Origin of the sequence: Mycobacterium sp. 20KCMC460, assembly GCF_022179425.1 — a bacterium.
GTDB lineage: Bacteria > Actinomycetota > Actinomycetes > Mycobacteriales > Mycobacteriaceae > Mycobacterium > Mycobacterium kiyosense.
On the sequence record NZ_AP025524.1, the window covers coordinates 343,300 to 458,642 of the forward strand.

Consider the following 115,343-nt stretch of genomic DNA (forward strand, 5'->3'; position numbering starts at 1 on the left):
GCCGGGGTGTTGCTGTCGGGGATGCCGGTGCTGTTCGTGGACGGCGCCGATGGTTCGGTCGGCGAGGTGGTGCCCGACTGGCAGATCGGCAACAGGCCCGAAGCGGCCAACTTGTGCAGCTGGCTACGCGCGTCGTCCAGCGTGCCGGACGGCAGCCCGGACTGCACCGCGGCCCGCTCGGATTGGCGGAGATCCTGCAGTTTCAGCGGCCGGCAACCGGGGCTGCCGGGCGCGGCCTCGGTCACCTGGTTCTGTGTGTTGACGCAGCCCACCAGGTGCACCTCGTGCATGGAGACGCCCAGCAGCGAGCCCTGCACACCGCGCATGATCGCGACCGAGCCGTTGTCGGCGGCGACGTAGTAGTTGTCTCGGATGATCATCTGGCCGACGAACAGGCCCGCCAGCACCAGCAGCGCCACCAGGGTGGCGACCAGGAACAGCCGGCGCCGCGGCCACCGCGGCTTCTTGGGTGGCTCCTCTTGGGGCGCAACACGTTTGGCGACCTCTTTGCGTGGCCTGATCGCCGACGCGCGGCCGGCCGCGGTGTTGGGCAGCGTCAGCTGGTCGTCGTCGTTGTCACCGGACACCGCGCCGGCCAGTATCGGCTGGGTTTGCCCGATCTCGTCGTCGACGACGTCGGCGACCACGACGGTGACGTTGTCCGGGCCGCCACCGCGCAGCGCCAGCTCGATCAGCCGGTAGGCGCTTTCCGCGACGTCGGGGATCTGCAGTGCCTCGGCGATGGTCTCGTTGCTGACGGGGTCGGAAAGTCCGTCGGAACACAGCAGGTAGCGGTCGCCGGCGCGCGCCTCCCGCATCGTCAGCGTCGGCTCCACCTCATGGCCGGTCAGCGCGCGCATGATCAACGAGCGCTGCGGGTGGCTGTGCGCCTCCTCGGCGGTGATGCGGCCTTCGTCGACCAGCGTCTGGACGAACGTGTCGTCCTTGGTGATCTGCGTGAGCTCGCCGTCGCGGAACAGGTAGCCTCGCGAGTCCCCGATATGCGCCAGGCCGATGCGGTCGCCGGCGAACAGGATCGCGGTCAGGGTGGTCCCCATGCCCTCGAGGTCGGGTTCCATCTCCACCTGTGCGGCGATCGCGGAGTTGCCTTCGCGCACCGCCGCGTCCAGCTTGGCCAGCAGGTCGCCGCCGGGTTCGTCGTAGTCCAGCGGAGCCAACGCCCCGACCACCAACTGCGAGGCCACCTCGCCGGCGGCGTGGCCGCCCATGCCGTCGGCCAGGGCCAACAGTCGCGCTCCGGCATAGACCGAGTCTTCGTTGTTGGAGCGCACCAGGCCGCGATCGCTGCGGGCGGCGTAGCGCAGGACTAATGTCACGGGCGCCACTCCTCGACCCCGCCCCGCAAGCTCACCGAGCCGGCGTCTTCGTCGTCTGCGCGGGTCGCGGGCGCAACTCCGACCCCGCCCCGCAAGCTCACCGAGCCGGCGTCTTCGTCGTCTGCGCGGGTCACGGGCGCAACTCGATTGCCGTCTTGCCGATCCGAACCGGCGTACCTATGGGAACTCGTACCGCAGTCGTCACCTTCGCCCTGTCAAGGTAAGTGCCGTTCGTCGAACCTAGGTCTTCCACATACCATTCCGAACCACGTTGAGACAGCCTGGCATGCCGAGTCGATGCGTAATCGTCAGTCAACACCAGGGTCGAGTCGTCCGCCCGGCCGATCAGTACCGGTTGGCCGCTGAGCGTGATCCGGGCGCCCGCCAGCGCCCCCTCGGTCACCACCAGGTAGCGCACCGAGTCACGGCGTTGCCGCGACGGCAGCAGATTGCCACGCAACGCCAACCCGCGCCGCACCATGACCGCACCCGTCGGCGCGTAGATGTCGGTGCGCAGGATCCGCAGCACTGACCAGATGAACAACCACAACAGCATCAGGAACCCGGCACGCGTCAGTTGCAGAACCAAACCCTGCATCTGGCGGTCCTTTCCGTCCCGGCGTTACCTACCCCGTGCCCGCGCTACCGAGCACCTCGGCAAAGTCACAATACTGGGACGACGGCCCGGGTGGGGTCAGTGGATGCGAACGATGATCTCGGAGTGACCCAGCCGGATCACGTCGCCGTCGGCCAGCTGCCATTCCTGGACCGGCGCATTGTTGACCGTGGTGCCGTTCGTCGAGTTCAAGTCCGAGAGCAGCGCCACCTGACCGTCCCAGCGAATCTCCAGATGCCGGCGCGACACGCCCGTGTCGGGCAGCCGGAACTGGGCGTCCTGGCCACGCCCGACAATGTTGGAGCCGTCGCGCAACTGGTAGGTACGCCCGCTGCCGTCGTCGAGCTGCAGGGTGACCTGCGCTCCGGCCTGCCCGTAGCCGCCCTGACCATAGCCGCCGTAGCCACCACCCTGCCCGTAGTCCGGGGCGGGCTGACCGTAGTCGGGTGCCGGCGGCTGTCCGTAGTCGTAGTCCGAGCGCGCGGCGGGCTCGCCGTAGCCACCCGGCGCCGGCGCGTAGCCACCGCCCTGCGGGGCTTCGGCGTATTGGGTGTATTCGTTGGCGCCGTACTCCTGGCGGCTGTAGCCGCCCTGGCCGTACCCGCCCTGGTCCTGGCCGTAGCCGCCCTGCTCGGGGTATGACGGCCGCTGCGGTTCCGCCGGGGCCGGTGGGGCACCGTAGCCGCCCGCGTCCTGGCGTGCGGGCTCACGCCCGTAGTCGCCGTAGCCGCCGGGTGCAGCCGGCGGCTGGCCCTGACCGTAACCGCCCTGCTGGTAGCCCTGCTCCTGGCCGTATCCGCCCGGAGCGCCGTACCCGCCGCCGGGCGGACCCGGAGGTGCTGCGGGCGGAGCGTCGTGAGTCGGCGCGTAGCCACCCGGGGCCTCGCCGTAACCACCCTGGCCGTACCCGCCCTGTTCGCCGTAGCCGCCTTGGCCATAACCACCCTGCGGCTGGTCGTAACCGCCCTGGTGTTGGCCGTAACCGCCCTGCTCCGGGTAGCCGCCCTGGCCGTAGCCGCCTTGCCCGTACCCGCCCTGTTCGCCGTAGCCGGCCTGGCCGTAGCCACCTTGCGGTTGGTCGTAGCCGCCCTGGCCGTAGCCGCCCTGCGGCGGCGGGTAACCCTGCTGGGGCGGGTAGCCGCCCTGCTCCGGCGGGTAACCGCCGCGCGGGTCCTCCTGGCGTCCGTAGCGGTCGTCGTAGTACTCGTCGGGCCGCCCCTGACCGCGGTAATTCGGATTGTCAGTCATCGGTCGTACTCCTGGTTCTGCGCCAAACGCATGATTCGATTGTGGCCGGGCGGCATCGGAAGCCGTCGGGCGGGGCTCGACGTCGGGGTTGACAGCACCGCGGGCGCGGAACTGGCCGGTATGCAGGTTCGAGGATTCCTCGAACCGTACGACCACTTCACCATACGTTTGCCACCCCTGTTCCTGGATATAGTCCGCCAAGTACCGAGCAAAAGCGCTCGACGTCAGGTCCGGATCGGCGCCCAACTTCTCCGAGTCGTGCACACTGAGGGTAATGATGTATTCGTTGGGTGCCAAAAGGCGATTGCCCTGCAAGGACTGCACGCCGTCGTCGGCTTCACGCCGCAGCATCGCTTCGACTTCCTCCGGCAGGATCGATCCGCCGAAGACCCGGGCAAACGCGTCACCGACCGTCGCCTCGAGTTTGCGCTCGATGCGCTGAACCAGCCCACGTCGGCTACCCATCTGTGCGCGCTCGCCTCACTACTGTGCTGGGAAATTCTCGGCGGAGGGTAATCGACTCGGCCGTTGGTCGGATTGCTGAGTAATCGTATCGGGACACACCGATTCGCCGGCACCGTGAGAATGCTGAGAATCGCATCGATACTGATCAGAGACCTCGGCGTGGCTGGTGTGATGCGCCTGGACGGCGCGGCCCGGGTGCGCGGTTGGGGTTGGCGGCGACTACAGTGATATGGTCCTGCGGTTGTTTCGGGCGAGTGGCGGAATGGCAGACGCGCTGGCTTCAGGTGCCAGTGTCCTTCGGGACGTGGGGGTTCAAGTCCCCCTTCGCCCACATTGAGGAGTTCTACGAACTCCAGGCGCTAAGGTCACGAACCAGAAATGGTTCGTGACCTTTGTGTTTGGTGGGTGCGATCCAGCGTGGCGGGATGTCGTCGCGAGTGGGGACCGGCGTTCGCAGTTCCCCGTTGAATGATCGCCTCAAGGACGGCAACGCGGGGGCGTGTCCGGGGACGGCGTGCTCCTGGCGCGTCTCTGCGCCGTCAACCGCTGTGCGGAGGAGTTGAGGGCCGAGTACAAGGGTGAAGACGCCCGGCCCGGCGCTCACCGCGCCCGCGGAACTCGAAATGTGGAGATCCTGGCCCGGAAGCGACTTCTTCGTACTCCATGGAGGTAGGCGTCGGGACTGCCATACATTCCTACCGACGACTACCGAGGGAGCCACCGCGTTGAATATCGATCCCGCCGCCACCGCTTGGCTGCTGGCCAGCACCGCACTCGTGCTGCTGATGACGCCCGGGCTGGCGATCTTCTACGGCGGCATGATGCGCACCACCGGCGTGCTCAACATGATCATGATGAGCTTCATCTCCATTCCGCTGGTCACGGTGGCGTGGCTGCTGGTGGGCTACAGCCTGGCGTTCTCCGGCGGCGGTCTCGGCGGGTTTCTGGGCGGCCTGTCGCATGCGGGGATGGCCGGGATCGGCCCGTCGACCCTGCACGGGCAGGTGCCCGAACTGCTCTACGCCACGTTCCAGTTGACCTTCGCGATCATCACCGCCGCCCTGGTCAGCGGCGCCATCGCCGACCGCGCCAAGTTCGCGGCCTGGCTGTTGTTCGTGCCGGTGTGGACGATCGTGGTGTATTCCGTTGTCGCGCACTGGGTTTGGGCACCGACGGGCTGGCTGGCCAAGATGGGCGTGCTGGACTACGCCGGTGGCCTGGTGGTCGAGATCGTCTCGGGTTCCTCGGCGCTGGCGCTGGCGCTGGTGCTGGGCCCGCGTATCGGGTTCAAGGTGGAGGCGATGCGGCCGCACAATCTGCCTCTCGTGCTGCTCGGGGTGGGCCTGCTGTGGTTCGGCTGGTTCGGGTTCAACGCCGGTTCGGCGCTGGCCGCCGACGGGCTGGCCGCGGCGATCTTCCTCAACACGTTGGTCGCCGGCTGTCTGGGCATGTTGGGCTGGCTGGCGGTGGAACAGTTCCGGGACGGTAAGCCGACCACTTTCGGTGCCGCGTCGGGCGTGGTCGCCGGCCTGGTGGCGATCACGCCGTCGTGCGGCACGGTGAATACCCTGGGTGCCGCCGTCGTCGGGCTGGTGGCCGGAGTCGTGTGCTCGTACGCGATCCTGGTGAAGTTCAAGCTCAACTACGACGACTCGCTGGACGTGGTGGGCGTGCACTTCGTCGGCGGCGTGGTCGGGGTTTCCCTGATCGGGCTGTTGGCCACCGCGGTGATGACCGGCGGCCCGCGTGGCCTCCTGTACGGCGGCGGCCTGGGCCAGCTCAGCAAGCAGTCCCTGGCGATGGTGGTGGTCGCCCTCTATGCCTTCGGGGTGAGTTTCGTGCTGGCCAAGCTGATCGACCGGTTCGTGGGGTTCCGGCTCAGTGCCGCCGACGAGAAGAACGGCATCGATCTGACCCAGCACGCCGAGACCGCTTACCCGGAGGGTGTTTACGGGCATCAGGCGCCGCGCCATTCCGCTTCGTTCGGGGATCGGGACGAGTCCCGGCCGCGGTCCATCGACGACGAGGACGAGTGAGCGCGGCCGTCGGTAATCTGGCGACGTGACCAGCCAGAAAGTAGCCGGCGGCGTCGTCCACGAACTCCCCTCCGACCTGCGGCAGGCGCTGATCGGCAACAGCGCCGCGCTGGAGCTCTGGAACGACATCACCCCGCTGGCGCGCAACGAGTTCATCTGCTGGGTCGAGGACGCCAAGCAAGCCAAGACCCGGGAGCGCCGCATCCGCCGCACCCAGGAGGAGCTCGAGGAGGGCAAGCGCCGGCCCTGCTGCTGGCCGGGGTGTAAGCACCGCGAGCGCAACGGCAGGTAGCGCGGCGCCGAGGACGCCGCATTGCTGCTATCGCCGAACGCCCGCTACTGTGCAGGTTAGGCGAACCTAATTCGGCAGCCACCCCTGCTCGCCGATCCGGGTATCCGCCTATTGCGTCGATCGCTGCGGCGGTGACGTACGGGGAGGAATGGGTTCCGATGACGCTAGGTGTCTCAAGGGGGGACTGACGGGATGACGGCTCCGATCTGGATGGCCTCGCCGCCCGAGGTGCACTCCGCGTTGCTGTCCGCCGGCCCGGGTCCGGGTGCGCTGCTGGCCGCGGCGGGCGCGTGGCAGGCGCTCGCCGCCGAATACGAGTCGGCGGCGGCCGAGTTGATCGGCGTACTGGGTGCGGTTCAGTCCGGGTCCTGGCAGGGGCCGTCCGCCGCCGAGTACGTCGCCGCGCACGCCCCCTACCTGGGCTGGTTGACCGGCGCGCAGGCTAAGAGCCTGGCCGCGGCCGCCCAGCAGGAGACCGCCGCGGCGGCCTACACGACGGCGCTGGCGATGATGCCGACGCTGCCGGAGTTGGCCGCCAACCACATCGTGCACGGGGTGCTGGTCGGCACGAATTTCTTCGGCATCAACACCATTCCGATCGCCCTGAACGAGGCCGACTACGTCCGGATGTGGATCCAGGCGGCCACCACCATGGGTACCTATCAAGCCGTGACGACGACGGCGGCGGCAGCGGTGCCGACCACCGCACCGGCCCCCACCGTGGTCAAGGCCGACATGGCAAGCCTCGCCGCGGAGCCCAGCCAGCTGGCCGCGGCCGCGCCGGCCGCCGACTCGGGCAGCCAGCTCAACCTGGCCGACCTCATCACCCAGCTGCTGCAGGGTTACCTGAATTATGTGCAGCAGCTGTTCGCGCCGATCACGAACTTCCTGCAGAACCCGGTCGGCAACACCATCCAGCTGATCACCGACTTCCTGACGAACCCGTCGCAGGCTCTGGTGACCTGGGGGCCGTTCCTGTTCGCCGTCGCCTACCAGGCCTTCTCCTGGGTCGGGGCATCGCTGACCTACCCCCAGCTGCTGCTGGATCCGCTGCTGGCGATCACCTTGGGCGTGGTGATCGGCGTCGGGTACCAGTACCTGCAGCAGCTGCCGGCCGACGTACCCGTCGGCGATGAGCCGGCGGTCTCAGCGGCACCGGCGGCCACCTCGCACTCCTCGAACTATCCGCTGGCCACCCTCGCGCCCACTGTCGCCGGCCCGGCCGGCGCCCCGGTCACCACCGCCGCCGGCAGTGCCGGCGCCGCGCCCGCGTCGGCCGCTCCGGCCGCCACCGTGCCCGCTATCCCCTACGCCGTCGCCGGCATCGGACCCGACGAGGGGTTCTCCCCCACCTTCCGGGACCGCACCGGCGTGAAGGCCCCGGCAGAGGGAATCCCGGCGGCCGCAGCGGGGGTGTCAGCGCGGGAGAAGCGACGCTCCCGACGTCGGCGCGCCGCCACCATGCCCGAGCACCAGTACGCCGACGAGTACCTGGACTACGACCCCGGCGCCGATACCCCGCCGGAGGAACCGGTGATCGCCGCGTCGACTCGCGGCGCGGGCGCGATGGGATTCGGCGGCACCGTCGCCACCGACGCCGCCGACGCCGCCGGCCTGATCACGTTGGACGGCGACGAATACGGCAGCGGGCCCGCCATGCCGATGCTGCCGACCAGCTGGGATGAGCGCGGGTAGACCCGGCGGTCAGTGGCTGCCGTGGGTTTTCGCCCAGCCGGTGACTTCGGCCGTGGCGGGGTCGGTGATGTCGTTGTACTCGGGATGCTTCTTGAGCACGGTGACCACCATGGAACACACCGGCACGATGCGCTTGCCGTCGGCGCGGGTGGCCTGCAGCGCTTCCTCCACCAGGATGGTCGCCAGCCCGCGTCCGCCGAAATCCGGGTCGATCTCGGTGTGGTGGAAGATGCGTTGCTCGCCGCGGTCGGCGAACTCCGCGAAGCCCACGGTCTGGCCGGCGACGGCGATGCTGTACCTGTCGTTCTGTGCGGTGACGGTGGTGACCGCGCCCGTCTTGTCGGTTGTCATCTTCGCTCCTCTGATTGGGCAGCCGGTCGGGGCAGCAGCCGCGTGGTGGGCAGGGGCGGTCCCGGCAGGCGGGTGACCGCACCCCGGTAACCCGTGACGGCACCGAAGCGGTCCCAGCCGGGCCCGTCGTTGCCGTCCTGCCACAACTGACGATAGGTGACGATGTCGTCGTGGTTGCGACCGACGAAGTTCCACCACATCACCAGCTGTTCGCCGAACGGGACGCCGCCCAGCAGCAGCACTCGCGCCGGCCCGTCCCCCGCGTTGCGCACGTGTAGCGTGCGATGGCCCGGCCCCTGGTATCCCAGCTCGGCGACCGCCAGCGCGACCCCGCACAGTTCTACCGGACCCGCGTCGCACAGCACCCCGTGCTCGAAGGCCGGGTCGACGTCGAGTTCTATCGCGGCCCGTGGCTCGAGGTCAAGCTGTGCGCCCAGCAGCGGCGTGAAAGTCGTTACCGGCGAACGGCTTCCGGCCAGCTCACCGAGGAACACCCGGAGCTGCGCGTGTGGCCGCGAAACCGTTTCGGGCCGGTGGTGCGCGAAGTCGCGTCCGGTGTCGCGCGCCGAATCGGGCAGTGCCACCCACAGCTGGGCGCCGTGCAGCACCCGGCCCGGGGTGGACACCTCGGAATGGCAGATGCCCGCACCCGCGGTCATCAGGTTCAGCTCGCCGGGGTGCACCATCGCGTGGACGCCGGCGCTGTCGCGATGCTCGACTTCGCCGTCGAACAGCCAACTCACCGTTTGCAGTCCGGTGTGCGGGTGCGGCGGGACGTCCATCTGCGTGGTGGCGGGGCCGTAGTGGTCGATGAAGCACCACGCCCCGATCAGGGACCGCTGCCGCTGTGGCAGGGTGCGCTGTACCCGGATGGCCCGCGGACCACCCAGCGGGACTTCCCGCGGGTGCAGCACCTCGGTGGTGGAGGTCGTCGGCGAAGCGCCGCAAGCGACTTCGGGCGGCGCAGCCTCCAGGTTGCTCACCTTCGCGACCTTACTCGCGGGCGGTGTCAGCGCCCCGGTGGGCGCAGCGCCTTCATCGCGACCCGCATGAACGGCTCGGGCACCCGATCCTTCAGCGATAGCGCGGCATCGGCGGCGCGCGATCGCAGCGGCGTTCCGCGGCCGAACACCCGATTCAGCGGCCCCCCGCTCGGTTCGAGCGAGACGTGCAGCGGCGGAGTGTCGACGTTCGACCCCAGCGCGTTGGCTATCACCATCCGCTGGATCTCGCTGGTACCTTCAAAGATGGTGTACAGCTTGGCATCCCGATACCATTTCTCCACCGGATGATCGGTGATGTAGCCCCAGCCGCCCATCGTCTGGATGGCGCGTTCGGTGGCGCGGACCGCGACCTCGCTGGCGGCCATCTTCGACATCGACCCCTCACCCCGTTCGAAGGGGACCCCGTTGGCCGCCATCCAGGATGCCCGCCATGTCAGCAGCCGAGCGGCGTCGATCTGAGTTGCCAACTCCGCCAAGGGAAATGCGATGCCCTGGTTGTCGATGATGGGACCGCCGAACGCTTCCCGTTCGGTGGCGTAGGCGGTCGCGTATTCCAGTGCGGCGCGGGCGATTCCGATCGCCTGCGCGGCGACCATCGGCCGGGTCTGTTCAAACGTGCCGAGTGTGGCCGAACCGGACTTCTTGCCGCCCGCGACCACTTCCCGCGCCTTGGCCAGCTTGTGCTCCAGCTTGTCCTGGCCGCCGAGCAGGTTGGCGCCGGGAACGCGCACCCCGTTGAACTTCAGTTCGGCGGTGTGCGACGCGCGGCAGCCCAGCTTGTCGAGCTTGCGCACCAACTCCAGCCCCGGGGTGCCGCCGGGCACCACGAACAGCGCCTGACCGCGGTGGCCGAGTTCCTGGTCGACGACCGCGTTGACGACGTGGACGTTGGCGATGCCCCCGTTACCGATCCACATTTTGTGGCCGTCGATGATCCAGTCGTCGCCGTCGCGGCGTGCCGTGGTGCGCAGGTTGCGAACGTCGCTGCCGCCTTCGGGTTCAGAAATCGCCAGCGCGGCGAGCTTGATATCGCCTGGCGTTCCGAAACATTCAGGTGCCCACTCCAGCATCTGCTCGGGGGAGGCGGCCTGACCGATCGCCGACAGCGCCAACGCCGGCATGACGATCGCCAGGCCGATTCCCGCGCAACCCCAGAACAGCTCCTCCATGAACATCGGCAGCGAGATGCCGGTCGGGTCCCCGATCAGATCCCGGTAGAACAACGGACTGTAGAAGCCGCGCTGTGCGGCCTCCTCTAGCACCGGCCAGGGGAACTCCTGGCGCTGGTCGTACTCGAGCGCGACGGGCCGGATCACTTCTTCGGCGAACTCGTGGGTGCGCCGGGCCAAGTCGTGCTGGGCTGCTGTAGGAGTCAGGTCGAAGGTCATGGGTATGCCTTTGCGTTCGCTGCCTCGGCCCGAGCGGGGGCCACCAACGACCCCCGTATACCCGGCGTGCGGTCGCGCAATCCGCGGTCGGCGCTCAGGCGGCGGTGCGGGGACCCAGCCGGGCGGCGGGCAGGTGCAGCACCACCGCATTGACGGCCACGGTGTTGCTTTCGTGGCGGGCCAGCAGCGCGGCGTTCTCGGGCAGTTGCCGGGCATTGATCTCGCCGGCGGCGATGCGCCGCAATTCCTCGTGGGCCTGCGCGAGCTGTTCGCGTTTGCGGTACTGGCCGCCGGGTAGCTTCACGCCGGCCCAGACCCCGTACTCCTCGCGATGTGTGATTGCCCGCTGCGCGCACAGTCGCTGCTGAGCCAGTGGGCACCGACGCAGGCATTGAATCCGCGCCTCGGTGGCCGACCGCTCGTAGGCGCGCGCCTTAGCCGCGCCGTCGCCGCCGTCGTCGTCGGGATAGCCGAACCAGAGTTCTGGGTTGGATGCGCAGGGGTTTGCCATGTGTGGAGCTCCTTTCCAACGAAACGTATGCGGAATCGTATACACACCAGGCTGCTTCCGACAAGAGAAACGAGATAAAAACGTATATAACAAGAGTGGTCGGGCGGGCTGTGTAATATCCGCCGTATGGCCGGAGCCAGCCGTGAGCCGTGAGTCGGCCGGCGCGGCCATGCGCGCGTTGCGCGAGTCGCGGGACTGGTCGCTCGCGGACCTCGCGGCAGCCACCGGGGTGAGCATCATGGGGCTCAGCTACCTCGAGCGGGGCGCCCGCAAGCCCCACAAAAGCACAGTTCAAAAAGTCGAAAACGGCTTGGGCCTGCCTCCGGGCACCTACTCGCGCCTGTTGGTCGCCGCCGATCCCGACGCGGAGCTGGCGCGCCTGCTCGCAGCGCAGCCGCCCGAAACCGGTGTCGCGCGGCGGGCCGGACCGGTCGTCGTGGACCGCCACGACGACACCGATGTGCTGGAGGGATACGCCGAAGCGCAGCTGGAGACGCTCAGGTCCGTCATCGATCGTCTGCCGGCGAAGACATCAAACGAATATGAGACGTATATTCTGTCTGTGATCGCTCAATGTGTGAAGGCGGAGATGCTGGCCGCCAGCTCGTGGCGGGTCGCGGTGAACGCCGGCGCCGACTCGGCCGGTCGCCTGATGGAGCACCTGCAAGCGCTTGAAGCGACGCGCAGCGCGCTGCTGGAGCGCATGCCGGGGAGTCTGAGTGCGCGCTTCGACCGGGCCTGTGCGCGGTCTTCGCTGCCGGACGCTGTTATCGCGGCCCTGCTCGGTGTCGGTGGTGACGAGGTGTGGGACATCCGCAACCGGGGTGTCATCCCGCCGGGAGCGATGCCGCGGGTGCGCGCCTTCACCGAGGCGATGGAAGGCGAGCCCGTGGGTGACGCAGAGGACGACCGGTGAGTTACCTCGAACTGCAGGCACTGACCCGCGCCCACGAACTGTTCGGCGGCTCCGGCCCGGCAGCCGGCCTGGATGCGAATACCGCGCAGTTCCACGACGCGTCGAATCCCGCTGTGGCACAACATCATTATGAACGTGCGGCGACTCGCGCCCAGGCCGCCCTGACGTCGTCGGCGCAAACGGATGCGGCGGCGACCGCGGTGCTCGCCGGTGCCCATCGAGATCGGGCCGCCGCGCGCGAACTCACCGGCGCCGTGCTCGGTGAAGCTCGGGCCGATGCCGCGACGACACCTCTGACGCCGCTGGCCCAACGTGAAGCGATGCGTCGCCGGGTGGCGCGGTTGCGCGCGCAACGCGCGCACGTCGCCGCCGCGCGGAGCCGGTCGCGGCGACACGCCGCCGCCCTGCGCGCGCTGCGCTATCGGATGACGCACCACGGCGGCGGTCGTCGACTGCCCTTGCCGAGTGGGCGCGCCGGGCTCGCGGTGCGTGCCGCCCTGTCCCGGCTGGGCCGCCCGTATGTCTGGGGTGCCACCGGGCCGGATCAGTTCGACTGCTCCGGGCTGGTCCAGTGGGCTTACGCGCAGGCCGGCGTGCACCTCGACCGCACTACATACCAGCAGATCAACGATGGCGTCCCGGTGCCGCGGTCGCAGGTGCGTCCCGGCGACCTGGTGTTTCCGCATGCCGGTCACGTGCAGTTGGCGATCGGCAACAACCTGGTGGTCGAGGCGCCTTATTCAGGTGCCTCGGTGCGGATCAGCCCGCTGGGCGGCAACGTGCAGATTCGGCGGCCACTGTGAGACGCCGCCGGCGCCCAGTCGGCTGGGCAGGATGAGAAGGTTGAAGCCATGTCGGACCAAGCCGGGTCTTCGGTAGCGGCCATCCAGCAGCGCCAGGCGGTGCTGGCCCGAAAGCACAGCGTGATCGCCGACGCCGACCGGAAGTTGGCTGAGGTCCTGGCCGGCGCCCACGAGACGATGCGCGACAGCGTCCGTCGGCTCGAGACAATCGCCGCCGAAATCGAGCACGCGGTTTCACAGCAGGACGAATCGGCGCTCGACACACCGATGGGTGCGCGCGAATTCCAGCGGTTCCTGGTCGCAAAGCAACGTGAGATCGCCGCAGTGGTGGCCGGGGCACGTGCGGTCAGCCGCGCGAATAGCGTTGTGCTGCAAAGCTTGCAGGATCAGTACTCGGTTCGAACCGGGTGAATTGCCCGGCTGGGTGCGCCTAGGTACTGTTCGGCGGCATGGCGACCGACCAGGACGTCTTCGCTGCGATGCAGCTCATCGCGGCCCGCACCGGCGACCCCAAGGCGTGGCAGGCCGGGCTCACCGCGCAGGAGGTGATCGACTTCCTCAGCCCCGCGACGCCCGGGCAGGTACGCGACGCACTTCTGGACCGGATCCGCCGGCAGCATCCGGACGTGTTCGACCCGGCAGGCGCGCCGCTACCGGACCGGGTGCCCGCACCGCCACGGTCCCCGGCCCCGCCGGACCACGCGGACGGCGACGCCGCCAAAGCCATCGCCGAGGCGGAAGCCGCGCTGGCGCACCAGAATTCGATGACGTCCCAACTGGACCTGCAAGTCGTCACGGCCATTCTCAACGCGCACCTGACGAACGCCGAAGGCAACGACACGCTGGCATCGCTGCAGCGGGAGATCGAGACCGCCGTAGCCACCCGCTCGGACCTGGACACCCCGGCCGGCGCGCGCGATTTCCAGCGGTTCCTGATCGGCAAACTCAGGGACATCCGCGCCGTGGTCGCGACCGCGGGCCTCGACGACACCTCGAAATCAGCCCTGATGGCAGCTTGGACGTCGCTATACAACGCATCGAAGGACGAACCCCCGCGCGACCGGGTGGCCGCGGCGCCCGCGCCCGCGGGTAGCGGTGGCGCCAGCGGCGGAGGCCAACAGCCGGCGCCGGCCCCCTCCGGCTCCGGATCAGACCCGCTGCTGGACTCGCTGCTGCTGGACGACCCGGGCCTGGCGGGAGCGCCGATGCAGGAACCTGCCGCGATGCCGGCGGCAAGTTCCGGCGCCGGCTCCCCTCCGTCCAGTGCGGCGGCGCCCGGCGCCGGAGCGGGCCTGCCCAGCTGGGGCTCGCCCAGCGGCTTGTCCCTGCCCGGACTGTCGGGAGCAGGGACCGGACGCGATGGCGGTGCGCTCGGCGACGGGCTTTTCGACGAGGAATCCGACCGGCATGAGCGCAAACCGACCGACGCGGGCTCGAAGAAAGACGACACCGACCACGATGCCGACCACGAGGCGGATCACCAAGACGATCCCCAGCACCAGCCTGAGGCCGAACAGCCCGAAACGCCGCCGGCTGGCCCGACGACGGTGACGCTGCCCAACGGTGAGACGGTGACCGCCGCCAGCCCGCAGCTCGCCGCGGCCATCAAGGCCGCCGCGGGGGGAACGCCGATCCCCGACGCCTTTCAGCAGCAGGGAATCAGCATCCCGCAGCCGGGTACTGCGGTCGCCCACCCCGTCGACCCGGCCCAGCTCACACCGGGTGACATCGGCATCTTCACCGACCGGCACGCCCTTGCCCTGGGCCGCAGCAAGGCGCTGCTGGACGGCCAGATTCAGCAGGTTTCCACCGTGACCGGACCCAGCTTCCTAGGCTGGGAGCATCCGCCGGCGCCGGAGGCGCACGCAGCAGGTGCCCCGCCGCCCGCCGGCGATGTCCCGACGCCCACCCGGCCGTCGGCGATGCTGACCGGCTAGCCACCAACGAAGAGGAAAGCCCGCCGCCCGCCGGGCCGGCGACCAGCAGAGGAGGAGCCGATGGCCGAACGGATTCATGTGGTGCCCGCGCACTTGCGGGAAGCCGCGGCCCGTCACCAACAGACCTCCGATCATCTGCGGACCATCCCGTCCTCACACGCCGCCATCCAACAGAGCCTGGACTCGCTCGGCCCGATCTTCTCCGAGCTCCGGGAGGCGGGACGCGAACTGCTCGAGCAGCGACGCCGCTGCTACGAACAGCAGGCCGACGACCACGCCGACATCGCCCAGCACCTCGAGATCTCGGCCGCGACGTGGGAGCGGCACGAACAAGACGCGGCGGGCATGCTCGGCGGCATCGTCGACGGTGACCGATGACGGGTCCTGCATGACCGACGCCAATCCCGCTTTCGACACAGTGCACCCCAGCGGGCACATCCTGGTTCGGTCCTGCCGCGGCGGATACCTGCACAGCGTCGCGTTGAGCGAGGCGGCCATGGAGACCGACGCCGAGACGCTGGCCGAAGGAATCCTGCTGACCGCCGACGTGTCATGCCTGAAGGCGTTGCTGGAAGTGCGCGACGAGATCATCGCGGCCGGGCACACGCCGTCGGCGGAAGTTCCCTCCGCCGCCGAACTCGACGCCGCAATCGAGAAGCTGCTGGCGCACCAGCTGCACCGCCGATCGACGACGAGCTAGAGCAACCAGGTTCGTGCGCTCTCGGGATCCGGCGCGATATCGAGCGGGGGCTCAATCGGGTTGTCGCCGAACAACTCTCGTGCCCGGCCGAGCAGCGCGCGCACCTCGTCGAGTTGCTGCTGCAACCCAGAATCGGCCATGAAGATACGGTACTTCGACCACCCCGCCGGCACAATTCACCGTGTGCATCCGCGGCAACGAAGACTCTGCAGCTACCGCTACGCTTAGCCGGTGGGGATCTTCGGTCGGGTGACGGCGCGCCAGCGCCTGCGCCGGGCAACCGCGGAATCGCTCACGGTGCCCACGTTCAGCGGCCCGCCGGACTGCACCCCCTGGGTCATCGGCGAGTTGTGGCCGCCGGAGTTGTCGCACGCTACGCGCGAAACCGCGCCGCTCGCAACGTATCTCAAGGCGGACCTACAACGGATAGCTGACAACGCAAACGCCGACCTCAGATCCATCGGGCGGGTGGGAATGACCTTCGTGGAGCGCCGCGAGGCGGAAGCCCGAGTGATCGACGAAGCCCGTGCCCTGGCGCAGCGACGAGTCGAGTCGACCTTGCGTCAGCTACGCGACGCGACGGGGCGCGCGACCACCGACGGCTCGTTTTCCCTAGCGGCCGGCGACACCGATATCGACAAGACCGGGGTCATCCCGGCGGTCCGCGACGAGCCGGCCGTCGACACCGACAGCAGCCGGGTTCCGCCACCCATGCAGGACCGGCCCGCAGCCGCGGCGCCGGCGCACCCTGAGGCGCCGCCCCGGGCCCCCGCGTCCGCTGACGCGAAGCAGCCGACCGAGCACACGCTGCGGGGTGTGCTGGCCTTCGTAGCCCGTCAGGAGCCCCGGCTGGGCTGGGCGGTCGGCGAGCGTGCGGACGGGACGACAGTCCTGGTCACCGACCTCGCGCACGGCTGGATCCCGCCGGGGATCGCCGTCCCCGAAGGAGTACGACTGCTCGACCCGGACCGTCGCCGCGGACGCGCTGTGGAATTGCTGGGCGCCACGACGCGGGCGCTGGCCTACGCACCGGGCGATGCGTCCACATTGTCCTCCGACGTGCCCGCCACCCCGCCGTCGCTGCAGCCATTCCAGTTGCCGCCGGTCGATGACCTGGGCTGGGAGCTCGGCGCCGCCACGCACTGGCGGGACGGCCTGCCACGGCTGGTGAATACGCTGGCCAAGGCAGCCGCCGCCGGTGCCGATCTGGTCGATCAAGAAGTCGATTTGCTGCGCGTGCACCTGGACACCGTCCGCTACCAGCTGCTGGGCCAGTATCCCGAGCCCGATCCGGCCCAGCTGCTCAACTGCATGTTGTTGGCCGCCACCGAACGAAGCGTCGCCGGGGACGCCATTTCGGCGAACTATCACTTCGCCTGGTTCCGGAAATTGACCGGGCCGAAGACCGGTGAATAGGCCCAATCGTTGAATTGACGCTGGTCGGGGCCATCGACATACTGGCCTGGTGTCGGGGTCGGGTCGTCGCGGCGAGCTCAGCAACCGCAGTGCCGCAGACGACCAGGCCCTCGTCGAATCGGTTCTTCGTGAACTGAGCGAAGCGGCCGACAGGTGGGAGGCACTTGTCGCGCAGGCCGAGACCGTCACGTACAGCGTGGACTTGGGGGACGTCTTCGCTGTCGCGAATGCCGACGGTCGATTGCTCGAGTTGACGTTGCATCCGGACGTGATGGACGGCTACGCCCACAGCGAGCTGGCCGACCGACTCAACCTCGCGATCGCAGCGTTGCGCGAAGAGGCCGAAGCCGACAACCAGGCACGGTACGGCGGCCGGCTGCAGTGAAGCCCCGAAGGAGAAAGACCAGTGCCACTCAACCTGTCCAACCGGGACCAGAATTCGGGGCATCTGTTCTACAACAGACGATTACGTGCCGCGATCACCCGGTTCTCGGTGCGCATGAAGCACGACGACCGCAAACAGCAAGCCGCAGTTGCGTTGTCGATGGTGCTCGTGCTGCTCGGGGTGGGCTGGATGGCGCTGCTGCACATCATGAAACCGGCCGGCTTGGTCGCGCAGTCCGCGGTGGTCGGAAACCGTGACACCGGAGCGGTTTACGCCCGTATCAACGGCCGCCTCTACCCCGCCCTGAACCTGACTTCGGCTCGTCTGGCCGTCGGCAACGCCGCGTCGCCCACCTGGGTGACCGCCGCGGAGATCGCCAAGTACCCGACCGGTCCCATGGTCGGCATCCCAGGCGTGCCGGACAGCCTGCCGGTGACCGCCGGCACGGTGTCGGCGTGGGCGGTCTGCGACACGGTGCCCGGCGGGCGCAGCAGCGCAATGTCTCCGGTGGTGACCGCCATCGCGGGCCCGCTCGCACCGCAGGGCAGGGCCGCCGCGATGGGGCCGATGCAGGCCGTCCTGGCGACCCATAAGGGCGCCACCTACGTGATCTGGGGAGGGCAGCGGTCCCGCATCGACCCGACCGACCGGTCGGTGACGTTCAACCTTGGTCTGGACGCCGGGGTGACGTATCCGGTCGAGATGTCCAACGCGCTCTTCGATGCCCTGCCGTCGACCGAACCCATTGTGCTGCCCGAGATTCCAGAGTCCGGATCGCCTTCGCGCTGGCTGGACGGCAACAAGGTGGGCACCGTGCTGGAATCCCGTGACGCCGGTGGGGCGGTCAACGGCTTCTACGTGCTGCTGCCGGGCGGGGTGCAGAAGATCAGTGCCTTCGTGGCCGACCTGTTGCGCACCGGGGATTCGCACGGTTCGGCCACACCCACCCTGGTCGCCCCGGACAAGCTGGTCCACATCCCGGTGGTCGACGTCCTCAACGTCGACTACTACCCGCCCGGCAAACTGAACTTCGTTGACAAGACGGCGAATCCGACGACCTGCGTCGGATGGGAGAAGCAGTCCACCGACCCGCAGGCCCGGATCACCGTCTACACCGGCAGGGGATTGCCGGTTCCGATCGGCATGGACTCCCGCCTGGTGCGCCTGGTCCGCGACGACCGCAGTCCCGAATCGGCGGAGGCGAACCAGACGTTGACGATGCCGGGTGCGGCGAACTTCGTCGCCACGACGAGCGGGGTGGCCACGGCCGGCAGCCGGGAGAGCCTGTACTGGCTTTCACCCCAAGGTGTTCGGTTCGGCATCGAATCCGATCCGCGGACCTTGCAGGCACTGGGTCTGGATCCGCGGCTGGCGCTGCAGGCGCCGTGGCCACTGCTGCGGACCTTTGCGCCCGGGCCGGCGATCAGTCGGGACGCGGCGCTGGTTGCGCGCGACGCCGTAGCGGGCGGTGGTGCGGTCGCCGCAATTCCCGATTCCGGGGAGACCGGGGGTTAGTCATGTCGAAACGAGGCTTCGTGCGCGGAAAGCGCACCCCACCACCGAATGTCCCGCCGGTACGGGTCGCGGTTGCCGCGCCGCTGGCACTGCCCGAACGCGAGCCGCGCAACATCCTGCTGATGATCGCGCTGCCCGCCCTGCTGATCGGGATCGTCGGCACCCTGGTGGTGATGTACGCGTCCGGGGTGCGGTCGCTGCAGTCGGGGTTCTTCCCGATGATCGGCCTGGTCGGCTTCGGTGCGCTGATGTTCGGCGGCCGGTTCGGTCGCGGCCGCCGAATCAGTTGGGGCGAACAGGAAAAGCTGCGCCGCAGCTACCTGCGTCAGCTCGATGAGGACCGCGAGGAAGTGCAACGCGCGGCGGGCGAACAACGTCGCAGTCAGCTATTCGTGCACGCCGATCCGCAGCACCTCGACACCGTGATCGGCGGCCCGCGGATGTGGGAACGGCGCCCCAGCGATTCGGACTTCCTCGACGTGCGGCTCGGTATCGGGGTGCAGCAGGCCAGCGAATCCGCGGTTTCGTTGCAGTGGCCCGACGTGCCGGTCGGTGAGGAGCTCGAGCCGGTAACCGGCGGAGCACTAAGGGATTTCATCCTGGAACAGAGCAAGATCCGCGGTATCGGCAAGGTACTGAACCTACGGTCCAAGCCGGGGTTCAGCTTCATCGCCGACGATCCGGCCGAACTGCATGGTCTGGTGCGGGCGGTATTGTGCTCGCTGGCCGTCTACCACAGCCCGCACGATGTCAAGCTGATGGTGGTCACCCGTCATCCCGAACTGTGGCAATGGCTGGTGTGGTTGCCGCACAACCAACATGACGAGATGTTCGATGCGTGCGGTCTGCGCCGCCTGGTGTTCGCATCCCCCACCGAACTCGAAGAGGCGCTCGACGCCGAGCTGCACCGCAAGGGCCGTGGACCCTGGATGCCGCCGGTGGGAAGCAGCCCGACGTCCATGCCGTCACCGATCGAGTCGGCTTCCGGCGCAGCGCTGGGTCCGCACTGGGTCATCGTGGACGACAACGTGGGTACCCCCGAGCAGTGGGAGGGGGTCACCGGTCAGAAGGGCATGGCCGGCATCACCGTGCTGCGGCTGGCCACTCGAGTCGGTGTGGGTGTCGGATTCACCGATCCGGCGCAACGGTTTTCGTTGCGCGAAGGCAGGCTCGTACATCGAGACACCTTCTATGCGGTGGCCGATATGCTCGCCGACACCACCGCGAACCGCTATGCGCGGGCGCTGGCCCGATGGTCGCCGATGAGCCCGGGCGAGCTGTCCGAGACGGATAGCCAGGGTGGGGAATTGTTGCGCGCACTGGGCATCAACGACCCACGCGAACTCGACGTCGACAAACTGTGGGCCGAAAGCCGGGGACGGGGCGACCCGAACTGGGCGATGGTGCCCGTCGGCGTCAAGCAGAGCGGTGAACTGCAACATGTGATCCTGCGAGCGAAAGACTTCGGCGGCTACGGTTTTCACTCGGTGGTGATCGGCACGTCCGGGTCCGGCAAGTCCGAATACTTCTTGTCGCTGTGCAGCGGGATCGCGCTGACGCACGCACCGGACACGTTCATCGTCATCTTCGTGGACATGAAGTTCGAATCGGCCGCCCAAGACCTGCAAGGGTTTCCGCACGTAGCCGGGTCACTGTCGAATCTAGGCAAGGATGACCGGCACCTGGCCGAACGAATGCGCAAGGCGATCAACGGCGAGATCGCCCGTCGTTACCGGCTTTTCAAGAATGCCGGTGCACGCGACGCCAACGAGTACGAGGAGATGCGGCTGGCCGGGCGTGACCTGGAACCCGTCCCGATCCTGCTGGTGATCATCGACGAGTACCTCGAACTGTTCATCCACCACCCGGAGTGGATCGACCTGGTGATCCACATCGGGCAGGAAGGCCGCGGCTGTAACGTTTTCTTCACCCTCGGCGGGCAGCGGCTGGATCTGTCGTCGTTGAGTAAAGTGAAGAGCAACATCGCTTTTCGGGTGGCACTGCGCGCCGAGACGGCTGAGGACTCCCGCGATGTGATCGGCAGCGATGCGGCTCTGCACCTGCCGTCCCAGGAGAACGGCTACGGTCTGCTGAAAGTAGGGCCGCGCGATCTCGAGCAGTTCCGCTGCTTTTATGTGTCGGCCCCGTTCGTGGTGCCGAAGCGGTCGGTCAACGTGGATACGACGGTGGCCATGAGCTTTTCCCAACCGCGCGCATACACCTCGGCGTTTCAGCCGTTGAGCGAGTCCGACAGCGCCGCCCTGGCGGTGGCCGACCAGCCGGAGGAACCCGACGAGTTCTTGTTCCACTCCGACGGGTTCCGTAAGAAAAAGCTGGTCGACGTGATCCGGGAGTCGCTGGTCTCGTTGCCCGCGCGGCCACCACACCAAATCTGGCTGCCTCCATTGGAAGTCAGCGAGACGGTGGATGCGCTGGTGGCGCGGTGGCGTGGCCGGCGGTGGGATGACGGTTACGGTCAGAACCCCGGTCTGGTGTTCCCGATAGGCATCGTGGACATTCCCGAGGAGCACGATCAACGGGTGCACGCGATCAACGCCGAGATGGACAACGTGATGGTGGTGGCGACGGCCCAGCGCGGCAAGTCCACGACGTTGATGACGCTGATGGCGTCAGCGGCACTGATGTACCGTCCGGAACGGGTGACGTTCTTCTGCATCGGTGCGTCGCTGTTCCCGGTCGAAGATCTGCCGCATGTGGCCTCGGTCGTCAGTCCGACTGATCGAGAAGGGGTTTCGCGCACCATCGCCTCCATCGAGGGGTTGGTGATGGCCCGCGAGGCATCGTTCAAGAGGTACCAGATTGACATCTCCGAATTCCGGGAGCGGCGGTTCGGCAGCGACCCCGCGGGTGGTACCGATCCGGACGACAAGTTCGGGGATGTGTTCCTGGTCATCGACAACTTCAGCGATCTCTACGACAAGGACGCCGCGATGGGCGAGCGGGCCATCGCGATCGCGCGCCAGGGCTTGTCCTACGGGGTACACGTGATGACCACCGCGACCGCGTGGCTGGTGGGCCAGAAGCAGCAGCTGGTCAACGTCTCCAACGCACGGATCCAGCTGCGGCTGAGCAACCCGGACGAAACCCAGATGGGTGAGGGGTTCGAGCGGAAGAAGGCCGCGCGCAACACGTTGGACCGACCCGGCTTCGGTTTGACCAGGGACGGGCACGAACTGCTGGTCGGGGTGCCGGAGGTGATCGGGGCCGACGGCCGGCGGGTGGCAACGCGTGACATCGGCGCGCTCATCGCGCAACTGACCGGCGCCGGCCGGGTGGAGAGCCTGGCCCGGCTGCCGGCACGGATCCCGCTGGCCGAGGTGGCTGCGGCCTTCGCGGGCACCCCGGGCCACGCCGATCCGCTCAACATCCCCTTCGCGATCGGGGAGACCGCCCTGCAGCCCGCCGCGTTGCCCACCCGCGTGCTGCCGCACATGCTGGTGGTTGGACGCCAATCATGCGGAAAGACAACTACATTGGCGACTTTCGGGCAGATGATCGTGGCTCGTTGCACGCCCGAAGAGGCGCAGATCACGATCATCGATCCCAAGACGTCACTGATCGGCAAGATCCAGGGCGAGCACGTGCGGGCCTACGCCTACACCGCCGACGACATCGACACCGTGCTCGCCGAGTTGACGCAGGCGCTGCGCGACCGGCTGCCCCCGTCCGGGCTCAGCCAGGAGGAGCTGCTGCGCCGCCGCAGCTGGGACGGTCCGCACCACTTCGTCCTGATCGACGACGAACAGGAGCTGCGGCCGCACGGTGTGGTCGGCAAGGCCGCCGCCACTGCGCCGCTGTGGGCGCTGATCGAACGCGGCCGGGAGATCGGCCTGCATGTCATAGCGTCGCGGCTGCCCGGGAACTGGGCAGGTGTCTCGGTTACCAGCCCGTTCCTGCAGAAGATGACGGGCTCGCGGGCACCCGTGCTGTTCATGGATAACGATCCCGCAGCGGTGAAGGTGTTCGGCAGGACAAGTGCCCAGCAGCTGCCGCCCGGGCGCGGCCTGCTGGTCACCAGCGACGGCGTGATGGAAGGTGTGCTGGTCGCCGACCCCCAGACGTGAATCGACAGGTGGCGCAGGTCACCTTAGACTCAGCGCAACTCCGCGCCGGCCCACAGTTCGGGCCTGGTGCGCGACCGATTTGGGAGGTACGCATGGGTGGGTTGTTCGACATGGTTCCGGGGGCTGTCGACTTGTCGGCGGCAGCGGAAGCGGGCATCAGCGAGGAGATGGCGGCTACGACGGCGGCCGGCGCGGCCGCGCTGACCGGGGTGCTGCCGATGGCGATGGACGCCGATTCGATCGAGTTCGCGACCGCGTTGAACGCCGCCGGCGCCGCCTACCTGGCGACGGCCGCCGAGCACGTCGGGCAGCGGGCCGGGTTCTCCGGGGCGCAGGGTCTGGCGTCGGCCACTGCCGTCGCCGCGGAGGGCTGCAACGCGGGCGCCGTCGGACTCTAGGCGAGCGAATGGCCGACCCCAGGTGGACTGGCCCACCCGAAGTCGTCGCGGCGATCTTCGAGGCGGGATCGCCCGCGTCCGTCGTTGCCAACAATGTGGTCTGGGTGACCGAGACAGCGAACAACGAGCTGTCGGCCGGACTCTCGCAGATCAACACGCTGATCACCGCGGGGCAATGGCAGGGCGTGAGTTCGTTGGCGTCGACGGTCGCGGCGACCGGCCTCAACGCCGGACTGCAGACGCTGGTGGGCTGGACCGCCGAAAAGATCAACGTCACCCAGGCCGCCGTCGACGCCTTCATGATCGCGCGCTCCACGGTGATCCCGTCGGTGGTCTGCCAGACCAACCGCGACGAGTGGAGCGTGCTGAACGCCACCAACTTCTTCGGCCAGAACACCCCGGGGATCGTCGAGCGCGATCTGGAGTACTTCGGTGAACACTGGCCGCACAACTCGCGGGCCGGCTGGACCTACAGCGGAGCGCTGACCGCTCTGATCGCGCTGCTGACCGTGCCGCCGCCGGTCGCGCCGATGGGCGCCTCCCCGGCCGCGCCCGCCGCGGCGGCCGAGGCGGTCGCGCAGGCCGCTGCTCAAACCGGCATGCGCGACGCGGTCCAAGCGTCGACGCAGGTCGCGCAGACCGCCGGACAGAGCGCCTCCTCCCCCGCCGAGGCGACCGGCCAGCTCAGCTCGCTCATGCAGGAGCCGATGCAGATGGTGTCCGGTGTCACCGGGCCGCTTAAGGAGATGGCGCAGGCGCCGATGCAGGCGATGCAAGGTTTGTCGAGCATGCCGCAGAGCCTGATGCAGTCTCTGGGCGGCATGTTCCCGTCCACCGGCGCGCCGAACGCAGCCGTGGCCGCCGCCGAGCCCGTAGTGGCCGCGGGAGGAGTCGCTGGTGGCGTCGGGGGCGGCGGGGCGTCGCTGGGCGGTGGCGCCGGCGGGTTTCCGGGTGCCGGGCTGACCAGTTACACGAGGCCCACGAGCAGCTTCGAAACCGAAGGTGGTCGGCCGGCCAGTCTGCGCGCCGGCCTGCTCAACGCCGCCGAAGTGCGCGGGCCGACGACCTCGACCGGCGGAGCTCCGATGCCGATGACGCCGGCGGGAATGCTGGCCCGCGGAGCAACCGGCGGAGAGGCCGAGAAGGACGTGGCGCGCGCCCGCGTCGTCGTCGCAGGGAATCCGGCCGAGCCGCGCTGACTGGGTCCGCTGGGTAACCGGGCTGCGACGTCGAACGCCGCAATCTCAGCCAGTGGCCCTCGCGGGTTACTTAAGAGCGCCCAACCCCGGGTGGACCCGCGAACGCCTGCGCGATTCCCAGCCAGCGTTGCGCGTCCTCCCCCACCGCGGTCACGTCCAAAGCGCTCAGCGGCCGCCGCTGGGTGACCAGGAAGCAGAAGTCCTCCGCCGAACCGGTCACGCGCTGCGCGGCGTCCTCTGGCCCCCAGGTCCAGGTGTCGCCGCCCGGCCCCCGCAGCTCGACGTAGAACGGCTCGCTCGGCGGCGTCAGGTCGTTGACGGCGTAGGCGTAGTCGCGGGCCCGCACCCCGATGTGGGCGATCGACCGCAACCGGTCGGTGGGTTTCCGGGTGACCCCCAGCGCATCCGCGACGTCGAGACCGTGCGCCCAGGTCTCCATCAGCCGCGCGGTGGCCATCGAGGTCGCGCTCATCGGCGGCCCGAACCAGGGCAGCTTGCGCCCGTCGGGAACCTGCAGCAGCTCGGCGTGTAATCGGCCGCGGGTGTCGCGCCAGTCGGCGAGCAACTCCGGCGGCGGCACAGCCGCGAGCTCCTCGGCGCCCGCGTCCACGAAACCGAGCGGATCGGCGGCGGCCCCGGCCAGCACCTCGGCGAAGCCGCTTTCGTCGGTGATCGAGAGCAGCGAAACCCGGTCGGTCCACAGCAGGTGGCCGATCTGGTGTGCGATGGTCCAGCCCGGCGCGGGCGTCGGCTCGGCCCAGCGCTGCGCCGCCAGCGGTGCCACCAGGGCGTCGAGCTCGTCGCTCTCGGCGCGCAAGTCGGCGACGAACGGTCCGGGACCTGCCATCAGAACCTCCTCAAACCACTGCCGCGCGCCGGCGTCGCCGGCCGACGACGCTGTGCACCAGCAAACCGATCAGATAAATCACCGAGCCGAACAACACGAACATCGGGGCGCGCCCGTCGGCGGGGATGAACGCCGCGGCCACCGTGACGGCGGCGATGAACGACACCCAGAACAAGGCGTCCTGCACCGCGAACACGTGCCCGCGCAGCGCGTCGTCGACGTCGATCTGCATCGCCGAGTCCGCGCACAACTTGACCACCTGCCCCGCCGCCCCTAATAGAAATCCGCAGGCCACCATGACCGGCAGCAGCAGCGTCGCCCCGCCTGTCTGGATGACCGCGGCGGCCACCAACGCGCCATTGGCGGTGGTGTAGCGCCCCCATCGCCGGACCAGGACCGGTGTCAGCACATTGGACAGGAAGGCTCCCAGTCCGGTGGCAGCGAAGAACAGCAGCGCGGTGCCCAAGCCCTCGACGTCGGCGTCCTTCATGTGGTGGACCAACAGCAGGATCACCAGCGAGTTGATGCCGACGACCATGCGGTGCGAGGCCAGGCCGGACAGCGCGGCGGCCACCGTGGGGCGCTGCGCGACCGTCCGCACGCCGTGCAACCAGCCGGTGACCACGGCGTAGACGGCCGAGCCGTGGATCGCGCGCTTGGTGTGGTCGGGGCCCAGTACTTGCGGGGCAAACCGCAGCGACAGCAGCAACGCCAACGACACCGGAATCAGCGCGGTGAAAATGACGACCGCGGCGCCCTGATCACCGCCGCCGCCGAGCCAGCGGGGCAGCAACATGAAATTGGCACCCAAAAATGCAGCGAAGGCGCCCGATGCGGTCGCCACCGAGTTCATCGTGACCACACTGTCGCGCGGCACCACATGCGGCAGCGACGCCGACATGCAGGCTGCCACAAACCGCGCTAAACCGTTGGCCAACAGGGCAACGCACAACAGGACGATGTCTCCGGCACCGACCGCCAGGATGGTGCCGATCGCGACGATGAAGCACAGCCGCGCGACATTCGCGCCGACCAGCACCAGCCGCCGATCCCACCGGTCCATCAGCGCACCGGCAAACGGACCCAGCAGGGAGTAGGGCAGGAACAGCACCGCGAACGCGCGCGCGATCGCCATCGGGTCGGCGGCTCGGTCGGGGTTGAACAGCAACGCGCCCGCCAGGCCGGCCTGGAAGAGTCCGTCGCCGAACTGGCTGGCCATGCGCAGTTGCAGCAGTCGCCAGAAATCGGGCAGCGCGTGCACCGACCGCCACAGTTCGACGGGTGCACTTGCCTGCATCCGGGTGCGAATCACTGAACCCACTTCCACCATCGGCACAGGCAAGGCTGGAGGGGGTCTGCGCCGTCTCAATACAGTACAAATCTTCGCCGACGGCGGTTGTTTGCATGGGGGATCTGGCGGCGGGTGCGATGATGTTCTGGTGGCGCAGCACGAAGATCCTGAGGACTATGCCGCTCCGGCCGCCCATCGGGTGCGGGCGGGCACCCTACTGCTGGCCAATACCGACCTGCTGGAGCCGACGTTCCGGCGCAGCGTGATCTACATCGTGGAGCACAACGAGGGCGGCACGCTGGGCGTGGTGCTCAACCGGTCCAGCGAGACCGCGGTCTACAACGTGCTGCCGCAGTGGGCCAAGCTCGCGGCCAAGCCCAAGACGATGTTCATCGGCGGACCGGTCAAACGTGACGCCGCGTTGTGCCTGGCCGTGCTGCGGGTCGGCGCCGAGCCCGACGGGGTGCCGGGCCTGCGGCATGTGGCCGGTCGGATGGTGATGGTCGACCTGGACGCCGACCCCGACCTGATCGCGCCGGTGGTCGAAGGGGTGCGGATCTTCGCCGGCTACTCCGGCTGGACCATCGGCCAGCTCGAAGGCGAGATCGAGCGCGACGACTGGATTGTGTTGTCGGCGTTGCCCTCTGATGTCCTGACGCCGCCGCGCTCCGACCTGTGGGGACAGGTGTTGCGCCGCCAGCCGCTGCCGCTGTCGCTGTTGGCGACGCATCCGATCGACCTCAGCCGCAACTAGTCGCCGTCGCCGTCGTCGGCAAAGGCGAAGTCAGCCTAGTGACACGACAGCGTGCAGCCGGCGCAGCTGCCTCCGCAAGCCTCGGCGCCGACGTTGGCGGCCTCACGGCGTAGCGCGAACCGCGCGCTCTGCAGCGACCCGGTGGCCAAGGTGCCCACTGCGCCCGCGATGCAGACGATCACCACCACCAGTGCGGTGTGCGGGGACGCCGCCAGCGCCACCACTCCCCCGGCGGCCAGCATCACCGCAGCCGCCAGCTGAGTCGGCGCCATGGCCCGCAACGCCAGGCGGGTGGGGTCGGCGGCGGGAGCATGAGCCAGAGACCGGATCCCGAACGCGGCGACGGCTATCGCCGCACACACGCACAGCACGCCCGCGATAAGCATGCGCTCACAATACGAGCCCGGCATCGATCGCGCGCGCCGGGCTCCACCGGCTGTGGATCAGCGCGACGGAGCCACTGGCACCAACGGCGGCAGCTGGGCGGGGCTGGTATTCGGCGCCGCCGCACGCCCCTGGCCCGCCAGGGCCCGGGGTGCCGGTTGCAACGCCTGGACGGGAGCCGGTGCCGGCGGCTGGGCCGGCGCTTGCGGCGCGGTGACGGCGGGCGCCTGCGGCACGGCCGCAGGCGCTGGTGATGCGGCGGCAGGGGCCTGGGGCGCTGCCGCGGGTCCCCGCGCCGGGGCCTGAGCGGCCGGTGGGGCCTGAGGAGCCGGAGCCTGCGCAGCACCGGGAGCGCTCACCCGGAACCCACTGATGATCGCGTCGGTGGCGGGCCCGTCGGCGACGGCCTGCGACGCGGCGGTGGTCACCGCGAACGAAACCAGGTACTTATCGGATCCGGAGGTGGCGATGACGTGGCGGCGTGAGGTGTTCAGCGTCATGTCGTTCTCGCGGTAGGTGCCCTCGATGACCGACGACGGGAAGGTCCCCATCGGGGACTGCGACGCGTTGGTGGTCTGCCAGGCCAGTAGCCGCTGACTGTCGACGAAGCCGTGCGTGATCGCCTCCGCCGGGTCGAAGTCGCCGACCAGCTTATATACCACTACCTGCGCATTCGACGTGTAGACGCTGTTGCCGCCGACTCGGTCGGCGATCACCACGAACGCATCGGGGACATTCGGGTCGGGCACCTGGGTCCAGCGCGGCGGCATCGGCACCGTGATGTCGAGCGCCTTGAAGCCCAGCGGGCGCTGCGCCTCGAGCTTGACACCCTTGCCTTCCAGGTACTCGCGCAGCGTGCCGGTGACGGCGGGGACGCCCACCGGCGCCACCGGCGCCGCTGCCGGGATCGGGGAGGCGACCGGCGCCGGAACTGCAGCGGGCGCCGGGGCGAGTCTGTTGCTGCTGACGCCGCCGGGGAACACCGCCGCATTCTGTCCGGGCGGGGCCGTTTGCTGCATCGGGCTCGGAATCGCCGGCTGGGGTGCCATCGGCTCGGCCGATGCCGTCCCGCCGGCCACCATCACGACTCCGACGACGCCGGCGGCCACCCCACCGGCGAATGTTCGCCAGCTGCGCGCAATCTGAATCATCCTCGGTTTCCCTCCGGAGTAGCCCGGGCGACACCGCCCGCCCTAGTGGCTGTATGTAACCACTGCTCAGACACCCCGACCACGCCTGAAACACAGCTGGGATGAACCTCTGATCGGTGTGCAATGCAACCGAGACCAACCCGTGGCCGGCCGATCCGGGCAGGTCGCCGCGGGCGGCCCTTATACCCTGTTGGGCGTGACCGAATCGTCTCCCGCCAAAGACACCGACGCGCCGCGGTACCGCTACACCGCCGAGCTCGCGGCCGGGCTGGAACGCACCTGGCAGGAGAACTGGGCCAGGTCCGGGACCTTCAACGTGCCCAACCCGGTCGGCTCACTCGCCCCAGCGGACGGCTCGGCCGTTCCGCAGGACAAGCTCTTCGTGCAGGACATGTTCCCCTACCCGTCGGGCGAGGGGCTGCACGTCGGTCACCCGCTGGGCTACATCGCCACCGACGTCTACGCCCGCTACTACCGGATGCTTGGACGTAACGTGTTGCACGCGTTGGGTTTCGACGCGTTCGGGTTACCCGCCGAGCAGTTCGCGGTGCAGACCGGCACCCACCCGCGCACCCGCACCGAGGCCAACGTCGTCAATTTCAGGCGCCAGTTGGGCCGGTTGGGGCTGGGCCATGACAGCCGGCGCAGCTTCTCCACCACCGACGTCGACTTCTACAAGTGGACGCAGTGGATCTTCCTGCAGATCTACAACGCCTGGTTCGACAAGGCCGCCAACAAGGCCCGTCCGATCGCCGAGTTGATAGCCGAATTCGACTCCGGAACACGAGGTCTGGACGACGGACGCGACTGGTCGGAGTTGTCGGCGGGGGAGCGGGCCGACGTGGTCGACGCCCACCGGTTGGTCTACCGGGCCGACTCGATGGTCAACTGGTGTCCCGGTCTGGGCACGGTGCTGGCCAACGAAGAGGTGACCGCCGACGGCCGCAGCGACCGCGGGAACTTCCCGGTGTTCCGAAAGCGGTTGCGGCAGTGGATGATGCGAATCACCGCCTATTCCGACCGGCTGTTGGACGACCTGGATGTGCTGGACTGGCCGGAGAAGGTCAAGACCATGCAGCGCAACTGGATCGGCCGTTCGACCGGCGCGGCTGCACTGTTTTCGGCCACTGCCGCCGACGGGACGGCGCGGGAGATCGAAGTCTTCACCACCCGGCCCGACACTCTGTTCGGGGCCACCTACCTGGTGCTGGCCCCCGAACATGACCTGGTCGACGAGTTGGTGGCCGCGTCGTGGCCGGATTCGGTGGACCCGACCTGGACGTACGGCGCCGGTACGCCGGCAGAGGCCGTCGCCGCCTACCGGCGCGCCATCGCGGCCAAGTCCGATTTGGAGCGACAGGAGAACAAGGAGAAGACCGGCGTCTTCCTGGGCAGCTACGCCGTGAACCCGGCCAACGGCAAGCCGGTCCCGATCTTCATCGCCGACTACGTGCTGGTCGGTTACGGAACCGGGGCAATCATGGCGGTCCCGGGTCACGATCAGCGGGACTGGGACTTCGCCACGGCATTTGGTCTGCCGATCGTCGAAGTCATTGCCGGCGGCGATATTTCGCAGTCGGCGCATTCCGGCGACGGCGTGCTGGTCAACTCCGGCTACCTCGACGGCATGAACGTGGCCGACGCCAAGCAGGCCATCACGGTCCGGTTGGAGGCCGAGGGCAGCGGCCGGGCCCGCGTCGAATTCAAGTTGCGGGACTGGCTTTTCGCGCGCCAACGGTATTGGGGCGAGCCGTTCCCGATCGTCTACGACAGCGACGGGCGTCCGCACCCTCTGGACGAGGCTGCGCTGCCGGTCGAACTGCCGGACGTGCCGGACTATTCGCCGGTGTTGTTCGACCCCGACGATGCCGACAGCGAGCCCTCGCCACCGCTGAACAAGGCGACCGACTGGGTGCACGTCGAGCTGGATCTCGGTGACGGGCTGCAGTCCTACACTCGCGACACCAACGTGATGCCGCAGTGGGCGGGCAGCTCCTGGTACGAGCTGCGCTACACCGACCCGCAAAATTCGGAACGGTTCTGCGCCAAGGAAAATGAGGCTTACTGGATGGGTCCGCGGCCGGCCGAGCACGGCCCGGACGATCCCGGCGGGGTGGACCTTTACGTCGGCGGTGCCGAGCACGCGGTGCTGCACCTGTTGTATTGCCGGTTCTGGCACAAGGTTCTCTACGATCTGGGTCACGTCAGCTCACGCGAGCCCTACCGACGGCTGGTCAACCAGGGCTACATCCAGGCTTTCGCCTACACCGATGCGCGGGGGTCCTACGTGCCGGCCGCCGAGGTGGTCGAACGCGACGGCGCATTCTTCTATCCCGGGCCCCAGGGTGAAATTGAGGTCTTTCAGGAATTCGGGAAGATAGGTAAAAGCCTGAAGAATTCGGTGTCGCCCGACGAGATCTGCGACGCGTACGGCGCCGACACCCTGCGGGTCTACGAAATGTCGATGGGCCCGCTGGACGCCTCCCGGCCATGGGCCACCAAGGACGTCGTCGGCGCGTACCGGTTCCTGCAGCGGGTGTGGCGGCTGGTGATCGACGAGGACACCGGTGAGTTGCGGGTGGTGGACGGCGAGCCGGATCCCGAGACACTGCGCGCGTTGCACCGCACGATTGCGGGTGTCTCCGAAGACTATGCGGCACTGCGCAATAACACCGCCGGCGCCAAGCTGATCGAGTACACCAATCACCTGACCAAGCAGCACCGCGACGGCGTTCCCCGGGCGGCGGTGGAGCCCCTGGTGTTGATGCTGGCCCCGCTGGCCCCGCACCTGGCCGAGGAGTTGTGGGCGCGGATGGGGCACTCGAAGTCGCTGGCGCACGGGCCGTTCCCGGTGGCCGATCCGGCTTATCTGGTCGAAGACACGGTCGAGTACCCGGTTCAGGTGAACGGCAAGGTCCGCGGGCGGGTGGTGGTGGCGGCCGACGCGGACAACGACGCCGTGCAGGCTGCCGCGCTGGCCGACGAGAAGGTGCTCGCCTTCCTGGCCGGCGCCGCGCCGCGCAAGGTGATCGTGGTGCCCGGCCGGATGGTTAACCTGGTTGTCTGACCCCGGTCGGTGCGGGACGCAGGGCTTTCCCGCGTCGACGGTGCGGGCAACGGCGTTGGCAGTGAAAGCGGGGCGTTGGAAGTGAAGCCAGGGCGGGAAAAGAGCCCAAAACCCGCCATAGCCTCACACGCAAAGCCGTAGCCTCACACGCAAAGCCGTAGCCTCACAAGCAAAGCCGTAGCTTCACGCCCAAAGCCGTAGCCTCACACGCAAAGCCGTAGCTTCACGCCCAAATCCGTAGCCGCACACCCCAACCCAAAGTGGACCGCACCAGACTTAGTGCTCACCGGCCATTGTCAGCGCGGCCGGATGACCACCTCGTGCACCTGAGCGTCCGGGGGAGTGGCCACCACATCGGCCACCACCTGCGCGACCGTTTCCGGGCGGAGGAACTTCGCCGCGTCGTACTCGCCGCCCTCGTACGCGACCAGTTCGCGCTGCATCTCGGTGTCCACCCGCCCCGGGTGGATCGAGGTCACCGACAGGGCCGGTTCGTCGGCACGCAGCGAGTCGGCGAAGGCGCGCAGCGCGAATTTGCTCGCCGAGTAGGACGCCATGCCGGGGGAGACGTTGCGGCCGGACCCGGAGTTGATGAACACCACGTGGCCCCGAACCTGGCGCAGCGCCGGCAATAATGTCAACGTAAGCGCAACCGCGCCAAAGACATTCACGCTGAACGTGGCACGCCACTCGTCGACGTGGGACTCGGCCACCCGGCCCGGGATGGCGACACCGGCGTTGTGCACCAGCACGTCGAGTTCGTCGATCACCTCGCAACTGGCTTCGATCGAGTCGGTGTCGACCAGGTCCAACGGAAAGGTGGTGGCGCCCAGTCGTTCGGCGACCGCATCGAGCCGGGAGGACGGTCGACCGGCCAACAACAGGGTGTGGGTGGGCGCCAGCGCGGCGGCAATGGCCGAGCCGATACCGCCGCCGGCGCCGGTGATCAAAGCGGTGGGCATGATTTCAGGCGTTACCGGTTCTGTTGCCAAGCAAACGCTTTCACGCCTGCGGCACCGCGGCATTAGCGGGGGGACTGGCGGTCGCGCTACCGGCGGACTCGCCCGCGCCCAGCCGGTCCAGCGGTGCCAGCGCCTGCGTCAGGACTTCGAGGTCCGCATCGGAGAGCTGGCTGAGCATTGCGGCCAGCGAGGCGTGCCGATTCGCCAGTGACTCGGCGTGCACGGCCCGTCCCTGCGGGGTGATGTCGACCAGCACCGCCCGCAGGTCCGAGGGATCCCGCGAACGCTTCACCAGCCCGATCTTCTCCAGGCGGCGGATCGCCACCGTGGTGGTGGGGGTGCGCACCCGCTCGTGGGCGGCCAGGTCCGTCATCCGGATCGGACCGCGGTCGAGCAGGGTGACCAGGATCGACAGCTGCGCCAGCGTCAGTTCACCGGTCACCGCGCCCCCGGCGGGGTCGCCGCGGCGCAGGATGGTGAACAGCTTGGACAGCGAGCGATGCAACCCCTCCGCGAGCTCCGTGAGCGCCGCGGGGTTGGGTTCGCTGTCCGACATAAATCGGGAGTCTAACCCGACTCGCGTGCGGTTGATCACACTGTGTGATCCGGGCGAGCCAGCCCTTTCACAGCACCTGGGAGAGGAATCGCTGCAGCCGTTCGGTCTGGGCGGCTTCGAAGATCTGACCGGGTGGCCCGAACTCCACCACTTTGCCGTGATCCATGAACACCACGGAATCCGATGCCGAACGCGCGAAGCCCATTTCGTGGGTGACCACCACCATCGTCATGCCGTCGGCGCCGAGTTCGGCGATCAGTGCCAGGATTCCTTTGACCAGCTCAGGGTCCAGAGCCGAGGTCGCCTCGTCGAAGAACATCACCTGCGGGGCCATGGCCAGCGCCCGGGCGATCGCCACACGTTGCTGCTGACCCCCGGACAACGCGCTGGGCCGGGTCCCGGCCTTGGCTTTGAGGCCGACCCGGTCCAGGTGGTGCAGCGCCAGCTCCCGGGCCGCTTCGGCGGACAACCGGCGCAGCCTGCGCGGCGCCAGCGCGACGTTGTCCAGCACGGTGCGGTGCGGGAAGAGGTTGAAGTGCTGGAACACCATGCCGATGCGCTGGCGTAGCTGGTCGGGGTCGTCACCGAGCACCGATCTGCCGTCCAGCAGGATGTCGCCGCTGTCGGGCTCGTGCAGCCGGTTCAACGTGCGCAGCAGTGTCGATTTGCCCGATCCGGAAGGTCCGATGATCGCGGCCGTGGTCCCGGCCGGCACCTCGAGGGTGACTCCGCGCAGCACCGCGTTGCCGGCCAGGGTCTGGTGAATGTCCTTGGCCGCCAGCGAAACCGGTGCGGAACTGCCGTCGGGAACGGTCACGTCATCTCCGGCCCGATGGTCGAGGTGACCACTTCGGCGGGGTCCTCCGGCTCAAGCTTGGCGCGGCCACGCCTGAGCCGGGCGTCGATGAAGTTCACCAGATGCGTCAACGGGACGGTCAGGATCAGGTAGAAGATCCCCGCGGCCACCAGCGGGGACAGGTTTCCGGTCTGTGCGTTGAGGTCGCGGCCCACCTGGAACAGCTCGCGCTGGTTGGCGATCAGGCCCAGGAAGTACACCAGGGCGGAGGCCTTCAACAGCGCGATGAACTGATTGACCAACGCCGGCAGCACCCGTCGTATCCCTTGCGGCACCACCACCAGCCGCATCGCGGCCGAGTAACTGAAACCCAGTGCACGAGCGGCCTCGAGCTGTCCGGGATCCACGCTTTGGATCCCGGACCGCAGGATCTCCCCGACGTAGGCCCCGGTCATCAACCCCAGCGCGGCGATTCCCAGCGGATAGGGATTGTTGTTGGTCAACCCGCCCACCACCGGTCCCACACCGAGCCCGATGATCAGGATGATCACCACCTCGGGCAGGCCGCGGAAGATGTCGGTGTACACCCGGGCCGGCCAGCGCAGCCAGCGGCGCCGCGAGATGCCCGCGATCGCCAGCACCATGCCGATCACCAGTCCGATCACGGCGGCGCTGCCGGTCAGAATCAGCGTGTTGGGCAACCCGGTGCGCACCAGGGTCGGGATCACTTGCCGGTAGATGTCCCAGTCCAGGAAGGATTCGCCCAACTGCGCCAGTGTGGACTTGGGGGCGGCCGGGTGCACCGGTTTGCGGTGATGCTGGGCAGCGATTGCGGCGAAGTCGGGCAGCTTTGGCGCCGCGGCGGCTTTCGACCCCGGTTTCCACCCCGGCGGCAGCGTGCGCGGCACCCACTTGCTGTACAGATCGGCCCAGGTGCCGTCGGCGATGACGGCGTCCAGGCCCGAGTTCAGTGCGTCGACCAGCGGCTGGTTGTCCCGTGCGACGGCATATGCCACGAAATCGTCGGTGCCGAAGGTGTTCGCGACGATCACCGCCGGGTCGGTGGAGTGGATGGCGCTGGACGCCTGATTCGCCGGCGCCACCCAGGCGTCGAGCTGGTGGGTTTTCAAGCTGGCGTAGACGGTGGCGAAGTCGGGATATTTCACCGGCTGCAGGTGCAGGGTTTCGACGACGTAGTACTCCTCGACGGTGCCCTGGACGACGCCGATCCGCTGGCCCGCGGCCAGGTCGCCGAAGTCCTTGATGGGCGAACCGGGTGGCACCACCAACGAATAGAAACCGAAGTCGTAGCCGTTGGTGAAGGCGACCGTGTGCCGACGGGCGTCGGTGGCCTTGACCGACGAGGAGCCGACATCGAAGCGGCGCGAGGCCACCTGGGCGAGCAGCCCGGAGAAGTCCGTTCCGACGAATTGCACGTGCAGACCCAGCTTGGCGGCGATGGCGCGCAGCAACTCGTTGTCGAACCCGGTGAACCGGCCGGTGGCGTTGATGCAGGTGCTGGGCGGCGCGTCAGAGAGGGTGCCCACCACCAGCGTGCCGGGAGTGCCGAGGCCGAGTTCGGCGGTGTTGATCGCACGCAGCGGCACCACGCCGGGGGTGGTCTGGGTGTCCGGGTCGGCGTCGTCACCGCCGCGGGATGCGAGGTCGTCGGGCAGGACGGTGGCGCTTTCCACGCCGGGCGGGGCGCATTGATTACGGTCCGCGGCGGCGGGGGCGGCGCCGGCCAGGCCGGCCACGATCAGGATGGTCGCGACTATCCCGAACAGCTTCGCGCCGCGGTAGGCGGGAGCATCGACGCGAGAACTCATCACCGCCACCGTATCGAGTGGCGGCAACTCCGGTCAGGGCACCAGCGAAGTCCGTTCGGCGACCAGGGTTTCCGGCACGATCGTTTCGTCGGCGATGACGACCCGCAGTGGACCGAACACGCCGCGCCGGCGCAGTTCGGCGATCATCGTCTCGGCCATCAGCGCCGACCGGCCCAGGCATGCGGCCCGCGCCGCTTCCGGGTCGCGGCGCTGGATCGCGGCGTTCTCGTCCTCGTAGAACGGCAGGATGTCCTCGCGGGTGTCCTGGTAGGTCATGAAGAAGACCCGGGGGATGAGGTTCTGCGAGGCGCGGATGGTGGCGTGCAGGCGGGGCCCGGCGTACTCGTCGTTGACCATTCTGCGGTACTCCCAGGCGACCTCGGCGAAGTTCCGCGGGTCTCTGGCGGCGCGCAGCGAGCGCATCAGCATGTCGAGTTCGGTCAGGATGCGTGCGGTCGGGTTGGCTGCCGCCCGCGCGGACGCGATGCCGTTGAGCAGGCCGTCGAGTTCGTGGTGTTCCAGGACGGTGGCCTCGTCGAACCGCTCGACGAACGCGCCCCGGTGGTAGCGGGTGGAGACGATGCCGTCGTGTTCGAGTTGTACCAGCGCCTCTTGGATGGGGACCCGGCTGACGCCCAGGCCGTGCGCGATTTCGTTGCGGTCGACGCGGTCGCCGCCGCGCAATTTGCCGGTCAGCACCAGGTTGAGGACGTGGGTGACAACCTGGTCCTTCTCCTTGATCCCATATTTCTTAGGCATCAGTTCTGACGTCACTTTCGCCCCCCGAAAGGCTACTGGCGCCGACAGTTAACCATGACTTCGCGCGTCGGATGCAATGTTTTGCCGAGGAAACGCATCTAGCGTGCGTTATCGCGCCATCGGCAGAGGGTTTGGGCATCCGTCAGGTCATAGTCGGGGCCATCGCAGCCCACCGTCAGCAACGTGACGCCCAAGGCGGTCAGGGCTTCGGCGTTGGCGATCAGGTCGGCTCCGTGGCCGGCCGACGCCGAACGTTCGATTGTCGCGGGGTCCCGCCCGACGGCTTCGCAGTGGCCGCTCAGCACTTGGGCTTTGGCGGGGAACTCGTCGGCGGAGGCGAAGCTGTGCCAAATGTCGGCGTGCTCGGCGACCAGCCGCAGGGTCTTGCGTTCGCCGCCGCCGCCGATCAGCACGGGGATGTCGCGGGTCGGCGCCGGGTTCAGCTTGGCCAGCCGCGACTTGATCCGCGGCATCGCCTCGGCCAGGTCGTCGAGTCGGCTGCCGGCGGTCCCGAACTCGTAGCCGTACTCGTCGTAGTCCTTCTGCTTCCATCCCGAGCCGATGCCCAGGATGAGTCGCCCATCGGAGATGTGGTCGACGGTGCGGGCCATGTCGGCGAGCAGCTCGGGGTTGCGGTAGGAGTTGCAGGTCACCAGGGCGCCGATCTGGATGCGCGAAGTCTGCTCGGCCCAGGCGCCAAGCATGGTCCAGCATTCGAAGTGGGCGCCGTCGGGGTCGCCGTAGAGCGGGAAGAAGTGGTCCCAGTTGAAGGCGACGTCGACGCCGATGTCCTCGCAGCGCCGCACGGCGTCGCGGATCTGGCTGTATTGCGGGGCGTGCTGGGGTTGCAGCTGTACGCCGACGCGGATCGGAAAATCGGGGAGCACGGGGGAGGTCATAGTGACCACCGTAGGCGCTAGCCTCCGTCGATCACCTTCCGCACGAGGTCGATCAGGGCGCGCGGCTGGTCGCTCTGCACCGAGTGGCCCGAGTTTTCGACGACGTGGGAGCCGCGGAATTTCGTTGCGCGCCTGGCTAATTCGCTGACGTCGTCGTCGTTGACGAAGCCGGAGGTGCCGCCGCGCACCAGGGTCACCGGGGCTGACAGGGCATCGACGTCGTCCCACAGGCTGTCGAAGTCGGGGAACTTGCGGATGGTGTCGTAGCGCCAGGTCCAGTTGCCGTTGTCCAGCCGGCGCGAGTTGTGGAACACGCCGCGACGCAACGCCTTGACCTCGCGGTGCGGGGCGGCGGCGACGGTCAGGTCCAGCATCGCCTGGAAGCTGGGGAACTCCCGCTCACCGGCCATCAGTTCCACCGTGCCGCGCTGTTCCTTGGTCATCTCGGAGTGCCGTGCCAGCGCCGAGGGGGTGACGTCGACGAGCACCAACTCGTCCACCAGTTCGGGCGCCAACGCGCCGAGCCGAATGGCGGTCAGGCCGCCCAGCGACATCCCGACCACCAACTGCGCGGTCGGTGCCAGCTCCCGCAGCACCGGCACCAGGGCGTCGGCATTGTGCTGCGGCGAGTAGTCGCCGTCCTCGCGCCACGCCGAATGCCCGTGCCCGGGCAGATCGACGGCCAGCGCCGGTACACCCAGCCCGACGATCACGGTGTCCCACGTGTGCGCGTTCTGTCCGCCACCGTGCAGGAAGATCACCCGCGGATCGGAGCCACCCCAGCGCAGCGCGCTGATGCCGCCCGAATTCACCCGCTCGACGGCCGGTAGGGGACCCGAAACGCCGGCTTGCTCGGCGTTTTCGGAGAGCAGGTCGAACTCGGAGAGCCCGGTCAATCCATCATCAGGGTGATCGCTCACCCCTGCGACATTACGATGCCCGCTCAGGCGGGCCAGGGCCGGTCAGCCCCCGATGATGAACTCTTCGAGCTGAGTGCGCGCGACGTCGTCGGGCAGCTGCTCGGGCGGGCTCTTCATCAGGTACGCCGACGCCGGCAGCACCGGGCCGCCGATGCCGCGGTCCTTGGCGATCTTGGCCGCCCGCACCGCGTCGATGATGATGCCGGCGGAGTTCGGCGAGTCCCACACCTCGAGCTTGTACTCCAGGTTCAGCGGCACGTCGCCGAAGGCGCGGCCTTCCAGGCGCACGTATGCCCATTTGCGGTCGTCGAGCCAGGCGACGTGGTCGGACGGGCCGATGTGGACGTTCTTGTCCTCGACCTTGCCGGCGAGCGATCCGGTGAGGTTGGACGTCACGGCCTGGGTCTTGGAGACCTTCTTGGATTCCAGCCGCTCCCGCTCCAGCATGTTCTTGAAGTCCATGTTGCCGCCGACGTTGAGCTGGTAGGTGCGGTCCAGCGTGACGCCGCGGTCCTCGAACAGCTTGGCCATCACCCGGTGGGTGATGGTGGCCCCGACCTGGCTCTTGATGTCGTCGCCGATGATCGGGACGCCGGCATCCTTGAACTTCTTGGCCCACACCGGGTCGGAGGCGATGAACACCGGCAGCGCGTTGACGAACGCCACGCCGGCGTCGATGGCGCACTGGGCGTAGAACTTGTCGGCCTCCTCGGAGCCCACCGGTAGGTAGGACACCAGCACGTCGACCTTGTTGTCCTTGAGCACCTTGACCACGTCGACCGGCTCGTCGTCGGAGAGTTCGATGGTGTCGGCGTAGTACTTGCCGATGCCGTCGAGGGTCGGGCCGCGCTGCACCACCACGTTGGTGGGGGGCACGTCGGCGATCTTGATGGTGTTGTTCTCCGAGGCGTAGATCGCGTCGGACAGGTCGAAGCCCACCTTCTTGGCGTCCACGTCGAAGGCGGCCACGAACTTGACGTCGCGGACGTGGTACGGGCCGAACCGGACGTGCATCAGGCCGGGGACCGAGGCGGTGTCGTCGGCGTTGTAGTAGTACTCGACGCCCTGAACCAGCGAGGACGCGCAGTTTCCGACGCCGACGATGGCGACTCGTACCTCAGACGCCTGGGGCGCGTTCTGCTCACTCATTTGGGCGTTCTCCTAACCTTTCGAACTCTTCGTTCTTGAATGTGCGTTGTCGTGCGCGGTTGGTCGTGCGGGGTGGTTACGTCTGTTCGACGGGATTGGGTGCCGCCCGTTCGGCGGCGATGAGCTCGTTGAGCCACTTGACCTCGCGCTCGCTGGACTCGAGCCCGAGTTGATGCAGTTGACGGGTGTAGCGATCGAACGAGCTACTGGCCCGTGCCACCGCTTCGCGCAGACCTTCGCGGCGTTCCTCGACCTGGCGGCGGCGGCCTTCCAGGATGCGCATCCGCGCTTCGGCCGGCGTGCGATTGAAAAATGCCAGGTGCACGCCGAAGCCGTCGTCGGTGTAGTTGTGCGGGCCGGTGTCGGCGACCAGCTCGCTGAAGCGACGGCGGCCCTCGTCGGTCAGTTGGTAGACCCGGCGGGCCCGGCGTACCGGCATCCCGGCCGGTGCGGCGTTCTCGGCGATCAGGCCGTCGGCCTGCATGCGCCGCAGCGCTGGGTACAACGAACCGTAGGAGAATGCGCGGAAGGCGCCGAGGAGGCCGGTCAGCCGCTTGCGCAGCTCGTAGCCATGCATCGGCGACTCGATCAGCAGGCCCAGAATCGCGAGTTCCAGCAACGAGTCACCTCCTTCTGCGTGGCTTGACCGTTCGGCCGATACTTCGGGCGTTACGAAGCTTCGACGCCTCGCGTCATAGTATCGCCCCGATATATTAGCGACAACTCAACCGTCTGTTAGTGCTCTGTTCGTCACACGGAAGCTTTGCTGCGGCCGACCCGTTCAGCTGACGTAGTTGACCTGTTTGACGGTGCCGTCGCCGGCCAACGCGATGTAGCCGCTGCCGTAATCGCTGGACACGTAGATGGTCAGCGTCAGGCCACCGGGCGCGGTTGGGTCTTTGCCCGGTTCCACGATCAGGTAGCTGCTCTTGACGTCGGATTGCTTGATGCCGACGGTCTCCGGGGCCCCGCGCATGACGCCGACCACCGCCTTGACGTCGAATTTGCCCAGGTCGACCAGCTCGGTGTCGGTGCTGCTCTTGGCCGAGGTGCTGGGGTCGCCCCAGCCGCCGCGGTAGGTGTAGTTGAGCACCCGACGGTCGTCGGCGGGGTCTTTGCGTTCGAACGAGGCGTAGGTCGGGTAGATCACCAAGCGGTAGCCCAGGGTGTCGCCGAAGCGCTTGCGCGTCTGCTCCATCAGTCCGGTGAGACCACCAAGGGAGTGCAGTTGTCTGGGTGGGGTGAGCACCACCGGCGCGACGCCGTCGGACTTGGCGCCGGGATCGGAGGTGAAGTCCAGCGGTGAGGTGGTGTTGCCGTAGAGACCCCAGCCGATGCCGATGCCCAGCAGCACCGTCACCCCGAGTGCGGCCGCGGCCAAGCCCAGTCCCGGCCGCGGGCTGCGTAGCTTGGTCGCCGGCGTCTTGACCAGCGTGCTGTGGAATTGCAGATCGGTCACCAGGCGCTGTAACTCGCCCAGCGTCACGGCCTGGGTTGCCGAACTGACGCGCTCTCGGTGTTCCTCCGCGGAGATCTCACCGTCGGCCAGGGCGTTGTCGAGAATCTGGCACGTCTCTTGCCGGTCAGTGTCTTTTGCTCGGGTCGAAGTCGAACCGGACCATATCGCCACGGACTGATCGTAGGAGTCCGGTACCCGACTCGCCGCAAGCGCACGACAACAGACTGTGTTGCATATCGGCGCCGGGGAGGGGGACGTACTCTGGTCAGCGTGCGACTGCAGCGACAGGTGGTGGATTACGCGCTTCGGCGGCGCTCGCTGCTGGCCGAGGTGTACTCCGGGCGTACCGGAGTGTCCGAGGTCTGCGACGCCAACCCGTATTTGCTGCGCGCGGCCAAGTTTCACGGGAAACAAAGCCAGGTCATGTGCCCGATCTGCCGCAAGGAGCAGCTGACGCTGGTGTCCTGGGTTTTCGGCGAGCATCTGGGTGCGGTGTCAGGGTCGGCGCGCACCGCCGAAGAGCTGGTCTTGCTGGCCACTCGCTTCTCCGAGTTTGCTGTACATGTGGTGGAGGTGTGCCGCACGTGCAGCTGGAATCACCTGGTCAAGTCCTACGTGCTCGGTGCGCCACGCCCCGCGCAACCGCCGAGGAAATCCCGCACTGCCAGTGAGTAACGACGGACGCCATCACCAGTCGTCCAGCGACACCCCGGACGAGCCGACGACTGAAGGCGGCAAGCATTCCGGCGGCGACGGTCCGGGGGCAGCGGGAGTAACGGGGGCGACGGGTGCCCGCTCGGTACCGCGCCGCGCGGTACCGCCCGACGACCGGTTGACGACGATCATTCCGGCCGTGCCCGACGAGCGGACGTCCCGGCACGCGGACCCCATCGAGGAGGTCAAGGCCGCGCTGGACAACCCGCCCCAGCCCGACCATCTCGACCAGGTCAAGGCCGCGCTGGAGTCGCCGTCGTCCCGCGCCGGGCGACGATATGGCGCCGCCGACCGGCGCCCACCGGGCGGGCCTCCACCGTCGGGTCCGACGGGGCCCGCGGGCGGACCGGCGGGTCGGCCGCGGCCGAGGTGGAGCGAGCAGATCAACTGGCGGTGGGTCCGCCGATCGCTGTACCTCAGCGCGGCAGTGCTGATCCTGCTGCCGATCGTCACTTTCACCATGGCGTACTTCATCGTCGAGGTGCCCCGGCCCGGGGACATCCGCACCAACCAGGTGTCCACCATCCTGGCCAGCGACGGTAGCGAGATCGCCAAAATCGTTCCGCCCGAAGGTAATCGGGTCGACGTGAACCTCAGCCAGGTGCCGGTGCACGTGCGTCAGGCGGTGATCGCCGCCGAGGACCGCGGCTTCTATTCCAATCCCGGCTTCTCGTTCAGCGGCTTCGCCCGGGCGGCGCGCAACAACCTGTTCGGCGGTGACCTGCAGGGCGGCTCGACGATCACCCAGCAGTACGTCAAGAACGCCTTGGTCGGCTCGGCGCAACACGGGCTGAGCGGAATGATGCGCAAGGCCAAAGAGCTCGTGATCGCCACCAAGATGGCGGGGGAGTGGTCCAAAGACGATGTGCTGCAGGCTTATCTGAACATCATCTATTTCGGGCGCGGCGCCTACGGCATCTCGGCGGCGTCCAAGGCCTACTTCGACAAACCCGTGGAACAGCTCACCGTGTCCGAAGGCGCGCTGCTGGCCGCCCTGATCCGGCGACCGTCCACGCTGGACCCGGCCGTGGATCCCGACGGCGCACTGGCCCGCTGGAACTGGGTGCTCGACGGCATGGTGGAGACCAAGGCGCTGTCCGCCGGCGACCGCGCCAAACAGGTGTTCCCCCCCACCGTGTCGCCGGACCAGGCACGTGCCGCCAATCAGCCGACCGGACCGAACGGGTTGATCGAACGTCAGGTCACCAAGGAACTGATGGATCTGTTCAACATCGATGAACAGACGCTGAACACCCAGGGACTGCAGGTCACCACCACTATCGATCCGCAGGCGCAGCAGGCCGCGGAGAAGGCCGTCGCCAAATACCTCGAGGGCGAGGATCCTCAGATGCGGGCGGCGGTGGTGTCGATCGACCCGCACACCGGCGCGGTGAAGGCCTACTACGGCGGGTCCAACGCTCAGGGCTTCGACTTCGCGCAGGCGGGGTTGCAGACCGGGTCGTCGTTCAAGGTGTTCGCCTTGGTCGCCGCGCTGGAGCAGGGCATCGGGCTGGGCTACCAGGTGGACAGCTCGCCGTTGACCGTCGACGGCATCAAGATCACCAACGTCGAGGGTGAAAGCTGCGGGACCTGCAATCTGGCCCAGGCGCTGAAGATGTCGCTGAACACGTCGTACTACCGGTTGATGCTCAAGCTCAAAGGCGGCCCGCAGGCGGTGGCCGACGCCGCGCACCAGGCCGGTATCGCCCAGAGCTTCCCCGGCGTGTCGCACACGCTGTCCGAAGACGGTAACGGCGGCCCGCCCAACAACGGAATCGTGTTGGGGCAGTACCAGACCCGGGTGATCGACATGGCCAGCGCCTACGCCACGCTGGCCGCGTCGGGCGTCTACCACCGGCCGCACTTCGTGCAGAAGGTGGTCAATGCCGAGGGCCAGGTCCTCTTCGACGCCGGCACCGCCGCCAACGGCGGTGAGGAACGCATCCCGAAGGCGGTGGCCGACAACGTGACTGCCGCGATGCAGCCGATCGCCGGGTACTCCCGCGGCCACAACCTGGCCGGGGGGCGGCCGTCGGCGGCCAAGACCGGGACCACGCAGTTGGGGGACACCACTTCGAACAAGGACGCGTGGATGGTCGGGTACACGCCGTCGCTGGCGACGGCGGTGTGGGTGGGCACCGTCAAGGGTGACCAGCCGCTGGTGACCGCGTCGGGCGGAGCCGTCTACGGCTCGGGTCTGCCGTCGGACATCTGGAAGGCGACGATGGACGGCGCGCTGAAAGGCACCCAGAACGAGACCTTCCCCAAGCCCACCGAGATCGGCGGATATGCGGGGGTGCCCGCACCGCCGCCGCCCCCGCCGGCCCCACCCTCGGAGACCGTGATCCAACCCACCGTGGAGGTGGCACCGGGGATCACCGTCCCGGTCGGCCCGCCCACCACGATCACGCTGGCGCCGCCGGCCCCCGGTGGCCCGCCTGCGCCAGGGGTTCCAGCGCCGGGTGCGCCGGGTGCGCCGGGCGGTGGGCCGCCCGCCGACGTGCCCAACCCGCCGTGACCCGTCCTGAGGTCACGGCGTCGACGCAGCGCGCCGAGATTTCGCCACAACCGCTGGCCGCCGACCGGCGTAGCGCCGACAGCCGCGATTGCCCGAGCCGCAACGACGTGCTGGGTGCCGCGCTGGCCGGCCTGATCGGCGGTCCGGTGGGCCGGCACGCGATGATCGGCCGCACCCGGTTCATGACGCCGCTGCGGGTGATGATCGCCATCGCCCTGGTGTTTCTGGCACTGGGTTGGTCGACGAAGGCGGCGTGCCTGCAGAGCACCGGTAAGGGATCCGGGGATCAGCGGGTGGCCAACTGGGACAACCAACGTGCCTATTACGAGTTGTGCTATTCCGACACGGTTCCGCTGTACGGAGCGGAGCTGCTGAGTCAGGGCAAGTTTCCCTATAAATCCAGCTGGACCGAGACCGACAGCAACGGTGCCCCGCAGATCCGCTACGACGGCAAGGTCGCGGTGCGCTACATGGAATATCCGGTGGTGACCGGGGTGTACCAGTATCTTTCGATGGCGCTGGCCAAGACCTACACGGCGGTGAGCAAGGTTGCACCGCTGCCGGTGGTCGCCGAAGTGGTGATGTTTTTCAACTTCTCCGCACTCGGCTTGGCGCTGGCCTGGCTGGCCACCGTGTGGGCGACCTCAGGGCTGGCCGGACGCCGGATCTGGGACGCGGCCCTGGTCTCCGCCTCACCCCTGGTGATCTTTCAGATCTTCACCAATTTCGACGCGCTGGCAACGGCTTTCGCGATGGGCGGGTTGCTGGCCTGGGCGCGCCGAAAACCCTGGCTCGCCGGCGTGTTGATCGGGCTGGGCGCCGCGGCCAAGCTTTATCCGTTGCTGTTTCTGGGCCCACTGCTGGTGCTGGGGATCAGGTCCGGGCGCCTCGGCGGCGTGGCGCGCACCGCGGGCGCCGCTGCGGCGACCTGGCTGGCGGTGAATCTGCCCGTGCTGGTGCTCTATCCGCGCGGCTGGTCAGAGTTCTTCCGGCTCAACACCCGTCGCGGTGACGACATGGACTCGCTGTTCAACGTCGTCAAGTCGTTCACCGGTTGGCGCGGTTTCGACTCGTCGCTAGGTTTCTGGGAGCCGCCCACCGTACTGAATGCCGTAGTCACGGTGCTTTTCGCGTTGGCATGTGCGGCAATCGCCTACATCGCCTGCACGGCGCCGCAACGGCCGCGGGTGGCGCAACTGGTCTTCTTGGTGGTGGCGGCATTCCTGCTCACCAATAAGGTGTGGAGCCCGCAGTTCTCGCTGTGGCTGGTGCCGTTGGCCGTCCTGGCGTTGCCGCACCGCCGAGTTCTGTTGGCGTGGATGACGATCGACGCGCTCGTCTGGGTGCCGCGGATGTACTACTTGTACGGCAACGCCAGCCGGTCGCTGCCGGAGCAATGGTTCACCGCCACGGTGCTGCTTCGTGACATCGCGGTAATGACCTTGTGCGCCTTGGTTATTCGGCAGATTTATCGACCTGACGAAGACCTGGTGCGCTGGCACGGCCGGGTCGACGACCCCGCCGGGGGGATTTACGACCGGGCACCCGATGCGATGCCCGAGTGGCTGCGCCGCCGGCCGCAGCCCGACGCGGCGACACCGCTTGCAGCTGCCGGGACAGGTAGCTGATGCGGGTCGCCATTCCGGTGTTCCCGCGGTTCACGGCGCTGGATGCGATCGGGCCATACGAAGTGCTGCAACGCATCCCGTCGGTCGACGTGGTGTTCGTCGGGCACGAGCGCGGTGAGGTCCGCACCGAGAACAACATGCTCGGTGTCAGACTGCGACGCCACCTTCGACGAGGTCGCCACGCCCGACGTGGTGGTGGTTCCCGGGGGCATCGGGACCCGCGCACTCATCGGCGATGAAACCCTATGTGGCTGGCTGCAATCCGTGCATCCGGGAACCCGGTTCACCACCTCGGTGTGCACCGGCGCGCTGCTGCTGGCGAGTGCCGGGCTGCTGGACGGGCTCACCGCAACCACGCATTGGCGGGCGGTCGAGGAACTCAACGCGCTGGGGGCGCGGTACGTGCCGGAGCGGGTTGTCGAGCATCCGGCGCACCGCGTCATCACCGCGGCGGGTGTATCCAGCGGTATCGACATGGCGCTGCGGCTGGTCGAGCTGCTGGTCGACCGGGAGGCCGCCCAAGCCGCCCAGCTGCTGATCGAGTACGACCCGCAGCCGCCGTTCGATACCGGCGCGTGGGCCAAAGCCGACCCGGCGACGCAGGCCCGGGCCGCGGAGTTCGCTCGCGCCCGGAAGTGAATTTCCAGCTCAGCCCGGCGTCCGGTACCCTAGGGCGGTTGCCGACGCAGGCGACCCTCCTGCCACGGAACGTCCGTGGCCGCCCAGACCAGAGGAGGTGATGAGGTCCCTATGCGTCCATACGAAATCATGGTCATCCTCGACCCCACGCTCGACGAGCGCACCGTTGCCCCGTCGCTGGAGACGTTCCTGAACGTCGTCCGCAAAGACGGTGGAACGGTGGACAAAGTCGACATCTGGGGCCGGCGGCGGCTGGCTTACGAGATCGCCAAGCACGCCGAAGGCATCTATGTGGTGATCGACTTGAAGGCCGCGCCCGCGACGGTCTCCGAACTCGACCGCCAGCTGAGCCTGAACGAGTCGGTGTTGCGCACCAAGGTGATGCGCACCGACAAGCACTAGCCGGCCTGTCGGGGCTGTTGCCTACGCTCGTTCCCAAACCCACCCACCAGGCGGACCCAGGAGGCAATCATGGCTGGTGACACGACCATTACCGTCGTCGGAAACCTCACCGCCGACCCCGAATTGCGGTTCACCCCATCGGGTGCGGCCGTGGCGAACTTCACGGTCGCGTCCACGCCGCGCATCTACGACCGGCAGAGCGGGGAGTGGAAGGACGGCGAGGCGCTGTTCCTGCGGTGCAACATCTGGCGGGAGGCCGCCGAGAACGTGGCCGAGAGCCTGACCCGCGGGGCGCGCGTGATCGTCACCGGACGGCTCAAGCAACGGTCTTTCGAAACCCGCGAAGGTGAGAAGCGCACCGTGGTCGAGGTCGAGGTCGACGAGATCGGCCCGTCGCTGAAGTACGCGACCGCCAAGGTCAACAAGGCCAGCCGCAGCGGCGGCGGTGGCGGCGGCTTCGGCGGGGGAGGCGGCGGCGGATCCCGGCAGTCGGCACCGGCACAGTCCGGCGGATCCGGCGACGACCCGTGGGGCAGCGCCCCGGCATCGGGTTCGTTCGGCGGCGGCGACGACGAACCACCTTTCTGACTTAGAGAACTTCAGAGCACGAGAACGGAAGAAACACACTCATGGCCAAGTCCACCAAGCGGCGCCCGGCTCCGGAGAAGCCGGTCAAGGCACGCAAATGCGTCTTCTGCGCCAAGAAGGACCAGAACATCGACTATAAGGACACCGCGCTGCTGCGGACCTACATCAGTGAGCGCGGCAAGATCCGGGCCCGCCGGGTCACCGGCAACTGCGTGCAGCACCAGCGGGACATCGCAGTCGCGGTGAAGAACGCCCGCGAGGTCGCGCTGCTGCCCTTCACCTCCTCGACGCGGTAACCACCGCGCACAACGAAAGAACGCAAACGATGAAGCTGATTCTGACGGCTGACGTCGACCATCTCGGTTCCGTCGGCGACACGGTCGAAGTCAAGGACGGGTATGGCCGTAACTTCCTGTTGCCGCGTGGTCTGGCGATCGTCGCCTCCCGCGGCGCGCAGCGCCAGGCCGACGACATTCGCCGGGCACGCGAGACCAAGACGGTCCGCGACCGCGAACACGCCAACGAGATCAAGACGGCTATCGAGGCGCTCGGTCCGGTGTCGTTGCCGGTGAAGACGGCAGCCGACAGCGGCAAGCTGTTCGGCTCGGTCACCGCCGGCGACATCGTCACCGCCATCAAGAAGGCGGGCGGCCCCAACCTGGACAAGCGGATCGTGCGGCTGCCCAAGGCGCACATCAAGTCGGTTGGCACCCACCCGGTGGTCGTGCACCTGCACCCGGAGATCGACGTCGAGGTCTCCGTCGACGTGGTGGCGCAGGCCTAACCCGGCCAACCTTCGCACCTGCCCGGCGTGACCGAATGGGACGCGCCGGGCTTCGTGCTGCCGTGGGTTATCTGCGGAACCTGCGGGAGCGGGCTTCGCGCTGGCGGGACCCTGGCGAACAAATCCAGCGGTGTTTGCGCGGCCGCGGCGTAACCCGCGCTTTACCCGTCGAAAATGTCGGTGAAAACCAACACGCCCGGCGCGATAACCTGGCCCGACACGCCGATGAGATTGTTGTCCACACGGTAGAACTGGCGTGATATGGCTGGTAGCAGCACTGATACCGGCATAACCCGCAATACTCCACAGGTTCTCCACAGTCCGCTCAACACTGTCGTCGTCGGCTATGCACACCCGGTCCACAGCCTCATCAACAGGCCCCCTTTGCCGGGCCGCCAGCAACGTTTACCTTCATGCAGGCGCATTGGCGATGAGCATTACCGGGGGTTGGGTGTCGGTGCTTTGACCTACGCTCTGAATGCAGTTTATCGAATGTATGTTCGGTGCTTGAGTCGGAGGAGGTGAAGGCCCATGGCTGTCGTTGACGATCTGCCGCATCCGGGGATGGATTCTCCGCCGCCCAGCGAGGACTACGGTCGTCAGCCTCCGCAGGATCTCGCCGCGGAGCAGTCCGTGCTGGGCGGGATGCTGCTGAGCAAGGACGCCGTCGCCGACGTCCTGGAGCGGTTGCGGCCCGGCGACTTCTACCGTCCGGCACATCAGAACGTCTACGACGCGATCCTGGACCTGTACGGGCGGGGAGAGCCCGCCGACCCGGTGACCGTGGCCGCCGAACTCGACCGGCGCGGCCTGCTGCGCCGTATCGGCGGGGCGCCCTATCTGCACACCCTGATCTCGACGGTGCCGACGGCGGCCAACGCCGGGTACTACGCCGGCATCGTCGCCGAGAAGGCGCTGTTGCGCCGGCTGGTCGAGGCCGGAACCCGGGTGGTGCAGTACGGCTACGCCGGCGCCGACGGCGCGGACGTGGCCGAGATCGTCGACCGCGCCCAGGCCGAGATCTACGAGGTCGCCGATCGACGGACCTCCGAAGATTTTGTGGCTCTTGAGGATCTACTGCAGCCGACGATGGACGAGATCGACGCCATCGCGTCCAACGGCGGTATTTCGCGCGGCGTGCCGACCGGCTTCACCGAACTCGACGAGGTGACCAACGGGCTGCACCCGGGGCAGATGATCATCGTCGCCGCGCGTCCGGGGGTGGGGAAGTCCACCCTGGGACTGGACTTCATGCGGTCGTGCTCGATCAAGCACCGGATGGCCAGCGTCATCTTCTCGCTGGAGATGAGCAAGTCCGAGATCGTGATGCGGCTGCTGTCGGCGGAGGCGAAGATCAAACTTGCCGACATGCGTTCGGGCCGGATGAGCGACGACGACTGGACCCGACTGGCGCGGCGGATGAGCGAGATCAGCGAGGCCCCGCTGTATATCGACGATTCGCCGAATCTGACCATGATGGAGATCCGCGCCAAGGCCCGCCGGTTGCGGCAGAAGGCGAACTTGAAACTGGTGGTCGTCGACTACCTGCAGTTGATGACCTCGGGCAAGAAACACGAGTCGCGCCAGGTCGAGGTGTCCGAGTTCTCAAGGCATCTCAAGCTTTTGGCGAAAGAACTCGAAGTTCCGGTGGTTGCGATTAGTCAGTTGAATCGCGGTCCCGAACAGAGGACGGACAAAAAACCAATGTTGTCCGATCTTCGCGAATCGGGTTCGCTGGAACAAGATGCCGATATGGTAATTCTGCTAAATCGACCTGATGCATTTGATCGCGACGATCCACGCGGCGGGGAAGCGGATTTCATTCTCGCCAAACACCGTAACGGCCCGACCAAGACGGTGACGGTTGCGCACCAGCTGCACCTGTCGCGGTTCTCCAACATGGCGAGGTAGTTCTGGGCCGCGCCGGCCGGGTGCAGCTTCCGCTTTTGGTGGCTCAAGGATGCCGGACCCGCCGGAAAGTCTTTAGCTCAGCCAGTCTTTCGTTGACGGTGCCGACCGGAAGTGCACGCTGAAGGGCTGCGGTGGGTTCTTTCACCGCGCGCAGCAAGCGATGAAGAGTCCCGTGCACTGAGGGGCACGTGACGTGAAAGGTCGGCCGGTGGCTACCTGATTTGGAGCTTCCGAGCGCCATGGCTATTCCGAAGCCACCCGGACCCCATCGGAGCAATGAGCAGGTCCAGGCGGCGTCCCTGCGGCGGGCACGACTACGCCTGACCCAAACTCGGCCGGTAATCAGCCGCCTCGGCCTCGGCAGCAAGCAATGCGCCCAGCTCACCCTCCTGCTGGGCAACAAACACACCGATCACCTGCCGGCATACCTCCGGAACGCTCACCCCACGCATATCCGCAATACGTTTCAGCCTGACCAGCATTGACGTGGACAGGTGAAACTGCACAGTGAACTGACCGCACGAACCATCCTCAGGCGGCAACCCCGGACCCACCACCACAGGTTCATCCACCCGGTATTCGCCTACCTCAGCACCCCGAGCTCGCTCAACAACCCCACCACTAGCGCCGCCACCAACGCCGTCAGCCGGGTCCCGGAACTCCTCATGACTGAACAAACCCATTCTGCCCACGCTAGACCTCAAAGAATTCCCAGGCCGCCAACTAATCGACCTCGTTCGACAAGCGGCGCTGAATTCGTAGAGAGGTTGCGGTCGGGGCTCAGTCCGGCTGGGAGGGGGCCTTGACCCAGCCGGCGACGACGGCGAGGCGGCTGAGCCGGTGCACGGCGATGAAGCATGGGACGAACGGTCGGAGACTATACGAACGTAGACTTTGGTGGCGGCGAGACGGCATCGTGGAGGCTATCCGCTGCCTGCGTGTAGCTCGAAGATCGGCTATCAAGGCAAAGACTCAGTGCATCAACGAGATTCGCGGACAGCTGATTACCGTTCCCCTGGATTTGCGTGAACAGATGAAACGAGCCGCCACCTGGCTCTCAAATGTGACCGTCGTCGGCTGCTCACTCGCGAGCTGCCTGGCCCTGCGCGCCGCCGCCTTCGATCAGCGGATCGCTCGGGTCATCTGCTATGACATCCTGCCCAGTGTGTTCGAGTCTGTCCTGCACGCTGCACCCCGAAGGCGCCGATCCCGGAGTCATCCACAGCAAACAACGCGTTGTGGACATCGTGCGCAGCTGGCCCGACCAAACCGAAATCGCCGTTCCGGGAACGCATTTCCTCCAGGAGGACAGCGCAGACGAGATCGGCACGGCCATCGCTTCTTTCGTGCGGAAGATCCGGCCGGGTTGACGGCCGGCAGCCCGGCAGCGCCGCAAGTATCGCCGCGCTACTTCGCCAGGAGGGGTGTCTTTGCCTCAGGTTCGACCGCCTCTTGTCGGGAGATGGCTTTGAACAACAGCACCGCCATCGCGACGATCCACACGAAGAACGTGACTACCGGAGACCAGAACGCCAGCAGACCATTCCACGAGAACGGGCCGGAGCGGAACAGGAAGGCCAGGGCTCCGGGCTCGAACATGAGCGCCGTCCAGGCGGTGTAGTAGCCGAACCAGCGCGGGAATGGTGAGTAGAGCACCCGGTTGGGGATCAGACAGACCACTGCGATCGCCACCCACATGTAGATGTAGTACTGGTCGGTCGTGACGAAGGTCAGCATGGCCAGTTCGTGCATGAGTGCGGTGATATCGGGCGCTCGGTCGGGGGTGAAGGCCGCGACTCCCCAAAAGATCGGCGGGAGCACCAGCGGAATCGACATCAAACATCCGCCCGCGATTGCCAGGGTGGACCAGATCGGTCGGCCGGCCTCGTGGCGGGCAATCTGGATGCCCACGACGATGGAGATCGGCACCATGAAGCCGCTGGTCCAGCTGGCGACCGTGGCGCCTACCTTGATCGTCGTGCTGTGTTCGCGATAAAACTGGGCGATCTGCTCCGGCGGCCATTTCGCCGAGGGCGGCGGCATCATGTGGAACAGGCGCCACCATGCCAGCCCGTAGATCAGGGTGAAGGTCAGTCCCCACCACAGCAAAATCCGTTGTGCGCGTTCGGATACCACCGCGTCGGCTCCCGTTCAGCTCGCCGGCATCGTTGAAGAACCTGAAGTAACCTGATGCGTCTCGCAACCATCGGGCCACACCAGAGCGCACCTCGGCCTCATCCGCCCGACGATCCCCTGACCGCAACTACCCATCCAAGGAGTCCTTCCACCGGTGCATCTGGTGAAGGACACACTACAAGAATCTGGGACGCTGTGTCACTATAGCGAGTGTGTCTATTGCATCGGCACATCATTCGAGTGGACGTCTCTGCAGCGGGCTGCATGGCCGTTGGACGGCCACCAAGGGGGCTGTATAGCGAGCGGCGCGAAGTGGTCATTGACCGGGAAGGGCTCAGATGAATTACGTCAACAACAAGGTGTGTGCGGTGGCCGGGCCGCTGTGTGCGATCGGCTGGATCGTGGGCCTGCTGGTGTTCGCCAAGTTCCTTCCGCCACCGAGCGGCAACACGGGCCCCGTGGAGATTGCGCAGTTCTACGCCCACAACGTCACGGGCATCCGCACCGGCATGATTCTGGTGCTGTTCTCGGGTATTTGCTACCAGCCGTGGGTGTGCGCGATCTCGGTTCAGATGAAGCGGATGGAGGGTGCCACGGCGCCGATGACCCTCGTCCAGTTCGGTCTCGGTACCCTCTTCGTGCTGCTGTTTCAGCTGGCAGCCATCTTCTGGCAGGTCGCTGCCTACCGCCCGTTGGAGAACCCCGAAATCACCCAGCGCTTCAACGATCTGGGCTGGATGATGTTCCTCATCTCCGTTCCGGTGGTGACAATCCAGGGCGTCGCGATCAGCCTGGCGATCTTCGGCGACAAACGCGAGGAACCGATTCTCCCGCGCTGGTTCGCCTGGATGAACCTGTGGGCTCAGTTGGTCTTCCTGCCGGGAACGGTCATCCCGTACTTCAAAGACGGCCCGCTCGCCTGGAACGGTGTCATCTCCTTCTGGGTACCGGCCGTCATCTACACAATCTGGATGCTCACGCTAACCAAGTTGCTGCTGAACGCGGTCAACAGGCAACGAGCCGAGGAACTCGCCGATCAGCAATGCGCCACCGCCGTCACCGATCACGCAGCCCAGATCGATCAACTGCGGCAAGAGATCTCCGCGCTGCGCGCCGAGCACGACCTTCTCGCCGGACGAGCGCAACTCAGCCGCACGTCCGTCTAGGCCCGTCGTTCCATCGACGGAGCCTGCCGTCAGTAGACCTACGCAGAAGGAAACATCCATGGTGAGCAACACCGAGGCTCGCACGGCCGACGCCGTACCGCCAGCACCGAACAAGAGTTGGCGGACCCCTGCAGAAGGCGGCGTCTGGATCTTCATATTCGGCGACATGTCGGTATTCGCAGTATTTTTCGTGCTTTACCTGCTGGTGCGCTTCGACAACCCGGCGCAGGCCGCTCTTGATCAGGCCGCGCTGAACAAAAACTTTGGCGCGATCAACACCGTGTTACTACTGGTCAGTTCGCTGTTCGTCGTCCTCGCCGCGCGCGCGGTGCGATCCGGAACCCAAAGTCGTCACGCCCCGAAATTCATTGTCGGAGCGTCTATTTGCGGCGCCGGATTTCTGGTCATCAAAATTGTGGAATACACGGAGAAGGTGCAACATGGCATCACGCCGTACACCAGCAACTTCTTCATGTACTACTACGTGCTGACCGGTCTACATGCCTTTCATCTCCTGATCGGCCTGGCCGTCTTGACCGGTTTGTTCAAACTCACACGCCAGCCCGACATGGGTGCGAAAAACTATTCGTTGTTCGAGAGCGGCGCTTGCTTCTGGCACATGGTCGATCTTCTCTGGATTGTCCTATTTCCGTTGATCTTCTTGGTGAGGTGACCCGATGACCTACATCCCCCACGACGTCGAGGCCCGGACGCCGGCAGACCTGCTGAAATCGTCGGCGACAGTCGTTTGGTGCTTTTTGATTTTCGCAACCCTGGTCTCGTGGGCCATGGGAACCCAGCACGGGTTCATCGACAGTAACAAGATCAACAGCGTCGTTATCTTGATGATCGCGTTCGTCAAAGTCCGTTTTATCGGCCTGTACTTCATGGAGCTCAATAATGCGCCGCCGAGACTTCGAATCATTCTGGAAGCGTGGTGTGCAATTGTCTGTGCCGCCACGATCGGCTGCTACCTCGCGGCCTGACTCAGCTAGTTCTGCGCCAGAAAGTCCGACCACCCAGCGCATTGCGCCCCTCCGAAAATCTGTTGAGGGTGCCTCCACCGAAGTGTTCAGCAAAAGCACTGCGGCACAAGCACCAGCGGATAAGTTGATACGGCGTGCCATTACCGGCGTTGGGTCTAGTCTGGCAAGACGATGACCGACTTGCGAGCCCGCAAAAAGGCAGCCCTGAGCGCCACGATCGTGCGGCGGGCTGTTGAGCTTATCGTCGACCGGGGTTACGACGCCGTAGGCGCCGAAGAGATCGCGGCGGCGTCGATGTGCTCCCGAAGCACGCTCAACCGGTACTTCGGCACCAAAGAAGACATCCTGTTCGGCGCGGCTCCAGAGGTGATCGCCGGTCTACGTGAGGCCCTCGACGCCGCTCCTGCGATCGGCGACCGATGGCAGGTGGCCCGCGCCGCGGTCATCTTCCAACTGGAGCGGTTCTTCGAAACCTTCGAGCCGGACCTGCGCGTGACCTGTATGCGCCTCTGGTTCACCGAACCCGCGCTGCGGCGCCGCTACCTGGAGATCGCCCACGAATTCGAAGATGCCCTCAAGCGGTACTTCGCCCAGGGGCTACCTGACGATCCGATAGCCCACCTGCGCGTCCAGGTCCAGGCATCGTGCATGGTATCCGCGCTGCGAGCGGTGCTGCATGCCACGATCGAGTCGGGTGAGTCCATCGGGACGCTTGCGGATATCGCATTCAGCATGGTCGAAACCGGCCCAACCGGTTTCGAGGACATTGTGCCGCCCGCCGCAGCACGCGGGTAGGCACCGCCGGACGGGCTGCTGCGGGGATCGACAGGGGTATCGCGGTCACGAACGCTTTCGACGTCAAACGCAAACCTCCAAGGAAGGCAGGTCTCATGGACAGAACAACCGAGCGTTGGTGTGTCTACTCCGGTCCGCTGTTGATGATCATTTTCGGCATCGGGTTCTGGGCAGTGGGCGGGCTGGTACCGCCCCCGTCGCCGAACCAGACCGCACAACAACTCGCTGCCTTCTATGCCGACAACGCATTTCGGATCAGGCTCGGCCTGATCATCTCGATGCTGGCGGCCGGACTGACGTTCCCGTTCACCGTCGTGGCTATGACAGTTTGATTCAGGACCGGTGTGACGGCCTGATTCAGGACCACCTTCTTTCAGACCGGTGTGTTGTGACGGTTTGATTCAGGACCACCCTCGACGGTTGGCGTGTCGATTATTGGCTCGCTGTCGGAGGGTTCCGGATGGGAAGTCGTGTGGAGCTGTTCGCCCAGATACGTAGGGACGCCCGGGTCGAGGGTTTGGGTATTCGGGCGCTTGCTCGTAAGTACAAGGTTGGCCGGGATACGGTCCGGCACGCGTTGGCGAATCCGGAGCCGCCGAGGCGGAAGACACCGGTGCGGGAGTCGCCGAAACTGGGCCCGCTCAAACCTGCGATTGATGCGATGCTGCGGACCGATCTGGATGCGCCCCGCAAGCAACGCCACACTGCGACAAGGATTTGCAATCGTCTGGCCGATGAACACGGCGTTGAGGATGTGTCGTATTCGTCGGTGCGTGACTATGTCCGGGTCCGTCGTGCGGAGATCATCGCCGAGTCCGGTAAGCAGGCGCAGGAAGCGTTCGTGCCGCAGGAACACCCGCCCGGCGCTGAAGCTGAGGTTGATTTCGGCGAGGTTCACGTCATCCTCGCTGGTGTCAGAACCCGCTGCTACATGTTCGTTTTCCGAATGTCGATGTCCGGCAAGGCAGTCCATCGGGTGTATGCGACTCAGTCGCAGGAGGCGTTCCTCGAAGGCCACATCGAAGCATTCGACGTGATCGGCGGCATCCCGGTGCGCCATATCCGCTACGACAACTTGAAGTCTGCGGTCACCTCGGTGGTGTTCGGCCGCGGTCGGGGCAGGGTCGAGAACGACCGGTGGGTGCTGTTCAGATCGTTCTACGGGTTCGACCCGTTCTACTGCCAGCCGGGAGTGAAAGGCGCCCACGAGAAAGGCGGAGTCGAGGGCGAGATCGGACGTTTCCGCCGCACCTGGCTCACGCCCATGCCGGAAGTGGACTCGCTGTCAGAGCTCAACGACTACATCCGCCGCTGCGAAGCACGTGAGGATCATCGGCGGGTCACCGGCCGGCTGCACGCCGTGGGCCAGGACTTCCAGACCGAACGAGAACATCTCGCCGCTCTGCCTGCCGAGCGGTTCGACCCGGGGCTGGTGCTGCATCCACGGGTGGACCGGTCGGCGCTGATCACGGCGCGGTCGGCGAAGTACTCGGTTCCCGCCCGGTTGATCGGACGCAAAGTCAGGGTGTCGCTGCGGGCCTCGGAGTTGGTCGTCTTCGACGGCCGCACTATCGCCGCACGCCATGAACGCGTCACGACCCGCAACGGGCAATCGATCAACCTCGACCACTATCTGGAGGTGTTGCACTGCAAACCCGGCGCGTTGCCCGGCTCCACCGCGCTTGCTCAGGCCCGCGCCGCCGGCACTTTCACCGCAGCGCACGAGGCGTTCTGGCAGCAGGCCCGCCGCGTCGACGGCGATGCTGGCGGGACTCGCTCGCTAATCGACGTGCTGCTGCTGCACCGCAGCATGCGCGCTACCGATGTGATCGCCGGGATCCACGCCGCCCTGTCGGTCGGTGCCGTTTCAGCGGATGTGGTCGCGGTCGAAGCACGCCTGCATGCCGCCGGTGGTGGTCTCGAATCAGACCGTCACGCCGGTAACCATGCCAATACCGTCGATTACCGGGTCGTCAGTCTGACCCAGCGCCGCCTGGCTGATCCAGCGACCGTGATCGCCGGCCTGCCACCGACACCCGGCCGCTGCCTGACGTCGCGGCCTACGACGAGCTGCTCCAACGCAGACCCCCAACACCGCCACCCGGTGACGGAATGGAAGGAACGACTGGATCATGAGCACGGCCACGAAAGTCACCAACACCCTGCGCCGCCAACGCGGGATGACCCCACAAGCGGCCCAAGCCGCCGTCGATTCCGCATGCCGACGCCTGCGGTTGCCGACCGTGCGTGCGGTGATCGACGAAGCAGTGAAAGTCGCCGAGCGTGAACAGCTCACCTACCACGGCTTCCTCGCCGAACTGCTCCTGGCCGAATGCGATGACCGGGACCGCCGATCCACCTTGCGGCGAGTCGCAGCGGCCGGGTTTCCACGTCAGAAATGGTTCGGCGACTTCGATTTCGACGCCAACCCAAACATCAACGCCGCCACCGTACATACCGTCGCCCAAGGCGATTGGATACGCCGAGGCGACCCGCTCTGCCTGATCGGCGACTCGGGCACCGGCAAGTCCCACCTGCTCATTGGTGTGGGCACCGCCGCCGCCGAGCAAGGCTTCCGCGTCCGCTACACACTGGCGACCAAACTGGTCAACGAACTCGTCGAGGCCGCCGATGAAAAGCAACTCGCCCGCACGATCGCCCGCTACGGCCGCGTCGATCTTTTATGTATCGACGAACTCGGCTACATGGAACTCGACCGCCGGGGCGCGGAGTTGCTGTTCCAAGTACTCACTGAACGCGAGGAAAAGGCGTCAGTAGCCATCGCATCCAACGAGAGTTTCTCCGGCTGGACCAAAACCTTCACCGACCCCGACTCTGCGCCGCGATCGTCGACCGACTCACCTTCCACGGCACCATCATCGAAACCGGCACCACCTCATACCGGCTCAGCCATACCCGCGGTAGCAGCTCGCGATCACAGCCTACGAAGACGCCTGAGCCACCACCTCCTCGCCGAGGTGGTCCCGAATCAAGCCGTCACAGTGGTCCTGAGTCAGGTTGACATAGAGACCGTCGCGATCTTCATGCAGATGAAGCGCATCGAGGGCGGTATCGGTCCGCTGGGATGCACGCAGCTGGTGACCGGCCTGCTCAACGGGCCGCTGTTCATTCTGCCGATGATCACCTTGTCGGCGGCCACTTTTCGGGCCGGTGCCACGGACCCGTCAGCGACGCAGAGCCTCAGTGACCTGGGCTGGCTGGCCTTCGTCGGCATCCCAGCCCCCGCCATTGTGCAGCTGACTTCGATTGCGATCGCCGCGTTCCGCGATCACAGCGAGCGACCGATCTTCGCGCGGTGGGTCGCCTACTTCAACATCTGGTGCGCACTGTCTTTCCTCTTCGGGGTTCTGGTAATCGTCTTCAAGACCGGGCCGTTCGCGTGGAACGGCATCATCGCTTTCTGGATCCCGCTGACGATCTTCGGCACCTGGTTCTTCGTGATGGCCTGGGTGATGCTGCACGAGCTCAGGCAACAACACAGTGGAGACGGCCGGGCAACCCTGGACGAGATCAGCACCTAACCGATCCGCATCGCTATCGCGGGGCGAGTTCGCTCATTGCGGCGCCCCGAGTGCGCCGTCCACCAGCGCTGTCGCCAAGGCGCCGTATGGCGGCAGGAACGCCTCCATTACTCCGCCTTCCCCGCGCACGACAACGCCACGGGCATTGGAGAATTCGCGGAAACCGTCGATTCCGTGGTGGCGTCCCATCCCGCTGCTGCCGACCCCGCCGAACCCAAGTGGCGCAAGCGCTCCCTGGAGTCCGCACGCGTTGACGCAGGCGCCGCCTGATACCGTGCGAACCAACACGTCTTGCGTGGCCGCCTCGTCGTGACCGAACACGTACAGCCCGAGCGGCCGTTCCCCTCTGTTGATGTAATCGATCGCCTCTGCGATGTCGTCGTAGGGTTTGACGGGCAGGATCGGCCCGAAGATCTCTTCCCGCATCAGGCCTAACGACTCAGCGGGATCAACCACGATGACCATGGGCATCCTGCGGGTCCGCGGATCGAGGCGGTCCTCCCCGAGCGGCACGACTTCGCAACCGCTGCGCCGCGCTTCGTCAAGCAGGTTCTGCAACCGCTCCAGATGGCCTTGGGTGATGATCCCGGTGCAGTCGTCGCTGCCGGCATAGTCGGGGGTGTGGGTTCGGTAGTGTTGCTTGGCCAGCGAGATGAACTCGCTCAGTCGATCACGCGGCACCAGGCAGTAGTCGGGCGCGATACACATCTGGCCGTTCTTCATCATCTTGGTGCCGACGATGTTGGCCACGGCTGGCGCGTCGACACCGTCGTCAAGCAGGACCGCGGGACTTTTGCCCCCGAGTTCGAGGGTTACCGGAGTCAGGTTTTCCGCGGCTGCGCAAGCGACCGCGCGCCCGACCGACGTACTTCCCGTGTAGAGCAAGTGGTTCCAAGGCAACGTCGGGAAGACCTTGGCCAGCTCGAGGTTACCGGTGACGACGCTGAGCAGATCGGCGTCGAAGGTCGATGACACCATTTCATGAAGCAACTCCGAGCAATTCGGGGTGAGCTCAGATGGTTTGATAATTGCCCGATTTCCGGCCGCCAGCATATCGACCACTGGGCCCAGCGAGAGGTCGAAAGGGAAGTTCCACGGCGAGATGATGCCGATAACGCCCTTCGGCTGGTAGTGAATGCCCGCCCAACTAGTGCCGTGCAGTTCGGGGTCGGTCTCGCGTAGGGATGGCTGCATCCAGGCCTCGAGATTCTCGATAGCGAACTGCGCACGGCCCGCCGTTGAGAGCACCTCGGCGAGGTCCGCCAGCGCTGCGGGGTGCACCGCGAAATCAGCTTGCAGCGCTTGCCGAATCCTGTTGCGATTGGCGATCACCATTCCTGCCAGCGCCTGCAGGCGTTCGATCCGGCTGTCAACGCTCGGAAAGCTGTCGGTCCGGAATGCCGCCCGTTGGGCGGCGAAGTCCTTCCGCAATGCTGCGATCGCCGCCGCGTCGTCCGTGGCGTTCTTTGGGGTCGCTATTGTCGCCATTTCTCCTCCTCGTCGAAGTTTCGGCGGTCACCCACGGCACCGGTTGCCGCGTATAGCGCCTCGATGGTGGCGGCGTGCTTTTCGGCGATCCGCCGCCGTCGCAGTTTCATGGTCGGAGTGAGCTCATCGCCACCCGGAACCCACGGAGAATCCATGATGGCGAAGCGCTTGATCTGCTCGACCCTCGACAGCCGCGCATTGCCGCGCGCAATTGCCGACTGCACTTCGTCGTTGAGGGTCGCCCTGGACCGTTCACCGATTTCCTCAGGGTCCAGACAGATCAGCGCGATGTTGTAGGGCCTGCCGTCTCCGATGGCGACGACCTGTGCGATCAGCGGACATCCGGACTTGATTGCCGATTCGATGTTGGCGGGGGACATGTTCTTGCCCGCGGCGTTGATGATGAGATCCTTCTTGCGGTCCACAATGCGAAGCTCGCCGTCGACCAACTGGCCGATATCACCGCTCCTGAAGAATCCGTCCCGTGTGTAGCAGGCCGCAGTCGCCTCAGGCTGATTACGGTATCCGCTCATCAAGAGGCGGCCGCGGACGAGGATCTCGCCGTCATCAGCGATCTTGATCTCGACACCTTGCAGCGCAGGACCCGCGCTACCAATCGTGATTCTGCGCCGTGGATCGGGCGCCGAACAGACGATCCCTTCGGAGAACCCGTATATCTCGGCGAGCGGAACACCGAGTGCGTGGAAAAACGCGACGACGTCGGCGGCGATGGGTGCTGCGCCGACCTGAGCGCAGCGCACGCGATCGAGTCCGACCGCGCGACGGACCGGTGCGAGGACCGCATCGGCATCGGCGACCGTGTGGGCAGGTTTTTCGGGCACCGTTTCGTCGTTCAACATGTGGCGGGCCCTCGCGAAGGCGACCACTAAAGCCTCGTTGACCGAGTCACGCTCGCTACCGTCCAACGATGCGATGAAATTCTGAACACTGGCCTGAAGCTTCTCCCATACTCTCGGCACTCCGAAGAACCATGTCGGGTGAACGGCTGCGACGACCTCGTTGATCCGGCGCGGGTCCGCGCATATCGTGACTTCATCGCCGAAAACGATGGCTCCGTAGTAGGTGGCGCACCGCGCCGCGATATGGGCCATCGGTAGCCAGCAGATGGTGTGGCCCCGATCGCCGAGTCCGGTTCGTTCGGCCATCGCAGCCACCGCTGCGAGCACCGAACGATGAGTTAGCTCAACCCCTTTGGGTGGACCTGTGGTTCCCGAGGTGTAGATGATGGTCGCGATCTCATCCGGGCTTCCCGGATGTACGTCCTGAAGCGGTGTGGTCTCCGACATCCGCTGAAACGCTGCGTCTTCGATGACGACGGTGGGACCCGCGAAATTCTTTGCCGTCTCGACGAGTGCACGTTCGGTGACGAGCACCTTGGCGTCGGCGTCGGCGAGCAGGTAGTCGATCTGTTCAGGTGCCGATGTCGGGTAGACCGAAACGGGTACGGCTCCCAACATCAGTGCCGCGAGATCTGCCAGGTAAAACTCGGACCGGTTGAACAAGAGCAGTGCCACGGTGTCGCCCCTACCGACCCCGAGGTCGCGAAACCCGGCAGCGAGTCGCCGCGCGCGATTGTCGCAGTCGGCCCATGTGAGGTCCCCGCGATCACCAAATATTCTCAGCGCCAAGTCATCTCGGTGCCGTGAGACCGTCGCGCCGAACGCATCAAGCAGGGTCATGTGCACGCTCGTCACGCCGGGCTTCGAACCTCCCAAGTGACAGGAAGCACGTCATAGCCGCGGGTCGCGATGCTCGGATGGCGTATCGCCGCTTTGCGTTCGACGTGCACCCGGCCCAGTGTTTCCAGAAAGGTCTGCAGCATGATCGGCAGCTGCAGCTGCGCAAGGTGCACGCCCAGGCAGCGGTGGCGCCCAGCGCCGAAGGACATGAAAGCGTTCATGTCGTTGGTCGGCCCGCGGTCGAAACGGATCGCGTCGGGATCGGAGAACTTCCCGGCATCGCGATTCGACCCGCCGTTGCAGATCATCACGGTCTCGCCCGCGCGAATCAGTTGTCCGCCCAGCTCAACGTCCTCGCGAGCTGTTCGGCCCATGAACTGTGACGTGGAGTCATAGCGGTACAACTCGCGCGCCAATATTCCAACGCGCCCCGGAATATCTTGCAGCACATACTCATAGGCCTCTGGATTCGCATCGAGTGCGGCGACCATATTGGTGAACTGGTACTTCTGGGTGTCCTGTCCTGCGAAGTAGAGCAAGCTGAGGTTGTTGACGAGTTGCGATTCGCTCATCGGCTCGGGGTCCGCATCATTGGCCTGGATGACCGCGCTGATGAAATCCTCACCGGGGCTCTCGCGGCGATGTGCAACCAGGTCGGTGAAGTACGACTCCAGTCCTACGATCGCGTCATTCGAGCGGGACAATTGCTCATCGGTCATCGGCGACACTTCGAGCACCGGCGCGAAGTCGTACACCCACTGCGCCACTTGGGCGTAGTCATCGCGCGGCACGTTGAGAAGCGCCCCGATGGTGGCCAGCGGGATCTCACGGGAGAAATCGGCGACGACGTCGGCTCTTCTACTCGGGTACAGCGCATCGAGTCGATCCCGGCACAATTGCTCGATCATCGGTGCAAGACCCTGGATCCGGGCCGATGTGAACGGCGCGCGAAACACGCGACGCAGCCTGGTGTGCAAGGGCGCGTCGTTGCACACCAGCATGCTCATCGCGATCTTGAAATACGGCTCCTCGACGACAGCGGGGCCCTGACGATTGATCTGATACTGGGCGAACGACACGGCCAGCCGGTCGTCGGAAAACGCCGTCTTGACATCGTCGAATCTCGTTACGAGCCAAGCATTCATCTCCTTGACGAAGAGCACGGGTTCCAACTCGCGCAGCCGAGCGTATGTCGGATAGGGATCGACGATGTGCTCCCAGGTGAGCAACTTTGCCGCGATCGCAACAGCCTCAGGGTGCGGCGGTCGGTTGTCCACCGCGCGAGCCGAAAGGGATGCGTTGCTCATCGGAGTTCCTCTCGGGCATCGTCTGATGTGGGTCGGGAAGTTCTGAGATCGTTTGCGTTCGTGGCGAGTTCGCGCCAGAACGCGATAAAGGCCCGCTCGAAGGCTTGGCCGGCCTTGAGTGTTGCCAATGCGTGCCCATGTTCGGGCCAGTTGCGGTAGCGGTTCTCGAGGTCGCTGAAAAAGGCCAGCCTGCTCTTGCGGACCAGCAGCTGCTCTTCGGCCATCCGTTGCACACTCGCGCCGTCGACGAGGCTGCCGAAGTGCAGCTTCAGCAGTGCTTCATCGCGCAATTCGGGCGCCTGACTGGCGGGTTCCTCGATCCAACTCCGCAACGCAGCAGTCCCGTCTTCGGTGATCTCGAAGAATTGCCTTCTGCGCCCGTCAGTTTCGGTATGTGAGGTCAGCAAGCCCAGCGCTTCGAGTCGCTTGGGTTCGCGATAGAGGACGGCGTGGGGGAGCGGCCAGAAATACCCGATGGAGCCTGATACGTAACTCTTGAGTTGGTATGACGTTGTCGGCCCGCGGACCGCAACGATGCCGAGGACGATGTAAGACGCGTGTGAAATCCTCGGGTCGGACCCCTCGTTAGCGTCAGCGCCAAGAATATGCACCGTATCAATGATACGGTGTCGAACATCATATTCCTAGGGGTGTTATTGCACCGAAGGACCTGATCACCGGCACGCTCGACGCCATAGACGTCGCGATCCATATCGTCGCTGGGCGTGTAAGTACTCCGTGTGGCAAACCGCAGCGCCTCCCGGCTGCTCAACCGGGCAGGTTTGCCGCCGTTGGCCTTCCGCGTTCCAGGATCACGACCACGCCGGTGGAGCCGTCGACACGCACCAAGTCGCCGTCCCGGAGGTCCCGTGTGCCCGAGCTGGTGCCGATCACGCAGGGCACACCGAGTTCGCGCGCGACGATCGCGCCGTGGGAGACGGCGGCGCCGATGTCGATCACGACTGCCGCGGCGACAGTCATCAACGAGACCCAGCTGGGATCGGTGGTCGGGCAGACCAAGATGTCGCCGTTGTCGATGTCGACATCGTCGGCGGAATCCAGCACCACGCGAACCCGGCCTTCGACGATGCCCGGGCTCGCACCGAGCCCGGTTACCTCGCTGACGTCCCTGAGTTCGAGGGCGCCCAGGGGAATTTCGGCCGGCGTGCCCAGCCAGGTTTCTGGAAGTGCGACCTGCAGCAGTTGGGTCCGTAGTGCCCGCCGCCGTGCTACCAGATCGGTTGTCTCGCCGGGATCGCGCCGGCGGACCTCGGTGAGTTCGTCTGAGAAGAAGTAGAAGGCATCGTCGGGATCGGTGAGCGTTCCCGCTGTGACCAGCTCGCTGCCCAGGGCACGAGCGGCGGCGCGGCCACAGTCGATCGCCAACAGTGTGGATGCCTTGTTGCCCTGGATGGCCCGCGAGGCCGCCGGCGCCAGCCGGATCGCCAGCCGTGCGGCGGGGCGCCGGTGCGCTGGCAGATCTCTCAGGATGCTGGCCACCGTACGGTCACGCTCGGCGACCGCGCGGGCGCGACGCTGTGCGGGTGGTTCGGACTGCGCGATGGCGCCCAACAGTCGCTCCAGCGGGCGCCGGTCCTCCCGCCACACTCGGGCCGCCGGATCTCCGGAATTCGGACCCTGATACCCGTGGTCGACCAGAAACCGATCAAGCGACATTCGTTCCGTAGCAACGAGATAAAGATCGTCGGCGATGCGGGCCTCATCGGTGCCCGCAGCTCCGGCCAGCAGCGTGCTCATAGCGTTCTGCTGGCCCGTGAGCTCGCAGATCGAGGTCAGCTGAGCCGAGACTGCCTGGATCAACATCCGCATCCACATTTGCAGTTCCATCGCGAAGGTGAACCGTGCCAGCGATTCGGCGAGCACTTCTTCGGGTTGCAGCCCGACCCGCAGCTGGTCTCCGTCGACGACGGTGCGCCACCAATTCTCGATCGAGCTTCGGGTTTGGCCGGGGATGCCGCGGCCGGTCATCAGGATCCTGGGCACGCGCGCCAATACCGACGGAATCCGGCTCAGGTCGTTGACGTCAACGAAGTCCTTCCGTGCTGAACCCAGCAGGTCACGCTCGACGTCCTCACCCTTGACGCCGGGAAGCGCCGCGAAGGTCCGGCGTGCGACGTCGACGTTGGCGGCGAGCCGCCCCCGAAACGATCCTATGAGGCGCTCGCTGGCCGAGACGGGAAGGACAGCCCCCCGCGCCGACACCATCCCCAGGTCGTACAGTCCGCGCCGCAGGCCCACCTCGGTCGCATACGTGTAGTAGCTGGCCGACAAGGGCCGCATCACGCCGGGCATCACTTCAGACGCATTGACGGTGGTCCAGAGCACCTCGGGCGCCGAAACGCACGTCAAGCCCTCGTCCACATTGCCGCTTCTCGCCTGCGCCTCGGTCGGCCCGATGATCTTGTCGTTCATGCCCGCTCCTTCGCGCCGCTACGGTCGATTCGTACGATAGTGATAACGATCGGTCACGTCGATGGGGTAACTGTGGGGATTTTCCTCAGCAACAAGCGGCTCTGTTCAGGCTGCACCCAGATCGGCTAATGTCAACGAACGTTCATCATGCAACTGGTTCTCAGGGGACTTCCGTGATCCCGGCTCGCTGGGGTCACACGCTAAGGGCCTGCTCGCTAAGTCGAGCAAGCGCATTCGCAACCTGCATCGACTTGGGAATCAGGGAGGAGTAGCACAGCCGTGGATCTGAACACCGTGCCGCGAACCGGAGTGCCGGGGTGGAGCGAAACCCGTTGGAACGGCAGCTGGAATCCCGCCGAAGGAGTCGGCATCTATCTGCATGTCGGCCGGTACCGGCACGATCTGGATTACTGGTGGGCACAGATCGTCACCTATCTTCCGGACGGCCGGCTGACCGTCGACCGGCGCTGGGGCCGCAACACCAATGAGGCTGGGCTCACCCTGCAAGATTTCGACTTGACGATGACCGAGACGGGCTGGACCTGTTCCTATGACAGCGTTGCGCAAGTCACCACCACCGCAAGGCTTGCGACGGGTGTGCGAGGCAGTTCGGCGCCAGTTGTGCGGGTGTGCTTCGATGTCGAGGCGGTCGGACGCCACCGCGAATGGGATATGTATGCGGGTCGCGATGCGATCGGAGAGATCGCCGGTGATATGCACATCCAGCAGAGCTTTTCCACCACCGGAACGCTTCGGGCCGGCGACGAGCATTACCGGTTGGACGGTATCGGCTTCAAAGATCACTCGGCCGGATCCAGAATTATCGACGGTTGGTATCGCCACCACTACCTGATGCTGGTGGCCGACTCCTGGACGGCTCACATGCTCACGATGATGCCGGGACCAGGAGCGAAATCCTCGTTGGGAGTGCTGATGCGGGATGGCATCGACACCGCCATAACCGGATTCGATATGCCCGAGTTGGCAGATTCCGCGGGCGGACCTGTTCACGGGCCCGTGGTGTTCGAGCTGGCCACTGGCGAGCGCCACGAGTTCGATTCCGAGCTCATCCATGCGATGCCGGTGACGATCACGGAGGACAACGACAACCTCAATGGGATCGACTGGGAGAACAGTGGCGATCCCATTGTGCTCATCGAGGGCAAAGGCCGGCTGACTGGCTCGGACGGCTCAGTGGTTTACGGCTTCCACGAACGGTCGGCGCGGCGCAGCCTGGTGGCGCGACCCCATCCGTAAAGCGTTTTGCTGTAAGGCTTTTGCAACCAATGAATCCAGTTCTCCGAGATGTCTTTAGCGTGCACACCATGCCTACGGGAGCTCCGTCACGACGCAGCGCGCCCGTATTCGTCGCGGGCGCAAAGTGTTCCAGCCCCGAGGCCGCCTGTTGCCTCGCAGGTGTAAGCCTCGTGGTGTGGAGGCGCGCGACCACGTCGGAGCCCAACCGGTTCCACTCATTGCTCAGCAATTACCACGGCCCATGGAGATGTCATGCCATCGACGATCGTCGACCCAGTACACGACTGCATTCAGCAAGATCCCGGCGCGCCCGGGTGGAGCGAAAATCTTGTCATCCAAGCTCATGACACGTGCTCGGACGTCTCGGTCTGGGCGCACTGGAGCCGGATCCCGGGGTCGTCCCACATCTGGGAGGGGGTCCTTGCGGTCTATTTGGAAAAGAGCCAGTTGCTGGTGAGCCGGACCTTCGGACCCTCAGCGTACGAACAAACGGCGTCCAGCGGCCCGCTGTCGTTCGAATGCGTTACGCCGGCCGAAGCGTGGCGGATGCGGTTCGACGGCATGGCCCGTCGGACCTGCAGTCAGAGCGTGTCAGCCGCAGCGCTGTCAGACGACGTTTTCGAACGGCTGTCCGTGGACCTCGACTTCGTTGGTGTGCACCCTATCTGGAGCGCCCACGGAAGCATGGAAGAACAGAGCTGGGCAACCGCCCACCTCGAACAAGGGGGACGCATCCGCGGTCAAGTGACCGTTGCCGGCCATCAAGTCGAGATCAACACGACGGGATTCCGCGACCACTCATACGGCCCACGGAACTACCGTGGCATGGCCGGAAACACCTGGTGCACAGCCATCTTCCCGAGCGGACGGGCTATTCTGGGCCTCAACGTGTGGCAGACCGCGGGTCCGGGGCTGGCTGTGGGGTTCGTCTGGGACGGTACTCAGATGCACGACGCCACTGAGGTGAGATTGCCCCAACTCCGCAGCACCGACGGCGAACCCGCCGCATTTGTCGCTGAGATCGCTACATCCTCTGGAACCGAACGTATTGCGGTTAAACAAACCCACCGCATGACCTGGACACTGAACGAGCCCGTCGGCATGACGGCGGGAGCCCTCAACGACACTGACGCAATCCGTGTCGTCGAGAGTCCGGCCACCATCACCTGGGGAGACGAGACCGCAGGTGGCTGGATTGAAAAAACTCTGCGGCCAAGCCAATTCGGCTAGAACCGACTTTGCGGCCGGCGTGTCAAGCGGCCGGCTCGATTCGTGCGTTCAATCCATCCCGTGCCGCGCTCGCCGTTCCATTGCACGACGGTCGGGCCTTCGACGTTGATGGTGTTGCGGTCGTCGGTCCAGCTGGTGCCCAAGGGCATTTCGAGTGGGTGCGCAAGATGGAACGACATCGCGTGCTGCATCGTGACATCGATGGACATGGGACCGAGTTCGCTGTCGAGTTCCACGGTGAACGACCGGGGCGATCCTGCCGGGTCGTCGAGACCCGGTGTTCTTGTCGGTGAAGCGGGAAGCATCTTGCCGTCTTCGACGACGAAGCCGAATCGTGCATGCTCGGGGCCGTGGTCGCTGTCGTGCCAGGCCTCGAGCACCAGAAATACCCTGCCGCTGGGGAAAAACCCGTAGCACCAGGCGTGCCGGTCCAGAGTCAGGTAGTTGCGCCGCCCCCAGGTGTGGTCCCGGAACGCAAGGCAGTCAACGTGAATGGCCTCGGCCGCGTCGATCACGATATCTCCGGTGACGCGCCCACCCTGCTCCAGGTGGCCGTCGCCCCAGTCCTGGTTGTCCATCGCGGCGCCCGCACTGAAGGTGCCGAATACTCCTTCGAAGACCAGATCGGCTTCGAGCGACACGGTCGGGCCATCCGGGACTAGCGCGCTCGCCGCGATGTCGGTGGTGGTCTTGGTGGCATGTCCGCTGAACCTGGCGTGCCAGCGCTGCAAGGGTTGCTCGACGGTGAAGGAGCAGTTGCCCGAGCTCGCGACGTCGTGGTTGTTGCCGTGGGCGCCGAACTCCCTGCGGCACAATATCTCTCCGCCGGGTCGGTAGATCACCACCAGTCCCTCCCAGCGATTGGGATCGGTGTGCATGCGGCTCCAGTGCCAGTAGAACGCGTGGTCACTGGCCTGGTCGTATCCCATCATGATGAGGTTTTCGCTGTACTCGGCGGTCAGCGGGTCCGGGAGATGGAGCTGATCACGCTGAACGTCGGTCTCGATCATCGGGCGACCTCTGCCATTTCTTTGGAATCGAGTTGTCCGTCCTGGATTTCGAGGTGGACTCGTCCCGTATCGCCGTCGACGGTGATCAATGCTCCGTCGGGGATCAGTTCGGTCGCGCCGGCGATCTGCACTGCGGGAAAACCGTATTCGCGAGCCAGCAGCGATCCGTGCGCGAGCATTCCACCCGTCTCCAGCACGATGCCGGAGATAACGAGAAATACCGGAGTCCAGCCGGGATCGGTGTGGTTGGTGACCAAGATGTCGCCCTTCTGGACCCGGCCGATCTCCTCTACGCCGTGCAGGACGCGGGCCCGGCCCGTGATGGTGCCGTGGCTGGTGCCGATACCCGTCAGATCGTCATCGGCGTTGTCGCCGCTCATCGTCACCGGCTTGCCCGCTTGCAGGTAGGTGGGCAGCTTGGCCTCCCGCGCGACGAAGCGGTCGAAGTCACGCATCCGCCCGGCGATTTTCGCCTTGGTCAACGGCGTCGCCTCGTTGCGCCGCAACACCTCGTAAAGTTCGCTGCGGCTGAGGAATTGGAAGTCGCGATCGGTGGTGAAGATGCCGCGCTCGGAAAGCCTGCGCCCGATCTCGAGGAATGCGCGCTTGGCCGAGTACGTCGAGCGGTCGATGTAGTATCTCTCGTCGTCACGCACGATCAGGAATTTCAGCAGCCAGTCGTGGATGAGCTTGAACAGTTCGGCCCGGAGAAACCCGAACGGGCGTTTCTTGATGTTGTCGACGACTTCGTCGAGCACCGCATCGCGGCGGGCGTTGACACGTTGTTCGTTGCCTTCGGGATCGAGCGCCTCCGGGCTGGACAGCATCGTCTGCCACGCCCGGTAATCCATCGCTGGATCTTCGAGTCGGCGCGGATAGTAGATGTCGCGTTCGGCATGCCCGCGGTGTGCGTTAGCTTGCGCGAACACTCGGTATCGCTGCAGAAAGTCCCGCCCCGCCGCGGAGTTCTCTAATGCGACGAAGAAATCGTTTCCCGGGTTGTCGTCGAAAAGTGCTCGCAGGTCAGTTGATTCACGGATCTCCTCGGCGAAGGCGAGGAGATCGATGTTCTCCTGCAGCGTCGCCGTCCGGCGGGCGGCACCGGAGAGCAGTTCGCCGAACGCCAGGGGGTTGTCTCCGGTGTACCAGTGCGCGAGCATCCAGCCGAGAAAAGAGAATGCGTCTCTGGCATAGAGGTAGTAGCCGGCCCAAAGCTGTTCGGCGAAAGAGAATTCCAGCTCGAGGAGCTCTTCGACATGGCGCTCGAGCGCGCGATCGGACAGCCTGCGCAGTTGTTCGTCGGGCAACCCCGACGCTTCCTCGACGCGGTTGTAAAACCAATCGTCGAAGGTCTTGAGGAACGCATACGGTGTGTTGGCCGGGTCGCCCGCAGCGGTGATCCGGGCGTGCATCTTCAGATACCGGGCGATGCTGAACGGCGAGGACAGGATCTCTCCGTGCCAGGTGGGTGGCACGTGGTTGAGCACGTTGGGTCCGGGCCGGAAAGCCGGGAACACTGTGTGTTCGATGATGGCTCGTTCGAGACCGCTGTTGAAGTAGGCCTCGGCCTTGTGGAATTTGAACATTCGGCCCTGTTTCATCTCTGGTATGCCCCAGAGGTCGGCGCAGCGGGAGTAGGCACGGGTGAACATCTCGGCGCGCCATGAATAGAACAGCGGTGTCACCGCGCCGGTCCACTGTTCGTCGGCCCAGGTACGGGTCCAGATTGCGTCGGGGCGGTCGGGCAGCTTCTGCCAGTCGTCGACGTGGCTGTCCCATGAAAGGTCAACCCCGGTGACCGGCCGCGACTGGAGGAGGTAGAACCGGCCTCCCGCCATCGCCCACTCGATGTCCTGAGGTATTGCGTGGTAAGCGGTCTCGACGCGCCTACCGAGCGCCCCGAGTTCAGCGAGCTCATGGTCGGTCAGGGTGAACCGGTTACGGTCCTCGGCGGCGGTCTCGCGACTGACGGTGCCGTGCGCGGCGTCGGGATCGCGCACGATCGTGACTTCCTTGTCGCCGAGGGTGCGTTCTACTGGTTCCAGTGTTTCGCTGTCGAGTACCCAGCAATCCGGGGTGACGATGCCGGCCACCACGCTCTCACCCAGTCCCCAGTTGGCGTTGATCACCATCTGTTCGGTATCCGCTGTCAGGGGATTGGCGGTGAACAGCACACCGGCGACCTCGGATTCGACCATCTCCTGGATCACGACGGCGATTCTGGCGCTGCCATGATCGATGCCCGCGCGGTGACGGTAGTGGGTCGCGCGGGCGGTCCACATCGATGCCCAGCACCGTTTGACGGCGTCGATCACCGCCTCGGCGCCACGGATGTCCAGATAGGTGTCGTGCAGTCCGGCGAAAGACGTGCCGGCCAGGTCCTCGGCGGTCCCCGACGACCGAACCGCCACATAGCTGTCCACCGGCAGCTGCCCGTAGCAGTCGGCGATCTCGGCAGCCAGCTCGGCGGGCATCGAAGCCTCGATGATGGCGCCGCGGATGTGTGCGGTGGTCTGCTCGAAGGCCGCCGCGTCGTCGTAGTCGGCTTCGGCCAGCACGGTGGCGATGCGGTGCTGCAGCCCGGACTGCTCGATAAACGTGCTGTAGGCGTTCGTGGTGACGACGAGGCCCTCGGGCACGGGGAAGCCCGCCCGGCTCAGGGCGGCGAGGTTGGCCCCCTTGCCGCCGGTGTGTTCCGCGCGTTGGGCGCGGGAGTCATTGAGCGCCAGCACATTGCTCACGGCAGTCATCCATTCCGCTCGGCGTTGAGACATGGTCCGGCGTTTAACTTACATTATGGCCTTACATACTGTCTCGAGTTCAGGACAGTATGTAAGGTCGAGACGTCAGACGCCGGTTGACAGGGAGGTTGCAATGGCGGAAACCAGTGGTTCAGGACCGGTGTTCGTCGTCGGCGCCGGCCCGTCGGGGCTGGCCGCCGCACACCGGCTCACCGCCAAGGGCCACCCGGTCGTGGTGCTCGAGCGACGCGATCGGGTGGGCGGACAGCTGCTCACCGTCAAGCAGGACGGCTTCCTGATGGAGACCGGCGCCACCGTGCTTCCCGAGGCGTACTTGGCGGTGATGCGGTTGGTCGACGAGATCGGCATGCGGGGCGAGCTGATCCCGTCAAACTCGCTGATGGGCTTTGTTCGCGACCGGACGCTGCACTTGCTGCGGGCCGACAACCTGGCGCTGGACGCCGCCCGTACCAAGCTCTTGTCCACCCGCGCCAAGCTCCAGGTCGGCAAGCTGGCGATCGATGCGCTGCGGATCGGTAAACTGCTTAGCTACGAGGATCTTTCGATTGCCAGCGCCTACGATCGCGAGACGCCTGCAGCCTACGCCGCCCGTCGCGGGATCAGCGGCGAACTGTACGACTACTTGATCGAACCGACGGTGCGAGCGGGCGCCGGCGTGCCCGGCGACGTCATCTCGGTCGTCGAATTTTTCTTTCTCTGGCAGAAGGTGCTCGGGACCAAGCTCTTTGCCTTTCGCGACGGGTACACGTCGTTCATGCAGCGGCTGGCCGCGCCGTTGGACGTCCGCCTCGGGGTCACCGTCGAGGAAATCGTCGAGCGCCCCGAGGACGTCGAGATCACCTGGAGCGGCCCCGACGGACAGCACACCGAGACCGGGGCGGGCGCGATCGTCAGTTCGATGGGCAACGAAGTCCCCGACTTGCTTCCCCAGCTTGAGTCCGATCGGGCTGCGTTCCTCAAGAACCTGCGCTACACGTCGTGCATCAACATCAACGTCGGGCTGTCGCGGCCGCCCGCCGGCATGCCGGCATCCTTCGTGGTTTTCCCCCGACCGTCTTCGGATGCACTGTTCGCGATCATCGCCGAGCACAATAAGGCGCCGGGTCGTACACGGCCTGGCAAGGGCCTGATCGGACTGTATTCGATGAACGAATGGGCCGTCGAACATGCCGACGACGATGACGACGCCGTCCTCGCGGGGCTGTTGCGGGATGCTGAACCGCTGATGCCCGGCGTCACCAACGACATCGAATTCGTCCGGGTCAACCGGTGGTACCCGGTTCTGGTCTATAGCCACCCGGGCCTCTACCGCGAGCTCGGCCACTTCTATGCCACGCGGCGCCGGGGAAGCCGGATCCATCTTGCCGGCTCCTACAACTCGTCGGGCAACGTCAACACCGCCGTCGCCGCCGGTGAGCGCGCCGCCAGGGAACTTGCCGACGCACTCGCGACGGCGTCGCACCGCGCGACCGCGCCGTCGCGCCGCCGCGTGGCCGGCTGCTGATGAGCGCACCGGCGCAACCGGTATCAGAGCCGAGCGGCTTGCATACTATGTGGACGATGCCCCGAGACCAGCACGCCAGCACCACCCGGCAGCAACGGCCCGGGCAGCGCCGGCGGGATGAGCGCCGTCGTGCGATCGTCGCCAGGCTCTCCCCGGCGTTGGAGGATCTCCTCGCGGAGGGCGCGGTGTATTCCGACCTCAGCGTCGCTGCGTTGAGTCGCGCGGCGGATATGTCGCGGTCGCGGTTCTATGTCTACTTCGAAGACACCGGAGATCTGCTGCGCGCGTTGACCGAGGACGCTGTCGTCGAACTTTTCGAAGCCACGCTCGCGTGGTGGACGCTGCACCCGGACGGGACATGGGATCAGCTGCGCACGGTCACCGAGCGCATCTTCGCCACCTACCAGCGCCACCGGCATCTGCTACGGGCCATCGAACAGGTGGCCACCCACGATTCCGGTGTCCGCCAACACTTTTCGGCACTATTCACAAACGCGCTCGAAGGGTACGCGGCAGAACTTGCTGCAGGGCAGACGCGGGGAAGTCTCGACCCGACGCTCGAGTCCCGCCGAACCGCAGGCCTTCTGGCGTCGATGACTCAGAGCGGGCTTTACGAACTCACCGCGACCGGGCAGTTGGACAATCCGGACAGGTGGGTCGACAGCCTCACGACCATTGTCTGGAACACCCTGTACGCACCCACCCACGAGCCCGCGCGATGTGATGTCCCCGACCACGCGTAGCAGACAGAGCGACCGCGAGGCGCGGCGCGGCGCGACCCGCGACAAGATGCGGCGGGCCTTTGTGGGATTGCACGACGCCGGAATGCATTACACCGAGGTCAGCGTCGACAAGCTGAGCGCTGCAGCTGATCTCACCCGGACCACCTTCTACGTCTATTTCGACGACAAGGTCGATCTGCTGTTGGCCTGGCTTGAGGACGCTCGTGCGGCGGCGGGTTCGGCGCCGGTCGGGTGGACGGTGCGCGAACGAGCCCCCACCCGGGCCGAGCTACGCCAGGATGTTGCCGCCGCCCTGGCGCGGTACCGTCCGCACGCGGCCGTGTTGGCCGCGGCGCGCGACACCGCGTTGTTCGAGCCGCGGGCCGACGCCGCCTATCGGGCATTCGTCCGCAACAGCATCGACGACCTCGCCGATCACATCGAGCGCGGACAGCGCGGCGGCTGGGTCCACCCGGATTTGCCGGCGACCGAGATCGCGACGTGGCTGGCCAGCATGGTGCACCGAACCCTTTCTGCCACTCCGCCTCTCGACGATGACGCATACACGGAACGTCTCGATGACTATACCGATATCTTTTGGAACACCCTCTATCGCGGTGTTGCGGGCGCTCACGCGGCGGATGGCTCGCCGTGAGCGCATCGCCTATGCCGAGGTCGTATTCAAGCGCTGACGGTATTCGAGCCTGCCGGGACCTCGCGACTGAGATTGCGAAATCCGTAGCAGGTGACGATGACCATCCAGGCGAAGAAGCTCGCCAGCGGAATGTAGAGGGCCAGGGGACCGTTCCACGCGATCGGACCACTATGGAAGAACACCATAAAGCCTGCCGGCAGGTAGGAGATCGCATTCCACAGGCTGAAATAGCCTACCCAGCGGGGGAATACGGGATCCCTGCCCGAGTCGAGCAGTACCGCCAGGCCCACCGCCAGCACCCAAATGGTGAACGGGAAATACGGCCATACGATCAGGAAATACGCGATGTCGTTGAGTGCACGCACGATGTCCGGTGGCACGTCCCCGGGCCGGAATGCCGGGATAGCCCAAAACATGCACATGAACACGATGATCGTGGTGGAGATCGCGGCACAGGCAATCTGCAGGTAGCACAGAGTCTGCGATCGACCGCCGAACCGGCGCGTCTGGACGGCTACCGCGATCCCCCATGGCGTCAACATCGACAGGCTGATCATCGCGATCATCGCACCCCAGCGAATCCGTGTCGCATGCTCGGCGTACTGCGCGGCGACTTGCATGGCAGTGTCGCCGGGAGTGATGAAGGGCGGAACGAAGTGCCCAATGGGAATAGCTCCAATCGCGAAGCCGATCAAAGTCGCCGGCCCGGCAATCAGGAACAGTCGCTGGGCAATCGTCTCAACCCGGGACTCCCGCTCGGTAGGCATCGTTAACACCATCGCTATCACCTTTTCCCTCGAAGTCCTGAATATATCAGCGAAATGCCTGTTTTCACCCGGCTAAGACAGCGGTAACATGTCAGCTTAGTTCATGAACCATCGTTTACATTTGGTGATTGTTCAAACCCGCGCCAACCCCTATCGGGATGCGAAGCCGTGACCGACAAAGAAAGCCGATGGCCATGTCAGCGATTGAGACAAGCATCCCCATAACGGTCGACCGCCATCTTTCTCCTGTCGCGTTCGGTCAGATGGCACAGGCGATCGCGGCAAGCGGCAGCGTCGACTATTTCCAGGTGTGGGACCAATTGACATCCTGGTATCCGCAGGGGCTGTGGACGCCGGAGAACACGCCGCTGGCAGCGATCATGCCGGATTGCGACAGCTTTCCGGACATGTGGACGATGGCCGGCTACGCCTCGGCGCTGGCCCCGGAGCTAGGGATCGTGCTGTCGACCGATTCGATTCGGCGCGGACCGGCCGAACTGGCCCAGTCGATGCTCACCCTGGCAGACCTCACCGGCGGCCGCACGATCGTGCAGATTGGAGCCGGAGAAGTCAAGCAAACCAAACCATTTGGCTGGAAACGCGCGCAAGGCATCGATCGGCTCGAAGATATCTACCGCATCTTCGACGCGCTGATGACCACTGACGGCCCGGTTACCTTCCAAGGACACCACACCACCCTTACCGATGCCTGGATTGGAACCGCCAAGGCCAACCGTCCTCAGATCTGGGGTCTGGGCGGGGGACCTCGCATCATCGACCTGGCAACCAGCTACGGCGACGGTTTCTGCACGATGTGCCCGTTCGTATGGAGTTCTCCGGAGAAGTTCGCCGAGGAGCGCGACACGATGCGGACACAGCTGGAGCGAAAGGGCCGGGACCCCGACACCTTCAGATTCGGTGTGTGGGCGACCATGCTGCTGCACGAGGACCCCAACGTCGTCGATCGCGCGCTGGACAACAAACTGACCCGCTGGCTCACTGCCATCGCAGGCCGCGTCAATCAATCCGATTGGGAAAAAGAGGGGATCGAGCCGCCGATGCCGCGAGACTGGCATTATGCGATGAAAATGCTGCCCCTGTCGATGGGCAGAGCCGAGGTCGAGGAATGGGCGGGCCGCGCGACCCGCGAGATGACCGAAAAGTCGTACTTCTACGGCTCGCCGGCCGAGGCCGCCGCTCAGTTCCGCCCGTTCATCGACGCTGGAGTCGACTTCGTGGGAATCCTGGATATGGCCGCGTTCGTGCTGGAACCTGACGAACTCCCCGCGGCGCTGGGCCGCAGTATCGCGGTGAGCAGCTATCTCAAGGGCTTCCGGCACGCGCAGCCATAGCCAGAATCTCCGCCGCGTCGTCGGTGATCGACCAAACAGCAACCGGGAGAGAGCAAATGAGTAAGGCTCTGCACGTCAACCTCCCGATCGTCTACAGTCGTCACCTGCCGATCGCGGCGGCAATTGACACCGCTCGAGCCATCCAAGCCAGCGGAGTCATCGACTCTCTCACGGTGTGGGACCAGATGACCTTCTTCGCCCCGCCCGCATTGTGGCGACCCGACAACTCACCACTGTCAGCAGTGATGCCGGATATCGACTCCTTCCCCGACCCCTACGTTGTCTTGGCGCAACTCGCCACCGCGGTACCAGGATTCGGTTTGGTCACCACGAGCGACGCAGTACGACGTGGCCCCGCGGAATTCACTCAGACTCTGATGACCCTGGCCGATGTGAGCGCCGGCCCCACCATGGTGCAGATGGGCGCAGGTGAATTGAAGCAATGTAAGCCATTCGGCCACAGGCGCTCTCAAGGCGCTAAGCGTCTCGAAGACGTGTTCCGGATCTTTCGAAAGTTCATGGACGACGTCGATCCGATCGATCACGAGGGCAACCACTGGAACCTGCAACAGGCATGGCTCGGTCGCGCTCGACCCGCTATTCGGCCCCAGCTGTGGGCGCTCGGCGGTGGTCCGCGTCTGATTGACACCGCGACGCGCTACGGCGACGGATTCTGTACCGCGGCGCCATTCGTGTGGGCCAATCCCGACCAGGCCGCCGAACAGATCGCGGCGATGAAGCGGACGCTGACAACACTGGGGCGCGATCCCGAGACGTTTGGTTTCGGCCTGTGGTGGATCTGCCTGATGAACGAGGATTCGACGGCAATCGACACCGCGATGCGCAACGACTACATCCGCTGGATCTCGGCGACCATGGGCCGATTCCACGCCGGGGCCTGGCACGCCGAAGGCCTCGATCCGCCGCTGGGTGAGACATGGCACTATGCGACCGACATGCTGCCGCTGACTTACTCGAAGTCCGAAACCGACACCGTCCTGGCGACCGCCACCCCCGAGATTGTGCGCAAATCCTGGCACCACGGCAGTTCGCAGGAGATGGCCGACGTCATCGCGCCCTACATCGACGCCGGTGTCAACTTCGTCCAGATCGTCGACTTCTTCCCGCTTACCCGACCGGCAGACGAAGCACCCGAAGGGCTGCGGCGCGCATTCGAACTCGCGGCACTGATCAAGGGGGCGACCTCGGCGTCACAAATGTGAGACGTGTTCGCTGAAAATTCTTAGTCTTGTCAGCGCACGGATGACGCGTGCGGGAACCCTTTGTGTTTCCTCGGTTTCCGGGGCATCGCACGGGCATTCTCTCGACCACCGTCACCCAGGACGTTGGACGAGCCCGCCGCCGAGATCGACCTGCCTCGTCGCGAACGGTGAGGCCGTCTCTCGCTACGGCTGACGCCGCATGAAGTGCCGGATATAGTCGGCGCCTTGCACTTCCTGGAAATCGCCGTAGGACACGCGACCGTCAAGTTCCCAGCGCGCCAGGCAGTACGCCGCGTCGAAGTTCTGCCAGGTACGCCAATTTCCACCCGCAAGGATCTCTGCGGTGAGGTGGTAATCGCGTCCGCGTGCGTCCACGAATGCGAGCTCGGCGGAAGTCGGAAGCAACGAATCAGCATCGCGACGTGTCCGCTTTCGTGTCACTGATGCGATCGCGACGAGTTCATCGTCTCGCCAAACCCAGCCATTGATAAGGCTGCCTTCGACCGGGCGCGACAAGGTGCCCTCCCATTCGGGGTTGGTGTCAGGTGTGTCCAATGCCGTGCACGCAAAGACAAGGTCTTCGCCGAAGACGCAGTTCATCCACGGGAACGGGGCAAAGGGCTGGACATTCTCGGGTCGCACGGCACCCCACGACCGATCGCGGACATTGAAGCATTCGACGGGGTGTTCTTCACCCGCCAGGGTCACCGTCCCCGTGGCGCGCATCCCTTGTTCGAAGTGCAGCCCGCCCTTGGTGAGTGCGGGCGGCATCAGCGCTTCGAATTCGATGTCGATGTGGTTGCCGCGTCGGTCATCGGTGTAGCGAACCCGGTGCCGTTTAAGGGGTTCGATGACACTGGTGCGGTAGCCGTTGCTGAGGTGGACGTCGTGCAAGTCCCGGGTAAGGCAACGATCGTTCTCGTAGGTGACGAAGTCGAAGATCTCCGACTGAAAACTGTGGCGCACAAACCCTTGAACCACCCACGCTCCACCAAGAACCACACCGAGATGGGGATGGTGCCAGAGGTAGAGCAGGCCATAGATCCGTTTCTCCGGGATATTGAAGCCGAAATACTGCGTTTCCGAGACCGAGTCACCTTCGACCAGTGCGTTGGCCTCGGGATGGAGAAAGTCGTCGGCAGCCGTGGGCTTGAAGAAGATCGAGTCGTGAGTCTCCCACCACGGCGTCTGCTGGTTATCTACTGTCATGCAGCATCCCTCCTGCTGGTGATCTCGCTCCATCGACGGCCCAAAAACGTTAACGAGCGTTTCTGCCAAAAGAAATATACGCGGTCGAAATGCGGTAAGACATAGTTGTGGACTGCTATAACGATCCCGCCGACGATCTGACGTGGACGACGTCGAACTTCGCGGAAGTCATTCCGGGCGTGCAGACTCCCCTCAGCGCATCGATGTGGAGCCAGACTGTTGACCGTTCCACCCGCGAGACCATGTTCCGGATCGGGGTCATCACCGCCGCCGAGCGTGACGGCGCCCTGCCGCCCCCACTGCAGTCACCAGTACTGCGAAAGTTCTACGGCCGAGTCGCAGTGCAGGTGGGCATTTTTACCGTGATCGGCGACCGCCTTCCCGGGGCCACCGGTGAGGGAGCCGTTGCCGCCATCTTGGGCCGGACGCCGGAAGGGATGGTGTATCACCCGACTCGGTCGCGGTACCCGATGGTGGCAGTCCGGGTACCGTACCTGGCGGCCACCATGGCCGGGCGCATTCGACGAGTCAACAAGACCACCAAGCAGTGGTATCTGGGCGAGTGCGCGCGAATTCCTGAGCTCCCATTGCGGGACGCATTCGCGGCGTTCCGGTTGGCTTGGAAGCGATTTGACCAGGCCGTGGCTTTACAGGCGATGGCGACGCTGGCCGTTGTCCAACCGCTGTATGAAGCCGTCGAGGCGATGATCGAACGCACGGGAGTCGGTGACATCGGAACCTTCAGCGGATCAGGGGCTCCGGAGGTTGCCGGCCTTATCGGCAGTATATGGAAGGCCTCACGCGGCGACGTCGATGTCAAGGAAGTGCAACGGGACTATGGTTATCACGGCCCCGCCGAGGGCGAACTCCAAAGCCGCACATGGCGTGAGGATCCTAGTCCGCTCTTCGCGCTCGTCGAGCGGTACGCTCTACTCGATGCCGACTCAGACCCAGAGGTCGCGGACGCGGTCCATCGTGGGCGTCGAGCCACGCTGACCCGTGAGCTTGTCCGGAAGTATCCGCTACTGAAACAACCCGCCATAGCAGCGATCCTGTGGTTGGCGGCGCGACGTATTCCGTTGCGGGGCGCAGCAAAAGAGAGCCTTCTGATGTCGTTCGACGTGGCGCGAGCCGCCGCGCGCCGTATCGGTGCATGCCTCGCTGAGCGCGGCGACATCAAGAGTCCCGACGACGTCTTCTTCCTCACCACCGATGAGCTTCTCGGTCGCATCCCGTCGAACGCCAGGCACCTTGTCGCCGAACGCCGCGCCCAAAGGGCGCTGTACCAGACGTATCCCGCACCACCGTCGCATTGGACGGGATCTCCGCCGGAAGTCGAAAACGCCGAGCCGCCTCAAGAGAGCTCGAGCGTCCAGGGGATTGGCGTGAGTCCCGGTGTAGTGGTCGGCAGCGCCCGTCTTCTGACCAGTCCGGATTTTGACGACGTCGAGCCGGGAGAAATTCTGGTCGCGACGTTCACCGATCCCGGCTGGGCATCGGTGATGTTCATATCGGCCGCACTGGTCGTCGACATCGGTGGAGCGCTCAGTCACGCCGCAGTTGTGGCACGGGAACTAGGCCTGCCGTGCGTAGTCAATACGCAAAACGGTACGACCCATATCCGGACCGGGGACGAGATCAGGGTCGACGGTGGCAGGGGGACAGTAGAGATCCTGCGCCGAGCTGGCGTGTGACGCGCCCAAGGCTACTAACGATAAAGCCTTGTGGGGAAACGGGTTCCGAGGCTTCGACCGATAGAGTGGGCCCGACATGAGGGTAGTCTTGCTCGATATTACGGGCGGGTCATCGAGCCTGCCGATGGTGGTCGCGCAGCAGTTCTGCCGCCGATAACCGGCCAGGCAAGCCGGTCATGCCGAATCCCGGATGCGACCCGGACCCGCCCAAGTAGAGTCGTTCAACCGGGGTGCGGTAGCCGCCGAGTCCGCGTGCCGGGCGCAGTGGGCCCAAGCGATGCGGTAAGTAGTCGACATGCATCACCGTGGAGCCCAGCGAAGCGTTGACCCGACGGGCCATCTCGGGAGGAGATTGCATGCAGCGGCCGATCTCAAGGTCCTCGATTCCGTCGAAGAACTCTGCGGCCTTGGCGACGATCCGATCAGAGGCCTTCAACTCCAACGTTTCCCACCCAGACACCGGGTTCACCGGAGTGATCGGTGCATAGAGGTAAAGGGTGTCCTGGCCCTCGGGTGCCAGCGACGGGTCCGCTTGGCTGGCGATGCAGGTGAACATGTGGATGTCGTCATCGGGGAACTGCCCAAGCCGGCAAATTTCGGCCGACCGCGCCACCGACTCCAGGCTGTCAGCGATCAGCTGCGCAGGCAGCCGCACATCGAAATCATCACGACCACTTCGTTTTCGGGTCTTCTGGTGGCGGTCGAGGCGCAAGCGCCCACGCAGCGCGATGTCGACCTTCGACGCGCTCGCGCCGTCGGCAGAGGTGGGGATGTGGTCCACCCGGGCTTGGGTGACCCGGTCGAGTGCACCGGCCGGCAGCAACCGCCCGAGCGTCTGCACCGGGTCACAACTGGCGATCACCCCAACCCTAGCCCCGAACTGGCGGCCATCGGCTAACCGCACCCCGGTGGCGCGCCCGCCGGAGATAATGATCTCGCGCACAGGGGAATTAGTGGCCGCGGTACCGCCCGCGTCGCGCAGGTTGTTCAGCAGGGCCGCGATGAGCGTGTACGTGCCGCCGACCGGCCTGCGCGTGCCGAAGCGGTGGGGGAAGCCGGGGGCCATCAACGCGATCGCGCTGCCGTTGGTGTTGATCGGACCGACACAGGTCGCCGAGAGCTGAGCCAGCGCGCTGCGCACGATCGGGTGCGAGAACCGCTCAGCCAATGCTTGGGCGGCCGAATCGACAGCGAACCAAGCTGTTTGGGGCAGTCGTCGGGCACCTTTAGCGGCCTTTCCCGCCACGGCCAGGAGCGTCTTGAACCCCGGCCGGTGTGGGTTGGAGCGCATGATCGGAAGTGCGATGTCCAGGAGTGCGTCGACGGTGCGGATCAGCTCGAGGTAGGCATCGGCGTCGGCGGGCGAGAACACCCGGATCTCCTCGGCCGTGCGGCGGGCGTCCTTCCAGAACGCGAGAGTGGCGCCGTCGGGATGCAGATAGACGTAGGACGGATCGATATAGACGTCGCGGTAGCCGAATCGGCGCAGCTCCAGCTCGTCCACCAGCCCGCCTGCGGTGAGAAAGATGTCGTCGACGGCGTAGGGGCTGATGCGGTGATTCGGAGCGGACTCAACCAGACGGAGCGTCGTCGACTGGCCGCCGAAGGTGGCGCCGGCTTCCACGACATGCACGTCGAGTCCCGCGCGCGCGAGCTTGCATGCCGCGGTCAACCCATTGTGCCCCGCGCCGATCACTATCACGTCGTGGAAATCGGACACCATACCTCCGGTGCTCGAGACCGATGAGCTGTCGTCCCGATTGACAGTGGCTACTTTCAATGAGAATGACAGTGCGTACTTCGGGCGTCAAGGCGCAGGTGTCAAGGGGTCGCATACTGAGGTATGCCCGCACCACCCCCAACGGCAACGCAAGGTCCCGGCCGACCCACCAGTGCACAACTGCGGCAGGCGATCTTGGCCGCTGCGCAGGAGTTGTTCGCCCTCCAGGGCTATGAGGCCACCAGCACCCGGCAGATCGCTGAGCGTGCCGGAACCACCTCCACCACTTTGTTTCGCCACTTTGGCAGTAAGGCGACGCTGTATGGACGCGTGGTCCGGGGCGATCAACCCGAGGCCGCGGCGCCGGCGCGTCGAGGGCGCCGCAGCGAAAGTGAGACACGCGCGTTGCTCGTCGCAGCTGCGACGGAGCTTTTCTCCACCCAGGGTTACGCCCGGACCAGCACCAGCCAGATCGCCGAGCGCGCCGGGGTTGCGGAGATCATGCTTTTCCGTCACTTCGAAACCAAGGCGAACTTGTTCCGTGTGGCTATCTTCGACCCGTTAGGCGCGTTGGTCCGCCGCTACGCGGAGCAGTGGAATACCGAGGATTTGCCGGGGCTGTCGCACCTGGTCAGTGACGAGTTCGTCGACGAGTTCTACCGGTCGATGATCGAGCATCGAGGCGCTCTGATGACGCTCTTCACCACCCGAATACACGACGATTCGGACATGACTTCAGGCACCGATCAGCAGGCAGCCATGACCGAGATACTCGGCCCGCTGGAACGCGCGATCCGTCGCGAGGTTGATCCCTCGCGCCACCCGAACGTTGACGTAACGATCGCAACTCGGCTCACCATCGCCATGATCGGCGGGACGGTCTTCTTTAAGGACTGGCTGTTTCCCAACAACTTGAACCTGAGCGACGCCCAGATCATCGGGGAGATGAAGGGCTACATTCGCGCGGCCATCGCTCGCGACTGAAGGGATCCGCTTCACAAAAGGCACGTCCGGCAGCAGGCTGGCAGCAGAGCAGCCGCGCTTGCGCGAGGAAGGGAGTTTGCATGCGCTACATCGCCTTGGAGGAAGCCTTCTACATCCCCGAACTCGGCGAGCGCCAACCGATGCCGGATGGCGGAGTCCCCCAGCTGCCCTGCCGATGGAACTCCGATGCCGCCACGCGGTTCGCCGCCCGATTGCCCGACTTCACGGAGTACCGGTTGCCGGAGATGGACGAGGCGGGCATCGACGTCCAGGTCCTGTCGCTGACGGTTCCGGGCCTGCAGGTCGACATCGAGCCCGAACTAGCCTGTAGCAACGCACGATTCGTCAACGAGTACACCGCGCAAGTCGTCGCGAAGAACCCGGACCGGTTCCAGGGTTTCGCCGTGCTGCCGCTGCAAGACCCGGCAGCCGCGGCCGCGGAACTCGAACGCGCGGTGCATGAGCTCGGTCTATGCGGAGCGCTGGTCAACGACTGCATCTACGGCCCGGGCGGGCGCTATCTCGACGCGCCGGAATACGACGAGGTGTGGTCGGCGCTGGAATCGCTGCAGGTTCCGATTTACTTGCACCCGGGAGCACCGCCGGCCGACCGGTGGCAGGTGCTGCAGGGGCGACCGGAATTGTATGGGGCGACGTGGAGTTGGGCCGCCGAGGTGAGCGGCCACGCGCTACGCCTCGTCTTCGGTGGCGTGTTCGACCGGCATCCGCGGGCAATGCTGATCCTGGGGCACATGGGCGAATTCTTGCCGTTTCAGCGGAGCAGGCTCGATTCGCGCTACCACACGTTGAACCCGCCGGAGAAGATCAAGCGCCCGCCGTCGGCCTACCTGGGCACCAACGTGGTGTTCACCAACAGCGGCGTGTTCTCGCCGGCGACCCTGCTGGGCGCGGTGCTGGAGGTCGGGGCGGATGCGGTCATGTTCTCCGTGGACTATCCGTACGAATCGTCGTATGAGGCCGTCGCGGGGTTCGAGCGCACCACCCTGCCCGACGTGGACCGGGAAAAGGTCGCCCACGGAAACGCCGAACGCCTGCTGCGGATTTGACTTTGGGGAGCCACGAACCCGAGCGGGGATCTCAGGGAGCCGAGGGGTAGCCGACGGATTGCGCGAACAGGACCCGTTGCTCTGCTTTCAGTCGCAGGCTGCGGGTCAGGCTTTCCCTGTCACAGTTGTGAAACCAGGCCGCGAGGCCGTGGGCGGCGGCGAACAGGTACACATTGCCGGCGATGAGTCCGGTGTCGACGTAGTAGTACGACTTCTGGACATCCGGATCGTGTAGCCCCGGCTCATCGAATCCGGAGGTGTGCTCCAACCGGTCAAGGTCGACGACGTAGATCAATTGAACGGGGGCGATGGGAATGTCCATGAGCTCTCGCTGCACGGGCAATATCGCGCTGCCGCGCAGATCGCCGTCATTGACGAGTATCAGGCGACAGTTCGGGGCGTCATACAGATAGGTTCCGCCTGGCAGCGCGACGTAGAGATCGATTTCCTGGGAGTTGCTGGCCGAGCCTGCCGTTCGACCTGACGTCGTTCCGAACGGGCCGGCATCGCGATTCACCCCGAACGCCGACCACAGCAAGTCGGAGAGCATCTGTGTAGACAGCTGCGCTGTCGGATCGATGTCCCGGATCGTCTGTCGTTGCTGGAACATGGCGACAATCCGATCGTCGGGGTCACGTGCCGGCGCGGGCAGGTGCACATCCCGATCCCTGGGCGCGTCATCAGTCATTTGTGGTCCCCCAGTTCGTGGGTGCAAAGGTGAACACCGAAGAGTCGTCGCGTTCGAATTGAGTTGCTGACAAACATGTTTCGCAAATCGATCATGCGACAGGCGGGTAATGTCCGCGCGCCGATAGGCGATCGTGACACCATATTAGAGTACCCGTACATAGACATATCCCGCCGCTGGGGTGGCACGATTCACGAATGGGCCGACCAACTCCGCGCCACGTCTCCTGGCTGGAGCGCTGATGAGTCCTCGGAAGCCGACTGGCACTGCCCATGAGGTATCCCCGCCGGTCGGTGAACTTGCCGATTTGGATGCGGTGGTGGACGCAGCCCTGGAAGCCGCCGCTGAGCTCGGCAGAGATGTCGCCGACGTCCCCATCATGGTGATCGCCCGTCACGCAGGTGTTTCACGTAGCACCCTGTTGAGAAGGCTGGGCGGGTCCCGGGCTGCCCTCGATGACGCGGTGCGCGCGCGAGGTGTGGACCCGGGAGGCGCCCCGCCGGTGCGGGTCAGAGCGCTCGATGCGGCCGCCGCTTTGATTGCGGAAAATGGACTGGGCGCAGCCACGTTCGAAGCCATTGCCGAACGTGCGGAATGCTCAATCCCAAGCCTCTACGTCAATTTCGGCACGCGTGACGGTCTGTTACGCGCCATCTTCGAGCGGCACAGTCCCCTGGGAGAGATCGAGGATTTCCTTGCCGAGGGCACCGAGGATCTGCGGGCCACTGTTCGACGTCTCTACGGATTGATGGCACAGGTGTTCAGCCGCCAGCCCCAGGTGGCGCCGGCAATGTTCGCCGATGCCTTCGTGAGGCCGAACAGCCCGGTGGCGCGTTCACTGGTCACCTATACGGCACCGCGCGTGGCGGGCGTCTTAGGCCAGTGGCTGTCGAACGAGGTTGGCAGGGGACGAATTAGAGATATTCCCGTGCCGCTGTTGATTCAACAACTGTTGGCGCCCATCACGATTCATATGTTTCTGCGCCCGACCGGACACCCGGTTCCCGCTGCTGAACTCCCCGATATCGATGCCGTCTGTGACGTCTTCACGGATATCTTTCTGCGAGGGGTCGCCCCGACCGTTAAGTAGCGTCAGAACTTCGGGGTCGGCGAACCGAGTACTTCTGGGCCTGCCGGAATCAGCTGGCCGATCCGGGCGAACTGCCATCGCCCAGCTCCGGGGAGGCCGGCACCGGCTGGGCGCCGTAGCGGCCCATCTGGTGTGCGGTGAATTTGTATGGGCTGTTCTTGTCCGCGTTGGAGATGTTGGGGAACGCGACGCCGGCGCCGAAGAAGAACACCAGGACGCCCGCCGTCTTGCGCCAGTCGCTCCGGGAGATGGGGCCTTGCTTGCGCAGAGCGGACAGATAGGTGATGCCGATCGGCAGGTGCAGCAGCGCCGCGGTCAGCGCACCGGGACTGTACTTGGTGCCGATCATCCGCGGCATTACAACGGCATGACCGAAGGCCTGGGCGATGCCGAGTAACACGGGCGGCAATCCCAGCCACTTGACTTTCGGGAACAGCATCGCCGGGACATAGAGGGCGCGGAACGCGATGTTGGCGCACATCGCCGAATGCGGGTTGAACGGGTAGTTGTCGGGTTGATCACTCTTGAAGATGGCGACGTTGACCATGCCCGGAAACCAGCCCGGGTCGACGTACTCCTCGTATTGGTGGGCGCACATCGTCATCGCGTTCATCACCGACAGCGCGCGCAGGTTCGTCTGCGTCCGGCGCCCGATGAGCAGACTGGCCCCGCCCAGGGCCATCGCCTGGACAGCCGCGACCCGAGGCCATTCTCGGCGGTAACGGTCGATAAGTTTTGTACTCACCCATCGGCTCCACTTCTGTTGTGGCGTGAGACCGTTGCTCAGCCGCCCCCAATCCGGCACGAATATATAGCTACCATCTAAGAACGTATCATTCGCGGCGGTCGAGGGCCAGGATTTGCGTCGCGAGGTACCGGCCCGGCAAAGCGCCGGAGCCCCAGGGTGTTCGATGACGCGCCGCTACGGCGCACCTTTGATCACGCGCTGTGCAGCCACATTCGGCAGGTGACGTACGGCGAGCTCGTAATCGGCGTCGTCATGCAGAACGACTAAACCTCGCTCCGCGGCTGTCGCGCAGACAAGTAGGTCGGCGACCGATAGTGCTCGCACCACCCCGGCGCTGGCGAGCCGGTACTGAGCCGACTCGATCCATCGCCATACCGACTTCGGCACCGGTACGTCTGGGCACAGGTCGCGGAACGCCTGGTTCATTTGGTCGAATTCGTCGACATTTCGAGCGGATCGGCGGAACTCAGCGCGCTGCGGTTCGCACGATCCGATGGCTCCGCTCAGCAGGGCCGCGGTCCAAGCCTCGGTCAACTCGGGTTGTCGTTGAATCCGCCAGATGGCCGACGAATCGGCGAGGAAGCGGATCAACCACCCACGGCCTTTTCGTCGGTGCGCGCGGCACGCCAGCCGTCATAATCCCAGTCCTCGGCATGTTTGCGGGATCGGGCAAGTGCCTCGATGCGCCGGAAGCGGTCGACGTAATCACGTAGCGCGAGGTTGACCGCGTCTTTCTTGGTCCGCACACCCGCAAGGCGCATGACCTCCTCGAGAGCCTCGTCATCGAGGTCAATTTGCGTGACTGTCACGAGGACCCCTTCGGATGTGGCTTATGTACACCGATGGCATACATTACCAACATTACGCTCAGCGTCCCCGCGAGCCGTTGAAGCTCTGCGTGGGCGTCCGCGCTTTGAGGAGGCTACGTCAGGCTCGAAGCCGCGACCGCGTCGTGCAAACCGCGGGTCGCCAACGCATCAGCCAACTCGTTGTCGGCGACGCCCGAATGTCCCCTCACCCAGAACCACTCGACTTGGTGTCTCGCACAGGCGATTTGGAGCCGCTGCCAGAGGTCGACGTTCTTCACCGGCTGCTTCGCCGCGGTCTGCCAGCCGTTGCGCTGCCACCCGAGCACCCACTTGGTGATGCCGTTGCGGACGTAGGTGCTATCCGTGTACAGGTGCACGACGACGGGTCGGGTGAGCGCTTCGAGCGCCATGATCGGCGCGGTCAGCTCCATCCGATTGTTGCTCGTCGGACCCGGCTCGCCACCGCACATCTCTCGAACGTGCTCCCGCTGACGCAACACCGCTCCCCAGCCGCCGGGCCCGGGATTGGGACGACAACCACCGTCGGTGTGGATGACTACGGGGTCGATGGTCACTGGCTCAGTCTGCACCGTGGTCGTCGGAACACGCGAAGGTCGTCGGAGTGTCGTGAGTTTGAGGTCAACGGCGATGTCTAAAGCCCGATGAATCTTTCTGGGCTGGTGCGTGACTGGCCGGCACCCGAAGCCAGTCGGAGCTTCTCGGCTGCGCCGATGCGCTTCGACGTCGCACGCGACCCGAACAAACATGTGTCCTTCGGCCACGGTGTGCACTTCTGTCTGGGCGCGTCGTTGGCCCGGATGGAAATCAACAGCTTCTTCAGCGAACTGATCCCGCGGATCGAGTCCATCGAACTGGCGGGGGAACCCGAACTCGTCGCTAGCACCTTCGTGGGTGGAGTCAAGCACCTTCCGATCAGGTGCAAGCTGAGATGACCGGGCCGAATTCCCCTGCCAAATAGGCGGATCGGCACGCCTTCCGGGCAATCTTCCCACTGGTGGTGCGGGGAATCGCCCCCGCCGGCACGAGTCGGAGGTCGGTGATGCGCAACCGGTGCAGGCGGGACACCGCAGCGCGGACGTCGTCGGCGACAGCGTCGGTCTGTCGCGCCCGTATTGCCCGCTCTGCGACGACGATCAATTGCTCACCGGATTCGGGTGCGGGCACGGTGAAGGCGGCGACATATCCGGACCGGATCGCCGACGAAGCTTGGGCCGCAGTGGTTTCGATGTCGTGCGGGTAGTGGTTGACTCCGTCGACGATGACGAGATCCTTGATCCGGCCAGTGATGTAGAGCCGGCCGTCGACGTAGACGCCGAGATCGCCGGTCGCCAGCCATTGCCCGTTGTCGGGGACGCCTTCGGCGTGGCTGCCTGTCTCGAGCCGGATCTGCAGCTTGTTGCCGAAGGTGCGGTCGGACTCTTCTTCCCGGCCCCAGTAGCCACGGCCGATGTTGTTGCCGTGCAACCAGATTTCACCGACCATCCGGTCGGGTTGTTCGGCACCTCGTTCGGAGTCGACAATCGTTACCCACTGGTCGGGTACTGGGGTTCCGCAGGACACGTAGGCGACGGCATTCGGATGGTCCGCCGGTACGGTCACCGCGTGTCCGGCAGCGAGTTGGGTGCGGTCGAAATGCAGCGCGATGGCACGTTCGCCGGGAGCGATGCTGGCCACCGACAAGGTCGCCTCCGCCATCCCGTACGACGGCTTGATGGTGGTCTCCTGCAGCCCGTAGGGCGCGAAGGCCGCATTGAATTGCTCGATTGCCGCCAGCGACACCGGTTCGGAGCCGTTGAGCAGACCGACGACATTGCTCAGGTCGATCTGCTCGCCGGCGGGCGGCAGCCCGCGCTCGGCGGCCAGGCTGAACGCGAAATTCGGTGCGGCCGCGAATGTCCGGCCGTGCCGGGCCTCGCTCGCGAGCTGTTTGATCCACCGGTAGGGGCGGCGCACGAACGCCATCGGGTCCATCAGGGTGATGTGACCACCGCACAGCATGGGAAACATGATCATCACCAGTCCCATGTCGTGGTACAGCGGCAGCCAACTGACGCTGCGAATGCCGGGGTCCAGCCCGCCGGCCAGGATCATCTGCACGACGTTGGTGCATACCGCGCGATGGGTGATCTCGACACCCGCGGGGATACGGGTGGAGCCGGAGGTGTACTGCAGGTAGGCGATGTCGGCAGCGTTACGCCGTGGTTCCCTGAAATACGTTGCAAGCGAGGCCGGTACCGCATCGACAGCGATCAGGCGGGGTCGGTGCGCACGGGGCAGGGTTTGTGTAAAGCGCCGCACTGACTCAGCGGCAGCCGAGGTCGTGAGGATCACGGCGGGTCGGGCATCGGCCAAGACCGCCCCGAGGCGTTCGGCGTGCCCGGCGAGGGTCGGCGCGAACAGTGGCACGGATATGGTTCCCGCGTGGACCGCGGCGAAGAAAGCGGTGACGTAGTCCAGTCCCTGCGGAGCAAGGATGGCGACCCGGTCACCGGGTTCGGCAATTTGTTGCAGCCGGGCTGCGATCGCGCGCACCGCGGTCGCGAACCCCATCCAGCTCAGCTCTACCGCGACACCGTCCGTATCGCGGCGGTAGTCGATGAACCGATAAGCCGGCCGACCCTGGCAGGCGGCGGCGTTGCGGTCGAGGAACGAGGTCAGCGTGACATCGTCGGGAACGGTGATCCCGTCCGGACCAAGATACGGCGCCAGCGGTGACAAGTCATCGGAGATGTTGCTGCACAATAGGTCCCGACCCATCTGGGCAACATTAGTAGTTGTACTAAGTAGATGTCGTGTCGTGAGGCTATGGCAATGCTCACGACTGAAAGTCAGATGTTGTCCCCGTCACACCCGGCACTCGCCCTGTCGGGTCTAGTCGCCGTTTCCGCGCGGTCTAGGTTGCGGCGACGTCTTTTGCCGCGGAGGTCGCCCTATCGTTGGTCTGCACGGGCCGGCGGCCGCGCAGTTCTCCGGCAGCGAGCATTCTACGGAGCACCTTCTTATCGAACTTGCCAACGCTGGTTTTGGGGATCTCAGCGATGTAGGCGTATTCGTCGGGCAGCTGCCAATTGGCGAACGACATCTGGATGTGGGCGTTGAGTGCTTCGGGGCTGGGTAAATCGCCGGCGGCCACGACCACACAGGGCAGGGGCCGTTCGGTCCAGCGTTCGTCGGGTTTGGCGATCACCGCGGCTTCGAGCACCGCGGGATGGGACATCAGCGAATTCTCCATCTCGATCGAGGAGATCCATTCCCCACCGGATTTGATGATGTCTTTGACACGGTCGGTGATCTGAATGTAGCCCAGCGAATCGATCGTCGCCACGTCGCCGGTGCGCAGCCAACCGTCGCGGAACTTGTCCTCGGTGGCCGAATCGTCACGGTAATAACCAGACGCTATCCAAGGCCCTGCAAGTTCCAGCTCGCCGGATTGTTCTCCATCCCAGGGCAATTCAGACCCTTCGGCGTCCACGATGCGCGCCTCCACCAGCGGGCTGATGCGACCGGTCTTGGCCCGATAGCGCCACTTCTCCTCGCCGGTGACGCCGGCGGGGGCTTCGGCCATCGCGACCAGCGGGCTGGTTTCGGTCATCCCGAACCCCTGGACCAGTGGTGTGCCGAACGTCTCCTCGAAGCGCTGCATCAACGACAGTGGCACGGCCGCACCGCCGCACACGACGCGGCGGAGACTGGCCAGGACCGCGGGTTGCGATGTCGCTTTGCGCAGCAGGTCATTCCAGATAGTGGGAACTGCGGCGGCGAACGTGACCTGCTCATCGGCGATGAGCCGCATCAACGGTTCCGCCTGCAGAAACCGTCCCGGCAGGATGAGCGAGGCGCCAAGCATTGCGCACGTATAGGGTAAGCCCCACGCGTTGGCGTGAAACATCGGCACGACTGGCAATACCCGATCGGTGGACCGCACGTCGAGGGTGTCGGTCAGACCTTCGGCCAACGCGTGCAGCACGGTCGAACGGTGACCGTAGAGAACACCTTTCGGGTTGCCGGTGGTCCCGCTCGTGTAGCACAGACTCGCCGCCGCGTTACCATCGATAGCCGGGTAGTCGAAGCCCTCGGACTCCTGCGCAAGCAGATCTTCGTAAAGCACCGCATTGGGCAGCCTTTCGGTGCCTGTGCTACCGATGATGACGAAACGCTTCACCCCGCCGATGGCGGGAAGGATCCTTTCGAGTTGTGCGATGAGCGACTCGTCAACGAGAACTACCCGGTCCTCGGCGTGGTTGATGATGTAGACCAGCTGGTCATCGGAGAGCCGAATGTTCAACGTATGCAGAATCGATCCCATGCACGGGACCGCAAGGTAGGCCTCCAGGTGCTGTTGGTTGTTCCAGGCGAAGGTGGCGACGCGATCTCCGGCACGCACGCCGAGTCGGTGCAGCGCGGCGGCCAGTTTGTCGGCGCGGCGTGCCACCTCGCCGTAGCTGACGTGCTCAGTGCTGCCTTCGACGTCGAGGAGGGTCACCACCTCGACCCGTGAGTGCATCGTACGCATCCGCCGCAGGGCGTGTTGCAGTGTCAGCTTGAATTCGTTTTGGACTAGCGATTGCACCACGGGGTTCCTCGTTCCACGCGAAAGCCGATGTTGTGCCTGGGATCACCGCAGGACAGTCTGGCTGCCGGCATGACAAGGCAAGCGTCCATGTCCGTCCACGCTAGAAACTGCCGCGCGCCGCGGCGATCTCCCATTCGCCGTAATCACCTACGCCGACTGGGTTGTCGGTATCGAAGCGGCGCCGTCCCGCCGGTAGCGTCCGCGTTGATCGGCCCCAAGGTTTGAGGGGGAATCGCCGCAACCCGTCTGGAGGAAGACGATTGAATACTGCCGACCAGATCGATATCCCACCCGAGACACGGTTCATCGACGTAGACGGCCACCACGTGCGGGTGTCGGTGCGCCCGGGATCGTCGCAGCGTCCACCGCTGCTGTTGCTCAACGGTCTGGGAGTCAGCATGGAAGGGTTGCAGCCCTTCGTCGATGCGCTGAGAGCGGAGACAACGGTGATCCGCATCGACGTTCCCGGCATTGGGGAATCACCCGCCCCGACACTGCCCTACCGTTTGTGCCAGGTAGCCCGATTGACCAGTCACGCGCTGGACGCGCTCGACGTCGATGACGTCGACGTACTCGGGGTGTCCTGGGGCGGGGCGCTGGCCCAGCAGTTCGCCTTCCAGCACCCGCGCCGCTGCCGGCGACTGATCCTGGTCAGTACCGCGGCGGGCGCACTGATCCCGGGCCGCCTCCAGGTGGTCCGCGAGATGCTGACCCGGCGCCGCTTCGACGACCCCGAGCACGCCCGCAGTGTCGCTCCAATCATCTACGGCGGCAAAGCCCGTGAGGGAACACAAACACCCTCGCTGTTCAACCACATGCGAAGCGGCCGCCGCGGGTTGTTCTACCAACAGCTGGCCGTGCTGGGCTGGACCAGCATCCCGTTCTCGCGGCTGATCCGCCAGCCTTCGCTGATTCTGACCGGCGACGACGACCCGGTCATCCCTCCGCTGAACGGCAAGCTGTTGAAGGCGCTCATCCCGCACGCCCGACTGCACATCTTCCACGACGGCCACCTCGGATTGCTCACCAGCGCCGAGGAATTGGCGCCGATAGTGGAGGACTTCCTGGATCAGCCGTAGCTACAGGAAACCCCCGTTCGGGGTATGGAACTCCTTCCTGCGATGTCTTGTCAGGTCAGCCGGCCCAGCGCAGGCTCAGAGCGTGCCGTGAAACAACCAGTGGGGAGGAGTTGACTTGAGCCAAGTTCCGCAAATGCAGGAACATACCGTCGAGCTGGTCGTCACCGCGCGCCAGGAGCTTGCCGACGACGTGATCGGCCTAATTCTCGAGAACCCCTCCGGCGATGAACTCCCGGACTGGAACCCCGGCGCCCACATCGACCTGTTACTGACCGACGAGTTGGTGCGGCAGTACTCGCTGTGCTCGAGCCCCACCGAGCGGTACCGGTGGAAAGTCGGTGTGCTACTGGACCCGAACGGCCGCGGTGGTTCCAAACACGTGCACCACGAACTGTTGGTGGGCAGTAAGATTCGGGTTCGCGGGCCGCGCAACAACTTTGCGCTGGTGCGTGCAACCCGGTATCAGTTCATCGCGGGTGGAATCGGGATCACACCGATCATTCCGATGATCGAAGCAGCAGAAGCCGAGGGTGCTGACTGGCACCTGTTATACGGCGGGCGGAGCCGATCATCGATTGCGTTTTCTGCCGAGCTGTCCGAATACGCTGACCGGGTGACGATCTGGCCGCAAGATGAGCGCGGCCTGCTCGACCTCGACAGTGTATTGGGCAGCCCACGCGACGACACCCAGGTGTACTGCTGCGGGCCTGAAGGGTTGCTCAATGCTGTCGAACAGGTCTGTGCGGCTTGGCCGAAAGGGGCACTGCATGTCGAGCGCTTCGCGGCCAAGTCGCCCGTTGTAGGTTCCTCGGCGACCGCGCTGGACGACTTCGAGGTTGTCTGCCAGCGCTCGGGTGTCACCATCGAGGTCGGGCCCGACGATTCCATCCTGGATTCGTTGCGGGACAACGGGATCAGCATGCTCGCCTCATGCATGGAGGGTATCTGCGGGACATGCGAGACCGCGGTCTTGGAGGGCGAGCCCGATCACCGCGACTCGGTACTCAGCGATGACGAGAAGGCGGAAAACGATTGCATGATGGTATGTGTTTCACGGTCGCGGTCCCCACGTCTGGTGCTCGACCTGTGATCCCCAACTACCCGCGCGACTGCTGGTACGTAGCCGCCACCGGTGACGAGATCACCCGCGAGCCATTCGGACGGCGCCTGCTGAACATTCCAATTGTGTTGTATCGCTTGAAATCAGGTCAGGTCGTAGCCCTAGACGATGCGTGTGGACACCGCGGCTACCCGCTGTCGCGGGGACGGGTCGACGGCGATCACATCGCCTGCGGCTATCACGGCATCCGCTACGACGCAGCGGGTGTGTGTGTCCAGGTTCCCTCGCAGCCCCGAGCCCCCTACGGGGCGTGCGTGCGGCACTACCCGGTGCGTGAAATCGGCCCGTTCGTCTGGATCTGGCTGGGAGAACCCAGACGCGCGCAGAACCGCGCCGTGCCGGCGCTACCGTGGCTGACCGAACCCGGCTGGGATACCTCGGGGACGTCGTTGCGAGTCAACGCCAACTACATGCTGGTCCACGAGCACTACCTCGACCTCACACACATCCTGTGGGTGCATCCCCGGGAAACCCCGCCTGACCTCGCTGCGGTACCCGCGCTCGATGAGATCCGGGTGTCGGAAACCTCGGTCACCTTCGCCCGCGCGATGCCGGTGGCCCCGTTGGCCGACTGGGAAGCCACCGCCACGTCGCTGCCACGTGACACCGTCTACCGGCGCCGCCATCACGGCACCTTTGTCTCTCCGGCCGTGCTGGCCGAGGGATGGGACATCTACGGCCCCGGCGACCAAATGTTCCGGCACAGCCGCATTCAGGCTGTCACGCCAGAGACGCCGACCAGCACCCATCTGTTCTGGCGCTTCGCCCGTGATTACCGCCTCGGCGACGCCGGGGTACGCCAGTATCTGCACACGGTGTTCGAACGCGTCCTGCGGGTCGACGTCGGCGTCCTGGAGACAATCGAAGCCAACGTCGGATATCTTGGCTCCACCAATGGATTCCGGGTGTCGGCCGATGCCGGAGTTCTCAAGGTGCGGCGCATTGTCGCATCGCTGATCGACCAGGAGAACCCGGCTCTGTCGGCGGCCAACGCGGTGACGGGGCAACCGTGCGCGCCCTGACCGAGCTACTGTCACCGCGGCTGCTGGCCGGTACCGCCGCGTTCGTCACCGGCGGCGGTAGTGGCATCAACCTATCGATCGCACGATCCTTTGCCCAGGTCGGCGCCGACGTTGCGATCTGCGGTCGCACCGAGCAACGACTGCATGACGCCGCCGAGGAACTGCGGTCATGGGGCGGGCGGGTCTGCACAGCGGTCGCGGATGTGCGCGACCCCGACGCTGTGGCCGCAGCGGTCACCCATGCCGCCAACGAGATCGGGCCGCTCACCACGGTGGTGGCCGGCGCCGCCGGCAACTTCCTGGCGCCCGCAGAGAGTGTGTCAAGCAATGGATTTCGAGCTGTTGTCGATATCGATCTGCTCGGCTCCTTTCACACCGCGCATGCCGCGTTCGACCAACTCAAACAGACCCGCGGCAGCGTGCTGTTCATCTCGGCCGGCCAATCCGACTGCGCGTACCTCTATCAGGCGCATGTGGGGGCTGCCAAGGCCGGCATCGACAGCCTGATGCGCCACCTGGCCGTCGAATGGGGTCCGCACGGTATCCGCAGCAACTCGATCGTGCCCGGCCCGATCGAGGGAACCGAGGGGATGAAGCGGCTGGCCGCGCAGGTGGGTCGCCAGGCCTGGACCGACGGAATCGCGTTAGGCCGCTTCGGAAGCCCCGAAGAAGTGGCCGCGATGGCCGTCGTGCTGGCATCACCGCTGGCGTCGTTCGTGACCGGGGCGCGCATCGTCGTCGACGGCGGACTTGCGCTGGCGGGCTCAGGAATCGTCAACCGCGCCACAGCCGCTGCCCTGAGCAAGAACGCCGAGCAGGACCAGCTGTGATCGCGCCCGTCGACTCCGACCGATCTGTCCCGGGACACCCCCAACGAGAGATGTGCTTGCCCCAACCGCTGGATCGTCAAGCCTTTTGCCCGGTGGAAACCTAGCAGCCATGAGCAGCATCGCCGAGCACCCGTCGATCGTCAGCGACCCCGACCTCGACCTGTCTTCTCGATCATTCTGGGCACAGGACTTCGAAGAACGCGACAAGGCGTTTTCACGGTTGCGCAGCCAGCCGTCGTTGTCCTATCACCGGCCGTACGAGTCCACCCTGCTACCCCCCGATGAAGACACACCTGGGTTCTGGTCGGTAACCCGGCACGCCGATTGCCGCTATGTCTCACGCAATCCCAAACTCTTCTGCTCGGGCAAGGGCGTGCTGATGGAAGACATGCCCGAAATCGTCATCACCGCCACCGCCTCCTTCCTGGTGATGGACGGTGAACAACACCGCAAGATGCGCGGCATCGTCGAGCAGGCCTTCACCCCCCGCAACGTCCGCAAACTCAGCGAGTGGGTGACCCAACACGCCCGCGACCGCCTCGACGAAATCATCGACCGCGGCGAAGGCGACTTCTCCGAGGATTACGCCAAATACGTGCCCGGCCGCATCTTTGCGCATTTCTTCGGGCTCGACCGCGACAGCGAAGAGCAACACGTCGTCATGGAAGCGGCCGAGCGGATGCTGGCCTGGGACGACCCCCGCATGGCATTGGGCCGCGACGCCTTGACGACCCACGCCGAGGAATCGGAACGCATTCAAGAGATCGCGCTCAAGCAGGCCGAAAAGCGACTCAAGGATCCCCAGGATGACCTGATCAGCTGGGTGGTGAACGCGGAGTTCGAAGGTCAACGACTCGACGAGTGGGAGATCGGGGCATTCTTTTCGCTGCTGGGTTCGGCCGCGAATGACACCACCCGGCACTCGATTGCCCATGCGGTGCGGCTGTTTTCGCAGTTCCCGGAGCAACGCGCCCTGCTGTTGGAAGACGTGGCCGGCCGGGCAGGCACCGCCACCGAGGAGATCATCCGCTACGCCAGCCCGGTAATGCACTTCCGGCGCACCGCCACCGAGGACACCCGCATCGGTGACACCGAGGTCAAAGCCGGCGAGCACCTGGTGATGTGGTACTGCTCGGCCAACCGTGACGCCGCCCACTTCGACGAGCCCGCCAGGTTCGACATCCTGCGCAGTCCGAACGACCACATGGGGTTCGGTGCCGGTGGGCCGCACTTCTGCCTGGGCAACGCCCTGGGCCGGCAGATGCTGCGCTCGGTGCTCACCGAAATCTACACGCGCATACCGGATATCGAGCTGACCGGCGAGCCGGACTACCAGGTCAACAACTTCATCCACGGTGTGCACTCGTTGCCGGTGCGCTGGACTCCGCCCACCCGCTGACGCTCGTCCCCAGAATTCGAAAACCATTGCAGCACTGATCCTTCGAGGAGGAAATTATGTCCTACTACGCCAGCGCCGAGGAGATCTACAAGTATCTAGGGGGCGTCTTTCGTGCCGCCAATGACACCGAAGTCGGCCCGAAGCTCAAAGCCGCCGATATCGACCTGCAGGTCTACTACACTGATCCCGACGCTGCGATGACGGTGCGCCTGCGTGAACCGACGATCGAAGTCACCGACGGTGGAGACAATCCCGAAGCCGACGTGAAGCTGTACATGCCCGCTGACATCGGCAACAAGTTCTGGCGCGGCGAATACAACCTCGGAGTGGGTCTGGCCAAGGGCCAAGTGAAGGCCAAGGGGCCGGTCAACAAGATTCTGAAGTTGGTCCCGTTGACCAAGCCGCTGTTCCCGGTGTACCGCGAGCTAGTAGCCGAGAAGGACGCCGTCTAGCGACGCGGCCGTGACGCGAAGGGAAACCCGTTGACTCACACCGCATCGCAGATCCCGACAGTCGACCGGCCCATTGCACCCCACGCCGCGCGCGCAGCTGTGCTACGGGCCGAAGGTGAACCACTCTCGGTCGAAGACGTGCAGCTGGCCGAATTGGCCGAAGACGAAATCCTGGTCCGCGTCGCCGGCGTCGGGGTGTGCCACACCGACATTTCCGCCGCCGAAGGGATGGTGCCGCTGCCGCTGCCGGCGGTCCTGGGTCACGAGGGAGCCGGCGTCGTCGTCGACGTCGGGTCCGCGGTCACCACCGTGACTGTCGGCGACCACGTCGTGCTGAGCTTCGCCTACTGCGACGAGTGCGATACGTGTCGGAACAAGACACCGGCCTACTGCGACCTGTTCGCACCGCTGAACTATTTCGGCGAGCGTCTCGACGGCACCGTCACCCTGCATGCCGTCGACGAGGACATCCACGGCAATTGGTTCGGTCAGTCATCGTTCGCCAGCCTGGCCATCGCCAGTGCCCGCAACGCGGTCAAGGTTCCCGCCGATTTACCGCTGCAGCTACTCGGCCCGCTGGGTTGCGGTCTGCAGACCGGCGCAGGAGCCGTGCTGAACGTGTTGCGGCCGGCAGCCGGGGAGAGCCTGGCGGTGTTCGGGCTCGGCGCGGTCGGCCTGTCGGCGATCATGGCCGGCAAGGCGGTGGGCTGCGATCCGCTGATTGCCATCGACATCAACGACTCTCGGCTACAGACCGCGCGCGAGCTGGGCGCCACACACACCTTCAACCCGACCGCCAGCCAGGATTTGGTCTGGGACGTGATGAACATCGTCTCCACCGGGGTGGACTGCTCGCTTGATGCGGTCGGCTCCAACACCGTCATCCGCCAAGCACTGGAAATCCTGCGCTCCCCGGGTCACTGCGCAACTGTCGGATTCCACGGCCTGCAGCACGACATCACCATCGACCAGGGCCACCTGCTGCTCGGAAGACGGCTCTCGGGCGTCATCGAAGGCGACGCGGACCCGCAGAAATTCCTCCCCGAGCTGATCGAACTCTATCGAGACGGGAAGTTCCCGTTCGACCGGCTGATCACCACGTTCTCTCTCGACCGGATCAACGAAGCCATCGAGGCGTCCAAGCGTGGCGAGGCGATCAAACCGGTCGTGATCTTCGACTGAGCAAGTGGCACCGGAATACTCGATCGCGGTGTGCGGTCGATCGCTCCCCAATCTGCGCCCCGACGGCCCGGCCGGCGCCAGCCTGAGCGCTCCGCATGGGCTGTGACCATCTTCCAGTACCGGCCCCAGAATTTAGAATCCGCTTACATGTTCAAGTGATGGCCGTCTCTTTAACGTCGATGGTGTGACTACCGCGACTGTTCAAACCGACCGGCGGTCCACGGGACCAGCCACGGTCCGCCACCGTCCGACCCGCCTTCCCGATGCCGGCGAGTGGTCGGTGGTCGGCGATCCGCTCCGCGACTCCGTACTGCGGGAAAGGGTGATGGCGGTGTTGAGCCGGGTGGCCGAGCTGCCGGGCGCCGGCGCCCTTTCTTCTGTCGGCGACGGCCGCGACTTCGTGCGGGTCCGTTGCGCACTGGACACCGCTTACGACCTGCTGACAAAGCGCAGCACCGTGGGCACCGCGCCGGCGCCCCGCCCGCAGGACACCCGCTTCGTCGGTCTGCTGGGCGAGATCGGCCAGTTGCGCGTCGACGTGGCCCTGGCCCACGCGGCCCAGCGCAACGCTCGCTACGCCGCGGTGCGCAACGCGCTGTCGCGGCTTCGCGGCGTGGACTCCGTCGAGCAGATGCTCGACCGGGCACCGGCCGAGTTGTGTCGGTGTGGATTCGACCGCGCCATCGTCTCCCGGGTCGAGGAGTCGACGTGGTGGGTAGAGGCCGTACACGTCAAGGCCGACCCAGAATGGGCCAGCGATATCGTCCGGGCGGCGCGCGAGCACCCGATGCAGATCGATCACCCGCTCATCGAGAGCGAGATCATGCGCCGGCGCGCGCCGGTGCTGGTGTCCGACGCTCAGCAGGACCGGCGGACCAATCCGGCGATCGGGCAAGCCTCGCTGTCGCGGTCCTACGTCGCGGCGCCGATCATGCCGGATGGGCGGATCATCGGCCTACTGCACGCGGACTGCTATAACAGCCGCCGCCACGTCGACGAAGAAGACATGGCAGTGCTGTGGCTGTTCGCCGAGGGTTTCGGTTACGCCTTCCAGCGCACGGCACTCAGTGAGCGGCTACGCGCGGCGCGTAATGAGATTCAACGCATGGCGCGTGACATTGCGAACTCTGCCGACGAATTGTGCACCTCGCAAACAGTGCTCGGGCGACGGCAAGTGCACGATGAGAAGGCGGCGGCTGCGCCGGTGGCGGCGTCTTTGGCCGCCGATTCCGGCATCGAGACACTGCTGTCGCGGCGCGAGATCGAAGTGGTGTCCTTGATGGCCCAAGGCAAGAGCAACGGTTCGATCGCCACCCATCTGGTGATCTCGGAGGGCACGGTCAAGACGCACGTGAAGCACATCCTGCGCAAGCTCAAAGCGTCCAATCGCGCCGAGGCGGTGTTTCGCTACATGCGGATGGCCGCGGTGCACGGGGCGCCTCCGGCGATGCATCGCCGGCCGACAAGCATTGTGCCCTAGCGGATCCCGATAACCGCGTTCGACAACACCGCGGTGCCTCGCTGTTGGCACACCGCGTCGATCAACACCGCGTCGTCGAGTCGCCACATCCGCACCACAATCGTCTCGCCGGGATACACCACCCCGGCGAAGCGGGCGCGGTAACTGGCGACGCGGCTGACATCGCCGCCCAGGACCTCGTCGACGACCGCCTTGCACACGATCCCGTAGCTGCACAAGCCGTGCAGAATAGGTCGATCGAAACCGCCCCGGCCGGCAAATTCGGGATCGGCGTGAATCGGGTTCAGATCCCCGGAAAGCCGGTACAGCAGAGCCTGCTGAGGTAATGTCGCACAAGCTATTTCGGCATCCGGAGCGCCGGCTGGGGTGGCAGCCGGCGGCGGCGCCGGACGCGACGATGCCCGCCCGAACCCGCCTTCGCCGCGCATGAACGCACTGAACCGGTTGGTGACCAAGGGCTGACCGCTGGCCGCATCGGCGGTGACGGCCTCGAGCACCACCAGTGCGCCGCTGCCCTTATCAGAGATGTCGCAGATGGTGGCCGAGGTGCACACGTCCGCTTCGGCCGGCAGCGTTTGGTGGATCTCCAAATCCTGTTCACCGTGCAGCAATTCAGCCAAGTCGACCTGTATGCCGGGCACAGCGAGCAGGTCGGGCAGCATCGGCACCGCCGGGATCACCCCGTAGGAGGGCAGCACGCGGAGCCGTCCCTCGTAGGTGTAGGCCAACTCGGCGGGATCGGTGGGTACCGACCCGGCTCCCAGCCCCAGGTGATAGAGGATGACATCGGTGGCACTCCACGAGCTGCGCCGCTGCGGCAGCACGGCCCCGAGCGCTTTGTCGACGTCGATCGGCATCGGGGTCAGCCTGGTGACTGCGTGAGCACGTACTTGCCCGGGGCCGGTATTAAGGATCGAAAGTCTCTGTTGCCCAGTTGTTTTGGAGCCTTTACTGTCCGGCCGGCACGCTCCGCAAGCCATGGTGCCCAGTCTTGCCACCAGGTGCCCTGGTGCATCTCAGCGGAGCGCAGCCATTCCTCCGGCGTGGCACAGGATTCGTCGCCGATGCGGTAGGAGGATTTGGGATTGCCCGGTGGGTGGATGACCGCGGCGATATGGCCGCTGGTCGACAACGCGAACCGGGTGTCACCGCCCAACATCGCCACGCTGCGATAGCAACTCGGCCACGGCGTCAGGTGGTCGGTTTCGCCGCCGGCGACGTAGCTGTCGCAGGTTATCTGGGCGAGGTCGATGGGTGTGCCCAACACGTTCAGAGCGCCCGGGGTGACCAGGGGGTTGGACATGCCGATGTCCATCAGATCGGCGTGCAGCGCCGCAGGCATGTTCATCGAATCCTGGTTCCAGAAAAGAAGATCGAACGCCGGTGGCTTATTGCCCAGGTAGTAATTGTTGACGAAGTTGTTCCAGATCATCTCGTTGGGCCGCAACCAGGCGAACGTGCGCGCCAACTCGGTGCCCGCGAGATAACCCTTGCGCCGCACCTTGGCCTTGGCGGCCTCGGCCACGTCGGGGGATGCCACCGACAGGACCGGCCCGCCGCGGCGCACGTCGAGTACGGTCACCATCAGGCTCAGCGTTGCGACGTGATCGATCTTGCCGAGCGCGGCCAGATGCGCCACAGCGGTGGTGGTGGCGACCCCGCCGGCGCAGAAGCCCACTACGTGCACGGCGTCGGCGCCAGTGATCGCGCGAGTGGTCTCTATGGCTTCGACGATGGATTCCAGATAGTCCTCCAAGCTCCAATTCGCGTCCTCGCGAGTCGGATTCGCCCAAGACAGCGCGAACGGCTGCAGTCGGTGATCGCCGAGAAATTCGACCATGCTCTTGCCCGGTGACAGGTCGACGACGTAGAACTTGCTGATCATCGGTGGGATCAGCAACACCGGGGTGGCATACACTTCGTCGACGCGGGACCGGTATTGAATCAGCTCGAAGCGTTCTTCGCGGCGCACCACCGCTCCCGGTGAGCAGGCCAGCGTGTCACCCACCCGAAATGGGGACTTGTCGACGTTGGCCGGCAACTTGAGCGGAGATCGCGCGTCGCGCACCGCCGCGCGCGCACCTTGCACAAAATTCTCGCCACCGCGGTCGATGGTCGTCTTCCAGACCGTCGGGTTGGTCAGCGGAAAGTTGGTCGGCGCCAGCGCGTCGAGCACATTGTCGACGACCAGCCGCAGGCGTTCCCGGTCCGCCCAGTCCAGCTCGGGCTCGTCGGCGAGGGTCCGGGCAAAGTCGCTGATGCTGAGATAACTCTGACAGAGTCGGCGGAACAACCAACTCTGCGTCCAGGCGGGGTCCCGGAACCGCGAGTCGCCTTTGGCGGGCGTCCGCCCGGATTGGCCGGTGAGGATTCTGGCCAGATCGCCGACCATCGTCGCGGTGTGCCCAGCGAGGCGACCCGGTCGTGTCGCGAGGCCACCCAGCGCCTTGACGAACTCCGATCCGGGGATGAAGCGGTTGTCCGCGCTGGCCGCTTCGGCCATCAACTGGTCGAGGCCGACGTTTTGGACCTGACCGGCCTTGTCCGTGATCTGCGGCCGCTGCGCGCGCGATTGCTTGACGCGGTCTGCCGGTGGCGATGGGGCCGCCGGCTGTGTCGGGGCCGGCTTGCGCTTCACGGCACCGTTGCCGTTGCGTGACGTGGTCTTCGACGCGGCGGACGTGACGGTAGAGGTGTCGGCGTTCATGACATCACGCTATGAGGGCCGCGTGACACCGGGAACCTCCCATTCGCGGTAACTGTGTCTCCCGACCGGGTATCGGCGTCGCCGCGTGGTCCGCTCCAGTGAAACGGTGGCGAGGTGACGCGCCAGTGACATCGAAATACGTTGCTGTTCTGGCTATTCCGACATACGCAGCTCAGCCGGCGGTTATCGTAGCCGCGAACTGCTGCTCGCCGCGGGCTCCCTTGCGGACATGCCCGCGACAGACATCGAAAGGATCCCAGCCGGGGCCGTGCTCCGGCAGCGACGCCCGATCGCTGATAACTTCGCCGGCCCAAAACGCCTTCAGCAGGTCGCGCCCGAGTACGTGTGATGCGGTGCCGACACCGCCGCGCATGGTGAACGCAATGCCGTAGAGATACACCGTGGACGCCCCCGCCAGGAAGAGACCGTCGATTTCGGTGCGGACCGACAGCCGCCGCCCCGGTCCGATCTGATCCTTCGCATTCTCAGGGCCGTAGGGCATCCGGGAGAGCGTAAAACGCTCGTGCGACAAGGGAGTTGCCGATTCCTGCCAGACGATGTGACCCGTCAACTCCGGCAATGTGTCGAGTACCCGGTCCATGACCGAGGCCTCGATTTCGGCCTTGCGCTGAATGTACGTGGGTGAACCTTTGTAGGACGGCCCCGCCATCGGGTCGCCACCGCCCCAGAACTCGTATTCCGCGGGCACGGCGGTAAAGGCTTCGATACTGCTGTGGCCCGGAATGCCGAAATGCTTGCGCCCCTGTGTTTTCAGCGTCGGTGAACTGATCGCCAGCCAGCCCCGCGGATCCCACTGTCCGTGGTCGAGCATGTCGTAGGTGGTCTGGACGTCGTAGCGGCCGTGCAGGATGTAGTTGGTCGCCGGGCGCGTCGCGGCGATATCGATGTCGGCGGCGATGTAGGTCGAGAAGATCGAGTGGGGGCGACGGAACGCGCGGATTCGGTCCACGGTGCGGCGGCGTAGGTGTTCGGGCCCAACCAGATCCAGGAAGGTCCGGTGGGCGTCGGCGTTGCTGATCACGATGTCGGTGCCGATGGCCTCGCCGTCGGTCAAGGTGACCCCGGTGACGCGACCGGCTTGGATGTCGATCGAACGCACCCGCGCTTTGGTCCGGATCGTGCCGCCATGGCTCAGTATCACCTCGGCCAGATTGGCTGCCAGAACCTGGCCGCCCTGGGTCGGGAAGTAGGCGCCGGCCTTGAAGTAGTGCCGCAGCAGGGCCGCGACCAACAACGCCGGAGTCCGAGACGGTGGCGTGTTATGCAGATGAATCAGCGACAGCAGGGCGGTACGGGCCTTCGGGCTCAGTCGATGGCGGTCGAACATGCGCCCGATCGGCTGCTCCAGGGCCCGCACGATGACGGCCAGCTCCCGGGGGCGCCGAGCCAACGGCAGCACGACACGCACTGAGTGGGGCACATCGTTGATCCGGTCCGCCCCTTCGCCGATGAGGCGTAGTTCCGCCACGCAGTTACGTAGTCCGGTGGCGTCGGCCGGAAATGTCTGCGCCAGGTTGTCGGCGAACCCGTCCCAGTTGGTCGGCACTCGGAAGGTGTGTTCAGGCAGTACGACGGTGTCCATGCCGTCGTCGTCGAGCCGGGACCACTCGATGCGGTCCTCGACTCCCAAACCGCGGAGCACGGTGGGGATCAAGCTGTCCGAACCGGGCACGCATCCCCCGACGTAGTGGACGCCACAGTCGAACTCCCACTTGCCCTTTCGCCGGAACACCTGCGAGCATCCGCCGAGGATCTCGTGCTGTTCGAGCACGAGCACGGATTTGCCCGAAGCCGCCAGGCACGCGGCGCTGACCAGCCCGCCCAGCCCCGACCCGATCACGATGATCTCGTACCGCTGCGGGCCGACTGGGTGACCGGCCCGGGCGGCGCTGACGAGGTCGGGTATCCGCGTGTGCTTACGGCGTGGACGGTTCTCGAGGTGTCCGGCCCGTCGCTCATCGAGGTCGATTGCACGCCACCCGTGCAGGTCTACCACCGCGCTCGCGCGCTCCCGTACCCGTGCGTCGAGTGTGGCACGGTCGAGTGAGCGCTGCGTGGGCAGCAGGCCGGCGGCGGCATCGTCCAGGAGCGCGCGCACGGTGTCACGGGCGCACTTCTTGTTGGTCCCGATCACCCCGGTCGGACCGCGCTTGATCCAGCCGGTTGCGTAGCTGCCTGGGCATCCCCGGATACGGCCGTCAAGGTGCGCTAAGACCCCGCGAACCTCGTCGAAAGGTAACCCCGGAACCGGACTTCCCCGGTAACCGATGGACCTGATCACCAGGCCGGCCGGAATCACGTCGGACACGCCGGCCAGATCGAGATTCCGTGTGCCTGAGGCGGTATCGACCAGGCCGGTGCGCGCCCACCGCAGACCTTGCACCTTCTCGCTGCCCTCGATGGCGATCGGCGTGGTCAGGAAGCGCAGCGCGATCCTTCGGCCCCCGCCGGCACTGGGATTGGACGCGTAGCTGACCAGAGCGTCGTGTTTGCGGCGCGCGAGCCCGGGCGGCGATCCAGCCAGGGCCAACTCGGCGGCGTCGACGGCGATCCCGATTCCTTCCAACTGGCCCAGTTCCTCCAATTCGGCGCAGCCGAACGCTGCATGGAGGTGACTGCGCCGACCCACGACCACGACCTCGCGAATACGGCTGCGTTCCAGGGCCTTCAGCGCGTGATCGGCAATATCGGTGCGCCGCAGAATTTCTGGGTCGTGAGCGAGGATGCGCGCCACATCGAGTGCGACGTTGCCGTTACCGATGACGATCGCGCGCTCGGCGCTGAGATCGACTGCCAGATCGGCATGGTCGGGATGTCCGTTGTACCAGCCGACGAACTGCCGGGCGGACACGCAGCCGGTCAGATCCGCGCCCGGAATGTCCAGAACAGGGTCGTCACTGGCGCCGACCGCATAAATGACCGCGTCGTACCAGTCCGACAGCTCGCCGGCACTGACGTCACGGCCGACCTCGACATTGCCGAAATACCTGAATTCCGGACGGCGAGTGAGTGATTCGAACAACTGTCCCATCAACTTCTTTTCCGGATGGTCAGGAGCGACGCCCCCGCGAATCAGTCCGTAAGGAGTCGGCAGCCGTTCGAACATGTCGACCTCGATGGCACGGTCGGTCAGCAGTGCCACCCGACCGTCGGCGTACGTGCCGTCGCCGGCTCCGAGCAAATGTCTGGCAGCGTAGGTTCCGGCCGGGCCGGCTCCCACCACCGCGACACGCAGTGTAGAAGTCTCAACCATTTTCGCCCCGACCGAAGTAGTCCCGATTGACGCCGACGTAATGCCGCCACCGGTCGGGGATCCGCTCGGCGTCGAACACGGCGTCGACCGGGCATGCTTCAACGCACGCAGCACAGTCGATGCACGAACGGGAATCGATGTACAGCTGCTCGGCGCGATCGAACTCTGGTTCGTCGGGAGTGGGGCGAATGCATCCCACCGGGCAGGCTTCCAGGCACGAATAGTCCGCGACGCAGGGTGCCGCTATGACGAACGCCACGACCACCTCACTCCGAGTCGGCAAGTCGATACTCAGTTCATCGCGGAGGTTGCCGTGAAGCTATCTCCCGAAAGGGATGACTAGCTCCCCAGTTCGGCGCTCGTATCAATCAGCCCAGAATTCTTCGAGCAGCTCCGCGACCTGCCGGGGTTTTCCGCGATTGTCGGCCGCGATGTGACCGATCCCCTTGAGCTCGACGCGCCTGGCCTCGGGCAGCCGCCGCATCAACGCGTCGAGTCCGCGATGGAGCGCGATGGCGCTCTTCTCCCCGCCCAGCAGCAGCACCTGCGCGCGCAATTCCTCGATTCGGGGGTTCACCAATTCCACCGACTGCAACGTCGCGATTCCATCCAAGCGCATCGTGGGTATCAGGTCGCGAAGGGAAATATCTGCCGGCCCTGAGGTTCTCGCATCGACGGCGAGCGCAATCCGCAACACGCCGGTGAGCAACCAGGTCGGCAGCCGCTGCACCGGTGAACGGTCGCCGGTCCCTTTCAGCACGGCGACTACCGCCGCCGCCGGGCCCGAATCAGTCAAAGCCGCTTCGAATTTCGGCAGCCAGGCCGCAGGCTCGGCACCATCGATGGTCAATGGCGGCTCGTACAGCGCGAGCTTGTCCACCTCGCCGTACTGAATGGCCGTGTAGAGCGCGATGATTGCACCCGAACTCAAGCCGAATACCCGGCGGGCTCCGACCGCCCGCAACAACGCTTCCAGATCCTCACCTTCGCGTGCCAGCCCGTAGTCTGCGCCCGCCGGCACGTCCGGCCTTCGACCGCGCCGGTCCGGCACGTACACGGTGAAGCGGGAGCTCAGCATCTCGGCGAGCCGCTGAAAACTCTGCGCGGCCTGAATTCCGCCGTGCACCAGAACCACCGGTGGACCGCCGTCACCGACTATGCGGTGTTCGACCATCGTTCCGTCGGCTGATTGCACGGTGCCGTTCCGAAAGCTCATAAGAAACTCCTTCCGTCAGAGCCGCAACAACGCTTCGACGTTGCGGTGCGCGATGTCGTGCTGTTGCTGCTCGGAAAGCCGGGACTCCACCAGGAATTCGGTGACATTGTCACGCTTGACGTAGGGGAAGTCCTCGGAGTAGACGATCCGCTCGGCGCCCAGTGCGGCGACCACATGGTCAAGCTGATGCTGACTGAACATTCCCGACGGGGTGACCCAGATCTGCTCTCGGTAGTAATCGCTGACGTTGCGGTCATGGCCCGGGCGCACCAGTGCGAAGGTCTCGTCGAGCCGCTCGAGCCAAAATGCCATCACCTCCCCCCAGTGGCCACTGAGCAGCTTCAAGCCCGGATGACGGTCTAATGCGCCGGACAGAATGAGTCGCACGACGTGGATGCCGGCTTCGGCGTGCCACCCGAACGCGGGCCCGGAGAACATCACCCCGGTGGCGGCGGTCCAGTCGCCGAAGTAGTAGGGCCGCGATACCTGCGGGTGCGGCAGCCCGGGGTGGACGTAGATCGGCAGGTCCAGTGCCTCGGCCGCCGCGAGGATCGGATCGAAGCGCGCGTCGTCGAGGAAGAGTCCCTCGAATGTTCCGGCGATCAACGTTCCGACGAACCCGAGGTCGCCGACGCAGCGGCGTAGTTCCTCGGCTGCTGCGGCGGGGTCGTAGAGTGGCAGGGTGGCGAAGCCACGGAACCGGTCGGGGTGTTCGGAAATTTGTTGTGCCAGGTCATCGTTCACCTCGCGGCACAGATCAACCGACTCGGGCGCGGCCAAAGTGCTGGGACTGCCGTTGCCGTGCGAGACGACCTGTACATCGATGCCCACGGCATCCATATGCGCCAACCGATGCCCACCCAGACGGGTAGCGGCGTCGCGGTCGTCGTTGAATAGAGAACCGAACGCGGCGAGCTCCTCCAGGGGAAGACCGCTGGGCGGGCCACCCAGCTCCAGCACCCGGCGGCTCACCTCGGGATGCTCGAAGTGTTCCTCGACGGTGATGATTCGCATTCGTTGAGCTCCTTCGCCGTTCCCGCTGCGATAGGAACCAACGTAGCGCGGGCGTCATGGACGGCAGGGGGCGATCCCGCGGCGCGACGCCGCGAGGCCACCACCCCCGATGGGTCTACCCGAACATCTCTATCGGGTGATAGTCAGCACCTGCACCGACACGCTTGACTCGACCTGACCGAGTCGAAGGAGTGACCGTGGCAGCCGACGTCAGGCACTACGCAATGTTCATCAACGGAAAACACGTCGACTCCGACGATGTCGACGACATCTGCGACCCTGCGACCGAGGAAGTCGCCGCGACAATCGCCCGTGGGACTCCCGAGCATGTGGATGCGGCCGTACAAGCGGCACGCGAGGCCTTCGAGTCGGGCTCCTGGTCGCGTATGTCGCCGACCGACCGCTCGGCCGTGCTGGCGAAGATCGCAGATCGGCTCGGCGAGGAACTCGACGACCTCGTCGCATTGGAAATCCACGCCAACGGCGCAACCGTACGGCAGGCGACCGGCTTCCACATCGGCTACGCCGCGTCCCACCTGCTGTACTTCGCCGAGCTGGCCGCTAACTATCAGTGGGAACGCCAGGTGCCGACCCAGGCCTACCCGACTTTGTCGACGAACGTGATACGCCGCGAACCACTCGGCGTCTGCGCCGCAATCGTGCCGTGGAACTTCCCTCTGCTGCTCGGTATCTGGAAGATCGGACCCGCGCTTGCCGCCGGCAACTCGGTGGTAGTCAAACCGGATGAGAAGACGCCGCTGACATTGCTGCGCCTTTGCGAGATCGCACAGGAATGCGGTGTTCCCGACGGCGTACTCAATCTGGTCACAGGTCCCGGGCCGACGGTCGGTGCCCGGCTGGCCGAGCACCCCGATGTCGACAAGGTGGCGTTCACCGGGTCCACCGCTGTCGGCCGCGAGATCATGCGACTCGCCGCGGGAACGGTCAAGAAAGTCTCCCTCGAACTGGGTGGCAAGGGCGCCCAAATCTTGTTGGAAGACGCCGATCTGGATGTCGCGATCGACGGTGCATTGTTCGGCTGCATGCTTTATTCCGGCCAGATCTGTGAGTCTGGGACGCGGCTGCTGGTACCGGACGACATGTACGACCTCGTGGTGGACCGGCTGGTCGACCGGGCCTCGTCGTTGAAGCTGGGCGACACGACCGACTTCGACACCGATGTGGGACCGGTCATTTCGGCCAGGCAGCGCGACCGGGTGCTCGGATTCCTCGACAGCGCGCGACGTGACGGTGCGAAAGTTGTTCTAGGAGGCGGTGTCCCCGACGGGGACCGCTTCCGCAAAGGCTACTGGATCGAACCCACCATCGTCAGCGAAGTGCGCAACGACATGGAGATAGCTCGCGAAGAGATCTTCGGTCCGGTGCTGTGCGTGTTGCGCTACACCGACGAAGACGACGCGATCCGCCAGGCCAACGACTCCCAGTACGGGTTGAGCGCCGGAGTGTGGAGCACCGACTACGAGCGTGCCGTCGAGATCGCCGGACGCCTTCGCGCAGGAACGATCTGGATCAACAACTGGCATCAGATAGATCCCGCACTACCGTTCGGGGGTTACAAGCAGAGCGGACTGGGTCGCGAACTCGGTGAGCAGTCGCTGGATGAATACACCGAAACCAAGCACGTGCACCTAGATCTCACGCAGAAAGTCGAACGCCACATTTTCGACGCATTGCTGTCCGAGCCGCTTCGGAAGTAAGCAGACCGCAATGACACGTCGCCGTCGGCTATCACTGCCGCGCCACCGTTCACCCGACCGAGTGACCTGAGACTGAGGGAGCAAACGTGGCATCCGCGCTTTGTCGTTCTGCCATCGGCGAGCTTCACGCCAACGGCGACAACGGGTTCCAGACGGAAGCCGGGTCATGCTGTTGAGCGTCGCTCCGGTCGCCAAGCCGGTCCGCGCACTGGGCGGATTCTTCGGCATGACGCTGGATGTCTTCGTGGAACTGTTCACCTCGCCACTGGCGTGGCGAGAATACCTTTTTCAGTCGTGGTTCGTGGCGCGAGTATCGGTGTTGCCGGCCGTCCTGATGATCATTCCCTACGCACTGATCAACACCTTCATCTTCAACATCTTGCTGAGCGAGTTCGGTGCCGCCGACTTCTCCGGAGCCGGTGCGGCATTCTTCAACGTGAATCAGATCGGACCGCTGGTAACGGTATTGGTGACTGCCGGCGCCAGCGCCACCGCGATGTGTGCCGACCTCGGCGCCCGCACCATCCGGGAAGAACTCGATGCGCAGCGGGTCATGGGTATCGACCCCATTCAGTCCCTGGTGATTCCGCGGGTGCTGGCCGCGACGACGGTGTCCGTGGCGCTGATGGGACTTGTGGTGCTCGTCGGAATGGTGGCCTCGTTCCTGTTCTGCGTGTTCGCGCTACACGTGTCAGCCGGCGTCTTCGTCGCGGGCATGACGGTGGTGACCGGACTCGGCGACGTAGTGGTCTCCGTCGTCAAGGCATTTCTGTTCGGCCTCGGCTCGGGCCTGATCGCTTGCTACAAGGGAATTTCAGTCGGTGGCGGCCCGGCCGGCGTCGGTAATGCGGTCAACGAAACCGTGGTGTTCTCCTTCATGGTGCTGTTCACCATCAACATCATCGTCACTGCGGTCGGCGTCCAATTCACGTTGCGATGAGGCAGGACGAGACATGACACATTCGTCGACCGGACCAAGCCCAGCGGCACGATTTCCGCGCGTGGCGCGGGCGGCGGACAAACTCGTCGGTGAGTGGGACCGCGTCGGTGACCAAACTCGCTTCTACGTCCTCACACTCGCCCGCATCCCGGACGCGGTTCTGCACTATCGGCCGGAGTTGTTGCGTTTGATTGCCCAAATGGGTTTGGGGTCAGGGGCTCTCGCGGCAGTCGGTGGGACGGTCGTCATCGTCGGATTCATGACGATGACCACCGGTGCGGTGGTGGCCGCGCAGGGCTACACGCAGTTCCAATCGGTGGGAGTCGAGGCCTTCACCGGTTTCGCCTCGGCCTTCTTCATCCCCCGGCTGATCGTGCCCGGTACGGCCCAGGTGACGCTGACCGCCACCGTCGGCGCCGGTGCCACCGCCCAGATGGGTGCCATGAAGATCAACGAGGAAATCGACGCGCTGGAGGTCATCGGAATCCGCAGTGTCACATATCTGGCCGCAACTCGGGTGGTCGCCGGAACCGTCGTGGTGATCCCGCTGTATGCCGTGGCGCTGATGACGGGCTTCCTGGCCGCGCGGTTCGGCACCACGGCCATCTACGGACAGGCGGTGGGCGTGTACGACCATTACTTCAACACGTTCCTCAACACCACCGACCTGGTGTGGTCCTTCCTGCAGACCATCCTGATGATCGTCGTCGTGATGCTGGTGTGCACCTACTACGGCTACACCGCCGGGGGCGGTCCCGCCGGGGTGGGGGAGGCCGTCGGTCGCGCGGTACGTGCCTCGATGGTCGTCGGCGCCATTGTGTTGGTGGCCGTCACCCTTGCCGTGTACGGGCAGTCTGGCAACTTCCATCTGGCGGGATGACGGCATGAACCCCCTGCACAGAGAGCAACGCATCCCCACCCGTTGGTGGCCGTTGTTCCTGCTGCTCCTGGTCGCGGTCCTGGCCTTGTCGACTGCGGCAGCATTTCGCGGCACGTTCCGCTCGGTGGTGCCGGTGACCCTCGCTTCTGACCGCTCGGGATTGGTGCTGGAGACGGGCGCGAAGGTGAAACTGCGTGGCGTCGAGGTTGGCCGGGTCAGCCAGATCAGCGGGGGTGGGCAGGGTGGTGCTCGGATAAAGCTGGATATCGACTCGGATCAGATCCGTTACATCCCAGCGAATGTCGAGGCCAAGATCGCGGTCACCACCGTATTCGGCGCCAAATTCGTCGAGCTCGTCTATCCGGAACACCCCAGCGCACAACGGTTGCGGGGCGGCGCTGTGCTGCGGTCCACCAACGTCACGACGGAAGTCAACACCGTTTTCGAGAACGTCGTCGAACTGCTCAAAATGGTGGACCCGGTCAAGCTCAACGCAGTTCTGACCGCCGTGGCCGACGCGGTGCGCGGCAGAGGTGAACGGATCGGCCGGGCCACCACGGACCTCACCGAGGTGCTCACCGCGCTCAATGCCCGAAAGGACCTGTTCCGGGCCGACCTCAGGGCCTTGCAGGCCGGCAGCGACACCTACACCGCTGCGGCGAAGAACATCGTCTCCATCCTCGATGCGGCTGCCACCACCAGCACCACCGTGGTGGACCACAAAGCGGACCTGGACCGGTTGCTGCTCAACACCATTGGCTTCACGAAGGACGGCACCACCCTGTTGGCCACCAGTAAGGACAACCTGATCGGCGTGATCGACAGCCTCGAGCCGACCACGCGACTGCTCGAGATGTACAGCCCCAGCTACGCGTGCACACTGCAGGGCGCGCAATGGGTCATCGACAACGGCAAGGGCATTTTCGGTGGGAACGGGCGAAGCTTCGTCGTCGACGTCGCTCTGCTGCTGGGCAACGACCCGTACATGTATCCCGACAACTTGCCGACCGTCGCCGCCAAGGGCGGACCCGGCGGAAGGCCAGGATGCGGATCCCTGCCCGACGCAACCAAGAACTTCCCGGTGCGCCAATTGATCACCAATACCGGGTGGGGCACCGGGCTCGACATCCGCCCGAATCCGGGCATCGGACGACCCTGCTGGGCCAATTACTTTCCCGTCACCCGGGGCATACCGGAGCCGCCGAGCATCCGTCAGTGTCTCCCAGGACCGGCGCCGGGGCCCGAACCCTATCCGGGAGCCCCGCCCTACGGGGCTGCGCTGTACGGGCCCGGAGGCGTTCCGTTGTGGCCCGGAGTTCCGCCCGCGGATGCCGCCGCGGCCCCCGGATCGGGCGGTGCGTCGTGATGCCACACGTCTCGCGCGACACAGGAGGACGCCCGTGACCAAGAATCTCACCGGAACCGTCTGGCGCCTGGGGATTTTCATGATGGTCTGTGCACTGGCCCTGGCCGCGACGGTGGTGGTGTTCGCGCAGCTCCGGTTCGGCGCACGCGCGCAAACGTACACAGCCCAGTTCACCAATGTGTCCGGGCTGCGGGCCGGCGACATGGTCCGGGTGGCCGGCGTCGAGGTCGGCAAGGTCAAGGCGATCGCCGTCAATCGCGACGCCACAGTTCGCGTCGAGTTCAGTGCCGACCGGGCCGCGACGCTGACGGAGGGCACTCGCGCCGAAGTCCGTTATGACGACCTCATCGGCGGACGCTACCTGGCGCTGGTGCCAGGCTCAGGCAACCCGAAAGTGCTCCGGCCCGGCCAAACGATCCCCCTGGACCGCACTCAGCCGGCGCTGGACCTCGATTCGGTGACCGGTGGTTTCCGGCCACTCTTCCGCGCGCTGAGTCCGCAGCAGATCAACGACCTCAGCGGCCAACTGCTGCAGGCCTTTCAAGGCCAGGGCCCCGCTATCGGCTCCTTCCTCAGTGAAGCCGCCGCGGTCACCAACACCCTGGCCGATCGAGACGTGTTGATCGGCCAGGTGGTCAACAACCTCAACGCGGTCCTTGGTTCGCTGGGCCGGCAAAGTGGACAACTGGACCGGGCCGTGACCAACCTGGCGGACCTCGTCC

102 protein-coding genes, 1 tRNA gene and 6 pseudogenes (2 of these 109 only partly in view) are annotated in these 115,343 nt (G+C 65.7%); 61 read left to right on the forward strand and 48 right to left on the reverse strand.

From position 1 onward, the window contains the following. From MKCMC460_RS01590 to MKCMC460_RS01605, 4 genes are all read right to left on the reverse strand, one after another. On the reverse strand, positions 1-1,337 hold the 5' portion of the coding sequence (locus MKCMC460_RS01590) for a PP2C family serine/threonine-protein phosphatase (protein ID WP_236979321.1). 181 nt of this gene lie to the left of the window's left edge; only the first 1,337 of its 1,518 coding nucleotides appear in the window; its start codon is at positions 1,335-1,337; the stop codon falls past the left edge of the window. After that, a complete protein-coding gene (locus MKCMC460_RS01595) occupies positions 1,334-1,471 on the reverse strand; it encodes a hypothetical protein (RefSeq protein WP_236979323.1) in 138 nt (45 codons plus the stop codon). The genes MKCMC460_RS01590 and MKCMC460_RS01595 overlap by 4 nt, the downstream gene beginning before the upstream one ends. Beyond that, positions 1,468-1,935 carry an FHA domain-containing protein gene (locus MKCMC460_RS01600; RefSeq protein ID WP_236979325.1) on the reverse strand — a complete coding sequence of 156 codons (468 nt, stop codon included), beginning with the start codon at positions 1,933-1,935 and terminating at the stop codon, positions 1,468-1,470. The genes MKCMC460_RS01595 and MKCMC460_RS01600 overlap by 4 nt, the downstream gene beginning before the upstream one ends. Before the next feature lie 96 nt (positions 1,936-2,031). Next, positions 2,032-3,666 carry a DUF3662 and FHA domain-containing protein gene (locus tag MKCMC460_RS01605; RefSeq protein ID WP_236979327.1) on the reverse strand — a complete coding sequence of 545 codons (1,635 nt, stop codon included), beginning with the start codon at positions 3,664-3,666 and terminating at the stop codon, positions 2,032-2,034. Positions 3,667-3,914: 248 nt separating this feature from the next. Here MKCMC460_RS01605 and MKCMC460_RS01610 point away from each other — a divergent pair. The 4 genes from MKCMC460_RS01610 to MKCMC460_RS01625 all read left to right on the forward strand — a co-directional run bounded on the left by MKCMC460_RS01610 (position 3,915) and on the right by MKCMC460_RS01625 (position 7,689). Beyond that, positions 3,915-3,997 (forward strand) — tRNA-Leu (locus MKCMC460_RS01610). 394 nt (positions 3,998-4,391) lie between these two features. After that, positions 4,392-5,702, forward strand: coding sequence for an ammonium transporter (locus MKCMC460_RS01615; protein WP_370653054.1), 1,311 nt, complete (start codon positions 4,392-4,394; stop codon positions 5,700-5,702). Positions 5,703-5,727: 25 nt separating this feature from the next. Beyond that, positions 5,728-5,994 carry a YdeI/OmpD-associated family protein gene (locus MKCMC460_RS01620; RefSeq protein WP_236979329.1) on the forward strand — a complete coding sequence of 89 codons (267 nt, stop codon included), beginning with the start codon at positions 5,728-5,730 and terminating at the stop codon, positions 5,992-5,994. Positions 5,995-6,186: 192 nt separating this feature from the next. Continuing rightward, positions 6,187-7,689: a PPE family protein gene (locus MKCMC460_RS01625; RefSeq protein ID WP_238305243.1), complete on the forward strand. Its 1,503-nt coding sequence runs from the start codon at positions 6,187-6,189 to the stop codon at positions 7,687-7,689. A gap of 9 nt (positions 7,690-7,698) precedes the next feature. Here MKCMC460_RS01625 and MKCMC460_RS01630 read toward each other — a convergent pair whose 3' ends face one another. The 4 genes from MKCMC460_RS01630 to MKCMC460_RS01645 all read right to left on the reverse strand — a co-directional run bounded on the left by MKCMC460_RS01630 (position 7,699) and on the right by MKCMC460_RS01645 (position 10,943). Then, positions 7,699-8,040, reverse strand: coding sequence for a GNAT family N-acetyltransferase (locus MKCMC460_RS01630; RefSeq protein WP_236979333.1), 342 nt, complete (start codon positions 8,038-8,040; stop codon positions 7,699-7,701). Then, positions 8,037-9,023 carry a pirin family protein gene (locus MKCMC460_RS01635; protein WP_236979342.1) on the reverse strand — a complete coding sequence of 329 codons (987 nt, stop codon included), beginning with the start codon at positions 9,021-9,023 and terminating at the stop codon, positions 8,037-8,039. The genes MKCMC460_RS01630 and MKCMC460_RS01635 overlap by 4 nt, the downstream gene beginning before the upstream one ends. A 26-nt stretch (positions 9,024-9,049) precedes the next feature. Continuing rightward, entirely contained in the window at positions 9,050-10,432 is a 1,383-nt protein-coding gene (locus MKCMC460_RS01640) for an acyl-CoA dehydrogenase family protein (protein ID WP_236979344.1), read from the reverse strand. A gap of 94 nt (positions 10,433-10,526) precedes the next feature. Then, positions 10,527-10,943, reverse strand: a complete 417-nt coding sequence (locus MKCMC460_RS01645) for a WhiB family transcriptional regulator (RefSeq protein ID WP_236979346.1) — start codon at positions 10,941-10,943, stop codon at positions 10,527-10,529. A gap of 142 nt (positions 10,944-11,085) precedes the next feature. Between MKCMC460_RS01645 and MKCMC460_RS01650 the strand changes: the two genes are divergently transcribed. From MKCMC460_RS01650 to MKCMC460_RS01675, 6 genes are read left to right on the forward strand one after another with little or no spacing between them, the layout of a single operon-like run. Beyond that, positions 11,086-11,859, forward strand: a complete 774-nt coding sequence (locus tag MKCMC460_RS01650) for a helix-turn-helix domain-containing protein (protein WP_236979348.1) — start codon at positions 11,086-11,088, stop codon at positions 11,857-11,859. Next, positions 11,856-12,662, forward strand: coding sequence for a C40 family peptidase (locus tag MKCMC460_RS01655; protein WP_236979350.1), 807 nt, complete (start codon positions 11,856-11,858; stop codon positions 12,660-12,662). Before MKCMC460_RS01650 ends, MKCMC460_RS01655 begins: the two co-directional genes overlap by 4 nt. A 48-nt stretch (positions 12,663-12,710) precedes the next feature. Beyond that, positions 12,711-13,073 (forward strand): DUF4226 domain-containing protein, encoded by a 363-nt coding sequence (locus tag MKCMC460_RS01660; protein ID WP_236979352.1) that lies wholly within the window; start codon positions 12,711-12,713, stop codon positions 13,071-13,073. Positions 13,074-13,111: 38 nt separating this feature from the next. Further along, positions 13,112-14,599, forward strand: coding sequence for a DUF4226 domain-containing protein (locus tag MKCMC460_RS01665; protein ID WP_238305245.1), 1,488 nt, complete (start codon positions 13,112-13,114; stop codon positions 14,597-14,599). 60 nt (positions 14,600-14,659) lie between these two features. Further along, positions 14,660-14,977 carry an ESX-1 secretion-associated protein gene (locus tag MKCMC460_RS01670; protein ID WP_236979356.1) on the forward strand — a complete coding sequence of 106 codons (318 nt, stop codon included), beginning with the start codon at positions 14,660-14,662 and terminating at the stop codon, positions 14,975-14,977. Between the two features lie 10 nt (positions 14,978-14,987). Continuing rightward, a complete protein-coding gene (locus MKCMC460_RS01675; RefSeq protein ID WP_236979358.1) occupies positions 14,988-15,299 on the forward strand; it encodes a DUF2694 family protein in 312 nt (103 codons plus the stop codon). Here MKCMC460_RS01675 and MKCMC460_RS01680 read toward each other — a convergent pair. Next, entirely contained in the window at positions 15,296-15,439 is a 144-nt protein-coding gene (locus MKCMC460_RS01680) for a hypothetical protein (protein WP_236979360.1), read from the reverse strand. The genes MKCMC460_RS01675 and MKCMC460_RS01680 overlap by 4 nt on opposite strands. 91 nt (positions 15,440-15,530) lie before the next feature. Between MKCMC460_RS01680 and MKCMC460_RS01685 the strand changes: the two genes are divergently transcribed. The 6 genes from MKCMC460_RS01685 to MKCMC460_RS01710 all read left to right on the forward strand — a co-directional run bounded on the left by MKCMC460_RS01685 (position 15,531) and on the right by MKCMC460_RS01710 (position 24,297). Then, positions 15,531-16,715, forward strand: a complete 1,185-nt coding sequence (locus MKCMC460_RS01685; RefSeq protein WP_236979368.1) for a DUF5631 domain-containing protein — start codon at positions 15,531-15,533, stop codon at positions 16,713-16,715. A 46-nt stretch (positions 16,716-16,761) separates the two neighbouring features. Further along, a complete protein-coding gene (locus tag MKCMC460_RS01690; protein ID WP_236984536.1) occupies positions 16,762-17,100 on the forward strand; it encodes a DUF2710 family protein in 339 nt (112 codons plus the stop codon). A gap of 21 nt (positions 17,101-17,121) precedes the next feature. After that, positions 17,122-18,615, forward strand: a complete 1,494-nt coding sequence (eccB, locus tag MKCMC460_RS01695; RefSeq protein ID WP_238305247.1) for a type VII secretion protein EccB — start codon at positions 17,122-17,124, stop codon at positions 18,613-18,615. A 2-nt stretch (positions 18,616-18,617) separates the two neighbouring features. Beyond that, on the forward strand, positions 18,618-22,700 hold the full coding sequence (gene eccCa / locus MKCMC460_RS01700) for a type VII secretion protein EccCa (protein WP_238305248.1): 4,083 nt from the start codon (positions 18,618-18,620) through the stop codon (positions 22,698-22,700). A gap of 92 nt (positions 22,701-22,792) precedes the next feature. Beyond that, on the forward strand, positions 22,793-23,098 hold the full coding sequence (locus tag MKCMC460_RS01705) for a PE family protein (RefSeq protein ID WP_236979370.1): 306 nt from the start codon (positions 22,793-22,795) through the stop codon (positions 23,096-23,098). Between the two features lie 8 nt (positions 23,099-23,106). After that, complete coding sequence (locus MKCMC460_RS01710) at positions 23,107-24,297, forward strand: PPE domain-containing protein (RefSeq protein ID WP_238305249.1); 1,191 nt, start codon at positions 23,107-23,109, stop codon at positions 24,295-24,297. A 70-nt stretch (positions 24,298-24,367) separates the two neighbouring features. Here MKCMC460_RS01710 and MKCMC460_RS01715 read toward each other — a convergent pair whose 3' ends face one another. Both MKCMC460_RS01715 and MKCMC460_RS01720 read right to left on the reverse strand, forming a co-directional pair. Next, positions 24,368-25,144, reverse strand: coding sequence for a TIGR03084 family metal-binding protein (locus MKCMC460_RS01715; RefSeq protein WP_236979376.1), 777 nt, complete (start codon positions 25,142-25,144; stop codon positions 24,368-24,370). A 10-nt stretch (positions 25,145-25,154) separates the two neighbouring features. Further along, positions 25,155-26,480 (reverse strand): MFS transporter, encoded by a 1,326-nt coding sequence (locus tag MKCMC460_RS01720; RefSeq protein WP_236984537.1) that lies wholly within the window; start codon positions 26,478-26,480, stop codon positions 25,155-25,157. A gap of 100 nt (positions 26,481-26,580) precedes the next feature. On the opposite strand from MKCMC460_RS01720, the gene MKCMC460_RS01725 reads away from it, so the two are divergent. After that, positions 26,581-27,189, forward strand: coding sequence for a YqgE/AlgH family protein (locus tag MKCMC460_RS01725; RefSeq protein WP_236984538.1), 609 nt, complete (start codon positions 26,581-26,583; stop codon positions 27,187-27,189). 35 nt (positions 27,190-27,224) lie between these two features. Here MKCMC460_RS01725 and MKCMC460_RS01730 read toward each other — a convergent pair whose 3' ends face one another. Together MKCMC460_RS01730 and MKCMC460_RS01735 are read right to left on the reverse strand one after the other, a co-directional pair. Continuing rightward, a complete protein-coding gene (locus MKCMC460_RS01730) occupies positions 27,225-27,575 on the reverse strand; it encodes a hypothetical protein (protein WP_236984539.1) in 351 nt (116 codons plus the stop codon). A gap of 57 nt (positions 27,576-27,632) precedes the next feature. Beyond that, positions 27,633-28,724, reverse strand: coding sequence for an LpqN/LpqT family lipoprotein (locus MKCMC460_RS01735; protein ID WP_238305250.1), 1,092 nt, complete (start codon positions 28,722-28,724; stop codon positions 27,633-27,635). Positions 28,725-28,911: 187 nt separating this feature from the next. Between MKCMC460_RS01735 and leuS the strand changes: the two genes are divergently transcribed. Next, a complete protein-coding gene (gene leuS / locus MKCMC460_RS01740; RefSeq protein ID WP_370653133.1) occupies positions 28,912-31,791 on the forward strand; it encodes a leucine--tRNA ligase in 2,880 nt (959 codons plus the stop codon). 296 nt (positions 31,792-32,087) lie between these two features. Here the strand turns inward: leuS and MKCMC460_RS01745 are convergent, their stop codons facing one another. The 10 genes from MKCMC460_RS01745 to MKCMC460_RS01790 all read right to left on the reverse strand — a co-directional run bounded on the left by MKCMC460_RS01745 (position 32,088) and on the right by MKCMC460_RS01790 (position 41,291). Beyond that, positions 32,088-32,753 (reverse strand): SDR family oxidoreductase, encoded by a 666-nt coding sequence (locus MKCMC460_RS01745; protein ID WP_236979386.1) that lies wholly within the window; start codon positions 32,751-32,753, stop codon positions 32,088-32,090. Positions 32,754-32,793: 40 nt separating this feature from the next. Further along, on the reverse strand, positions 32,794-33,309 hold the full coding sequence (locus MKCMC460_RS01750) for a MarR family winged helix-turn-helix transcriptional regulator (RefSeq protein WP_236979388.1): 516 nt from the start codon (positions 33,307-33,309) through the stop codon (positions 32,794-32,796). A gap of 67 nt (positions 33,310-33,376) precedes the next feature. After that, positions 33,377-34,126 (reverse strand): amino acid ABC transporter ATP-binding protein, encoded by a 750-nt coding sequence (locus MKCMC460_RS01755; protein ID WP_236979390.1) that lies wholly within the window; start codon positions 34,124-34,126, stop codon positions 33,377-33,379. Further along, positions 34,123-35,934 (reverse strand): ABC transporter substrate-binding protein/permease, encoded by a 1,812-nt coding sequence (locus MKCMC460_RS01760; protein ID WP_236979392.1) that lies wholly within the window; start codon positions 35,932-35,934, stop codon positions 34,123-34,125. Before MKCMC460_RS01760 ends, MKCMC460_RS01755 begins: the two co-directional genes overlap by 4 nt. Positions 35,935-35,967: 33 nt before the next feature. Further along, positions 35,968-36,693, reverse strand: a complete 726-nt coding sequence (locus MKCMC460_RS01765) for a GntR family transcriptional regulator (protein WP_236979393.1) — start codon at positions 36,691-36,693, stop codon at positions 35,968-35,970. A gap of 98 nt (positions 36,694-36,791) precedes the next feature. Next, a complete protein-coding gene (locus tag MKCMC460_RS01770; protein WP_236979395.1) occupies positions 36,792-37,592 on the reverse strand; it encodes an LLM class F420-dependent oxidoreductase in 801 nt (266 codons plus the stop codon). Between the two features lie 17 nt (positions 37,593-37,609). After that, positions 37,610-38,512 carry an alpha/beta fold hydrolase gene (locus MKCMC460_RS01775; RefSeq protein ID WP_238305251.1) on the reverse strand — a complete coding sequence of 301 codons (903 nt, stop codon included), beginning with the start codon at positions 38,510-38,512 and terminating at the stop codon, positions 37,610-37,612. A 42-nt stretch (positions 38,513-38,554) separates the two neighbouring features. Then, positions 38,555-39,661, reverse strand: coding sequence for an inositol-3-phosphate synthase (locus tag MKCMC460_RS01780; RefSeq protein WP_236979397.1), 1,107 nt, complete (start codon positions 39,659-39,661; stop codon positions 38,555-38,557). A 76-nt stretch (positions 39,662-39,737) separates the two neighbouring features. Next, positions 39,738-40,280, reverse strand: coding sequence for a PadR family transcriptional regulator (locus tag MKCMC460_RS01785; protein ID WP_236979399.1), 543 nt, complete (start codon positions 40,278-40,280; stop codon positions 39,738-39,740). Positions 40,281-40,442: 162 nt separating this feature from the next. Then, positions 40,443-41,291: a DUF1707 domain-containing protein gene (locus MKCMC460_RS01790; protein WP_236979401.1), complete on the reverse strand. Its 849-nt coding sequence runs from the start codon at positions 41,289-41,291 to the stop codon at positions 40,443-40,445. Positions 41,292-41,390: 99 nt separating this feature from the next. Here MKCMC460_RS01790 and MKCMC460_RS01795 point away from each other — a divergent pair, with 99 nt between their 5' ends. The 9 genes and pseudogenes from MKCMC460_RS01795 to dnaB all read left to right on the forward strand — a co-directional run bounded on the left by MKCMC460_RS01795 (position 41,391) and on the right by dnaB (position 50,304). Further along, the gene (locus MKCMC460_RS01795) at positions 41,391-41,795 is read left to right on the forward strand and encodes a DUF5318 family protein (protein WP_236979403.1); all 405 of its coding nucleotides are present in this window, start codon (positions 41,391-41,393) and stop codon (positions 41,793-41,795) included. Next, on the forward strand, positions 41,788-44,352 hold the full coding sequence (locus tag MKCMC460_RS01800) for a transglycosylase domain-containing protein (protein ID WP_370653055.1): 2,565 nt from the start codon (positions 41,788-41,790) through the stop codon (positions 44,350-44,352). Before MKCMC460_RS01795 ends, MKCMC460_RS01800 begins: the two co-directional genes overlap by 8 nt. After that, positions 44,349-45,980, forward strand: a complete 1,632-nt coding sequence (locus MKCMC460_RS01805; RefSeq protein WP_238305252.1) for a glycosyltransferase family 87 protein — start codon at positions 44,349-44,351, stop codon at positions 45,978-45,980. The genes MKCMC460_RS01800 and MKCMC460_RS01805 overlap by 4 nt, the downstream gene beginning before the upstream one ends. After that, positions 45,980-46,619, forward strand: a pseudogene (locus tag MKCMC460_RS01810) (DJ-1/PfpI family protein). Before MKCMC460_RS01805 ends, MKCMC460_RS01810 begins: the two are co-directional and overlap by 1 nt. Positions 46,620-46,730: 111 nt before the next feature. Continuing rightward, on the forward strand, positions 46,731-47,021 hold the full coding sequence (gene rpsF, locus MKCMC460_RS01815; RefSeq protein WP_236979405.1) for a 30S ribosomal protein S6: 291 nt from the start codon (positions 46,731-46,733) through the stop codon (positions 47,019-47,021). A 69-nt stretch (positions 47,022-47,090) separates the two neighbouring features. Further along, a complete protein-coding gene (locus tag MKCMC460_RS01820; RefSeq protein WP_238305253.1) occupies positions 47,091-47,609 on the forward strand; it encodes a single-stranded DNA-binding protein in 519 nt (172 codons plus the stop codon). A gap of 41 nt (positions 47,610-47,650) precedes the next feature. Next, a complete protein-coding gene (rpsR, locus tag MKCMC460_RS01825) occupies positions 47,651-47,905 on the forward strand; it encodes a 30S ribosomal protein S18 (RefSeq protein WP_236979407.1) in 255 nt (84 codons plus the stop codon). A gap of 29 nt (positions 47,906-47,934) precedes the next feature. Beyond that, a complete protein-coding gene (gene rplI, locus MKCMC460_RS01830) occupies positions 47,935-48,393 on the forward strand; it encodes a 50S ribosomal protein L9 (protein WP_236979409.1) in 459 nt (152 codons plus the stop codon). 531 nt (positions 48,394-48,924) lie between these two features. Beyond that, positions 48,925-50,304 (forward strand): replicative DNA helicase, encoded by a 1,380-nt coding sequence (dnaB, locus tag MKCMC460_RS01835; RefSeq protein ID WP_238305255.1) that lies wholly within the window; start codon positions 48,925-48,927, stop codon positions 50,302-50,304. Between the two features lie 314 nt (positions 50,305-50,618). Here dnaB and MKCMC460_RS01840 read toward each other — a convergent pair whose 3' ends face one another. Next, on the reverse strand, positions 50,619-50,987 hold the full coding sequence (locus MKCMC460_RS01840) for a hypothetical protein (protein WP_238305256.1): 369 nt from the start codon (positions 50,985-50,987) through the stop codon (positions 50,619-50,621). 519 nt (positions 50,988-51,506) lie between these two features. Between MKCMC460_RS01840 and MKCMC460_RS01845 the strand changes: the two are divergent. Then, positions 51,507-51,674, forward strand: a pseudogene (locus MKCMC460_RS01845) (haloalkane dehalogenase); the annotation flags it as partial. Between the two features lie 37 nt (positions 51,675-51,711). On the opposite strand, the gene MKCMC460_RS01850 reads toward MKCMC460_RS01845, so the two are convergent. Further along, positions 51,712-52,440: a hypothetical protein gene (locus MKCMC460_RS01850; protein ID WP_236979412.1), complete on the reverse strand. Its 729-nt coding sequence runs from the start codon at positions 52,438-52,440 to the stop codon at positions 51,712-51,714. A gap of 338 nt (positions 52,441-52,778) precedes the next feature. Here MKCMC460_RS01850 and MKCMC460_RS01855 point away from each other — a divergent pair, with 338 nt between their 5' ends. The 8 genes and pseudogenes from MKCMC460_RS01855 to MKCMC460_RS01890 all read left to right on the forward strand — a co-directional run bounded on the left by MKCMC460_RS01855 (position 52,779) and on the right by MKCMC460_RS01890 (position 58,929). Then, positions 52,779-53,606 (forward strand): hypothetical protein, encoded by an 828-nt coding sequence (locus tag MKCMC460_RS01855; protein ID WP_236979414.1) that lies wholly within the window; start codon positions 52,779-52,781, stop codon positions 53,604-53,606. A 58-nt stretch (positions 53,607-53,664) separates the two neighbouring features. Then, positions 53,665-54,279, forward strand: coding sequence for a cytochrome c oxidase subunit 3 (locus tag MKCMC460_RS01860; RefSeq protein ID WP_238305257.1), 615 nt, complete (start codon positions 53,665-53,667; stop codon positions 54,277-54,279). Between the two features lie 4 nt (positions 54,280-54,283). Next, positions 54,284-54,592, forward strand: coding sequence for a cytochrome C oxidase subunit IV family protein (locus MKCMC460_RS01865; protein WP_238305258.1), 309 nt, complete (start codon positions 54,284-54,286; stop codon positions 54,590-54,592). A gap of 171 nt (positions 54,593-54,763) precedes the next feature. Further along, positions 54,764-55,387, forward strand: coding sequence for a TetR/AcrR family transcriptional regulator (locus MKCMC460_RS01870; protein WP_236979428.1), 624 nt, complete (start codon positions 54,764-54,766; stop codon positions 55,385-55,387). Positions 55,388-55,482: 95 nt separating this feature from the next. Further along, entirely contained in the window at positions 55,483-55,719 is a 237-nt protein-coding gene (locus MKCMC460_RS01875; protein WP_238305259.1) for a hypothetical protein, read from the forward strand. A 128-nt stretch (positions 55,720-55,847) separates the two neighbouring features. Beyond that, positions 55,848-57,523: pseudogene (gene istA, locus MKCMC460_RS01880) on the forward strand (IS21 family transposase). Then, a pseudogene (istB, locus tag MKCMC460_RS01885) lies at positions 57,520-58,409 on the forward strand (IS21-like element helper ATPase IstB). Before istA ends, istB begins: the two co-directional pseudogenes overlap by 4 nt. A gap of 28 nt (positions 58,410-58,437) precedes the next feature. Then, positions 58,438-58,929: a hypothetical protein gene (locus tag MKCMC460_RS01890; RefSeq protein WP_236979432.1), complete on the forward strand. Its 492-nt coding sequence runs from the start codon at positions 58,438-58,440 to the stop codon at positions 58,927-58,929. 33 nt (positions 58,930-58,962) lie between these two features. Here MKCMC460_RS01890 and MKCMC460_RS01895 read toward each other — a convergent pair whose 3' ends face one another. The 5 genes from MKCMC460_RS01895 to MKCMC460_RS01915 all read right to left on the reverse strand — a co-directional run bounded on the left by MKCMC460_RS01895 (position 58,963) and on the right by MKCMC460_RS01915 (position 65,857). After that, positions 58,963-60,417, reverse strand: coding sequence for an aldehyde dehydrogenase family protein (locus MKCMC460_RS01895; RefSeq protein WP_238305260.1), 1,455 nt, complete (start codon positions 60,415-60,417; stop codon positions 58,963-58,965). Beyond that, complete coding sequence (locus MKCMC460_RS01900; RefSeq protein WP_236979436.1) at positions 60,405-62,117, reverse strand: long-chain fatty acid--CoA ligase; 1,713 nt, start codon at positions 62,115-62,117, stop codon at positions 60,405-60,407. The genes MKCMC460_RS01895 and MKCMC460_RS01900 overlap by 13 nt, the downstream gene beginning before the upstream one ends. An 11-nt stretch (positions 62,118-62,128) precedes the next feature. Beyond that, entirely contained in the window at positions 62,129-63,424 is a 1,296-nt protein-coding gene (locus MKCMC460_RS01905; RefSeq protein WP_236979438.1) for a cytochrome P450, read from the reverse strand. Next, on the reverse strand, positions 63,421-64,035 hold the full coding sequence (locus MKCMC460_RS01910; protein WP_236979439.1) for a PadR family transcriptional regulator: 615 nt from the start codon (positions 64,033-64,035) through the stop codon (positions 63,421-63,423). Before MKCMC460_RS01910 ends, MKCMC460_RS01905 begins: the two co-directional genes overlap by 4 nt. A 157-nt stretch (positions 64,036-64,192) precedes the next feature. After that, positions 64,193-65,857, reverse strand: coding sequence for a PEP-utilizing enzyme (locus MKCMC460_RS01915; RefSeq protein WP_238305261.1), 1,665 nt, complete (start codon positions 65,855-65,857; stop codon positions 64,193-64,195). A gap of 279 nt (positions 65,858-66,136) precedes the next feature. Here MKCMC460_RS01915 and MKCMC460_RS01920 point away from each other — a divergent pair, with 279 nt between their 5' ends. Both MKCMC460_RS01920 and MKCMC460_RS01925 read left to right on the forward strand, forming a co-directional pair. Then, entirely contained in the window at positions 66,137-67,114 is a 978-nt protein-coding gene (locus MKCMC460_RS01920) for a hypothetical protein (RefSeq protein ID WP_236979443.1), read from the forward strand. A 252-nt stretch (positions 67,115-67,366) separates the two neighbouring features. Then, positions 67,367-68,344, forward strand: a complete 978-nt coding sequence (locus MKCMC460_RS01925) for a hypothetical protein (protein ID WP_236979444.1) — start codon at positions 67,367-67,369, stop codon at positions 68,342-68,344. Here the strand turns inward: MKCMC460_RS01925 and MKCMC460_RS01930 are convergent. Continuing rightward, complete coding sequence (locus tag MKCMC460_RS01930) at positions 68,341-69,354, reverse strand: hypothetical protein (protein WP_236979446.1); 1,014 nt, start codon at positions 69,352-69,354, stop codon at positions 68,341-68,343. The genes MKCMC460_RS01925 and MKCMC460_RS01930 overlap by 4 nt on opposite strands. Beyond that, positions 69,351-72,104, reverse strand: a complete 2,754-nt coding sequence (locus MKCMC460_RS01935; protein ID WP_236979448.1) for a PEP/pyruvate-binding domain-containing protein — start codon at positions 72,102-72,104, stop codon at positions 69,351-69,353. Before MKCMC460_RS01935 ends, MKCMC460_RS01930 begins: the two co-directional genes overlap by 4 nt. A 151-nt stretch (positions 72,105-72,255) precedes the next feature. Here MKCMC460_RS01935 and MKCMC460_RS01940 point away from each other — a divergent pair, with 151 nt between their 5' ends. From MKCMC460_RS01940 to MKCMC460_RS01950, 3 genes are read left to right on the forward strand one after another with little or no spacing between them, the layout of a single operon-like run. Continuing rightward, entirely contained in the window at positions 72,256-73,620 is a 1,365-nt protein-coding gene (locus MKCMC460_RS01940; RefSeq protein ID WP_238305263.1) for an NAD(P)/FAD-dependent oxidoreductase, read from the forward strand. A gap of 56 nt (positions 73,621-73,676) precedes the next feature. Further along, positions 73,677-74,363, forward strand: coding sequence for a TetR/AcrR family transcriptional regulator (locus MKCMC460_RS01945; RefSeq protein ID WP_236979454.1), 687 nt, complete (start codon positions 73,677-73,679; stop codon positions 74,361-74,363). Next, complete coding sequence (locus tag MKCMC460_RS01950) at positions 74,344-74,997, forward strand: TetR/AcrR family transcriptional regulator (protein WP_238305264.1); 654 nt, start codon at positions 74,344-74,346, stop codon at positions 74,995-74,997. The genes MKCMC460_RS01945 and MKCMC460_RS01950 overlap by 20 nt, the downstream gene beginning before the upstream one ends. A 26-nt stretch (positions 74,998-75,023) precedes the next feature. Here the strand turns inward: MKCMC460_RS01950 and MKCMC460_RS01955 are convergent, their stop codons facing one another. After that, positions 75,024-75,776, reverse strand: a complete 753-nt coding sequence (locus MKCMC460_RS01955) for a DUF4386 domain-containing protein (RefSeq protein WP_238305265.1) — start codon at positions 75,774-75,776, stop codon at positions 75,024-75,026. Between the two features lie 176 nt (positions 75,777-75,952). Between MKCMC460_RS01955 and MKCMC460_RS01960 the strand changes: the two genes are divergently transcribed. Together MKCMC460_RS01960 and MKCMC460_RS01965 are read left to right on the forward strand one after the other, a co-directional pair. Continuing rightward, entirely contained in the window at positions 75,953-77,116 is a 1,164-nt protein-coding gene (locus tag MKCMC460_RS01960) for an LLM class flavin-dependent oxidoreductase (protein ID WP_236979460.1), read from the forward strand. A gap of 56 nt (positions 77,117-77,172) precedes the next feature. Then, positions 77,173-78,339: an LLM class flavin-dependent oxidoreductase gene (locus MKCMC460_RS01965; protein ID WP_236979461.1), complete on the forward strand. Its 1,167-nt coding sequence runs from the start codon at positions 77,173-77,175 to the stop codon at positions 78,337-78,339. A gap of 183 nt (positions 78,340-78,522) precedes the next feature. On the opposite strand, the gene MKCMC460_RS01970 is transcribed toward MKCMC460_RS01965, so the two are convergent. Further along, positions 78,523-79,581: a hypothetical protein gene (locus MKCMC460_RS01970; protein WP_236979463.1), complete on the reverse strand. Its 1,059-nt coding sequence runs from the start codon at positions 79,579-79,581 to the stop codon at positions 78,523-78,525. Positions 79,582-79,655: 74 nt separating this feature from the next. Between MKCMC460_RS01970 and MKCMC460_RS01975 the strand changes: the two genes are divergently transcribed. After that, on the forward strand, positions 79,656-81,242 hold the full coding sequence (locus MKCMC460_RS01975; protein WP_238305266.1) for a PEP-utilizing enzyme: 1,587 nt from the start codon (positions 79,656-79,658) through the stop codon (positions 81,240-81,242). 109 nt (positions 81,243-81,351) lie between these two features. Here the strand turns inward: MKCMC460_RS01975 and MKCMC460_RS01980 are convergent, their stop codons facing one another. Beyond that, a complete protein-coding gene (locus MKCMC460_RS01980) occupies positions 81,352-82,965 on the reverse strand; it encodes an NAD(P)/FAD-dependent oxidoreductase (protein WP_236979467.1) in 1,614 nt (537 codons plus the stop codon). A 192-nt stretch (positions 82,966-83,157) separates the two neighbouring features. Here MKCMC460_RS01980 and MKCMC460_RS01985 point away from each other — a divergent pair, with 192 nt between their 5' ends. Together MKCMC460_RS01985 and MKCMC460_RS01990 are read left to right on the forward strand one after the other, a co-directional pair. Continuing rightward, entirely contained in the window at positions 83,158-83,946 is a 789-nt protein-coding gene (locus MKCMC460_RS01985) for a TetR/AcrR family transcriptional regulator (protein WP_236979469.1), read from the forward strand. An 80-nt stretch (positions 83,947-84,026) separates the two neighbouring features. Further along, positions 84,027-85,013, forward strand: a complete 987-nt coding sequence (locus tag MKCMC460_RS01990) for an amidohydrolase family protein (RefSeq protein ID WP_236979471.1) — start codon at positions 84,027-84,029, stop codon at positions 85,011-85,013. Positions 85,014-85,044: 31 nt separating this feature from the next. Here the strand turns inward: MKCMC460_RS01990 and MKCMC460_RS01995 are convergent, their stop codons facing one another. After that, complete coding sequence (locus tag MKCMC460_RS01995) at positions 85,045-85,671, reverse strand: nitroreductase family protein (RefSeq protein WP_236979484.1); 627 nt, start codon at positions 85,669-85,671, stop codon at positions 85,045-85,047. 337 nt (positions 85,672-86,008) lie between these two features. Between MKCMC460_RS01995 and MKCMC460_RS02000 the strand changes: the two genes are divergently transcribed. Then, entirely contained in the window at positions 86,009-86,791 is a 783-nt protein-coding gene (locus tag MKCMC460_RS02000) for a TetR/AcrR family transcriptional regulator (protein WP_238305267.1), read from the forward strand. Between the two features lie 49 nt (positions 86,792-86,840). Here MKCMC460_RS02000 and MKCMC460_RS02005 read toward each other — a convergent pair whose 3' ends face one another. From MKCMC460_RS02005 to rnhA, 4 genes and pseudogenes are all read right to left on the reverse strand, one after another. Next, positions 86,841-87,536 (reverse strand): HXXEE domain-containing protein, encoded by a 696-nt coding sequence (locus tag MKCMC460_RS02005; protein WP_238305268.1) that lies wholly within the window; start codon positions 87,534-87,536, stop codon positions 86,841-86,843. 177 nt (positions 87,537-87,713) lie between these two features. Next, the gene (locus tag MKCMC460_RS31660; RefSeq protein ID WP_370653056.1) at positions 87,714-88,130 is read right to left on the reverse strand and encodes a PIN domain-containing protein; all 417 of its coding nucleotides are present in this window, start codon (positions 88,128-88,130) and stop codon (positions 87,714-87,716) included. 65 nt (positions 88,131-88,195) lie between these two features. Continuing rightward, positions 88,196-88,348, reverse strand: a pseudogene (locus MKCMC460_RS02015) (type II toxin-antitoxin system VapB family antitoxin); the annotation flags it as partial. A 113-nt stretch (positions 88,349-88,461) separates the two neighbouring features. Then, positions 88,462-88,923, reverse strand: a complete 462-nt coding sequence (rnhA, locus tag MKCMC460_RS02020; RefSeq protein ID WP_236979492.1) for a ribonuclease HI — start codon at positions 88,921-88,923, stop codon at positions 88,462-88,464. A gap of 153 nt (positions 88,924-89,076) precedes the next feature. Here rnhA and MKCMC460_RS02025 point away from each other — a divergent pair. Continuing rightward, a pseudogene (locus tag MKCMC460_RS02025) lies at positions 89,077-89,301 on the forward strand (cytochrome P450); the annotation flags it as partial. On the opposite strand, the gene MKCMC460_RS02030 reads toward MKCMC460_RS02025, so the two are convergent. Both MKCMC460_RS02030 and MKCMC460_RS02035 read right to left on the reverse strand, forming a co-directional pair. After that, positions 89,282-91,126: a fatty acyl-AMP ligase gene (locus MKCMC460_RS02030; RefSeq protein ID WP_236979499.1), complete on the reverse strand. Its 1,845-nt coding sequence runs from the start codon at positions 91,124-91,126 to the stop codon at positions 89,282-89,284. The pseudogene MKCMC460_RS02025 and the gene MKCMC460_RS02030 overlap by 20 nt on opposite strands. A 136-nt stretch (positions 91,127-91,262) precedes the next feature. After that, entirely contained in the window at positions 91,263-92,939 is a 1,677-nt protein-coding gene (locus tag MKCMC460_RS02035; protein ID WP_264889368.1) for a long-chain fatty acid--CoA ligase, read from the reverse strand. Positions 92,940-93,202: 263 nt separating this feature from the next. Between MKCMC460_RS02035 and phaZ the strand changes: the two genes are divergently transcribed. From phaZ to MKCMC460_RS02075, 8 genes are all read left to right on the forward strand, one after another. Then, the gene (phaZ, locus tag MKCMC460_RS02040) at positions 93,203-94,021 is read left to right on the forward strand and encodes a poly(3-hydroxyalkanoate) depolymerase (RefSeq protein ID WP_236979503.1); all 819 of its coding nucleotides are present in this window, start codon (positions 93,203-93,205) and stop codon (positions 94,019-94,021) included. Positions 94,022-94,154: 133 nt separating this feature from the next. Then, positions 94,155-95,111, forward strand: coding sequence for a PDR/VanB family oxidoreductase (locus MKCMC460_RS02045; RefSeq protein ID WP_236979505.1), 957 nt, complete (start codon positions 94,155-94,157; stop codon positions 95,109-95,111). Continuing rightward, entirely contained in the window at positions 95,108-96,163 is a 1,056-nt protein-coding gene (locus MKCMC460_RS02050) for an aromatic ring-hydroxylating dioxygenase subunit alpha (protein ID WP_238305269.1), read from the forward strand. The genes MKCMC460_RS02045 and MKCMC460_RS02050 overlap by 4 nt, the downstream gene beginning before the upstream one ends. Beyond that, positions 96,151-96,993, forward strand: a complete 843-nt coding sequence (locus MKCMC460_RS02055) for an SDR family oxidoreductase (RefSeq protein WP_236979509.1) — start codon at positions 96,151-96,153, stop codon at positions 96,991-96,993. The genes MKCMC460_RS02050 and MKCMC460_RS02055 overlap by 13 nt, the downstream gene beginning before the upstream one ends. Before the next feature lie 109 nt (positions 96,994-97,102). After that, positions 97,103-98,392 carry a cytochrome P450 gene (locus tag MKCMC460_RS02060; protein ID WP_236979515.1) on the forward strand — a complete coding sequence of 430 codons (1,290 nt, stop codon included), beginning with the start codon at positions 97,103-97,105 and terminating at the stop codon, positions 98,390-98,392. Positions 98,393-98,448: 56 nt separating this feature from the next. Then, complete coding sequence (locus MKCMC460_RS02065; RefSeq protein ID WP_236979524.1) at positions 98,449-98,844, forward strand: SCP2 sterol-binding domain-containing protein; 396 nt, start codon at positions 98,449-98,451, stop codon at positions 98,842-98,844. A gap of 30 nt (positions 98,845-98,874) precedes the next feature. Continuing rightward, complete coding sequence (locus MKCMC460_RS02070; protein ID WP_236979526.1) at positions 98,875-100,026, forward strand: NAD(P)-dependent alcohol dehydrogenase; 1,152 nt, start codon at positions 98,875-98,877, stop codon at positions 100,024-100,026. Between the two features lie 184 nt (positions 100,027-100,210). Beyond that, positions 100,211-101,506 carry a LuxR C-terminal-related transcriptional regulator gene (locus tag MKCMC460_RS02075; protein WP_236979528.1) on the forward strand — a complete coding sequence of 432 codons (1,296 nt, stop codon included), beginning with the start codon at positions 100,211-100,213 and terminating at the stop codon, positions 101,504-101,506. Here the strand turns inward: MKCMC460_RS02075 and MKCMC460_RS02080 are convergent. The 6 genes from MKCMC460_RS02080 to MKCMC460_RS02105 form a co-directional block, all read right to left on the reverse strand. Further along, positions 101,503-102,363 carry a MaoC/PaaZ C-terminal domain-containing protein gene (locus MKCMC460_RS02080; protein ID WP_238305271.1) on the reverse strand — a complete coding sequence of 287 codons (861 nt, stop codon included), beginning with the start codon at positions 102,361-102,363 and terminating at the stop codon, positions 101,503-101,505. The two genes, MKCMC460_RS02075 and MKCMC460_RS02080, sit on opposite strands and share 4 nt — an antisense overlap. A 5-nt stretch (positions 102,364-102,368) precedes the next feature. Beyond that, entirely contained in the window at positions 102,369-104,213 is a 1,845-nt protein-coding gene (locus tag MKCMC460_RS02085) for an alpha/beta hydrolase (protein ID WP_236979532.1), read from the reverse strand. 172 nt (positions 104,214-104,385) lie between these two features. Further along, positions 104,386-107,487, reverse strand: a complete 3,102-nt coding sequence (locus tag MKCMC460_RS02090) for an FAD-dependent oxidoreductase (protein ID WP_236979534.1) — start codon at positions 107,485-107,487, stop codon at positions 104,386-104,388. Beyond that, complete coding sequence (locus MKCMC460_RS02095) at positions 107,480-107,746, reverse strand: ferredoxin family protein (protein WP_236979536.1); 267 nt, start codon at positions 107,744-107,746, stop codon at positions 107,480-107,482. The genes MKCMC460_RS02090 and MKCMC460_RS02095 overlap by 8 nt, the downstream gene beginning before the upstream one ends. Positions 107,747-107,851: 105 nt before the next feature. Further along, positions 107,852-108,622, reverse strand: a complete 771-nt coding sequence (locus tag MKCMC460_RS02100; RefSeq protein ID WP_236979540.1) for an alpha/beta fold hydrolase — start codon at positions 108,620-108,622, stop codon at positions 107,852-107,854. Between the two features lie 96 nt (positions 108,623-108,718). Further along, positions 108,719-109,717: an amidohydrolase family protein gene (locus MKCMC460_RS02105; RefSeq protein ID WP_238305273.1), complete on the reverse strand. Its 999-nt coding sequence runs from the start codon at positions 109,715-109,717 to the stop codon at positions 108,719-108,721. 224 nt (positions 109,718-109,941) lie between these two features. Here MKCMC460_RS02105 and MKCMC460_RS02110 point away from each other — a divergent pair, with 224 nt between their 5' ends. The 5 genes from MKCMC460_RS02110 to MKCMC460_RS02130 all read left to right on the forward strand — a co-directional run. Continuing rightward, positions 109,942-111,435: an aldehyde dehydrogenase gene (locus MKCMC460_RS02110; RefSeq protein ID WP_236984540.1), complete on the forward strand. Its 1,494-nt coding sequence runs from the start codon at positions 109,942-109,944 to the stop codon at positions 111,433-111,435. A 166-nt stretch (positions 111,436-111,601) separates the two neighbouring features. Next, positions 111,602-112,375, forward strand: a complete 774-nt coding sequence (locus MKCMC460_RS02115) for an ABC transporter permease (protein WP_236979544.1) — start codon at positions 111,602-111,604, stop codon at positions 112,373-112,375. A 13-nt stretch (positions 112,376-112,388) separates the two neighbouring features. Beyond that, positions 112,389-113,255 (forward strand): ABC transporter permease, encoded by an 867-nt coding sequence (locus MKCMC460_RS02120; protein ID WP_236979546.1) that lies wholly within the window; start codon positions 112,389-112,391, stop codon positions 113,253-113,255. A gap of 4 nt (positions 113,256-113,259) precedes the next feature. Further along, positions 113,260-114,621 (forward strand): MCE family protein, encoded by a 1,362-nt coding sequence (locus MKCMC460_RS02125; RefSeq protein ID WP_236979548.1) that lies wholly within the window; start codon positions 113,260-113,262, stop codon positions 114,619-114,621. A gap of 34 nt (positions 114,622-114,655) precedes the next feature. Then, a protein-coding gene (locus MKCMC460_RS02130; protein WP_236979555.1) for a virulence factor Mce family protein crosses the window boundary here: on the forward strand, positions 114,656-115,343 show its 5' portion. Its footprint extends 344 nt past the window's final position; only the first 688 of its 1,032 coding nucleotides appear in the window; the start codon lies at positions 114,656-114,658; the stop codon falls past the right edge of the window.

Excerpts from the sequence above, each read along its gene's own strand:
- MKCMC460_RS01600 (WP_236979325.1), bottom strand. The coding sequence starts at position 1,935 with ATGCAGGGTTTGGTTCTGCAACTGACGCGTGCCGGGTTCCTGATGCTG.
- MKCMC460_RS01605 (WP_236979327.1), bottom strand. The coding sequence starts at position 3,666 with ATGGGTAGCCGACGTGGGCTGGTTCAGCGCATCGAGCGCAAACTCGAG.
- MKCMC460_RS01625 (WP_238305243.1), top strand. The coding sequence starts at position 6,187 with ATGACGGCTCCGATCTGGATGGCCTCGCCGCCCGAGGTGCACTCCGCG.
- MKCMC460_RS01630 (WP_236979333.1), bottom strand. The coding sequence starts at position 8,040 with ATGACAACCGACAAGACGGGCGCGGTCACCACCGTCACCGCACAGAAC.
- MKCMC460_RS01640 (WP_236979344.1), bottom strand. The coding sequence starts at position 10,432 with ATGACCTTCGACCTGACTCCTACAGCAGCCCAGCACGACTTGGCCCGG.
- MKCMC460_RS01645 (WP_236979346.1), bottom strand. The coding sequence starts at position 10,943 with ATGGCAAACCCCTGCGCATCCAACCCAGAACTCTGGTTCGGCTATCCC.
- MKCMC460_RS01660 (WP_236979352.1), top strand. The coding sequence starts at position 12,711 with ATGTCGGACCAAGCCGGGTCTTCGGTAGCGGCCATCCAGCAGCGCCAG.
- MKCMC460_RS01665 (WP_238305245.1), top strand. The coding sequence starts at position 13,112 with ATGGCGACCGACCAGGACGTCTTCGCTGCGATGCAGCTCATCGCGGCC.
- MKCMC460_RS01670 (WP_236979356.1), top strand. The coding sequence starts at position 14,660 with ATGGCCGAACGGATTCATGTGGTGCCCGCGCACTTGCGGGAAGCCGCG.
- MKCMC460_RS01675 (WP_236979358.1), top strand. The coding sequence starts at position 14,988 with ATGACCGACGCCAATCCCGCTTTCGACACAGTGCACCCCAGCGGGCAC.
- MKCMC460_RS01680 (WP_236979360.1), bottom strand. The coding sequence starts at position 15,439 with ATGGCCGATTCTGGGTTGCAGCAGCAACTCGACGAGGTGCGCGCGCTG.
- eccCa (WP_238305248.1), top strand. The coding sequence starts at position 18,618 with ATGTCGAAACGAGGCTTCGTGCGCGGAAAGCGCACCCCACCACCGAAT.
- MKCMC460_RS01705 (WP_236979370.1), top strand. The coding sequence starts at position 22,793 with ATGGGTGGGTTGTTCGACATGGTTCCGGGGGCTGTCGACTTGTCGGCG.
- MKCMC460_RS01710 (WP_238305249.1), top strand. The coding sequence starts at position 23,107 with ATGGCCGACCCCAGGTGGACTGGCCCACCCGAAGTCGTCGCGGCGATC.
- MKCMC460_RS01715 (WP_236979376.1), bottom strand. The coding sequence starts at position 25,144 with ATGGCAGGTCCCGGACCGTTCGTCGCCGACTTGCGCGCCGAGAGCGAC.
- MKCMC460_RS01730 (WP_236984539.1), bottom strand. The coding sequence starts at position 27,575 with ATGCTTATCGCGGGCGTGCTGTGCGTGTGTGCGGCGATAGCCGTCGCC.
- MKCMC460_RS01735 (WP_238305250.1), bottom strand. The coding sequence starts at position 28,724 with ATGATTCAGATTGCGCGCAGCTGGCGAACATTCGCCGGTGGGGTGGCC.
- MKCMC460_RS01745 (WP_236979386.1), bottom strand. The coding sequence starts at position 32,753 with ATGCCCACCGCTTTGATCACCGGCGCCGGCGGCGGTATCGGCTCGGCC.
- MKCMC460_RS01750 (WP_236979388.1), bottom strand. The coding sequence starts at position 33,309 with ATGTCGGACAGCGAACCCAACCCCGCGGCGCTCACGGAGCTCGCGGAG.
- MKCMC460_RS01760 (WP_236979392.1), bottom strand. The coding sequence starts at position 35,934 with ATGAGTTCTCGCGTCGATGCTCCCGCCTACCGCGGCGCGAAGCTGTTC.
- MKCMC460_RS01765 (WP_236979393.1), bottom strand. The coding sequence starts at position 36,693 with ATGCCTAAGAAATATGGGATCAAGGAGAAGGACCAGGTTGTCACCCAC.
- MKCMC460_RS01770 (WP_236979395.1), bottom strand. The coding sequence starts at position 37,592 with ATGACCTCCCCCGTGCTCCCCGATTTTCCGATCCGCGTCGGCGTACAG.
- MKCMC460_RS01780 (WP_236979397.1), bottom strand. The coding sequence starts at position 39,661 with ATGAGTGAGCAGAACGCGCCCCAGGCGTCTGAGGTACGAGTCGCCATC.
- rpsF (WP_236979405.1), top strand. The coding sequence starts at position 46,731 with ATGCGTCCATACGAAATCATGGTCATCCTCGACCCCACGCTCGACGAG.
- MKCMC460_RS01820 (WP_238305253.1), top strand. The coding sequence starts at position 47,091 with ATGGCTGGTGACACGACCATTACCGTCGTCGGAAACCTCACCGCCGAC.
- rpsR (WP_236979407.1), top strand. The coding sequence starts at position 47,651 with ATGGCCAAGTCCACCAAGCGGCGCCCGGCTCCGGAGAAGCCGGTCAAG.
- rplI (WP_236979409.1), top strand. The coding sequence starts at position 47,935 with ATGAAGCTGATTCTGACGGCTGACGTCGACCATCTCGGTTCCGTCGGC.
- dnaB (WP_238305255.1), top strand. The coding sequence starts at position 48,925 with ATGGCTGTCGTTGACGATCTGCCGCATCCGGGGATGGATTCTCCGCCG.
- MKCMC460_RS01840 (WP_238305256.1), bottom strand. The coding sequence starts at position 50,987 with ATGGGTTTGTTCAGTCATGAGGAGTTCCGGGACCCGGCTGACGGCGTT.
- MKCMC460_RS01855 (WP_236979414.1), top strand. The coding sequence starts at position 52,779 with ATGAATTACGTCAACAACAAGGTGTGTGCGGTGGCCGGGCCGCTGTGT.
- MKCMC460_RS01860 (WP_238305257.1), top strand. The coding sequence starts at position 53,665 with ATGGTGAGCAACACCGAGGCTCGCACGGCCGACGCCGTACCGCCAGCA.
- MKCMC460_RS01865 (WP_238305258.1), top strand. The coding sequence starts at position 54,284 with ATGACCTACATCCCCCACGACGTCGAGGCCCGGACGCCGGCAGACCTG.
- MKCMC460_RS01870 (WP_236979428.1), top strand. The coding sequence starts at position 54,764 with ATGACCGACTTGCGAGCCCGCAAAAAGGCAGCCCTGAGCGCCACGATC.
- MKCMC460_RS01875 (WP_238305259.1), top strand. The coding sequence starts at position 55,483 with ATGGACAGAACAACCGAGCGTTGGTGTGTCTACTCCGGTCCGCTGTTG.
- MKCMC460_RS01890 (WP_236979432.1), top strand. The coding sequence starts at position 58,438 with ATGAAGCGCATCGAGGGCGGTATCGGTCCGCTGGGATGCACGCAGCTG.
- MKCMC460_RS01895 (WP_238305260.1), bottom strand. The coding sequence starts at position 60,417 with ATGGCGACAATAGCGACCCCAAAGAACGCCACGGACGACGCGGCGGCG.
- MKCMC460_RS01900 (WP_236979436.1), bottom strand. The coding sequence starts at position 62,117 with ATGACCCTGCTTGATGCGTTCGGCGCGACGGTCTCACGGCACCGAGAT.
- MKCMC460_RS01905 (WP_236979438.1), bottom strand. The coding sequence starts at position 63,424 with ATGAGCAACGCATCCCTTTCGGCTCGCGCGGTGGACAACCGACCGCCG.
- MKCMC460_RS01915 (WP_238305261.1), bottom strand. The coding sequence starts at position 65,857 with ATGAACGACAAGATCATCGGGCCGACCGAGGCGCAGGCGAGAAGCGGC.
- MKCMC460_RS01925 (WP_236979444.1), top strand. The coding sequence starts at position 67,367 with ATGCCATCGACGATCGTCGACCCAGTACACGACTGCATTCAGCAAGAT.
- MKCMC460_RS01930 (WP_236979446.1), bottom strand. The coding sequence starts at position 69,354 with ATGATCGAGACCGACGTTCAGCGTGATCAGCTCCATCTCCCGGACCCG.
- MKCMC460_RS01935 (WP_236979448.1), bottom strand. The coding sequence starts at position 72,104 with ATGACTGCCGTGAGCAATGTGCTGGCGCTCAATGACTCCCGCGCCCAA.
- MKCMC460_RS01945 (WP_236979454.1), top strand. The coding sequence starts at position 73,677 with ATGCCCCGAGACCAGCACGCCAGCACCACCCGGCAGCAACGGCCCGGG.
- MKCMC460_RS01950 (WP_238305264.1), top strand. The coding sequence starts at position 74,344 with ATGTCCCCGACCACGCGTAGCAGACAGAGCGACCGCGAGGCGCGGCGC.
- MKCMC460_RS01955 (WP_238305265.1), bottom strand. The coding sequence starts at position 75,776 with ATGGTGTTAACGATGCCTACCGAGCGGGAGTCCCGGGTTGAGACGATT.
- MKCMC460_RS01960 (WP_236979460.1), top strand. The coding sequence starts at position 75,953 with ATGGCCATGTCAGCGATTGAGACAAGCATCCCCATAACGGTCGACCGC.
- MKCMC460_RS01965 (WP_236979461.1), top strand. The coding sequence starts at position 77,173 with ATGAGTAAGGCTCTGCACGTCAACCTCCCGATCGTCTACAGTCGTCAC.
- MKCMC460_RS01970 (WP_236979463.1), bottom strand. The coding sequence starts at position 79,581 with ATGGAGCGAGATCACCAGCAGGAGGGATGCTGCATGACAGTAGATAAC.
- MKCMC460_RS01980 (WP_236979467.1), bottom strand. The coding sequence starts at position 82,965 with ATGGTGTCCGATTTCCACGACGTGATAGTGATCGGCGCGGGGCACAAT.
- MKCMC460_RS01990 (WP_236979471.1), top strand. The coding sequence starts at position 84,027 with ATGCGCTACATCGCCTTGGAGGAAGCCTTCTACATCCCCGAACTCGGC.
- MKCMC460_RS02030 (WP_236979499.1), bottom strand. The coding sequence starts at position 91,126 with ATGGGTCGGGACCTATTGTGCAGCAACATCTCCGATGACTTGTCACCG.
- MKCMC460_RS02045 (WP_236979505.1), top strand. The coding sequence starts at position 94,155 with ATGCAGGAACATACCGTCGAGCTGGTCGTCACCGCGCGCCAGGAGCTT.
- MKCMC460_RS02060 (WP_236979515.1), top strand. The coding sequence starts at position 97,103 with ATGAGCAGCATCGCCGAGCACCCGTCGATCGTCAGCGACCCCGACCTC.
- MKCMC460_RS02065 (WP_236979524.1), top strand. The coding sequence starts at position 98,449 with ATGTCCTACTACGCCAGCGCCGAGGAGATCTACAAGTATCTAGGGGGC.
- MKCMC460_RS02080 (WP_238305271.1), bottom strand. The coding sequence starts at position 102,363 with ATGCCGATCGACGTCGACAAAGCGCTCGGGGCCGTGCTGCCGCAGCGG.
- MKCMC460_RS02085 (WP_236979532.1), bottom strand. The coding sequence starts at position 104,213 with ATGAACGCCGACACCTCTACCGTCACGTCCGCCGCGTCGAAGACCACG.
- MKCMC460_RS02090 (WP_236979534.1), bottom strand. The coding sequence starts at position 107,487 with ATGGTTGAGACTTCTACACTGCGTGTCGCGGTGGTGGGAGCCGGCCCG.
- MKCMC460_RS02105 (WP_238305273.1), bottom strand. The coding sequence starts at position 109,717 with ATGCGAATCATCACCGTCGAGGAACACTTCGAGCATCCCGAGGTGAGC.
- MKCMC460_RS02110 (WP_236984540.1), top strand. The coding sequence starts at position 109,942 with ATGTTCATCAACGGAAAACACGTCGACTCCGACGATGTCGACGACATC.
- MKCMC460_RS02115 (WP_236979544.1), top strand. The coding sequence starts at position 111,602 with ATGCTGTTGAGCGTCGCTCCGGTCGCCAAGCCGGTCCGCGCACTGGGC.
- MKCMC460_RS02120 (WP_236979546.1), top strand. The coding sequence starts at position 112,389 with ATGACACATTCGTCGACCGGACCAAGCCCAGCGGCACGATTTCCGCGC.
- MKCMC460_RS02125 (WP_236979548.1), top strand. The coding sequence starts at position 113,260 with ATGAACCCCCTGCACAGAGAGCAACGCATCCCCACCCGTTGGTGGCCG.